Below are 90137 nucleotides of genomic sequence, written 5' to 3'. Positions count from 1 at the left end.
TGCCTGGCGGCACTAGCGCGGTGGTCCCACCTGACCCCATGCCGAACTCAGAAGTGAAACGCCGTAGCGCCGATGGTAGTGTGGGGTCTCCCCATGCGAGAGTAGGGAACTGCCAGGCATCAAATTAAGCAGTAAGCCGGTCATAGACTGGTGGTTGTAAAAGAATTCGGTGGAGCGGTAGTTCAGTTGGTTAGAATACCTGCCTGTCACGCAGGGGGTCGCGGGTTCGAGTCCCGTCCGTTCCGCCACCCTAATTAGGGGCGTAGTTCAATTGGTAGAGCACCGGTCTCCAAAACCGGGTGTTGGGAGTTCGAGTCTCTCCGCCCCTGCCAGAAATAATCCTTAGCATCTGCTAAGGATTTTTTTTGCCTAAAATTACCTGATTATCTGATCAGGTAATCGTGAGTTCCCTTCCTTTTCTTTTCATCATTTTCATTGTTCATCCAGCACATCCGTTTTTAACAGATCGCAGATCAGCGAGTATTTATCGCTGTTTTGCAGCCAAATGGCGTATAGCGGCCGTGAAAGCGTTGCGCTGTCGGCAACGGTATGTAATCCGCCCTTTTCATTTGCCCAGTTTACAGGAAGCCAGCTACAGCCATTTAATGCGCTAAGCTGCTGTCGGGCGAGTTCGGCTGAGCTGGTTGTTAATACCGGCACTTCATCTGCTGCGATCAGCCCGGTTTCATGCTGTTGGAAGTCTGGGCCCCACTCCAGCCGCAGATAATTGAGTTCTGATTTCTTACGGGCAGGGCTGCTGCAATATAACGCCAAAGTGAAGTGCCCTAACAGCTGACTGCTGAACTCATCCATTTTGGGCGCTTCGGTAGTAATGAGGAGATCAAGCTGGCGTTCATGAAGTTGCTTCACAAGCGATTGCCGTTGAGCGATTCTGGCTTCGAATTGCAGGCCGCTTTGTGGCTCCTGTAGTTGGTACAGTCGCCCCAGCCAGGCGTTAAGCATACACTCCCATAAAGACGCGCTGGCGCCGATGGAAAACTCGTTATGGCGTGAGGTATGCGCCACCTCTTTACGTGCCGCCTGCCACGTATTCATCAGCGTTTCCGCATACGGTAAAAGTTTTTCGCCAGCCGTGGTTAAACGGATATTGTTTCTGTGCCGTGTAAAAAGGTTTACGCCCAGTTGATTCTCCAGTTGCCTGATACGAAAGCTCACCGCGGATTGCGTCAGGTAAAGTGCTTCTGCGGCCCGCCCGAAATGGCGTGTCCGGCTAACTTCCAGGAAAGTTTTTAACAATTCCGTATCCACTGTGCTCTCCACAAAATTATTTGTCGTTATGATTTAAATGTTTTGTTTTACACTCTGTCAAGCGTAACTAATACTCCGCGCCATAAATAGCTCAGACAAAGAATTAGGAGCGTGCAGGATGGCGGAAAGCTTTACGACGACTAATCGATATTTTGACAATAAACATTATCCACGTGGATTCTCTCGTCACGGTGATTTCACGATTAAAGAGGCACAACTGCTTGAGCGTCATGGTCATGCCTTTAATGATCTGGATCTTGGCAAGCGTGAGCCTGTGACTGAAGAAGAGAAGCTGTTTGTAGCGGTATGTCGCGGTGAACGCGAGCCGGTAACGGATGCAGAACGCGTCTGGTCCAAGTATATGACGCGTATCAAGCGTCCAAAACGCTTCCACACCTTGTCTGGCGGCAAGCCGCAAGTTGAAGGCGCAGAAGACTACACCGAAGCTGATGATTAATAAAAAGGGCGTAATGCCCTTTTTTTACGCCAACAGCTTTTGCAAATGAATTAACAACCTGTCTATCGCCCGATAGCTTACCGCTTCCTGCAAATGCTGACGTGAGATCTGGTCAGCCAGTTCTATGTCGGCAATGGTTCTGGCCACTTTTAGTAAACGCTGCCAGGCGCGAATGGATAATCCAAGATGCACCATCGTGTCTTCAAGCCAGCGGGCGTCATCGTGATGCAAAACACAGTATTTTTGGATTTCGCGACCCTCCAGACGCGCGTTTAACTTCTTCTGGCGTCGGTACTGCCGTTCATGGGCGGCGATGACCCGCTTTTTTACCGTAGCGCTGTTCTCACCCTTTGAGGCGTGTTGGCTAAGAATCCCGGGCGGAGGAAGCGGTATCTCAAGCGAAAGGTCAAAACGATCAAGAAACGGGCCTGACAACCTATTAAGGTAACGTAGTGTCTGTTCTGGCGTGCAGCGATTATGGTTTCCCTGATAATGTCCGGTCGGGCTCGGATTCATTGCGGCGATTAACTGGAACCTGGCAGGGTACGTTATTTTCGCTCTGGTACGGGATAAATGAATTTGGCCGGATTCTATAGGTTCACGTAGCGCATCCAGTGTGCGTCGCTCAAATTCAGGCAATTCATCAAGGAACAAAATTCCGTTGTGCGCCAGCGATATCTCTCCCGGGGCGGGTATTGCGCCGCCGCCGACCATAGCAGTAAGTGAGGCGCTATGATGAGGTGAGCGAAAGGGGCGTTGCTGCCATCGTTTTTGTACCGTATCGGCATTAACCAGACTGAGGATCGCGGCGCTTTCCAACGCCTCCTCATTGCTTAATGGTGGAAGAATCCCGCTCAGTCGACTGGCCAGCATGGTTTTACCCGTACCCGGCGGGCCGATCAATAGCAGATTATGTCCCCCTGCCGCTGTAATCTCCAGGCCGCGTTTACCCTGCTCCTGACCGATCACATCGCGAAGATCGGCAGTTGCGGTAGGCGATGCCATATCCTGAGCTAAAGGTCTTTCCAGGGCGTGTTTCCCTTCCAGAAAGGCGCAGACGGTTTGTAGATGATCGGCGATAAAACATCCTTCTTTGCTGATAAGCCCAACCTCCGCCGCGTTCTCTGTTGCGACGATAATATTTCTGCCGGCCCTGATGGCTTCCGTTGCACTTGATATTGCGCCAGGAACGCCGCGTAATGCGCCTGTAAGCGCTAACTCACCCACCAGCTCATATGCCTCAAGATTCGACGCTGTAAGCTGCTCAGACGCGGCCAGAAGCGCAACAGCAATAGGCAGGTCATACCTTCCACCCTCTTTCGGTAGATCGGCTGGAGCAAGGTTAATGGTTATTTTTTTAGCCGGAAATTCATATCCGCTATTAATAATCGCACTACGTACCCGGTCACGCGCCTCTTTTACCGTGGTTTCCGGTAGGCCAACCATGGTTAATCCCGGTAATCCATTACTGATATGCACCTCTATAGTGATAGGCGGCGCATTGACGCCAAGTGCGGCGCGAGTATGAACAATCGCCAGTGACATAATCCCTCCTGTTACGTGGATTATGCGGGATAGAAGAGAAAATAGAATTACTGACTTTTTGTTTTTTAGCGGCTGCTTCCTGAATTTTGGCGTCATTTTCAGGTAAGAAACATCAAACTGGAAGAACGCTCGTAGAAGCGAAAAGAAGGAAAACAGGGTGTAAAGCGCGCCAAAAGGGGGAGGAAAACGTGAAAATTTTTCAGTTGCTAATTTTTCTTATAAAAAACAAAGCCCTTTTAGGCATTCACCTGCATTATCTGAAACGTGGTTAAAAAAATATCTTGTGCTATTGGCAAAACCTATGGTAACTCTTTAGGTATTCCTTCGAACAAGATGCAAGAATAGACAAAAATGACAGCCCTTCTACGAGTGATTAGCCTGGTCGTGATTAGCGTGGTGGTGATTATTATCCCACCGTGCGGGGCTGCACTTGGACGAGGAAAGGCTTAGAAATCAAGCCTTAACGAACTAAGACCCCCGCACCGAAAGGTTCGGGGGTTTTTTTTGGCCTGAAAAACTTAAGCGAGGAGCAGAGCGTGAATAACAGCATAAAATTCTGTTTCTCAAGATTTACGACGGGGATGTAACTATGAACGGGGCACAGTGGGTGGTACATGCTTTGCGAGCGCAGGGGGTGAAAACCGTATTTGGTTATCCTGGCGGCGCAATTATGCCGGTTTACGACGCGTTGTATGACGGTGGTGTGGAGCATTTGTTGTGCCGACACGAACAGGGTGCGGCAATGGCGGCAATCGGTTATGCCCGTTCTACCGGCAAAACCGGTGTTTGTATCGCCACTTCCGGCCCTGGCGCCACTAACCTGATCACTGGCCTGGCGGATGCGTTGTTAGATTCGGTCCCCGTCGTCGCGATCACGGGTCAGGTTTCCGCCCCGTTCATCGGCACTGATGCGTTCCAGGAGGTGGATGTGTTAGGCCTGTCGCTGGCCTGTACCAAACACAGCTTCCTGGTGCAGTCGCTGGCAGAGCTGCCTCGTATCATGGCGGAGGCTTTTGAAGTCGCCAACGCTGGCCGTCCTGGCCCGGTTCTGGTGGATATCCCGAAAGATATCCAGTTGGCCAGCGGTGAGCTGGAACCCTGGTTTACTACCGTTGCTAACGAAGCGACCTTCCCGCAGGCTGATGTTGAACAGGCGCGCCAGATGCTGGAACAGGCGAAAAAACCCATGCTGTACGTCGGCGGTGGTGTTGGTATGGCGCAGGCGGTTCCGGCGCTGCGTAAATTTATCGCGGTAACGCAAATGCCAGTTACCTGCACGCTGAAAGGGCTGGGGGCTGTTGAAGCTGATTATCCGTACTATCTGGGCATGCTGGGAATGCACGGTACTAAAGCGGCTAATTTCGCGGTGCAAGGGTGTGATTTACTGATCGCAGTGGGTGCACGTTTTGATGACCGGGTGACCGGTAAGCTGAATACGTTTGCGCCGAACGCCAGCGTAATCCATATGGATATCGACCCGGCGGAAATGAACAAACTGCGTCAGGCACACGTCGCGTTGCAGGGCGATTTAAATTCGCTGTTGCCGGCATTACAGCAACCGCTGAAGATCGACGCATGGCGTCAGTCCTGTGCAGAGCTGCGCGCAGAACACGCCTGGCGCTATGACCATCCTGGCGAGACTATCTATGCGCCGTTGTTGTTGAAGCAATTGTCGGAACGCAAACCCGCAGACAGCGTGGTGACGACGGATGTTGGGCAGCATCAGATGTGGTCAGCCCAGCATATGACTTACACCCGCCCGGAGAACTTCATCACTTCCAGCGGTCTGGGGACGATGGGATTCGGCTTACCGGCGGCCGTTGGCGCGCAGGTAGCGCGACCGAATGATACCGTTATCTGTATCTCCGGTGACGGCTCCTTCATGATGAATGTTCAGGAGTTGGGCACCGTAAAACGCAAGCAGTTACCGTTGAAGATAGTCTTACTCGACAACCAGCGGTTAGGGATGGTTCGACAATGGCAGCAACTGTTTTTCCAGGAGCGATATAGCGAAACCACCCTGACCGATAACCCCGATTTCCTCATGCTGGCCAGCGCCTTCGGCATTCCAGGCCAGCACATTACTCGTAAAGACCAGGTTGAAGCGGCACTCGACACGATGTTGGCAAGCGAAGGGCCGTACCTGCTTCACGTCTCAATCGACGAACTTGAAAATGTCTGGCCGTTGGTGCCGCCTGGCGCCAGTAACTCTGAAATGCTGGAGAAATTATCATGATGCAACATCAGGTCAATGTATCGGCACGCTTTAATCCAGAAACCTTAGAACGTGTTTTACGCGTGGTGCGCCATCGTGGTTTTCAGGTGTGCTCCATGAATATGGAAGCCGCGACCGATGCGCAGAATATAAATATTGAATTGACCGTTGCCAGTCCCCGGTCGGTCGACTTACTGTTTAGTCAGTTAAGTAAACTGGTAGATGTTGCGCATGTCGCAATCTGCCAGAGCGCTGCCACATCACAACAAATCCGCGCCTGAGCGCAAAAGGAAGAAAAATGACGACGAAAAAAGCTGATTACATTTGGTTCAATGGCGAGATGGTGCGCTGGGAAGACGCGAAGGTTCACGTAATGTCTCACGCGCTGCACTACGGTACGTCGGTATTTGAAGGGATTCGGTGCTACGACTCTCACAAAGGCCCGGTAGTGTTTCGTCATCGTGAACATATGCAGCGTCTGCGCGACTCAGCAAAAATTTATCGTTTTCCGGTTTCCCAGAGTATTGATGAGCTGATGGAAGCCTGCCGCGAAGTGATCCGCAAAAACAACCTGACCAGCGCCTATATCCGTCCGTTGGTATTTGTAGGCGATGTCGGTATGGGCGTTAACCCGCCCCCGGGATACACCACTGACGTCATCATCGCCGCGTTCCCGTGGGGGGCATACCTGGGCGCCGAAGCGCTGGATCAGGGGATCGATGCGATGGTTTCTTCCTGGAATCGCGCTGCGCCGAACACCATTCCAACCGCTGCGAAAGCGGGCGGTAACTACCTCTCCTCACTGCTGGTGGGTAGCGAAGCGCGCCGCCACGGCTATCAGGAAGGCATCGCCCTGGATGTAAACGGCTATATCTCCGAAGGCGCAGGCGAAAACCTGTTTGAGGTAAAAGATGGCGTGCTGTTTACTCCGCCGTTTACCTCTTCCGCGCTGCCAGGCATTACTCGCGACGCGATCATCAAACTGGCGAAAGAGCTGGGTATTGAAGTGCGCGAGCAGGTGCTGTCCCGTGAATCGCTGTATCTGGCCGACGAAGTGTTTATGTCCGGAACCGCGGCAGAAATTACTCCGGTACGCAGCGTTGATGGTATCCAGGTAGGTGAAGGCCGTTGCGGCCCTGTTACCAAGCGTATTCAACAAGCCTTCTTTGGTCTCTTCACTGGAGAAACCGAGGATAAATGGGGCTGGTTGGATCCGGTAAATTCATAATAAATAAAATTAATATTTTCCCAAAATAATTTGCGTCACAGGAAGGCGGCAACGCAGCGAATCCCCAGGGCTTACTGTAGTAAGTGACTGGGGTGAGTGAGGCAGCCAACGCACCTGTGGCGTGAAGTATGAAGGGAAAAGATGGGGAGTAAATAAAGCATGCCTAAGTACCGTTCCGCCACCACCACCCATGGTCGTAATATGGCGGGTGCCCGCGCGCTGTGGCGCGCCACCGGAATGACCGACAGTGATTTTGGCAAACCGATTATCGCCGTGGTGAACTCATTCACTCAGTTTGTGCCGGGTCACGTTCATCTGCGCGATCTCGGTAAGCTGGTCGCCGAACAGATTGAAGCTTCCGGCGGGGTGGCGAAAGAGTTCAACACTATTGCCGTGGATGACGGGATCGCCATGGGGCACGGGGGTATGCTCTATTCACTGCCGTCTCGCGAGCTGATCGCCGACTCTGTTGAGTACATGGTGAACGCTCACTGCGCTGACGCGATGGTGTGTATTTCCAACTGTGACAAAATCACCCCAGGGATGCTCATGGCCTCGCTGCGCCTGAATATTCCGGTGATCTTTGTCTCCGGCGGACCGATGGAAGCCGGGAAAACCAAGCTTTCAGACAAAATTATCAAGCTGGATCTGGTTGATGCCATGATTCAGGGCGCGGACCCGAAAGTCTCTGACGATCAAAGTAACCAGGTGGAGCGTTCCGCCTGTCCAACCTGCGGCTCCTGCTCCGGCATGTTTACCGCTAATTCCATGAACTGCCTGACCGAAGCGCTGGGCCTGTCGCAGCCGGGCAACGGCTCACTGCTGGCAACCCACGCTGACCGGAAGCAGTTGTTCCTCAATGCCGGTAAGCGGATTGTTGAACTGACTAAACGCTATTACGAGCAGGATGACGAAAGTGCACTGCCGCGTAACATCGCCAGCAAAGCCGCGTTTGAAAACGCCATGACGCTGGATATTGCGATGGGCGGTTCGACCAATACCGTTCTGCATCTACTGGCGGCGGCGCAGGAAGCGGAAATCGACTTCACCATGAGTGATATCGACAAGCTGTCCCGCAAGGTGCCGCAGCTGTGTAAAGTGGCGCCAAGTACCCAGAAATACCATATGGAAGATGTTCACCGTGCCGGCGGTGTGCTGGGTATTTTAGGCGAGCTGGATCGCGCCGGGCTGCTGAACCGCAACGTGAAAAACGTATTAGGCCTGACGCTGCCGCAAACGCTGGAACAGTACGACATCACGGTTACGCAGGACGAAGCGGTTAAAAAAATGTTCCGTGCTGGCCCTGCCGGTATCCGTACTACTCAGGCGTTCTCGCAGGATTGTCGCTGGGATTCGCTGGATGACGACCGCGCAGCGGGTTGCATCCGCTCGCTGGAATATGCCTATAGCAAAGACGGCGGTCTGGCGGTGCTGTATGGCAACTTCGCCGAAAACGGCTGCATCGTTAAAACCGCGGGCGTCGATGACAGCATCCTTAAATTCACCGGCCCGGCGAAAGTGTATGAAAGTCAGGATGAGGCGGTAGAGGCGATTCTCGGCGGCAAAGTAGTGGAAGGCGATGTAGTCGTGATCCGCTACGAAGGGCCGAAAGGCGGGCCGGGAATGCAGGAAATGCTCTATCCGACCAGTTTCCTGAAGTCGATGGGGCTGGGCAAAGCCTGCGCGCTCATCACCGATGGGCGTTTTTCCGGCGGGACTTCCGGTCTCTCTATTGGCCACGTTTCGCCGGAAGCGGCCAGCGGCGGCACTATTGCGTTGATTGAAGATGGCGACACTATTGCGATTGATATCCCGAACCGCAGCATTCAGTTGCAGTTGAGTGAGGCTGAAATCGCCGCACGCCGCGAGGCGCAGGAAGCTCGTGGCGACAAAGCCTGGACGCCGAAAAATCGTCAGCGTCAGGTTTCGTTTGCCCTGCGTGCCTACGCCAGCCTGGCGACCAGCGCCGATAAAGGCGCGGTGCGCGATAAATCGAAACTGGGAGGTTGATGATGGCGGAATCTCAACCACTGTCAGTCGCGCCGGAAGGGGCGGAGTATCTGCGCGCGGTGCTACGCGCGCCAGTATACGAAGCGGCGCAGGTGACGCCGCTGCAAAAAATGGAAAAGCTCTCGTCACGTCTGGACAACGTTATTCTCGTCAAACGCGAAGACCGGCAGCCGGTACATAGCTTTAAGCTGCGCGGCGCTTACGCGATGATGGCCGGATTGACCGAAGAACAAAAAGCCCACGGCGTGATTACCGCGTCGGCGGGCAATCATGCGCAGGGCGTGGCGTTCTCCTCCGCGCGGCTTGGCGTGAAGTCGCTGATCGTCATGCCAAAAGCAACGGCGGATATTAAAGTCGATGCGGTACGCGGTTTTGGCGGCGAAGTGCTGTTGCACGGCGCTAATTTTGATGAAGCGAAAGCGAAAGCTATTGAACTGGCGCAGCAGCAGGGTTTTACCTGGGTGCCGCCGTTTGATCACCCAATGGTGATCGCCGGGCAGGGCACGCTGGCGCTGGAACTGCTTCAGCAGGATTCGCATCTCGATCGTGTCTTTGTGCCGGTTGGCGGCGGCGGCCTGGCGGCGGGCGTAGCAGTACTGATCAAACAATTGATGCCGCAAATCAAAGTTATCGCCGTCGAAGCGGAGGATTCCGCCTGCCTGAAAGCGGCGTTGGAAGCCGGTCATCCAGTGGATCTCCCGCGCGTTGGGTTGTTTGCTGAAGGCGTAGCGGTAAAACGCATCGGCGACGAAACGTTCCGGCTGTGTCAGGAATACCTTGATGATATTGTCACCGTGGATAGCGACGCTATCTGCGCGGCGATGAAAGATCTGTTTGAAGATGTGCGTGCGGTGGCGGAGCCGTCCGGCGCGCTGGCGCTGGCGGGGATGAAGAAATATATCGCCCAGCACAATATTCGCGGCGAACGCCTGGCGCACGTCCTTTCCGGCGCCAACGTCAACTTCCACGGCTTGCGCTATGTGTCTGAACGCTGCGAGCTGGGGGAACAGCGCGAAGCGTTACTGGCGGTGACCATTCCGGAAGAAAAGGGGAGCTTTCTCAAATTCTGCCAGTTGCTTGGCGGGCGTATGGTCACCGAATTTAACTACCGTTTTGCCGACGCGAAAAATGCCTGTATTTTTGTTGGCGTACGCGTCAGTCAGGGGCTGGAGGAGCGAAAAGAGATTATCACCCAACTGTGCGACGGCGGTTATAGCGTAGTGGATCTCTCCGACGATGAAATGGCGAAGCTGCATGTGCGCTATATGGTCGGCGGACGCCCCTCCAAGCCATTACAGGAGCGTTTGTATAGTTTCGAATTTCCGGAGTCGCCCGGCGCGTTGCTCAAATTCCTGCATACGCTTGGCACGCACTGGAATATTTCGCTATTCCATTACCGTAGCCACGGTACCGATTATGGCCGCGTGCTGGCGGCGTTCGAGTTAGGCGATCATGAGCCGGATTTCGAAACCCGGCTGCATGAGCTGGGCTATGAATGCCATGATGAGAGCAATAACCCGGCGTTCCGGTTCTTTCTGGCGGGTTAATTCAGCGTTTAGTTTTTCGGGCCCACAAAGTAAAGTGGGCCTGATATCCAGATATTATCTTCCCTCAGTTATTGGGCTTTTCTGCCAGCCCGGAGCATCCACTCATTTCATTTTGCGAGACGTTTTCCAGAAGGCGCCCAATCTGCTTGTGGTGAAACTCGGCTCACCATATCGTTAGCACCGCCATCATTTGCACCTGTTAAAAGCAATGTATAAAATTTTATACACAAGAGTGGTATGTTACTCACCCGAGCTCTCTCCAATGAAAAGAAATTCGATGGGTGGGATCTTCTCTGGAGGATCTCCTGGCTTTTCCCATAACGGTACGTAAAGCAGTCGGTTATCAGCCTCATAAAATTCAATATGGAATTGAACCCGATGACTGGAAACCGTTTTCAGAAATTGGGGCTGGGGTAAATGAAATTCGGATTCGTGACAACAATGGTATCTATCGCGTTATGTATGTCGCTAAGTTTGAAGAAGCACTCTACGTTTTGCATAGTTTCCAAAAACAGACGCAACAAACCAGTCAGCATGATAAAAACATCGCCAGAACGCGTTATAACCGGGTGGTGCAACAACGGAGAAACAGCTTGTGATTGCCAAAACTGATAGTGATATTCGCCATGTGACGCCATCTGGCGGTAATGTTTTTGCTGATTTGGGGTTTCATAAGCAGGACGCAGAAAAGTTTTACGCTGATTCCCTGAATGAAATCGAAAACACGTTAGCCATTAAACAACAGTTAATGGAAGAAATTACCCTCTGGATTACGCAAAACCAGATGAAGCAAGCCGAGGTTGCTACAGTTTTGCATATATCCCGACCGCGCGTTTCGGATGTCGTCAACAAGAAATGCAGCAAATTCACCATTGATGCTCTGGTGAATATGCTTAGCCGTATTGGGAAGCCTGTTCGGGTAATGGTAGGGCCGTAAAACTAATTCGGTAAAATTTTCCAGAACGCATCAATTAGCGGCTCATGCAGCCGCTTTTTTTGCGCGCAGACGCCAAGCTCAAACGGCGTTTTTTCATCACTACGTTCTAAAATCATTACCCGGTTGCGCACCGGCTCCGGGCTGTTTTCCAGCACCACTTCCGGCAGCAGCGCCACGCCGCAGCCCAGCGCCACCATTGAGACCATCGCTTCGTGACCGCCGACGGTAGCGTAAATCTGCGGATTGCTGATTTTATGGCGGCGAAACCACAGCTCAATGCGGCGGCGTACCGGCCCCTGATCGGCCATGATAAACGGCACCGTCGACCAGTCGGGCTTATCAACCGAAACCTGATTGCGCACCGGGCAGGGCAGCGCCGGGGCGATCAGCACCACTGCCAGATTCTCCAGCATCGAAAACGCCACCGCGCCAGGCAGCGTTTCTGGTTTGCCGGCGATTGCCAGGTCCGCTTCTCCCGTTACCACCTTTTCCATCGCATCGGCGGCGTCTCCGGTCGTCAATTTGATTTCAACAGAAGGGTGTTCGGCGCGAAAACGGTCGAGGATCGGCGGCAGATGACTGTATGCCGCGGTCACCGAGCAGAAAATATGCAGTTCGCCGGAAAGGGATGGCCCCTGCTGATCGAGGGTATGGCGCAACTGCTGATATTGCAAAAGCGTCTGTTGGGCAAACACTCGCAGCTCTTCACCCGCTTCGGTCAGCGTGACGGTGCGGTTATCACGCACAAACAGCGGCTGGCCGAGATCTTCTTCCAGCCGCTGGATCTGCCGGGAGAGCGTGGAGGGGCTGACGTGCATCGCCCGCGCGCTGCGGCCAAAGTGGCGGCTTTCCGCCAGATGCAGGAAGGTTTTTAGATCGCGTAAATCCACAGACAGACCTCCGGTTTTTGACGTTGCATAAACCGCAACATAACGTTGTGAATATATCAATTTCCGCAATAAATTTCCTGTTGTAATGTGGGTTCATTCGCACAGATAGCAATCTGTAAACCGAACAATAAGCGCGACACACAACATCACGGAGTACACCATCATGGCTAACTACTTTAATACACTGAATCTGCGCCAGCAGCTGGCGCAGCTGGGTAAATGTCGCTTTATGGGCCGCGACGAATTCGCCGACGGCGCGAGCTACCTGCAGGGTAAAAAAGTGGTCATCGTCGGCTGTGGCGCTCAGGGTCTGAACCAGGGCCTGAACATGCGTGACTCCGGTCTGGATATTTCCTACGCCCTGCGTAAAGAAGCTATTGCTGAGAAGCGCGCCTCCTGGCGTAAAGCGACCGAAAACGGCTTCAAAGTAGGCACCTACGAAGAGCTGATCCCGCAAGCTGACCTGGTGGTTAACCTTACGCCGGACAAACAGCACTCCGACGTGGTGCGCTCCGTACAGCCGCTGATGAAAGACGGCGCGGCGCTGGGCTACTCCCACGGCTTCAATATCGTGGAAGTGGGCGAGCAGATCCGTAAAGACATCACCGTGGTGATGGTAGCGCCGAAGTGTCCGGGCACCGAAGTGCGCGAAGAGTACAAACGTGGTTTCGGCGTGCCGACGCTGATCGCCGTTCACCCGGAAAACGACCCGAAAGGCGAAGGCATGGCGATTGCGAAAGCCTGGGCTGCGGCCACCGGCGGTCACCGTGCGGGCGTACTGGAATCTTCTTTCGTTGCGGAAGTGAAATCTGACCTGATGGGCGAGCAGACTATTCTGTGCGGTATGCTGCAGGCCGGTTCTCTGCTGTGTTTCGACAAGCTGGTGGCAGAAGGCACCGACCCGGCATACGCCGAAAAACTGATTCAGTTCGGCTGGGAAACCATCACCGAAGCGCTGAAGCAGGGCGGCATCACCCTGATGATGGACCGTCTGTCTAACCCGGCGAAACTGCGTGCTTACGCGCTGTCCGAACAGCTGAAAGAGATCATGGCGCCGCTGTTCCAGAAACACATGGATGACATCATCTCCGGCGAATTCTCTTCCGGCATGATGGCTGACTGGGCTAACGACGATAAGAAACTGCTGACCTGGCGTGAAGAGACCGGAAAAACCGCGTTCGAAACCGCACCGCAGTTTGAAGGTAAAATCGGCGAGCAGGAGTACTTCGATAAAGGCGTGCTGATGATCGCGATGGTGAAAGCGGGCGTTGAGCTGGCGTTCGAAACCATGGTCGATTCCGGCATCATCGAAGAATCCGCTTACTACGAATCACTGCACGAGCTACCGCTGATCGCGAACACCATCGCCCGTAAGCGTCTGTACGAAATGAACGTAGTTATCTCCGATACCGCAGAATACGGTAACTACCTGTTCTCTTACGCTTGCGTACCGCTGCTGAAACCGTTTATGGCGGAATTGCAACCGGGCGATCTGGGTAGTGCTATCCCGGAAGGCGCGGTAGACAACGCACAGCTTCGCGACGTGAACGACGCGATTCGTAGTCATGCGATTGAGCAGGTAGGTAAGAAACTGCGCGGCTATATGACGGATATGAAACGCATTGCGGTAGCGGGTTAATGTAGGCAGTGTTGGGTGGCGCTAGCGCTTACCCGACCTACAAAATCAAGCAGACGATGTAGGCCGGGTAAGGCGTAGCCGCCACCCGGCTTTTTATTTGCGATACAATACTTTAATGATGTGGTAACCGAACTGAGTATGCAGCGGGCCGGTTGGCTCCAGTACCGGGCAGGAAAAGACTACTTTATCGAATGCCGGAACCATCTGGCCCTGACGAAATTCGCCTAAATGACCGCCTTTTTTACCGGATGGGCAGATAGAATGCTTCTTCGCCAGCTTCTCAAAATCGCCGCCGTTTTTAATTTGCTCCAGAAGATCTAAAGCCAGTTTCTCTTCTTTTACAAGAATATGCAGTGCTGCTGCCATTTTTGCCATTATTGTGTTCTCACGTCGCAAAGATTGGCCGTCACTTTATCACTCCTTAGGCCGTCAGACATATACTCTTCGCCATTACAGGACAGATGTCCCGCCTGATTTAATGAACCGGGAGATAAGCGGCATTTTTAGCGGGCGTATTTCGGATGCGCGGGACGGCGGTCCTGTCCTTTCTGACAAGGGGCGAGATACCATGGACATAATGAAAAACGCAGAATTTCCAGACGACTGGCTTTTAGGGCTACGCCAGGTCGTACGCGACCCAGTGCTCTATGAATTACTCAAATACTGCCCGTTGGAAATCATGCAGTACAGGGCGTTTATGCGATGTCGCTTGAGTATGTTCTGCTGACGGCGATCGCGTTAATGGGTTCTTTCAGTTGGATCAAGAGCGCACAGCGTAATGGCTATACGCCGCTTGCCGCCAGAGCCTGCTGATTGACCTTTTCCTGGCTGCCTGAAAAGGCAGCCTGGTCTTCTCTGGGCCTCGCTTTCTGCTACAATCCCTCCCCCGTTCGAAGATTGAGCACTATTCCCATGCGTTTAAATCCCGGCCAACAACACGCTGTCGAATTCGTCACCGGACCCTGCCTGGTGCTGGCAGGAGCGGGTTCTGGTAAAACTCGCGTAATTACCAATAAAATCGCCCACCTGATCCGCGGATGCGGCTATCAGGCCCGGCATATTGCGGCGGTGACGTTTACCAACAAGGCAGCGCGCGAAATGAAAGAACGCGTCGGGCAGACGCTCGGCCGTAAGGAAGCGCGCGGTTTGATGATCTCCACCTTTCATACGCTAGGGCTGGATATTATTAAGCGCGAGTACGCTGCGCTGGGGATGAAATCGAACTTTTCATTGTTTGACGATACCGACCAGGTCGCCTTGCTCAAAGAGCTGACCGAAGGCCTGATCGAAGACGACAAGGTTCTGTTGCAACAGCTGATCTCCACGATCTCCAACTGGAAAAACGATCTCAAAACGCCTGCACAGGCAGCGGCGGGGGCGAAAGGTGAACGCGATCGTATTTTTGCCCACTGCTACGGGCTTTACGACGCCCATATGAAGGCATGTAACGTTCTCGATTTTGATGATTTGATTTTGCTGCCGACGCTGCTGCTGCAACGCAATGACGAGGTGCGCGAGCGCTGGCAGAATAAAATTCGTTATCTGCTGGTGGATGAATATCAGGATACTAACACCAGCCAGTATGAGTTGGTTAAGCTGCTGGTCGGGCAACGCGCGCGCTTTACGGTCGTAGGCGATGACGATCAGTCTATCTACTCCTGGCGCGGGGCGCGTCCGCAAAACCTGGTGTTACTGAGCCAGGATTTTCCGGCGCTGCAGGTGATTAAGCTGGAGCAAAACTATCGTTCTTCGGGCCGCATCCTGAAAGCGGCGAATATTCTCATCGCCAACAATCCGCACGTCTTTGAAAAGCGCCTCTTTTCCGAGCTCGGTTACGGCGCGGAACTCAAAGTGTTAAGCGCAAACAATGAAGAGCATGAAGCTGAGCGCGTTACCGGCGAACTGATTGCCCATCACTTTGTGAACAAGACCCAGTACAAGGATTACGCCATTCTGTATCGCGGGAATCATCAGTCGCGGGTATTTGAAAAATTCCTCATGCAGAACCGCATTCCGTACAAAATTTCCGGCGGCACCTCATTCTTCTCCCGTCCGGAGATTAAAGACCTGCTGGCCTACCTGCGGGTGTTGACCAACCCGGATGATGACAGCGCTTTCCTGCGCATCGTGAATACGCCAAAACGCGAAATCGGTCCGGCCACTCTACAAAAGCTGGGTGAATGGGCAATGACGCGTAATAAAAGCCTGTTTACCGCCAGCTTTGATATGGGGCTTAGCCAAAAGCTGACCGGGCGTGGTTACGATTCATTGACGCGTTTTACCCACTGGTTGGGGGAAATCCAGAGTCTGGCCGAACGCGAGCCTGTCGCCGCCGTGCGCGATCTCATCCACGGTATTGACTATGAATCCTGGTTGTACGAAACCTCGCCGAGCCCCAAAGCGGCGGAAATGCGTATGAAAAACGTTAACCAGCTCTTTAGCTGGATGACTGAGATGCTGGAAGGTAACGAACTCGATGAGCCGATGACGCTGACCCAGGTGGTTACACGCTTTACGCTGCGCGATATGATGGAGCGTGGCGAGAGCGAAGAAGAGCTGGATCAGGTACAGTTGATGACGCTTCATGCGTCGAAAGGACTGGAATTCCCGTATGTCTATATGGTGGGAATGGAAGAAGGATTTTTGCCGCATCAAAGCAGCATTGACGAAGATAATATTGAGGAAGAGCGTCGGCTGGCCTATGTCGGGATCACTCGCGCGCAGAAAGAGCTCACCTTTACATTATGTAAAGAGCGCCGTCAGTATGGGGAGCTGGTGCGCCCGGAACCCAGTCGCTTCTTGTTAGAACTGCCGCAGGATGATTTAATCTGGGAGCAGGAGCGCAAAGTGGTAAGCGCTGAGGAGCGAATGCAAAAAGGGCAAAGTCACCTGGCTAATCTGAAAGCCATGATGGCGGCAAAGCGAGCGAAATCGTAGGCCGGATAAGCGAAGCGTCATCCGGCAATCAGACGATGGTTAGCGAACGTCCAGCGGCCAGTGTACATAGCTTTGCCACTGGCTTTCCTGATCAATCAACTCTTTACCCAGCGGGTGATGTGCCAGCCAGTCGCCAGGCAAGGTTAACGTCAGATTTTCATTTAGCGCCTGTAGCGTAATTTCTGGTACCAGATCGTCACGACGGCGACCGGCAAAAAGAATCGCCAGGCGCAGCAAACGGCATAGCTGTTCCGCAACACGGGGCGGTACCGCGTTTTGCTGATGAAGCGAAGAGAGATCGACCGGATTGGTCTGGTTCAGTAAGAGGGTGGCGAGCAATTTTTTCTGCGCGGGCGTATAGCCAGGCAGATCCAAATGGCGTACTAAATAGGCGGCATGATAGGGCGCCTGTTTAAAATCAACGCTCAGACCGATCTCATGCAACTGGCAAGCGCTCAGCAACAGTTCACGACTGATAGGCTCAATATGCCAGGCATTTTCTACCTGTTTGAGGAAGTTATCTGCCAGCTTCGCCACGCGATTCGCCTGATCGGTATCGACGATAAACCGACGCTGAATGTTTCGCAGCGTGCGGCTGCGGATATCCTGATCTACCGCCAGATGCAACATCCCATACACCAGCCCTTCGCGTAACGCGCCGCCTGCCAGCGTCATGCTCTGGATGTTCAGCTCGGTAAATATCGCGATCAGAATAGCCAGTCCGCTTGGGAAAACCAGCGCGCGCTCCAGCGTCAGGCCTTCGATTTCCAGCTCTTCCAGACGCCCGCACTGTATCGCGCGTTGTTTTAGCTGCTGCAGTTTGGCGAGCGTAATGCGCTCGTCCATCCCCTGCGCCATCATGATTTCCTGCAATGCCTGTACGGTGCCGGAGGCACCCACGCAGACCTTCCAGCCATGAAAACGCAGTTCATCGGCGACCGGACGCAGCACATCGCGCGCGGCTTTCTCCGCATCATCAAAATTTTCTTGCGCCAGATTACGATCGCTAAAATAGCGTTCAAGCCACGTTACGCAGCCCATCGACAGGCTAAACAGCGACGTGGTTTGCGCGCCAGTGCCGGTAACCAGTTCAGTGCTGGCGCCGCCGATATCCACCACCAGTCGCTGATCTGCGCCGCCGGTGGTATGAGCGACCCCCTGATAAATTAGCCGCGCCTCTTCTTCGCCGCTGATAACCTGCACCGGACAACCAAGGATAGTCTGCGCTTTCGCGATAAATTCACCTGCATTGACGGCGAGACGCAATGTTGCGGTGGCAACCACGCGGATTTGTGGCTGCGGGATATCCTGCAAACGTTCAGCAAACAGACGCAGGCATTGCCAGCCGCGTTCCATCGCTTCGGCTGAAAGGTGGTTGTCGTTGTTCAGACCCGCGGCCAGACGCACCTTGCGTTTTATTCGGGTCAGCGTCTGGATGCTTCCCGCCGCCTCGCGCACGACCAGCATATGAAAACTATTGGAACCGAGATCAATGGCGGCATACAACGAGGTGGAATTCATACACTTCATCCTTCAACCTGTATCCATGTTGGCTGCGTACTCTTCCTAAGCTCATCGGGATTTGTTTTCTTGCCGCCTTGATACAGGCTAAATGATTTTGTGTATGGCATAACTTTTCTTAACCTGAACGACGACGATTACGCGGAGCGCCAGCGCGGCGCGGACCATTGCCAGGACGCGCACGCGTCAGGCGCAACGGCTTGGGCAGATCGTTCATGAGCGCTTCCGGATTGTATTTGCTGACCGGAATCGAGTGGCCGATATAGCTCTCAATAGCGGGCAGATTCAGCGCATACTCTTCGCAAGCCAGGCTGATGGAATGTCCGCTGGCGCCAGCGCGACCGGTACGACCGATACGGTGAACATAGTCTTCACAATCGTCTGGCAGATCGTAGTTAAAGACGTGCGTTACGGCGGGGATATGCAACCCGCGCGCCGCGACATCGGTCGCCACAAGAATATCCAGATCGCCGCGGGTGAACTCATCCAGAATCCGCAGGCGCTTTTTCTGCGCGACGTCGCCGGTCAGCAGACCAACACGATGGCCATCTGCCGCCAGATGTCCCCAGATATCTTCGCAACGATGCTTGGTGTTGGCGAAAATAATGGCGCGATCCGGCCACTCTTCTTCGATCAGCGTTTGCAGTAAACGCATTTTCTCTTCATTAGAGGGGTAGAAAAGCTCTTCTTTAATGCGGTGGCCGGTCTTTTGCTCCGGTTCCACTTCAACATATTCGGCGTTGTTCATCTGTTCAAACGCCAGCTCGCGAACCCGATAAGACAGGGTGGCGGAGAACAACATGTTCAGACGCTGCGCAGCCGGCGGCATACGACGGAACAGCCAGCGGATATCTTTAATAAAGCCCAAATCGTACATGCGATCGGCTTCATCGAGTACGACGACCTGAATGGCGCCGAGGTTAATGTGGTTTTGTTTGGCGTAGTCGATCAGTCGGCCCGTCGTACCAATAAGAATATCAACGCCGCTTTCCAGCACTTTAAGCTGCTTGTCGTAACCATCGCCGCCGTAAGCCAGGCCTAATTTTAAGCCTGTCGCTTGCGCCAACGGCTCCGCGTCTGCGTGAATTTGTACGGCTAATTCACGCGTCGGCGCCATGATCAGCGCGCGCGGCTGGTTCACCTTGCGATCGTCGATCGCGGGATGAGAAAGTAAATAATGAAACGTTGACGTCAGAAACGCCATCGTTTTCCCGGTACCGGTTTGCGCCTGCCCTGCAACGTCACGACCCGCCAGCGTTAGCGGAAGGGCCAGTGCCTGAATGGGCGTACAATTATAAAACCCTTTTTTTTCAAGGGCTTCAACCACCTGTGGGTGCAGGGCGAAGTCGGAAAACTTCTGTTCTGTTAAATGTGTTTTGCTCATAGTGTGGTAGAATATCAGCTTACTATTGCTTTACGAAAGCGTATCCGGTGAAATAAAGTCAACCTTTGTTGGCGAAGTTAACATCAGCACCTCGTTGGTTAATGCTACACCAACACGCCAGGCTTATTCCTGTGGAGTTATATATGAGCGATAAAATTATTCACCTGACTGACGACAGTTTTGACACGGATGTACTCAAAGCGGACGGGGCTATCCTCGTTGATTTCTGGGCAGAGTGGTGCGGGCCGTGTAAAATGATCGCTCCGATTCTGGATGAAATCGCTGACGAATATCAGGGCAAATTGACCGTTGCCAAACTGAACATTGACCAGAACCCTGGTACTGCGCCTAAATATGGCATCCGCGGTATTCCGACTCTGCTGCTGTTTAAAAACGGCGAAGTGGCGGCAACCAAAGTAGGCGCACTGTCTAAAGGTCAGTTGAAAGAGTTTCTCGACGCCAATCTGGCGTAATACCTTTTATACGTCGAATGACAAAGGCGCTGTATGGTCAGGCGTCTGTCATTCGACGAATGATTAAGGTATCAGGCAGTTTCGTGGCGTCTGTTGTCCTTACGTTATTCTTAAATTGTCAGGATCTCTGGACGCCCGGTCTGAGTCGTGCTAAGTTAGTATTGACTTCGAATTAAACATACCTTATTAAGTTTGAATCTGGTTTTATCCGTCACTTCCCGTTTTTTCTCGCACGAGAAGTGGAAAGATTCCTGGCTCTTCGCTCATTCCGTCTTGTCGTTTCAGTTCTGCGTACTTTCCTGTGACCAGACAGCGAACAGACATGAGTTGATAGCCGTAAACAGGCATGGATGACCCTGCCATACCATTCACAACATTAAGTTCGAGATTTACCCCAAGTTTAAGAACTCACACCATTATGAATCTTACCGAATTAAAGAATACGCCGGTTTCTGAGCTGATCACTCTCGGCGAAAGTATGGGGCTGGAAAACCTGGCCCGTATGCGCAAGCAGGACATTATTTTTGCCATCCTGAAGCAGCACGCAAAGAGTGGCGAAGATATCTTTGGCGACGGTGTGCTGGAGATATTGCAGGATGGATTTGGTTTCCTCCGTTCTGCAGACAGCTCCTACCTCGCCGGTCCTGATGATATCTACGTTTCCCCCAGCCAAATCCGCCGTTTCAACCTCCGCACTGGTGATACCATTTCTGGTAAGATTCGCCCGCCGAAAGAAGGTGAACGCTATTTTGCGCTGTTGAAAGTTAACGAAGTTAACTACGACAAACCGGAAAACGCCCGTAACAAAATCCTCTTTGAGAACTTAACCCCGCTGCACGCAAACTCTCGTCTGCGTATGGAGCGTGGTAACGGTTCTACCGAAGACTTAACGGCGCGCGTTCTGGATCTGGCTTCGCCGATCGGTCGCGGCCAGCGCGGTCTGATTGTCGCGCCGCCGAAGGCGGGTAAAACCATGCTGCTGCAGAACATCGCGCAGAGCATCGCGTATAACCACCCAGACTGCGTGCTGATGGTGCTGCTGATTGACGAACGTCCGGAAGAAGTAACCGAGATGCAGCGTCTGGTGAAAGGCGAAGTTGTTGCCTCTACCTTTGACGAACCGGCATCCCGCCACGTTCAGGTTGCCGAAATGGTTATCGAGAAGGCGAAACGTCTGGTTGAACACAAGAAAGACGTCATCATCCTGCTCGACTCCATCACCCGTCTGGCGCGTGCCTACAACACCGTGGTGCCGGCTTCCGGTAAAGTACTGACCGGTGGTGTGGATGCTAACGCCCTGCATCGTCCGAAGCGTTTCTTCGGCGCGGCGCGTAATGTGGAAGAGGGCGGTAGCCTGACTATCATCGCGACGGCGCTAATCGATACCGGTTCCAAGATGGACGAAGTTATCTACGAAGAGTTTAAAGGCACCGGTAACATGGAGCTGCATCTCTCGCGTAAGATCGCTGAAAAACGTGTCTTCCCGGCTATCGACTACAACCGTTCCGGTACCCGTAAAGAAGAGCTGCTCACCACTCAGGAAGAGCTGCAGAAAATGTGGATCCTGCGTAAAATCATCCATCCGATGGGTGAAATTGACGCGATGGAATTCCTCATTAACAAACTGGCGATGACCAAAACTAATGACGACTTTTTCGAGATGATGAAGCGCTCATAACCTGGTCTTTACCTGAAAACGCCACGTTTTTACGTGGCGTTTTTGTTTTATATCTGTAATCTTAACGACACATTTACAAAATGATGATAAACCGGGTCAGGGCTTCGCCCTCTATTCGTTATCGGTATCGTGTGGTTGATATTTAAACAATTCTGCCTGATTCAGAGCAGGGTTTCCCTTCTGAATAAAGGTCTTCATGGTTATACTTCTGGTACTAATTTTATCTGAGAGCACGCATTGTGAATTTACTGACCGTGAGTACTGATCTCATCAGTATTTTTTTATTCACGACACTGTTCCTGTTTTTTGCGCGTAAGGTCGCAAAAAAAATCGGTTTAGTGGATAAACCCAACTTTCGTAAACGCCACCAGGGGCTGATACCGTTGGTTGGAGGGATTTCGGTTTACGCAGGGATTTGCTTCACATTCGGAATTGTTGACCACTATATTCCTCATGCGTCGCTTTATCTTTCTTGTGCGGGCGTACTGGTTCTTATCGGTGCGCTGGACGACCGTTTTGATATCAGCGTAAAGATCCGTGCGACCATACAGGCCGCGATCGGTATCATTATGATGGTATTCGGTAAGCTCTATCTTAGCAGCCTCGGCTATATCTTTGGCTCCTGGGAGATGGTGCTCGGTCCCTTCGGCTATTTCCTTACTCTGTTTGCCGTATGGGCGGCGATCAACGCTTTCAATATGGTGGACGGTATTGACGGCCTGTTGGGCGGGCTATCCAGCGTCTCATTCGCGGCGATGGGGCTGATTTTATGGTTTGACGGTCAAACCAGCCTGGCAATATGGTGCTTCGCCATGATTGCCGCGATTCTGCCTTACATTATGCTTAATCTCGGTATTTTGGGGCGGCGTTATAAAGTCTTTATGGGCGATGCCGGTAGTACTCTGATTGGTTTTACCGTTATCTGGATCTTACTGGAAACGACGCAGGGGAAAACTCACCCTATCAGTCCGGTTACCGCGCTATGGATTATCGCTATCCCGCTGATGGATATGGTGGCGATTATGTATCGCCGTCTGCGTAAAGGGATGAGCCCCTTTTCCCCTGATCGTCAGCACATTCACCATCTTATCATGCGCGCCGGATTTACCTCTCGTCAGGCGTTTGTACTGATTACGCTTGCCGCCGCCATTCTGGCTGGAGTAGGCGTAGCTGCAGAATATTCTCATTTTGTTCCTGAATGGGTTATGTTGGTGCTCTTTTTGCTAGCATTCTTCCTCTATGGCTACTGCATTAAGCGGGCCTGGAAGGTGGCGAGATTTATTAAGCGTGTGAAGCGTCGCCTGCGCAGGCACCGTAAGAACCGGCCAAACTTAACCAAGTAAATGAGGATACGATGACACAACCATTACCGGGGGCACGCGCGGTGAGCGCTGAAAATGAACTGGATATTCGCGGGTTGTTTCGTACTTTATGGGCTGGCAAATACTGGATTATCGGCATTGGCCTGCTATTTGCCCTTATCGCGTTAGCCTATACCTTTTTTGCTCGTCAGGAGTGGAGTGCGACGGCGATCACCGATCGCCCAACCGTAAATATGTTGGGCGGTTATTACTCCCAGCAGCAGTTTCTGCGCAACCTGGATATTAAGACCGATCCCTCTTCTTCCGATAAGCCCTCGGTGATGGATGAAGCGTATAAAGAGTTCATCATGCAACTTGCCTCCTGGGATACGCGTCGCGATTTCTGGTTACAGACGGACTATTACAAGCAGCGAATGGTCGGGAATAGCAAAGCTGATGCGGCAATGCTTGATGAACTGATCAATAACATACAGTTTACGCCCGGCGATTTTACACGCGCCATCAACGACAATGTGAAGCTGATTGCTGAAACTGCGCCGGACGCCAATAATTTGCTGCGTCAGTATGTTGCATTCGCCAGCCAGCGGGCGGCGAGCCATCTGAATGATGAATTAAAAGGTGCCTGGGCTGCGCGTACCGTGCAGATGAAAGCCCAGGTCAAACGGCAGGAGGAGGTTGCGAAAGCGATCTATTCGCGTCGTGTAAACAGTATTGAGCAGGCGCTCAAAATTGCGGAACAACATAATATTTCTCGTAGCGCGACGGATGTCCCGGCAGATGAATTACCGGACTCAGAGCTTTTTTTACTCGGTCGCCCTATGTTGCAGGCGCGTCTTGAAAATCTGCAAGCGGTTGGCCCTGCGTTCGATTTGGACTACTTTCAAAATCGGGCAATGTTGAATACGCTTAATGTGGGGCCGACCCTGGACCCTCGTTTTCAGACCTATCGTTATTTGCGTACGCCGGAAGAACCGGTAAAACGTGATAGCCCACGCCGAGCCTTCCTGATGATCATGTGGGGTATCGTTGGGGCGCTAATCGGTGCGGGCGTTGCCTTAACCCGTCGCCGCACGATTTAGCAACACCTCTGCAGTAGGGGGCTGGGCCCCTACTGTCTATTCGAAGAGAATCGATGTGAAAGTACTGACTGTATTTGGTACACGACCGGAGGCCATTAAGATGGCGCCTCTGGTCCATGCGCTGGAAAAAGATCCTCATTTCGAGGCCAAAGTATGCGTTACTGCGCAGCATCGGGAGATGCTTGATCAGGTATTAACTCTTTTTTCTATTGTGCCTGATTTCGATCTCAACATTATGCAGCCGGGACAGGGGTTGACGGAAATTACCTGCCGAATTCTGGAGGGATTAAAGCCGATCCTGGCAGATTTTAAACCTGATGTGGTGCTGGTTCATGGAGATACCACCACTACGATTGCTACCAGCCTGGCGGCTTTCTATCAACGAATTCCGGTAGGGCACGTAGAAGCCGGGTTGCGAACCGGCGATCTCTATTCCCCCTGGCCGGAAGAGGCAAACCGCACGCTGACCGGACATCTGGCGATGTACCACTTTGCGCCGACGGAAAACTCGCGGCAGAATCTGTTGCGGGAGAACATTCCGGATGAGCGCATTTTTGTCACTGGCAATACCGTTATTGACGCGCTGATCTGGGTACGCGATCGCGTTCTGACGAGCGATACATTACAGGCTGAACTGGCCGAGCAGTATCCTTTCCTCAACGCGAATAAGAAGATGATTTTGGTGACCGGTCATCGGCGTGAAAGCTTTGGTCAGGGCTTTGAGCATATCTGCCAGGCGCTGGCGGAAATCGCCGCCGCGAACCAGAATGTGCAAATTGTCTATCCGGTGCATCTCAATCCCAACGTCAGCGAACCTGTCAACCGTATCCTCGGCCATGTTGAAAACGTGGTACTGATTGAGCCGCAGGACTACTTACCTTTTGTCTGGCTGATGAATCACGCCTGGCTCATTCTGACCGATTCCGGCGGTATTCAGGAAGAAGCGCCGTCATTAGGTAAGCCGGTATTGGTCATGCGTGAAACCACAGAGCGTCCGGAAGCCATTACCGCTGGTACGGTAAGACTGATCGGCACGGACTCCCGGCGCATTGTGGCGGAAGTTATGCGTCTGCTGCACGACGAAAATGAATATCAAACCATGAGCCGCGCCCATAATCCTTATGGTGACGGGCAATCATGCGCGCGCATTTTACAGGCGTTAAAAAGTTATCGGGTATCGTTATGAGTTTTACGACCATTTCTGTTATTGGGCTGGGGTATATCGGATTACCGACTGCGGCCGCTTTTGCTTCCCGCCAGAAGCAGGTTATCGGCGTGGATATCAACCAACATGCGGTAGACACCATAAATCGCGGTGAAATTCACATCGTGGAGCCGGCGTTGGGCAATGTGGTGAAGATGGCGGTGGAAGGCGGCTTTCTGCGTGCGACGACGACACCTGTCGAGGCCGATGCGTACCTGATTGCCGTGCCGACGCCATTCAAAGGCGATCACGACCCTGATATGGCCTATGTGGAAGCCGCGGCGAAATCCATTGCGCCGGTATTAAAAAAAGGGGCACTGGTGATTCTGGAATCAACATCGCCGGTCGGCGCAACGGAGCAAATGGCTGGCTGGCTGGCCGGGATGCGCCCGGATCTGACCTTTCCCCAGCAGGCGGGCGAGCAGGCCGACGTGAATATCGCCTATTGTCCGGAGCGTGTGCTGCCGGGTCAGGTGATGGTGGAACTCATTAAAAATGACCGCGTGATTGGCGGTATGACGCCAGTATGTTCGGCTCGCGCCAGCGCGCTGTACAAAATTTTCCTTGAGGGCGAATGCGTTGTCACCAACTCGCGCACCGCGGAGATGTGCAAACTGACGGAAAATAGCTTCCGTGATGTGAATATCGCCTTTGCGAATGAATTGTCGCTGATTTGCGCCGAACAGGGGATTAACGTCTGGGAATTGATCCGCCTGGCGAACCGCCATCCGCGCGTCAATATTTTGCAGCCGGGCCCAGGCGTTGGAGGGCACTGCATTGCGGTCGATCCGTGGTTTATTGTGGCGCAAAATCCGCAGCAGGCGAGACTGATTCGCACCGCGCGTGAAGTGAACGACGGCAAACCGCACTGGGTGGTCGATCAGGTAAAAGCCGCGGTCGCAGATTGCCTGGCGGCCACCGATAAACGCGCCAGCGAAGTGAAAATCGCCTGTTTTGGGCTGGCCTTTAAGCCGAATATCGACGATCTGCGCGAAAGCCCGGCGATGGGGATCGCGCAAAGTATCGCCCGCTGGCACAGCGGCGAAACCCTGGTCGTCGAACCGAATATCCGTCAGTTGCCGAAAAAATTGGACGGACTTTGTACGCTGGCGAAACTGGACGCGGCGCTGGCCGCCGCCGATGTGCTGGTGATGCTGGTCGATCACGACGAATTTAAAGCGATTCCCGGCGATGCGGTTCATCAACGTTATGTGGTTGATACCAAAGGAGTCTGGCGCTGATGAAACGCATTCTGGTGACCGGCGGCGCAGGCTTTATCGGATCTGCGGTGGTGCGGCATATCATCCATGAAACGGCAGACGCGGTGGTGGTGGTGGATAAACTCACCTATGCGGGCAACCTGATGTCTCTGGCGTCGGTGGCGCAAAGCGACCGTTTCGCCTTTGAGAAGGTGGATATCTGCGATCGGGCATCACTGGAGCGAGTTTTCCAGCAGTATCAGCCCGATAGCGTGATGCACCTGGCGGCGGAAAGCCATGTAGACCGTTCCATCGACGGCCCGGCGGCGTTTATTGAAACGAATATCGCTGGTACTTACACCTTGCTGGAAGCCGCTCGCGCTTACTGGTCCGCGCTTGACGCGGACGCTAAAGCGGCGTTCCGCTTCCACCATATCTCCACCGATGAAGTGTATGGCGATCTGCATACTGCAGACGATTTCTTCACCGAAACCACGCCATATGCGCCAAGCAGCCCTTATTCCGCCTCCAAAGCCAGCAGCGACCATCTGGTACGCGCCTGGTTACGTACCTACGGTCTGCCTACGCTTGTCACCAACTGCTCTAATAACTACGGGCCCTACCATTTCCCGGAAAAACTGATCCCGCTGATGATTCTGAACGCGCTGGCGGGTAAACCATTGCCGGTCTATGGCAACGGTCAGCAAATTCGCGACTGGCTGTATGTAGAGGATCATGCCCGTGCGTTGTATCACGTGGTGACGAACGGCGCGGTGGGCGAAACGTATAATATCGGCGGTCATAACGAACGTAAAAATCTGGATGTGGTCAGGACGATCTGCGCTCTGTTGGAGGAACTGGCCCCGCAAAAACCGCAGGGTGTGGCGAATTATCACGATCTGATTACCTTCGTCGACGATCGACCCGGCCATGACTTACGCTATGCCATCGACGCGTCGAAAATCGCCCGCGAGCTGGGCTGGACGCCGCAGGAAACCTTCGAAAGTGGGATGCGAAAAACCGTTCAGTGGTATCTCGCCAATGAGGCCTGGTGGAAACCCGTGCAGGATGGCAGTTATCAGGGCGAACGCTTAGGACTGAAACGCTAAACGACAGGTTCTTACTCCTGGAGGAGAAACGAATGAAAGGCATCATTCTGGCGGGAGGTTCCGGTACCCGGTTGCATCCCATTACGCGCGGCGTATCAAAGCAGCTTCTGCCCGTCTACGACAAACCGATGATTTACTATCCGTTATCGGTGCTAATGCTGGCGGGTATTCGTGAGATCTTGATCATCACCACGCCGGAGGATAAACGCGACTTTCAGCGTTTGTTGGGCGACGGCGCAGCATTCGGTATCGATTTACATTATGCCGAGCAGCCCAGTCCGGACGGGCTGGCGCAGGCCTTCATCATTGGCGAAACGTTCCTCAACGGTGAACCCTCATGCCTGGTATTGGGCGACAATATCTTTTTTGGTCAGGGTTTTAGCCCCAAACTCCGTCAGGTCGCGGCGCGTACCGAAGGCGCTACGGTATTTGGCTATCAGGTCATGGACCCGGAACGCTTTGGCGTCGTGGAGTTTGACGATGATTTTCGCGCGCTCTCGCTGGAAGAAAAGCCGAAACAGCCTAAATCTAACTGGGCGGTCACCGGCCTCTATTTCTATGACAGCAAGGTCGTCGAGTATGCGAAGCGCGTGAAACCGTCCGGGCGTGGCGAGCTGGAGATCACTTCTATCAACCAGATGTATCTGGAGGAAGGTAAGCTGACCGTTGAACTGCTGGGCCGCGGCTTTGCCTGGTTGGATACGGGCACCCACGACAGTCTGATTGAGGCGAGCACTTTTGTGCAGACGGTGGAAAAGCGCCAGGGCTTCAAAATTGCCTGTCTGGAGGAGATTGCCTGGCGCAACGGCTGGCTGGATGATGATGGTTTGAAACGCGCTGCCAGTCAGCTTGAAAAAACCGGCTATGGCCAATATTTACTGGAGTTGCTCCGTGCCCGTCCGCGCCAGTATTGAACCGTTACTCTGGGAAAATACGTTTTTTGGCGTGAATAGCGGCATTGTGCGTATCGATGCCTCAGCGCCCGAATTAACGCCAGAAGCGCTGCAGGCGTGGCAACGCGTGCAGGTAAAAGTGCCGGCTGAAAACATCGCCTGGCTGTCGGCGTTGCAATCGCTGGGATTCTCTTTGGTTGAAGGCGAGGTGGATTTTGCGTTGCCGGTAAAAGGGCATCGCGACCAGCATGGCGCGGAAATTGCACATCTGAAAGACATTCCTGCTTTGCGTCAGTTGGCCGGAGAGGCGTTTACGCAGAGTCGTTTTCGCGCGCCGTGGTATGCGCCCGACGCCAGCGCCCGTTTTTACGCCCAGTGGATTGAGAATGCGGTACGCGGCACGTTTGATCACCAATGCCTGGTGCTTCGCACGGAGACAGGCGCTATCCGCGGTTACGTCTCGCTGCGGGAATTGAATGATACCGACGCGCGCATCGGTCTGTTGGCCGGACGCGGCGCGGGAGCGGAACTTATGCAGGCGGCGATCTGTTGGGCGCAGAGTCGCGGCAAAGCAACATTGCGGGTGGCGACCCAGTTGGGCAACACCGCCGCGCTTAAACGTTACATACAAAGCGGTGCCAACATCGAAAGCACTGCGTACTGGTTATACAGGTGACAACATGATTCCTTTTAATGCGCCGCCGGTGGTGGGAACCGAACTCGAATACATGCAGTCTGCAATGAGCAGCGGCAAACTGTGCGGCGACGGCGGCTTTACGCGTCGTTGCCAGCAGTGGCTGGAGCAACATTTCGGCAGCGCGAAGGTGTTGCTAACGCCTTCCTGTACCGCATCGCTGGAGATGGCGGCTCTGTTGTTGGATATTCAGCCCGGCGATGAAGTGATCATGCCGAGCTTTACGTTTGTCTCCACCGCTAACGCTTTTGTCCTGCGCGGCGCGAAAATTGTGTTTGTCGATATTCGTCCGGATACGATGAATATTGACGAAACGCTGATTGAGGCGGCGATTACTGATAAAACCCGCGCTATCGTGCCGGTACACTACGCTGGCGTCGCTTGTGAAATGGACGTCATCATGGCGCTGGCGGATAAGTATAATCTGTTCGTTGTCGAGGATGCCGCCCAGGGTGTGATGTCCACGTACAAAGGGCGCGCATTAGGGACGATCGGTCACATCGGCTGTTTTAGCTTCCATGAAACCAAAAATTACACCGCTGGCGGCGAAGGCGGCGCGACGCTGATCAACGATCGTACGCTAATTGAACGCGCGGAGATCATCCGCGAAAAAGGCACCAACCGTAGCCAGTTCTTCCGTGGTCAGGTGGACAAATACACCTGGCGGGATATCGGCTCCAGTTATTTGATGTCCGATCTGCAGGCTGCCTATCTGTGGGCGCAACTGGAGGCCGCCGATCGTATCAATCAACAGCGTCTGTCGCTGTGGCAGACTTACTACGATGCGTTAACGCCGCTGGCGCGCGCCGGGCGTATCGAGCTGCCTTCTATTCCGGAAAACTGCGGGCATAATGCCCACATGTTTTACATCAAACTGCGGGATATCGCCGATCGCAGCGCGCTGATTAATTTCCTGAAAGAGGCGGAAATCATGGCGGTATTCCATTACATTCCGCTGCATGATTGTCCGGCGGGCGATAAATTCGGCGAGTTTATCGGGGACGATGTCTACACCACAAAAGAGAGCGAACGTTTGTTGCGTCTGCCGCTGTTTTATAACCTTGCGCCCGTCGATCAACGAACGGTGATTACTACCTTGCTAAATTATTTCTCCTGATATGTCGCTTGCTAAAGCCTCCCTGTGGACGGCGGTCAGTACGCTGGTAAAAATTGGCGCCGGACTGCTGGTGGTGAAACTACTGGCCGTCTCTTTTGGTCCGGCGGGCGTCGGACAAGCGGGTAACTTCCGCCAGATGATCACCGTGCTGGGCGTATTGGCTGGTGCCGGGATATTTAACGGCGTTACCAAACTCGTCGCACAACATCATGATGACCCGGCGCAGTTACGTACCGTGGTAGGAACCTCCTCCGCGATGGTATTGGGGTTCTCTACGCTGCTGGCGCTGGTCTTCCTGCTGGCGGCGGCACCGATTAGCCAGGGATTGTTCGGTCACACGGATTATCAAGGGCTGGTGCGTCTGGTTGCGCTGGTACAAATGGGGATCGCCTGGGCGAACCTGCTGCTGGCGCTAATGAAGGGCTTTCGTGACGCGTCGGGTAATGCCTTATCGTTAATTGTCGGCAGCTTTTTGGGCGTCGCCGCTTGGTATCTCTGCTACCGTGTCGGCGGCTATGAAGGTGCTCTGCTTGGTCTGGCGCTGGTGCCGGCGCTGGTGGTAGTGCCAGCCGGTATAATACTGATTAAGCGCGGCACCGTCCCGCTACGCTATCTCAAGCCCTCCTGGGACAATGGTCTGGCAGGGCAGCTCAGTAAATTTACCCTGATGGCGCTGATTACCTCCGTTACGATGCCGGTTGCCTATGTGATGATGCGAAACCAACTGGCCGCGCACTATAGCTGGAGCGATGTCGGGATCTGGCAGGGCGTAAGCAGCATTTCTGACGCCTATCTGCAATTTATCACCGCCTCCTTCAGCGTTTACCTGTTACCCACGCTCTCACGCCTGACGGAAAAACAGGACATTACGCGCGAAGTAGTAAAAGCGCTGAAATTTGTTTTACCGGCGGTTGCGGCGGCGAGTTTTACCGTCTGGCTACTGCGCGATTTTGCTATCTGGCTGCTTTTTTCCGCCAAATTCACCGCGATGCGCGATCTGTTCGCCTGGCAGTTAGTGGGCGACGTGCTGAAAGTCGGCGCCTATGTTTTCGGTTATCTGGTGATTGCCAAAGCGTCGTTGCGATTTTACATTCTGGCCGAAATTAGTCAGTTCATTCTGTTAACGGCGTTTGCTCACTGGCTGATTCCCGCTCACGGCGCGCTGGGTGCGGCACAGGCTTATATGGCCACCTATATTGTCTATTTTTCACTTTGTTGCGGCGTATTTTTACTCTGGCGTAGGCGAGCATGACTGTACTGATTCACGTCCTGGGATCGGATATCCCTCACCATAACCACACCGTGCTGCGGTTTTTCAATGATACGCTGGCCGCCACAAGCGAGCACGCGCGCGAATTTATGGTTGCCGGCGAAGATAACGGTTTCACGGAAAGCTGTCCGGCGCTCTCGCTTCGTTTTTATGGCAGTAAGAAAGCGTTGGCGCAGGCGGTCATCGCCAAAGCGAAAGCAAATCGTCGACAGAGATTCTTCTTTCACGGTCAGTTCAACACCAGCCTGTGGCTGGCGCTGTTAAGCGGCGGTATTAAGCCAGCTCAGTTTTACTGGCATATCTGGGGCGCGGATCTCTACGAAGTGTCCCACGGGCTGAAATTCCGCCTTTTCTATCCGCTTCGTCGTATCGCGCAGGGGCGAGTAGGGTGCGTATTCGCGACGCGCGGCGATCTCAGCTATTTTGCGCGCCAGCATCCGGACGTACGCGGCGAGTTGCTCTATTTCCCGACGCGCATGGATCCTTCCCTGAATGCTATGGCAAAAGAGCGCCAACGTGCGGGGAAATTGACCATTTTGGTAGGGAACTCCGGCGATCGCAGTAACCAACATATTGCGGCGTTACGGGCGGTGTATCAGCAGTTTGGCGACACGGTAAACGTGGTGGTGCCGATGGGCTATCCGGCCAATAACCAGGCCTATATTGATGAGGTTCGTCAGGCCGGTCTGGCGCTATTTAGCGCCGAAAATCTACAAATTCTTAGCGAAAAAATGGAATTTGATACCTATCTTGCGCTGTTGCGCCAGTGCGACCTCGGTTATTTTATTTTTGCCCGCCAACAGGGGATCGGGACGTTGTGTCTGCTAATTCAGGCCGATATCCCGTGCGTACTGAACCGCGACAATCCTTTCTGGCAGGATATGGCGGAACAGCATCTGCCCGTCCTGTTTACCACGGACGATCTTAATGAGCAGGTCGTGCGCGAGGCGCAGCGTCAGCTCGCATCGGTAGATAAAAGCGGCATCACCTTCTTTAGCCCCAACTACCTGCAACCGTGGCATAATGCGTTGAGAATCGCCGCAGGAGAAGCCGAATGAGTTTAATGCAATTCAGCGGGCTGCTGGTGGTCTGGCTGCTCTCTACGCTGTTTATCGCCACGCTGACCTGGTTTGAATTCCGCCGCGTGCGTTTTAACTTCAACGTTTTCTTTTCGTTGCTGTTTTTGTTGACCTTCTTTTTTGGTTTTCCGCTAACCAGCGTGCTGGTATTTCGTTTCGACGTTGGCGTCGCGCCGCCGGAAATCTTATTGCAGGCTCTATTATCCGCCGCCTGTTTCTACGGCGTGTATTACGTGACCTATAAAACGCGTTTACGCAAACGCGTTGTGGATGTACCACGCAAGCCGCTATTTACCATGAACCGGGTGGAAACCCACCTTACCTGGGTGATCCTGATGGGCATCGCGCTGGTGAGCGTGGCGATTTTCTTTATGCATAACGGCTTTTTGCTGTTCCGGCTGCACTCCTACAGCCAGATCTTTTCCAGCGAAGTCTCCGGCGTGGCGTTAAAACGGTTCTTCTATTTCTTCATTCCGGCGATGCTGGTGGTCTATTTCCTGCGCCAGGACAGCAAAGCGTGGCTGTTTTTTCTGGTGAGCACCGTCGCGTTTGGTTTGTTGACCTACATGATTGTCGGCGGCACGCGCGCTAACATCATTATTGCGTTTGCTATCTTCCTGTTTATCGGCATTATTCGGGGCTGGATCAGCCTGTGGATGCTGGCAGCGGCGGGCGTGCTGGGGATTGTCGGTATGTTCTGGCTGGCGCTCAAACGCTACGGATTAAATGTGAGCGGCGATGAGGCGTTCTATACGTTTCTTTATCTGACGCGCGATACCTTTTCGCCGTGGGAGAATCTGGCGCTGCTGTTGCAAAATTACCACAATATCGATTTTCAGGGGCTGGCCCCTATCGTGCGTGATTTCTACGTCTTTATTCCCACCTGGTTATGGCCGGGACGACCCAGTATCGTGCTGAACTCTGCGAATTACTTCACCTGGGAAGTCCTGAACAACCATTCTGGCCTGGCGATATCGCCAACGCTTATTGGATCGCTGGTGGTCATGGGCGGGGCGCTGTTTATTCCGCTCGGCGCGATCGTCGTCGGGCTGATTATCAAATGGTTCGACTGGCTGTATGAACTGGGTAACCGGGAGCCCAATCGCTATAAGGCGGCGATTCTGCACAGTTTCTGCTTTGGCGCCATCTTTAATATGATTGTGCTGGCGCGAGAAGGGCTGGATTCGTTTGTTTCGCGCGTGGTTTTCTTCCTGGTGGTTTTTGGCGCCAGCCTGCTGGTCGCTAAGCTTCTGTTCTGGTTATTTGATAGCGCCGGACTGATTCATAAACGTACAACTTCGCTCCCTCAGGCACAGGTGGAAGGAAAACTATGACCAATAATGCCGCTGCGCCCCTTTACTCGCTGCGTGGATTACCTCTGATTGGCTGGCGCGACATGTCACACGCGCTGAATTATCTGTTTGCCGATGGTCAACTGAAGCAAGGCACGTTGGTGGCGATCAACGCCGAAAAGCTGCTGACGGCGGAAGATAATCCGGAAGTCCGCGCGTTGATAGCAGCGGCGGAATTTAAATATGCCGATGGCATCAGCGTGGTGCGTTCAATACGTAAAAAATTTCCGCAGGCGCAGGTTTCTCGTGTGGCTGGCGCCGACCTTTGGGAAGCGTTAATGGCGCGTGCGGGGAAAGAAGGCACGCCGGTATTTCTTGTCGGCGGCAAGCCTGAGGTGCTGGCGCAGGCGGAAGCAAAACTGCGGACGCAGTGGAACGTCAATATTGTGGGTAGCCAGGATGGTTACTTTACGCCGGAGCAGCGTCAGGCGCTATTTGCGCGTATCCATGTCAGCGGCGCGAAAATTGTCACCGTCGCGATGGGATCGCCAAAACAGGAATTACTCATGCGCGATTGTCGGGAAGTGCATCCCCATGCGTTATATATGGGGGTGGGCGGGACCTATGATGTGTTTACCGGTCACGTCAAACGCGCCCCAAAAATATGGCAGAACCTGGGGCTGGAGTGGTTGTATCGTCTGCTTTCGCAACCGAAGCGTATTACCCGCCAGATGCGTCTGCTGCGCTACCTTCGCTGGCACTATACTGGCGATCTCTAATTCTCCCTTCTGATGACTTGAGCAGCGGATTGTGCTTATGGCGCTGCTCATTTACAACATAATCGATGATTTCTTACACAATAAATGCATTTTTTTAATGCTCCATTTGCCATTTGTCCAAATTTAAGAAAATATTCGCAACAATCGATGTACCCATAACAATAACCGGTACTACCGGAACCGTTGCAAACACGACATGAGGATTTATGGCAGAGAAAAAACCGGAGCTACAGCGTGGGCTGGAAGCTCGTCATATTGAATTGATTGCCCTCGGGGGCACCATCGGCGTCGGACTCTTTATGGGCGCCGCCAGTACGCTGAAATGGGCGGGCCCGTCAGTGCTGCTGGCGTATATCATCGCCGGATTGTTCGTCTTTTTCATCATGCGCTCGATGGGGGAGATGCTCTTTCTGGAACCTGTTACCGGCTCCTTTGCCGTGTACGCCCACCGGTATATGAGTCCTTTTTTTGGCTATCTTACCGCCTGGTCATACTGGTTTATGTGGATGGCGGTCGGGATCTCGGAAATTACCGCCATTGGGGTCTACGTCCAGTTCTGGTTTCCGGAGATGGCGCAGTGGATACCGGCGCTGATTGCCGTCGGACTGGTCGCGTTGGCGAATCTGGCTGCGGTGCGCCTGTATGGTGAAATCGAGTTCTGGTTTGCGATGATCAAAGTCACCACGATTATTGTGATGATCATCATCGGTCTGGGGGTGATTTTCTTCGGCTTTGGTAACGGCGGCCAGGCGATTGGCTTTGGTAATCTGACCGAGCATGGCGGCTTTTTTGCCGGCGGCTGGAAAGGCTTTCTGACCGCATTATGTATCGTGGTGGCCTCTTATCAAGGGGTTGAGTTGATCGGTATTACCGCCGGTGAAGCGAAGAATCCGCAGGTGACGTTGCGTAGCGCGGTGGGTAAAGTGCTGTGGCGTATCCTGATTTTTTATGTTGGCGCGATTTTCGTGATCGTCACCATTTTCCCGTGGAATGAGATTGGCAGCAACGGCAGTCCCTTTGTGCTCACCTTCGCGAAAATCGGCATCACCGCCGCGGCGGGCATTATCAACTTTGTCGTGCTGACGGCGGCGCTCTCCGGCTGTAACAGCGGAATGTATAGCTGTGGGCGTATGCTTTACGCGCTGGCGAAAAACCGTCAACTGCCGGCGGCAGTCGCGAAAGTCTCTCGCCACGGCGTGCCGGTCGCGGGCGTGGCGCTCTCTATTTTGATTTTGCTGGTAGGCTCTTGCCTGAACTACATCATCCCCAATCCGCAGCGCGTCTTTGTTTACGTTTATAGCGCCAGCGTACTGCCGGGGATGGTGCCGTGGTTTGTCATTCTGATTAGCCAACTGCGCTTTCGTCGGGCGCATAAAGAAGCGATTGCGGATCATCCTTTTCGTTCCATTATGTTTCCGTGGGCGAACTATTTGACGATGGCGTTTCTGGTTTGCGTTTTAATCGGCATGTACTTTAATGAAGATACGCGCATGTCGCTGTTTGTCGGCGTCATCTTCCTGCTGGCCGTCACGCTGGTCTACAAAGTTTTCGGTCTGAATCGTCACGGAACCGCCCACAAGGTGGGGGAATAAGCGCCAAAATGCGCAAAGCATAACCAAACGCGCATTTTATTTAAAAAGGCACTGGACAGCGGGGTGTGAAGTCCGTATTATCCACCCCCGCAACGGCGCTAAGCGCCCGTAGCTCAGCTGGATAGAGCGCTGCCCTCCGGAGGCAGAGGTCTCAGGTTCGAATCCTGTCGGGCGTACCATTTATTTAGGTGCTTGAGCTGCGGTGGTTTAATACCGCGTAAAAAGTTTCAGTGGTGGCTATAGCTCAGTTGGTAGAGCCCTGGATTGTGATTCCAGTTGTCGTGGGTTCGAATCCCATTAGCCACCCCATTAATATAGAGTTGTGAAACGCGAAGGTGGCGGAATTGGTAGACGCGCTAGCTTCAGGTGTTAGTGTCCTTACGGACGTGGGGGTTCAAGTCCCCCCCCTCGCACCACGACTCAATGAATTGAACTAAAAATTCAAAAAAGCAGTATATCGGCGAGTAGCGCAGCTTGGTAGCGCAACTGGTTTGGGACCAGTGGGTCGGAGGTTCGAATCCTCTCTCGCCGACCAATTTTGAACCCCGCTTCGGCGGGGTTTTTTGTTTTCTGTTCCTTTTCAACCCCTTATCCCGCACGTGTTGCCATTATGATTTGTTGGCGATATCCCAGGCTTCATTTGTCGCTATTCGGTGACGAGTAATCTATTGATTTATAATCACTTTGTAAAAAGCATCCTGTTCTGTCTCCACCGGGCGACACGCTAAAACCTCGCCAGCGGCGGGGGGATGACAATCGCGTGAATTGTCTACGTTTTTTTAATGCCTGCGCCTGTTTTTTAGCGGTGCAAAGATGGCACGTTATGTGCAATAATGTACGGGTAGATGCTCATTCCATCTCTTATGTTCGCCTTCTGGCCTCATAAACTCAGGAATGATGCAGAGCCGTTTACGGTGCTTATCGTCCACTGACAGATGTCGCTTACGCCTCATCAAACACCCTGGACACAACGTTGAGTGAAGCACCCCTTTATGTTGTCATACAGACCTGTTTTGACGCCTGCCCCTTAACCGGGCAGGCGTTTTTTTATGCATCTCGAATGATTTTGTGTAGGCGGTAGGCCCGGTAAGCGAAGCGCCACCGGGCAAGAGGGAATTACTGCGGGGGATTGTTCTGTAATGTCAGCATCAGGCCGTCGCGCCGCATGGCGGCAGCCTCTTCCGGTTGATGCAGTCGATCAAGCGCATCGGCAAGCCAGGCATAATCATACGCGTCCGGGCGTTGTTTCAGCGCGGCGCGGAAAGCCAGAGTCGCCTCCTGCCATTCACCGTGTTTCATTAGCGACTGGCCGAGCGTGCTCCATAACAGCGGGCGATCGCCTACCGTCTTGATTTGCTGGCGCAGCACTTTCTCCAGTTGTTCCGGATTATTGGTTCTGAGGCGAGGAATGGGCAGCACCAGCCGATCGTCATACTGGCGTTTCAGACCATCGATGATAATCTGCTGCGCCATATCATGATCGTCACATTCGATCAGATGCTCGGCCATCGCGACCTGCAGCGCCACCTGATGGCGGGTTTTACGGCTTTGGTTTTTCCACCAGGTGCGTAATCCTTCGCTGCCCTGCTCGGCGCGCGCCTGATCCATGAGTCCTATCCACGCCTGTTGTTCGAGCATGGCGCGATGCGCTTCATTGCCGACGTGCGCTTTCGCCATGGATGGGATGATATCCAGTAAAGAACTCCATGCGCTGGTGCGAATATAGGCCTGCTCCGCCAGACGCAGAACTTCCGGGTGACGCGGCGTGACCTCCAGCAGTTTGTCCACGCCGTGACGCGCTGCGTGATTTTCATTGCGCGCCAGCTGTAAGCGCACGCGCGTGATCTCGACCGGGATGGTGTCGTTCCCCGCCAGTTCTGCCGCACGTTCAAGGTGTTGATTAGCGCGCGCTTCATCGCCGCGCTGCTGCGCCGCTTCTGCCGCCAGCAGATAATTTACCACCGGTTGTTCAGCATGGTCGGCGTTTTTTGACATCAGCTTTTCAACCTGCTGATAGTCGCCCTCCGCCAGCTTCAGCAGCGCCTGTTCGGTCTGCTTGCGAGCGCGACGGCGTTTACGACCGGCAAACCAACCGCGGGTGTGCGCGCCGGTACGAAACAGACGGCGTAGTAACCACTCAATGGCGAATAGCACCACCATAGCGACGATGAGAATGATCGCCAGGCCGGTGACGCTGGTTTCAATGTTGTAGGTATCGGTCTGGATTAACACATAGCCCTGGTGACCGGCTATCATCGGGCCGACCACGATACCCGCGAGCAACAACACAAAGAGCAATAATACTTTTAGCATCATTATTCTCCTTGCGGCGCGGCTGCCGGAGCGTCTGTCTGCGTGGCAGGCGCTGCCGTAGAGACTGTCGGTTGCGCCAGCAGATTACGCACGCGGGTTTGCATCAGTTTTTCAAGGATCGCCTGGCTTCCCAGGGTTTCCGGCAGATCCATCGTGATATTTTGCTGGCTTAATTTATCGACCTCCTCCAGGAAGGCTTTTGTCGCGGCGTCGTCAGTATCGTAATAAGCGCGAACCCAGGTCGAAACGTTATCCAGCGCCTGACGGTATGTTTCTTCCTGATGGCGTGGCACGGCCTGCGCGGCGACTAACAGGCGGGAGCGAATATTTTCGCGTAAATAGACGTCCTGGTTGGGTGCCAACAGCGGTACGGCGGTATCATCGCGGCGGCGAATGGTAATAAAGCTGTCCATAAAGTTCTGCCAGCTTTTTTGCAGGTTAACGCGCCATTCGCTTAGCGAGCTGGACAGCTCGCTGCTGTCAGAATCCATCGGCGAACCATCGGTATCGTTATCCGCCAGACGCAAGTTATCGATTTGGTTAGAGAGCTGATTGAGCTTGAGAATAATGCCGTCGTAGTCGATCTGCGCAACGGATGACAGGCTGGCGATATCGTCAGTAATCGCGCGTCGTGCGGTAATCAGGCTGGGGTCATTCATGTCCGCCAGACTGGCGTCAGCGCTTTTGAGCAGCGCAGCGGCGGTAGTGACGTCCTGATCGCTCCATAGCTTGCGTCCGGCGAGTTTCACCAGGAAATCAGCCTGCGCCAGCAGCCAGGTTTTAGCATCGCTGCCGGAAATGGTGGCGACTTTTTGTTGTACTTCATCAAGCTGTTTCGCCAGCGCCGCCTGTTGGCGATTCGCGTCTTCTAACTGCGCCGCTTGTTTTTTGATAATCTCTTCCAGCTCCGCTTTTTGGCTCTCCTGCGCCTTTTGCAAGGCGGTCAGTTGCGTCGCCAGCGCATCGCTGGTTTCCGTTTGCGCGGTTGCCTGCTGTTTCCCCCAGCCATAAAGCCCAATACCTGCCGCCAGGGCAATCGCAATCGCCACCGCGCTTAATACCAGCGCGGCGCCGTTCTTACTTTTTTTCTCGGTATTAACTGGCTGTGGCGTGGTTTCCACGCTCTCCCTGGTCTCATCAACCACGGCGGAGGATTTTTCTTGTTCCGTCATTATGGCATCCCATTATGAGAGTTATTGTAATGCGCGCAACAGCGCATCGTTGTCGGCGTTATCAGCGACCTTAATATCTTGCCAGCCCAGCTCCCGGGCAAGGTGCGCCAGACGTTCACTGACGACCAATAGCCGACAGCGTAGTAACCAGTGCTCACGATACCACTCGGGAGTCAGCGACCAGAGCCGTTGCAACATCTCGCCGCTGGTAACAACAAGCGTTGTTACGCCGCGAGTATGCCAGCGCATCGCTTCTTCCGCGCCATCGTAATGTTTCGCACATCGTTGATAACATTCACAAAAACTGACTTCGGCTCCGCGCGCTGTCAGGGTTTCGCCCAGCAGTTCGCGGCCGCCATTGCCACGCAAAATCAGCGCGCGTTTGCCCGCAATATTTTGTAATTCAGGTAATTGTAGCAAGGCTTCGCTGATTTCCCGATCCAATGGATAACGAATATCGAACCCGCTAACGGTATGAAGGGCGAGCGCCGTGGTGCGGCCAATCGCGAAATAGCGCGGCGCCACAGGCCAGTTTCGACCATCCCGCTGGAGCTGGGCGTGAGCAAAGGCGACAGCGTGCTGTGAAAGGGCAAAAACCAGATCGTTTTCCGCGAGCGTCGCCAAGCGGTCGGCCAGGGTGGGTAGCTCCCGGCCGGCGACAAATTCAATCAGTGGAAAACTCCAGGCCACCTGCCCCAGTGCGCGCAGACGGCTCACTAACGCTTCCCCTGCGGGAGAGGGGCGGGTGATCAGAATACTCATGCGGGCGTCTCGCCGTTATAAACTTCCGTCAGAATCGCGCGCGCGCCGTTTTCCAGCAGTTCCTCTGCAAGCGAGATGCCCATTTGCTCCGCCTGCTCGGGAGAACCACGACGTTCGCCGCGCACCATCACCGAACCGTCCGGCGCGCCAACCAGCGCGCGTAGCCAAATTTCACCGTTGATGATTTCTGCATAGCTGCCAATCGGCACCTGACATCCGCCTTCCAGGCGGGTGTTCATAGCGCGTTCCGCCGTTACACGCAGCGCGGTTTGCGAGTGATTCAACGGTGCGAGCAGCGCCTGTGTTCGCGCGTCGTCAAGACGACACTCAATCCCGACGGCGCCCTGGCCTACGGCAGGAAGCGAAACGTCGGGCGGCAAGGCTGTGCGAATGCGCGACTCCAGACCTAAGCGTTTCAGACCGGCCACGGCCAGGATAATGGCGTCATAGTCGCCGTTGTCCAGCTTGCCGAGACGTGTGCCGACGTTGCCGCGCAACGAACGGATAATGAGGTCCGGACGGCGTTCCGCCAGTTGACACTGGCGACGCAAACTGGACGTCCCGACGATACTACCCGCGGGCAGATCGTCCAGACTGTGATATTTATTCGAGACAAACGCGTCGCGCGGATCTTCGCGCTCGCAAATGGTCACCAGACCGAGACCGTCCGGGAAGGCCACCGGAACGTCTTTCATAGAGTGCACGGCGATATCAGCGCGTTTTTCCAGCAGCGCGATTTCAAGCTCTTTAACAAACAGTCCCTTACCGCCCACTTTCGCCAGGGGAGTATCGAGAATCACGTCGCCGCGTGTGACCATCGGCACCAGTTCTACCGTCAGTCCCGGATGGGTTGCCATCAATGCGTCTTTGACATAATGTGCCTGCCAAAGCGCAAGGGGACTTTGGCGTGTGGCAATTCTTAAAACATTGTCTAACATGCTTGTTACCGTCATTATCAATCATTGACCATCCTAACATCCTTATAGAGAGTATGTTAGTTTTCCGGTCACCGTGAGTGAGAGGATAAGGCGCAGTGTCGTCAATGACAGTGAATAATGACGAGAAACCGCCAGCCCGTATTTAAGAATTTACACGCAGCGAACGGTGCTACACTTGTATGTAGCGCATCTTTCTTTACGGTCAATGAGCAAGGTGTTAAATTGATCACGTTTTAGACCATTTTTTCGTCGGTATTAGATAAAAATATGCAGACGAGAAAGGGTAACGGTTATTTTTGACATACGGTTTATCCCGAATGGCGACGGTCAAGTACTGACCTGCACCATGACGGGTAGCAACATCAGGCGATACGTCTTGTACCTCTATATTGAGACTCTGAAACAGAGACTGGATGCCATAAATCAACTGCGTGTGGATCGCGCGCTTGCTGCCATGGGACCCGCTTTTCAGCAGGTTTACAGTCTTCTGCCGACATTATTGCACTATCACCATCCACTGATGCCGGGTTACCTTGATGGTAACGTTCCCAGCGGTATTTGCTTCTACACGCCTGATGAAACCCAACGCCACTATCTGAACGAACTTGAGCTGTACCGCGGTATGACGCCGCAGGACCCGCCGAAGGGCGAGCTGCCGATTACCGGCGTTTACACCATGGGCAGCACCTCCTCGGTCGGGCAGAGCTGCTCGTCCGACCTGGATATCTGGGTGTGCCATCAGTCCTGGCTCGACGGCGAAGAGCGTCAGTTGCTGCAACGTAAGTGTAGCCTGCTGGAAAGCTGGGCCGCCTCGCTTGGCGTTGAGGTGAGCTTCTTCCTGATCGACGAGAACCGTTTCCGCCATAACGAAAGCGGCAGTCTGGGCGGGGAAGACTGTGGTTCTACGCAGCATATCCTGTTGCTTGATGAGTTTTATCGTACCGCTGTGCGCCTGGCCGGGAAGCGTATCCTGTGGAGTATGGTGCCGTGCGACGAAGAAGAGCATTACGACGACTATGTCATGACGCTCTACGCGCAGGGCGTATTAACGCCAAACGAATGGCTGGATCTGGGGGGCTTAAGCTCGCTCTCCGCCGAAGAGTACTTTGGCGCCAGCCTGTGGCAGCTATACAAGAGCATTGACTCGCCGTACAAAGCGGTGCTGAAAACGCTGCTGCTGGAAGCCTACTCATGGGAATATCCCAACCCACGTCTGCTGGCGAAAGACATTAAACAACGTCTGCATGACGGTGAAATCGTATCGTTTGGACTCGATCCCTACTGCATGATGCTGGAACGGGTCACTGAATACCTGACGGCGATTGAAGATCCGACGCGGCTGGATTTAGTCCGCCGCTGCTTTTACCTGAAAGTGTGCGAGAAATTAAGTCGCGAGCGTGCCTGCGTAGGCTGGCGTCGGGAAGTATTAAGCCAGTTAGTCAGCGAGTGGGGATGGGACGACGCGCGTCTGACCATGCTCGATAATCGCGCAAACTGGAAAATCGATCAGGTGCGCGAAGCCCACAACGAATTGCTCGACGCCATGATGCAAAGCTATCGTAATCTGATTCGCTTTGCGCGGCGCAACAACCTCAGCGTGAGTGCCAGCCCGCAGGATATCGGCGTACTGACGCGTAAGCTGTACGCGGCGTTTGAAGCGTTGCCGGGTAAAGTCACGCTGGTGAACCCGCAGATATCGCCGGATCTGTCTGAGCCGAATTTAACCTTTATCCATGTGCCGCCGGGACGTGCCAACCGTTCAGGCTGGTATCTCTACAACCGCGCGCCGAACATGGATTCCATCATCAGCCACCAGCCGCTGGAATATAACCGTTATCTTAATAAGTTGGTCGCGTGGGCGTGGTTCAACGGCCTGCTGACGTCGCGAACGCATCTGTTTATTAAGGGCAACGGTATTGTCGACCTGCCTAAGTTGCAGGAGATGGTCGCCGATGTTTCGCACCATTTCCCGCTGCGCTTGCCTGCTCCGACGCCGAAAGCGCTCTACAGCCCCTGTGAAATTCGCCATCTGGCGATTATCGTTAACCTCGAATATGACCCGACGGCGGCGTTTCGCAATAAAGTGGTCCATTTTGACTTCCGTAAGCTGGACGTTTTCAGCTTTGGCGAAGAGCAAAACTGTCTGATAGGCAGTATCGACTTGTTATATCGCAACTCGTGGAACGAAGTGCGTACTCTGCACTTTAACGGCGAGCAGGCGATGATCGAAGCGCTGAAAACGATTCTGGGGAAAATGCACCAGGATGCCGCGCCGCCGGATAGCGTGGAGGTGTTCTGCTACAGTCAGCATCTTCGCGGCCTGATTCGCACCCGTGTGCAGCAACTGGTCTCCGAATGTATTGAGCTACGTCTTTCCAGCACCCGTCAGGAGACCGGTCGCTTCAAGGCGCTGCGGGTTTCCGGGCAGACGTGGGGGCTATTCTTCGAACGCTTGAATGTCTCGGTGCAGAAGCTGGAGAACGCTATCGAATTCTACGGTGCGATTTCGCATAACAAGCTGCACGGGCTGTCGGTACAGGTGGAAACCAACCAGGTGAAATTGCCGTCAGTGGTGGATGGCTTCGCCAGCGAAGGGATCATCCAGTTCTTCTTTGAAGAAACGGGCGATGAGAAAGGCTTTAATATTTATATTCTGGATGAAAGTAACCGGGCGGAAGTGTATCACCACTGCGAGGGTAGCAAGGAAGAACTGGTGCGCGACGTCAGTCGCTTCTATTCGTCATCGCACGATCGCTTCACGTATGGCTCCAGTTTTATCAACTTTAACCTGCCGCAGTTCTACCAGATAGTGAAAACCGATGGCCGCGCACAGGTGATCCCATTCCGTACGCAGCCTATCAACACCGTGCCGCCAGCAAACCAGGATCATGACGCGCCGCTATTGCAGCAGTATTTCTCCTGAGGATTTTCGCCCGGTGGCGGCTACGCCTTACCGGGCCTACAGTACGCCGGATAAGCAAAGCGCATCCGGCAAATAAATCAACGAAAACTCACCTTTTCACCCGCCTGCTGCGTCGCCGCCTGCTCCAGCAGATCCCAGAAGGTTTCGCCGCTGCGATCGCAAACCCACTCGTCATCTTTCAGGTCAAAGTGATAGCCGCCCTGTTTGGTTGCCAGCCACACCTGGTGCAGCGGCTCCTGACGGTTAATAATGATCTTACTGCCGTTCTCAAAGCTGAGGGTCAGCACGCCGCCGTTGATTTCGCAGTCGATATCGCTATCGCCGTCCCAGTTATCGAGGCGTTCTTCAATGGTGAGCCACAGGGCGTCAGCCAGGCGATGAAATTCACTGTCGTTCATTGTTTTATCTCGCTATTGAGTGATAGCGCCAGTATAAGGGGAAGCGTCAGCTTCTGGAACCGATACGAATTACCGTTGTGAGCGGTAAAGGATAAAACTCAGCGGTAGATAAATGACGATAAATAGCGCACTGGTGATAAGTATGACGGACGCGTTAACCGGGAAATGGTTCAGAGCCGACAGCATTGCCACCATCAGTGCGACGCAGCCGCCGCAGAGGAGAAAATGCAACAGGATTAAGGGGGCGCGCGGCTTTGCTTTGATATCCAAAAGAGCGCTAAGCAGACCGAGTACCGCGCTTATCGTCAGGACTCCGGCAGCTTCAACACCGTTTATCGTGCCGTGCATAACGCTTTCAATAATGACGTAAATGCATGAACCGATCCCCACGCCCCAAAGGGCGTTTTTCAAATGTTTATTCAAGCGCGCAAAACGGCTTAGCGGCGTCATTTTTGGCATTCCTGCGCCTGCGTTATGATGATGATATCTTTATTATTGGTGTACATGACGTTCCTATTCAGAGTATGCGTCTTATCCGGGCAGGGGGATGCTGTTCGGTAAAGCTGGCTGCCAATCCACGTATAAACTAGCGGTTGTCATACGCAAAACGCTCGGTGACTTTTAGCGGCCCATTGATGCTAAAGACATGAATACCCTGACCTTGCTGGCTATCACGCATAAAATAGCCATGCTCTTTTCCGGCGTTAATTTTCTGGTTCAGGAAGGGGGCTGTGCTATCCAGTTCCAGCCCTGAGTTGCCGGGTTAATCAATGAATTGGGTAACCGACGCAGGCGTTTGAAATTCACCTCCGGCAACGAAAGATTGTTCTCCTCTTCTGGCTGGAGATAAACCACGCCGCTGCCTTGCCGTTGATAAACATTGTGCGGAGATTCACTTAGTCGGCATCCCCAGGCGGGAGGCAGCAGAAGTGAAAGCGAAAAAAGGCAAAACAAATTACGATATTGCATAAGGTCATCCGGACGTGGTACGTAAACCTAAAGTGATTAGCAAAGCATGTTTCCTGATGTAAATGCGCAATAATCATGGCAACGCGCCGCTTTTCAGATTTTATAAAGAGCCCCTAAACGCTTGCTTTTACGCCTTCTCCTGCGATGATAGAAAATAGAAAGCATGAACTTACAGGCAATCCATAATGAAAAACGTGTTTAAGACACTCGCTGTACTTCTGACTCTGTTCAGCCTGACGGGCTGCGGTTTGAAAGGGCCGCTTTATTTCCCGCCAGCCGATAAAAATGCGCCGCCGCCGACGAAAAAAGTCGATTCGCAAACGCAGTCCACGATGCCCGATAAGAACGATCGCGCAACGGGAGATGGCCCGTCCCAGGTCAATTACTGAGGATAGTTTTCTGTCCCCGCGTGAACGGAGTGAATGATGCAATTCTCTAAAATGCATGGCCTTGGCAACGATTTTATGGTCGTCGACGCGGTAACGCAGAATGTCTTTTTTTCGCCGGAACTGATTCGTCGGCTATCCGACAGACACTTGGGCGTAGGGTTCGATCAGCTGCTGGTGGTTGAGCCGCCCTATGATCCTGAGTTGGACTTTCATTACCGCATCTTCAACGCCGACGGCAGTGAAGTCTCGCAGTGCGGCAATGGCGCGCGCTGTTTCGCGCGATTTGTTCGCCTGAAAGGGCTAACCAATAAACGCGACATTCGGGTCAGTACCGCGAATGGCCGGATGGTACTGAGCGTCACGGAAGATGAACTGGTACGCGTCAATATGGGCGAGCCAAACTTTGAACCCGCGCAGGTGCCTTTTCGCGCCAACAAAGCGGAAAAGACGTATATTATGCGAGCGGCGGAACAGACCATATTGTGCGGCGTGGTTTCAATGGGTAATCCGCACTGTGTCATTCAGGTTGATAACGTCGACACGGCGGCCGTTGAAACACTGGGGCCGGTTCTGGAAAGCCATGAGCGTTTTCCGGAACGTGCCAACATTGGTTTTATGCAGGTTGTAAGACGTGAGCATATCCGGCTGCGAGTCTATGAACGCGGCGCAGGGGAGACCCGTGCGTGCGGCAGCGGCGCGTGCGCTGCCGTTGCCGTGGGGATTCAGCAGGGGCTGCTGGCTGAAGAAGTACGCGTGGAATTACCGGGCGGTCGGCTGGATATCGCCTGGAAAGGTCCGGGTCATCCGTTATACATGACTGGTCCGGCGGCACATATCTACGACGGATTTATCCATTTATGAAGCAACCAGAGGAAGAACTACAGGAAACGCTCACGGAACTGGACGATCGAGCGGTCGTCGATTACCTGCGCCACCACCCTGAGTTTTTTATCCGTAACGCCCATGCCGTGGAAGCGATGCGTGTTCCACATCCCGTGCGGGGAACGGTTTCGCTCGTTGAGTGGCATATGGCCCGCGCGCGTAATCACATCAATGTGCTTGAAGAAAATATGACGCTGCTGATGGAACAGACTCATGCCAATGAAAGCCTGTTTTATCGCTTGCTGCATCTGCAAAGCCGTCTGGTCGCCGCGGATAGTCTGGATGAGATGCTGGTGCGGTTTCACCGCTGGGCGCGCGATTTGGGGCTTGCCGGCGCGACGCTGCGTTTGTTCCCGGATCGGTGGCGTCTTGGCGCGCCATCGCGCTATACGCATCTGGCTTTAAACCGTCAGGCCTTCGAGCCGCTGCGTATTCAACGACTGGGACAGTCGCAGCATTATCTTGGCCCGCTAAACGGCCCGGAACTGCTGGTGGTCTTGCCGGAGGCGAAGGCTGTAGGGTCGGTAGCCATGTCGATGATGGGCAGCGATGGCGACCTCGGGGTGATTCTTTTCAGCAGCCGTGACCCGCACCACTATCAGCCGGGGCAGGGGACGCAGCTTTTACAGGAGATCGCGCTGATGCTGCCGGAACTGCTGGAACGCTGGATTAAACGCGTATGACGGATGTCGCGCTTTCTCAGGATGTCTCGCGTTTCCTGCGCTATTTAGGCGTGGAGCGCCAGCTTAGCCCCATTACCCTGCTGAACTACCAGCGTCAGCTTGATGCCATTATCGCTTTAGCCGGAGAAACCGGGCTGAAAAGCTGGCAACAATGTGACGCTGCGATTGTGCGCAGTTTTGCGGTGCGCAGTCGGCGCAAAGGGCTTGGCCCTGCCAGTCTGGCGCTACGTCTCTCGGCATTGCGAAGCTTTTTTGACTGGTTAGTCAGTCAGGGCGAATTGAAAGCTAACCCGGCGAAGGGCGTCTCCGCACCGAAAGCGCCGCGTCATCTGCCGAAAAATATTGATGTCGACGACGTTAACCGCCTGCTGGACATCGATCTTAACGATCCGCTCGCCGTACGTGACCGGGCGATGCTGGAGGTCATGTACGGCGCGGGACTGCGTTTATCCGAACTGGTTGGCCTGGATATAAAGCACCTCGATCTTGATACCGGCGAAGTGTGGGTAATGGGTAAAGGCAGCAAAGAGCGACGCCTGCCGATTGGCCGTAACGCGGTGACGTGGATTGAGCACTGGCTGGATCTGCGCGGCCTGTTCGCCAGCGATGAAGAGGCGTTATTCCTGTCGAAGCTCGGCAAGCGTATCTCCGCGCGCAATGTCCAAAAACGGTTCGCCGAATGGGGCATAAAGCAGGGGCTAAACAGCCACGTGCATCCACATAAGCTGCGCCATTCGTTCGCGACCCATATGCTGGAATCGAGTGGCGATCTGCGCGGCGTGCAAGAGCTGCTGGGTCATGCCAACCTTTCCACCACCCAAATTTATACTCATCTTGATTTTCAACATCTTGCTTCAGTGTACGACGCGGCGCATCCGCGCGCTAAACGGGGGAAATAATGCGTTTTTACCGGCCTTTGGGGCGTATTGCCGCGCTCACCTTTGACCTGGATGATACCCTTTATGATAACCGTCCGGTGATTTTGCGTACTGAGCAGGAAGCGCTCGCTTTTATGCAAAATTATCACCCGTCGCTACGTTCGTTTCAAAACGTCGATTTACAGCGGATACGGCAGGCGGTGCGTGAAGCGGAGCCGGAAATCTATCATGACGTTACCCGCTGGCGCCATCGTGCGATAGAGCAGGCCATGCGGGATGCGGGATTATCGGCGCAGGAGGCCATTGCCGGCGCGAATGCGGCGATGATGCATTTTGCCAAATGGCGCAGCCAGATTGAGGTTCCGCAGGCTACCCATGAGACGTTACAGCAGCTTGCGAAAAAATGGCCGCTGGTGGCGATCACTAACGGCAATGCCCAGCCGGAACTGTTTGGCCTCGGCGATTACTTTAAGTTTGTACTGCGCGCCGGCCCGGATGGGCGTTCCAAGCCGTTTAGCGACATGTATTTCCTGGCGGCGGAAAAACTGCATGTGCCGATCGGCGAGATCCTGCATGTCGGCGACGATCTGACTACCGATGTGGCTGGCGCTATTCGCTGTGGGATGCAGGCCTGCTGGATTAAACCTGAAAATGCCGACCTGATGCGGACGCAGGACAGCCGTTTACTGCCGCATATCGAAATTTCGCGGTTGGCATCTCTCACCTCGCTGATATAATCACCAGTAGTTCTGTATAAATTCCCAGTTATTCTGGCGGATGGCGCTATGCTTATCCGCCCTACGATAAGTAGCCCCGGTAAGCGAAGCGCCACCGGGCGTTTTTAGTTTTCATGTTTTTACGCGGCGGTGCCAATGGACGTTTCTTACCTGCTCGACAGCCTTAATGATAAACAGCGCGAAGCGGTGGCCGCGCCACGTAGCAACATGCTGGTGCTGGCGGGCGCGGGAAGCGGGAAAACCCGCGTGCTGGTGCACCGTATCGCCTGGTTACTGAGCGTAGAAAACAACTCGCCATACTCCATCATGGCGGTGACCTTTACCAATAAAGCGGCGGCGGAAATGCGCCATCGTATTGGCCAGTTGATGGGGACCAGCCAGGGCGGAATGTGGGTAGGGACGTTCCACGGTCTGGCGCACCGCCTGCTGCGCGCGCATCATATGGACGCTAATTTGCCGCAGGATTTCCAGATTCTCGACAGCGAAGATCAGATGCGTTTGCTTAAACGCCTGATTAAGGCGATGAATCTTGATGAGAAGCAGTGGCCGCCGCGTCAGGCGATGTGGTACATCAATAGCCAGAAAGACGAAGGGCTACGCCCGCATCATATTCAAAGCTATGGCAACCCGGTGGAACAGACCTGGCAGAAGGTGTATCAGGCCTATCAGGAAGCGTGCGATCGCGCTGGTCTGGTGGATTTTGCCGAGCTACTGCTGCGCGCTCATGAACTATGGCTGAACAAGCCGCACATCCTGCAACACTATCGCGAGCGGTTTACTAACATCCTGGTGGACGAATTCCAGGATACCAACAACATTCAGTACGCCTGGGTTCGTCTGCTGGCGGGCGACACTGGTAAGGTAATGATCGTTGGCGACGATGACCAGTCGATCTACGGCTGGCGCGGGGCCCAGGTAGAGAACATCCAGCGCTTCCTCAATGATTTCCCCGGCGCGCAGACCATTCGTCTGGAGCAGAATTACCGCTCGACCAGCAACATCCTTAACGCGGCGAACGCTCTGATTGAGAATAACAATGGGCGTTTGGGTAAAAAGCTGTGGACTGACGGCGTTGATGGCGAACCGATATCGCTGTACTGCGCTTTCAACGAACTGGATGAAGCGCGCTTTGTGGTTAACCGTATCAAAACCTGGCAGGACAACGGCGGCGCGCTTGCGCAATGCGCCATCCTTTATCGCAGCAACGCCCAGTCGCGCGTGCTGGAAGAAGCGTTATTACAGGCCAGTATGCCGTACCGCATTTACGGCGGTATGCGCTTCTTCGAACGCCAGGAGATCAAAGATGCGCTCTCTTATCTGCGTTTGATTGCCAATCGCAACGATGATGCCGCCTTTGAACGCGTGGTGAATACCCCAACGCGCGGTATCGGCGACCGCACGCTGGACGTGGTGCGCCAGACCTCGCGCGATCGCCAGCTAACATTGTGGCAGGCGTGCCGTGAATTGTTACAGGAAAAAGCCCTGGCCGGGCGTGCGGCCAGCGCGCTGCAACGCTTTATGGAACTGATCGACGCCCTGGCGCAGGAAACCGCCGACATGCCGCTGCATGTGCAGACTGACCGGGTGATCAAAGATTCCGGCCTGCGCACCATGTATGAGCAAGAAAAAGGCGAGAAAGGCCAGACGCGCATCGAAAACTTAGAGGAACTGGTGACGGCGACGCGGCAGTTCAGCTACAACGACGAAGATGAAGATTTGATGCCGTTGCAGGCCTTCCTCTCTCACGCGGCGCTGGAAGCGGGCGAGGGGCAGGCGGATACCTGGCAGGATGCGGTACAGCTGATGACGCTGCACTCGGCCAAAGGCCTGGAGTTTCCGCAGGTGTTTATTGTCGGCATGGAAGAGGGCATGTTCCCCAGCCAGATGTCGCTGGATGAGGGCGGGCGTTTGGAAGAGGAGCGTCGTCTGGCCTACGTCGGCGTTACCCGTGCCATGCAGAAACTGACGCTAACCTATGCGGAAACGCGTCGTCTGTACGGTAAAGAGGTCTACCATCGCCCGTCGCGTTTTATCGGCGAGTTGCCGGAGGAGTGCGTGGAAGAGGTCCGTCTGCGCGCCACCGTCAGTCGTCCGGTGAGCCATCAACGAATGGGAACGCCGCTGGCGGAAAACGACACAGGCTACAAACTCGGCCAACGTGTGCGCCATGCGAAGTTCGGCGAGGGAACTATTGTCAACCTGGAGGGCAGCGGCGAGCATAGCCGGTTGCAGGTGGCTTTTCAGGGGCAAGGGATCAAATGGCTGGTTGCCGCGTATGCGAAGCTGGAAACGGTTTGACCGACTCTCATAGTGCCGGATGGCGCGTCTTATCCGGCCTACGCGCTGGCTAACATTTTGATTTGTAGGCCGGATAAGGCGAAGCCGCCATCCGGCGATATATTGATGTTAATATTCTGAAATCATAGATAAATACTCTCACTCTGCTAACCTTTCTGCATAAGGGGAAATTATTGCTTTTTCGCGTTTCGTTGCGTGTTGACGGCAAATTTTTGCTGGCGTAACATGCGCCCACGATTACGCTAAGAGGACATTCGCCTTGGACACACCCAGTAGATACTGGCTCATTATCCTGTCATCCAGGATCAACTCCTAAGGCTATCCCTTTTTGCTGATAGCCTTAGCGGTTGTCAGCGACCTTTCATTTTTTCCCGTCGCGTTGAGTCAGGCTGTTTAATGGTCTGAAACCCAATTTGTTTCTGTGTGCCCATCTGAACTGTCCGATATTTTTACGCATTGGGAGTCCCGGTCATGCTGAGCGCATTTCAACTGGAAAAAAACCGACTGACCCGGCTGGAAGTCGAGGAGTCACAAAGCCTGATTGATGCCGTATGGGTCGATTTGGTCGAACCGGACGACGACGAGCGATTGCGCGTACAATCTGAGCTGGGCCAGAGTCTGGCGACGCGTCCTGAACTGGAAGATATCGAAGCATCCGCGCGCTTCTTTGAAGACGAAGACGGACTGCATATCCACTCCTTCTTCTTCTTCGAAGATGCGGAAGATCATGCCGGTAACTCTACGGTGGCATTCACTATTCGCGATGGCCGTCTGTTTACGCTGCGTGAACGCGAACTGCCCGCCTTCCGTTTGTATCGTATGCGCGCCCGCAGCCAGGCGATGGTCGATGGTAATGCTTACGAACTACTGCTCGATCTGTTCGAAACCAAAATTGAACAGTTGGCGGATGAAATCGAAAACATCTACAGCGATCTGGAAAAACTGAGCCGCGTCATTATGGAAGGGCATCAGGGCGATGAATACGACGAAGCGCTCTCCACGCTGGCGGAACTGGAAGATATCGGCTGGAAGGTACGCCTGTGTCTGATGGATACCCAGCGCGCGCTGAACTTCCTGGTGCGCAAGGCGCGCTTACCGGGCGGACAGCTGGAGCAGGCGCGTGAGATCCTGCGCGATATCGAATCTCTGCTACCGCACAATGAATCGCTGTTCCAGAAGGTGAACTTCCTGATGCAGGCGGCGATGGGGTTCATCAACATCGAGCAGAACCGTATTATCAAAATCTTCTCGGTGGTTTCCGTGGTGTTCCTGCCGCCGACGCTGGTCGCTTCCAGCTATGGGATGAACTTCGAGTTTATGCCGGAACTGAAGTGGAGCTTTGGTTATCCAGGCGCGATTATCTTTATGATTCTGGCGGGGCTTGCGCCGTATCTGTACTTTAAGCGCAAGAACTGGCTGTAAAATATACGGACTGGCGATTTAACCGCCAGTCCGTTGGAAGTTCTTCATCATGAGGAAAGTTCTTGTTTTGAAGAAGCGATGAAAGATAGCAGTAGTGTTGTGAGTATTACCCAGGCAATATTGAGTTGTATACCAATGTTATCGCAATCAGCCCCATTGAGTGCGACACTGACTGTACAGAAGACATTTACACCTATAGACAATGCGATGAAATAAAGTGCCCTGCAACCTGAATCTCTGATTCTCTTCGCGCCAATATTAATATGGATATAGGTATTGGCAATAATAAATATTAAATTAAGATATTGGTTTTTAGGCATTATAGTAAATAATATTATCCATGATGATAATGTATAAATAACAAACTTTGCTCGCTTCAATGTATCCCTTGGGGAAGGGTGAAAAATATCTTTAATAATCCTAATCATATTATTTTTTCCATATTGATAACCAACTTCAGATCTCACATGTAAATATATTACACTGAATTTTCTAATGACAGCAATGGTAATTAATGTCATGATAATTACGCTGTACAGCAATCGATAATAATTAAATATATTATCTGGTAATTAACAATTTCAATGAATGGATTTCATAAAATGCAAAAGAAAAATTTCTGGCAAATTTATTTTGGTAAAGACCATTTTTCTAAAGCCGAATTCATTAAAGCCTGGATTGGATGGTGGGTGATTGCTATTGTCCTGCTCGGTGTACTGTCGATTTGTACTTCATTAAATTTGAGGGGGATTGGAATAGCGTTGGGATTCGGCTTTTGCCAGATCCATGCCCGCTATTTAACGTTTGTTGGTTGGAATAAGTTTATTGGTGTGTTGGGCGTGTTTCCAGTAACAAATATTATATTATTTATTGTATTGCTATTTACTAAGAAGAAATAACATAAAATGGCAGCCAGATAATAGCTGCCATTTTATTATTTAATGCTTACGCCGCTGCGTATAAATCGCATCCATCACGAAAATCGCCAGCGCGACCCAGATAAACGCAAATGTCACCATCTTATCCGCGCCCGGCACTTCGCCATAAAACGTCACCGCCAGTAAAAACATCAGCGTTGGGCCGATATACTGGAAAAAGCCCAGTGTAGAGAGACGCAGACGCGTAGCCGCTCCGGTAAAGCACAGCAGCGGAATCGTAGTGACCACACCCGCCGCCATTAACAGTAAGTTCAACGATAGTGCGTTTTGCCCCATATGGCTGGTAGGGCTATCGGCGATGCCAAACAGATAAATTGCCGCGACCGGCAGCAGCCATAGCGTTTCGACCAGCATACCCGTCTGCGCTTCAACGGCGATCTTCTTACGCACCAGGCCGTAAAACGCAAAACTAAACGCCAGCCCCAGCGCGATAATCGGCAGCGAGCCAAAGGTCCAGAGTTGCACCAGCACGCCGCACACCGCCAGAATCACCGCCAGCCACTGCATTCGACGGAAGCGTTCGCCAAGAAAAATCATCCCCAGCAAGATGTTAACCAGCGGATTAATGAAATAACCCAGGCTGGCCTCCAGCATATGGTGATTATTTACTGCCCAAATGAACAATAGCCAGTTACCGCCGACCAGTACGGCGGACAGGGCCAGCAGGAAAATCTTCTTTGGCGTTTTCAGTAAGCGCTTAACCTGTCGCCACTGCCGGCTGACGCTAAGCAGCGCCACCATAAAGAAAAATGACCAAATCACGCGGTGCGTCAGGATCTCATCTGCGGGAACGTAATAGATCAGCTTGAAATACGCGGGGGCGATCCCCCAAATAAAATAGGCGGCAAGAGCGAGTAATACGCCCTGCCGTGTTTGTTTTGCGTCCATCCGGAAAACTCGTATCTGAAGTGTAACAACAGTTTACCTGCTTTTATCCCACCATATAAGTAGCGGTGGCGCTGGCGATGTACAGCTGATCTTCATTGTGTAATTCCACGCGGGCGACGGCCACTTTATTCCCTGCGCGCAGCAGGCTACTGGTGGCCGTAAAGCGGTTGCCTCTGCCCGGACGCAGGTAATCAACGCGCAGGTCAATCGTTCCCATCCGCGACAGGCGCTGGCGTAGTTCATCTTCGCTGATGGTTTCGTGGCGAGTTAGCGTGCTGCCGACGCATACCAGTCCGGCGGCGACATCCAGCGCAGAGGCGATCACGCCGCCGTGTAAAATGCTTTGCGCCCAGTTGCCGACCATCATCGGCTGGTTGTTGAAGGCCAGTTGGGCGAACGCTTTTTCATAGCGTTCCAGCTCCAGCCCTAACGCCCGATTAAACGGCATGTGGTAGACAAACATTTCACCCACTAATTTCAGAGCTTGTTCAGCGGTAAGTACAGCGGACATAGATTCCTGATACCCCATTGGTTAATGAAATGTTGATATTATGCTTCTTAATTGTTGTTTTCTACTTTAAGAAGGGATAACTAACGGCTATGTGTGTAAATATGTAAAAATGATTGGCAGAGAATGATTCAAGCTGAAAATACTTCGTCAGGAGAACGTCAAGAATGCGGGCGATTTTGAGAGGGTTGTTGCCAGCCACGCTACTGCCATTAGCGGCATATGCACAAGAAGCTACGATAAAAGAGGTTCATGATGCGCCTGCAGTACGGGGAAGTATCATCGCTAACATGCTACAGGAGCATGATAACCCTTTTACGCTTTACCCTTATGACACGAACTACTTGATCTACACGAACACCAGCGATCTGAACAAAGAGGCCATAAGTACCTACAACTGGTCTGAAAACGCACGTAAAGATGAAGTGAAATTTCAGTTGAGCCTGGCGTTTCCGCTGTGGCGCGGAATACTGGGGCCGAACTCGGTACTGGGCGCTTCCTATACGCAGAAATCCTGGTGGCAGCTTTCCAACAGTAAAGAGTCTTCGCCGTTTCGTGAAACCAACTACGAACCGCAGCTTTTTCTTGGTTTTGCTACCGATTATCGCTTTGCCGGCTGGACGCTGCGCGACGTAGAGATGGGCTACAATCATGACTCTAACGGACGTTCGGACCCCACCTCGCGTAGCTGGAACCGTCTGTATACCCGTCTGATGGCCGAAAACGGTAACTGGCTGGTAGAGGTCAAACCGTGGTACGTGATTGGCAGTACCGACGATAATCCGGACATCACCAAATATATGGGTTATTACCAGCTTAAAATCGGTTATCACCTGGGCGAGGCGGTATTAAGCGCCAAAGGCCAGTACAACTGGAATACAGGCTACGGCGGCGCGGAAGTTGGATTAAGCTATCCGGTCACCAAACATGTCCGGCTTTATACCCAGGTGTACAGCGGCTATGGCGAATCGCTGATCGACTATAATTTTAATCAGACACGTGTCGGCGTCGGCGTGATGCTTAACGATATCTTCTGATTGGATTGTGTTTTAAACATTGCAGTTTCTCTCGCAGGCGCTGAAAATAGCGCCTGTTTTGATTTATGGTGAACGGGGTTAATGTGGCGCAGGCGGAAGTGTTGAATCTGGAATCAGGGGCCAAACAGGTTTTGCAGGAAACCTTTGGCTACCAACAGTTTCGCCCGGGCCAGGAAGCGATTATTGATACTGCGCTCTCCGGTCGCGACTGTCTGGTCGTCATGCCCACCGGCGGCGGCAAATCTCTGTGCTATCAAATCCCCGCGTTGTTGCTGGACGGGTTGACTGTCGTCGTTTCGCCCTTAATCTCGTTGATGAAAGACCAGGTCGATCAGCTACTGGCGAACGGTGTGGCGGCGGCGTGCCTGAACTCCACTCAAAGCCGCGAGCAGCAGCTTGAGGTGATGGCGGGGTGCCGTACCGGACAGATTCGTCTGCTGTATATTGCGCCGGAACGCCTGATGCTGGACAACTTTCTTGATCATCTGGCGCACTGGAATCCGGTATTGCTGGCGGTGGATGAAGCGCACTGTATCTCGCAGTGGGGTCATGATTTCCGTCCGGAATATGCGGCGCTCGGTCAGCTTCGCCAGCGTTTTCCCGCTTTGCCGTTTATGGCATTGACCGCCACCGCCGACGACACCACGCGCCAGGATATTATTCGTCTGCTTGGGCTTAACGATCCGTTAATCCAGATCAGTAGCTTTGACCGACCGAATATCCGCTACATGCTGATGGAGAAGTTTAAGCCGCTCGACCAGCTAATGCGCTATGTTCAGGAGCAACGCGGCAAATCGGGTATCATCTACTGCAACAGTCGGGCGAAAGTGGAAGATACCGCCGCGCGCTTGCAAAGTCGCGGCATTAGCGCGGCGGCCTATCATGCGGGGCTGGAAAACGCTATTCGCGCCGATGTGCAGGAAAAATTTCAGCGCGACGATCTGCAAATCGTGGTGGCGACAGTCGCTTTTGGAATGGGCATAAACAAACCTAACGTACGTTTCGTCGTGCATTTCGATATCCCGCGCAATATTGAATCCTACTATCAGGAAACGGGCCGCGCCGGGCGCGACGGACTGCCTGCGGAAGCCATGCTATTTTACGATCCGGCTGACATGGCCTGGCTACGTCGTTGTCTGGAAGAGAAACCAGCCGGACAGCTTCAGGATATTGAACGGCATAAACTGAATGCGATGGGCGCTTTTGCCGAAGCGCAAACCTGCCGTCGCCTGGTGTTGCTTAATTACTTTGGCGAAGGCCGACAAGAACCGTGCGGCAACTGCGATATCTGTCTCGATCCGCCCAAACAATATGATGGCTTAAACGATGCCCAGATTGCGCTTTCTACCATTGGTCGGGTTAACCAGCGTTTTGGCATGGGCTACGTTGTCGAGGTGATCCGCGGCGCGAATAACCAACGCATCCGCGATTTCGGTCATGACAAACTCAAGGTTTATGGCATGGGACGCGAAAAGAGCCATGAGCACTGGGTGAGCGTGATTCGCCAGCTCATTCATCTGGGGCTGGTAATGCAAAATATTGCGCAGCACTCCGCATTACAGTTGACGGATGCCGCGCGTCCGGTACTCCGTGGAGACGTTCCGCTAAAGCTTGCGGTGCCGCGCATTGTCGCCCTCAAACCCCGCGTGATGCAGAAATCGTTCGGCGGTAATTACGATCGCAAATTGTTCGCTAAGTTGCGCAAGCTGCGTAAAGCTATCGCTGATGAAGAGAATATCCCGCCGTATGTGGTCTTTAACGACGCCACGTTGATAGAAATGGCGGAACAGATGCCGGTTTCCGCCAGCGAGATGTTAAGCGTTAACGGGGTTGGGATGCGCAAACTGGAGCGCTTCGGGAAAGAATTTATGGCGCTCATCCGCGCGCATGTCGATGGTGATGACGAAGAGTAGTCAGCCCGGCAAAAAAGTGCCAGGATGGTGACTCACTGAACTATTTCCCCGCGAGCCATTTTTATGTTGATGCTATTTTTCACCGTGGCAATGGTGCACATCGTTGCGCTAATGAGCCCCGGCCCCGACTTTTTCTTCGTGTCTCAAACTGCTGTCAGCCGTTCGCGTAAAGAAGCGATGATGGGCGTACTGGGCATTACCTGCGGCGTGATGGTATGGGCGGGCGTGGCGCTGCTTGGCCTGCATCTCATCATCGAAAAAATGGCCTGGCTGCATACGATCATTATGGTAGGCGGCGGCCTGTACCTGTGCTGGATGGGCTATCAGATGCTGCGCGGCGCGCTGAAAAAACAGGATGCGGCGGCGTCTTCTCCGCACATTGAACTGGCGCAGAGCGGGCGCAGTTTTCTCAAAGGGCTGCTGACCAATCTGTCGAATCCTAAAGCGATTATCTATTTTGGTTCCGTTTTTTCACTGTTTGTCGGCGATAACGTCGGCGCTGCGGCGCGCTGGGGTATTTTCGCGTTAATCACCCTGGAAACGTTGGCCTGGTTTACCGTAGTCGCCAGCCTGTTCGCGCTGCCGAAAATGCGCCGCGGCTATCAGCGTCTGGCGAAATGGATTGATGGCTTTGCCGGCGCTCTGTTTGCGGGCTTTGGTATTCACCTGATTATTTCGCGCTAATTTACCTCCGGGCCGGATAAACATCATCCGGCACGACTATCACGCGTGTCTTGCCGACGCCAGGAGCGCGCCTACCAGCATAAACAACGAACCAAACGCTTTATTCAGCGCCTTCATCTGCTTTGGTCCTTTAATCCAGGCGGCAATGCGCTGCGCCAGCGTGGCGTAACCGGTCATCACAATCATATCCACCACAATCGTGGTGACGCCGAGAATGAGGTACTGCGCCAGTTGCGGTTGCTGCGGCATGATGAATTGCGGAAACAGGGCGGCAAGAAAGACAATGCTTTTGGGATTGGTTAGATTGACAAAGACCGCGCGTTTGAACAGCCGACCCCGCGATTGCGTCTGGGCGAGAGTATGCAGATCGATAGCGCCTGCGGCGCGCCATTGCTGGATACCCAGCCAGATAAGATAAGCCGCGCCAGCCCATTTCAGAATTTCAAAAGCGAGGAGCGAGCGCGAAAAGAGCGTACCCAGTCCGACGCCCACCAGTACGATATGTATCCCCAGCCCGGTCTGGAGCCCGGCGATAGAAGCCGCTGCGCCCCGATATCCATGGTTGATAGACGTCGTCATGGTATTGATGGCGCCTGAACCCGGAGAAAGACTCAACAGAGTTGAGGTCAGTAGATAGGCGAACCACCATTCAAAGGTCATGCGAAACTCCCTGGTTGTCTGTTTTTGTGCCACAATACGCTACTGCCGCTGTGTTGTGTCAGGCACGACGCAAAAAACGATTTTACCTGGTAAACGAGGCCGAAAACCCGATGTTTCAGCAGCAAAATGACTGGGAAACAAGAGAAAATGCGTTTGCCGCTTTTGCTATGGGGCCGCTGACCGATTTCTGGCGTCAGCGGGAAGAGGCGGAGTTTATCGGCGTGGGTAACATTCCGGTGCGCTTTGTCCGTTTTCGAAATGATTCCAACGATCGGACGATCGTCATTTGTCCTGGCCGCATTGAGAGTTATGTAAAATACGCTGAACTGGCGTATGACCTTTTTCATCTCGGTTTTGATATCTTCATCATCGACCACCGTGGTCAAGGGCGCTCCGGGCGGATGTTATCGGACCCGCATCGGGGTCATGTCGATCATTTTAACGATTATGTTGAGGACTTAGCGGCGTTCTGGCAGCAGGAAATTGAGCCGGGGCCGTGGCGTAAGCGTTATATCCTGGCGCACTCAATGGGGGGCGCGATAGCCACCCTGTTCCTGCAACGCCATCGTGTGCGGTGCGACGCTATTGCGCTCACCGCGCCGATGTTTGGTATTGTGATACGCTTGCCTTCCTTTATGGTGCGCCATATTCTCGACTGGGCCGAAGGGCACCAGCGTATCCGTGAAGATTACGCTATTGGTACCGGTCAGTGGCGGGCGTTGCCGTTTGGGATGAATGCGCTGACCCACAGCCGCCAGCGTTATCAGCGCAACTTACGATTTTATGCCGACGAGCCGCAGCTGCGCGTTGGCGGCCCCACCTGGCATTGGGTACGCGAAGGCATTCTGGCGGGTGAGCAGGTTCTGGCTGGGGCGAGCGATGACACGACGCCTACGCTACTGATTCAGGCGGAAGAAGAGCGGGTAGTGGATAACCGCACCCACGATCGTTTTTGTGAAATTCGCGCCGCGGCGGGATACCCTTGTGAAGGGGGAAAACCGCTGGTTATCAAGGGCGCGTACCATGAGATCCTTTTTGAAAAGGACGCTATGCGCTCAGTCGCGCTTAACGCCATTGTTGAATTTTTCAACAAGCCTAATTTATCCAGCGGAAATCGCTTTGCTTAGAGGTTAAATTTTATTATGTATCAGGTTGTTGCGTCTGATTTAGATGGCACGCTGCTCTCCCCCGACCATACGTTGTCCCCTTATGCCAAAGAGACTCTGAAGCTGTTGACCGCACGCGGCATCCATTTTGTCTTTGCCACTGGTCGTCATCATGTCGATGTAGGGCAAATCCGCGATAATCTTGAAATCAAGTCTTACATGATCACCTCCAACGGCGCGCGAGTGCACGATACCGACGGGAATTTGGTTTTTACGCATAATCTGGACAGCGACATTGCCAGCGACCTGTTCGGCGTGGTGAATGCGAACCCGGACATCGTGACTAACGTTTATCGCGACGACGAATGGTTTATGAATCGTCATCGCCCCGATGAAATGCGTTTTTTCAAAGAGGCGGTATTTAACTACTCGCTGTTTGAGCCTGCGCTGCTGGAGCCGGAGGGCGTCAGCAAAGTGTTTTTCACCAGCGACACTCATGAAAAGTTGTTGCCGCTGGAGCAGGCGATTAACGCGCGCTGGGGCGATCGGGTAAACGTGAGCTTCTCCACGCTAACCTGTCTGGAAGTGATGGCGGGCGGAGTGTCGAAAGGTCATGCGCTGGAAGCGGTCGCTCAGGCGATGGGGTACAGCCTGAAAGAGTGTATCGCCTTTGGCGACGGAATGAACGACGCTGAAATGCTCACGATGGCGGGCAAAGGCTGCATCATGGGCAATGCGCACCAGCGTCTGAAAGACCTGTATCCCGAACTTGAGGTGATCGGCATCAACGCGGATAACGCCGTGCCGCATTACCTGCGCGATCTTTTCTTACGCTGATGTGATTGTTTGTTAGTTGACCAGTTGTCAACTTCACTCTCCGCTACAATGGGTGTTCCCTGTTTTAAGAGACATCCATTGTGGCGCTACTCATCATTACCACTATCCTGTGGGCTTTCTCCTTTAGTTTATTTGGCGAGTATCTTGCCGGGCATGTCGATAGCTATTTCGCGGTGCTGATACGCGTTGGGCTGGCGGCGCTCGTTTTTCTGCCGTTTTTGCGTACTCGCGGGCACAACCTAAAAACCATCAGCCTGTATATGCTGGTGGGGGCGATGCAGCTTGGCATCATGTATATGTTGAGCTTCCATGCTTACCTCTATCTGACCGTATCCGAACTGCTGCTGTTTACCGTTCTGACGCCGCTCTATATCACGCTGATTTACGATGTGATGAGTCAGCGTCGTTTGCGCTGGGGCTATGCATTTAGCGCGTTGCTGGCGGTGATTGGCGCCGGGATTATTCGCTACGATCGCGTGACCGACCATTTTTGGGTCGGTTTGCTCCTGGTGCAGCTTTCTAATATCAGTTTCGCTATCGGAATGGTGGGGTATAAACGTCTGATGGAGACCCGTCCCATGCCGCAGCACAACGCCTTTGCATGGTTCTATCTGGGGGCGTTTTTGGTGGCGGCGGTGGCGTGGTCGCTGTTGGGGAACGCGCAAAAGCTGCCGGAAACCACGCTGCAATGGAGCATTCTGGTGTTTCTCGGCGTGGTGGCGTCCGGCATTGGCTACTTTATGTGGAACTATGGCGCTACCCAAGTAGACGCCGGGACGCTGGGTATCATGAATAATATGCATGTTCCCGCAGGACTGCTGGTTAATCTTGCCATCTGGCATCAGCAGCCCCACTGGCCAAGCTTTATTACAGGCGCGGCTGTGATCCTGGCTTCGCTGTGGGTGCATCGAAAATGGGTCGCTCCGCGCTCCGCACAAACGGCAGATGATCGCAGGCGTGATCCCGCGTCGAGCGAATAAACGCCTCGGTCACCGCCTGACGCTGGTCGCCGTCGCGCACGGCGGCATACAGGCGGCTCCACAGACCATCACCCAGGGTTTTGGTCACCACCAGACCCTGGCGCTCAACGCTTTCCACCACCCAGTGCGGCAGGGCGGCAATGCCCATTCTGGCCGCCACCATCTGAATCAGCAGTAGCGTATTATCCACGCTTTTCAGCAGCGGACTGATACCCGCCGGTTGCAGGAAATGTCGCCAGACATCCAGTCGGCTGCGCTGCACCGGGTAAATCAACAGCGTTTCGCTGGCTAAATCTTCCGGCGTAATCTGCGTTTTGCTGGCCAGCGGATGGTCGGGCGCCAGCACCAGTCGGACTTCAAAATCAAACATCGGCGAATAATGCAGCCCGCTGCGCGGCAAAATATCCGACGTCATCACCAAATCCAGCTCGCCCTGTTGCAAGGCCGGTTGCGGATCAAAAGTGACGCCGGATGTGAAATCCATTTCTACCTGCGGCCAGCTTGCACGGAAGTTTTCCAGCGCCGGGGTCAACCACTGAATACAGCTATGACATTCAATAGCGATGCGCAGACGAGTTTGCTGCGGTTCGTTGCACGCCTGCAGCGCACGGCTGATTTGCGGCAGCACCTGGTTTGCCAGTTGCAGCAGAACTTCCCCCTGCGGCGTAAAGCGCAGCGGCTGGCTTTTACGCACGAACAGGCGGAAGCCAAGGCGTTGTTCCAGATCGCTGAACTGATGAGACAGAGCGGATTGGGTCTGGTGCAGCACCGCAGCAGCAGCAGCCAGCGATCCACTATTCCGCAATGCCTGGAGTGTTTTCAGATGTTTAATTTCGATCATGAAAGTCCTTCACTTCGCCATGAACAAATTGCGCTTGAGGAATATACAGTACCTTTACATTATGGATGTGTAAACATCCAGACGTCCAAAATCCGTCGTCTTTTAAATTGATGGTGCGTTGGCTGCGTTTCCTCACCCCGGTCACTTACTGATGTAAGCTCCCGGGGATGAGCAAACTTGCCGCCTTCCCTGAATTTAAAATACTTAGGATTTACATATAATTAGAGGAAGTAAAATGACAATATTGACTCATACCCTCGGTTTTCCTCGCGTTGGCCTGCGTCGCGAGTTGAAAAAAGCGCAAGAGAGCTACTGGGCGGGGAACTCAACGCGTGAAGCGTTACTGGCGGTGGGCCGCGAACTGCGCGCGCGTCACTGGGAGCAGCAGAAACAAGCGGGTATTGACCTGTTACCGGTAGGCGACTTTGCCTGGTACGACCATGTTCTGACCACCAGCCTGCTGTTAGGCAATGTGCCGGCTCGTCATCAGAACAACGACGGTTCCGTGGACATCGACACTCTGTTCCGCATTGGCCGCGGTCGCGCGCCAACCGGCGAACCGGCGGCGGCGGCGGAAATGACCAAATGGTTTAATACTAACTATCACTACATAGTACCGGAGTTCAGCAAAGGCCAGCAGTTCAGACTCACCTGGACACAGTTGCTGGAGGAAGTGGACGAAGCGCTGGCGCTGGGGCATAAGATCAAACCCGTACTGCTGGGGCCTGTCACGTATCTGTGGCTGGGTAAAGTGAAAGGCGAACCGTTTGACCGCCTGACGTTGCTGAAAGACATTTTGCCGGTGTATCAGCACGTGCTGGCTGAACTGGCGAAGCGTGGTATTGAGTGGGTCCAAATTGATGAGCCAGCGCTGGTGCTGGAACTGCCGCAGGCGTGGCTGGATGCCTTCAAACCGGCTTACGACGCGCTTGCCGGCCAGGTGAAGCTGTTGCTGACGACCTATTTTGAAGGCGTGACGCCAAACCTGGACACTATTATCGCGCTACCGGTACAGGGGCTACATGTTGACCTCATTCATGGCAAAGATGATGTAGCGGAACTGCATCAACGTCTGCCGGTCGACTGGCTGCTTTCCGCAGGCTTGATTAACGGGCGTAATGTCTGGCGCGCCGATTTGACCGAAAAATACGCGCAGATTAACGCCCTTGTGGGCAAACGCGCGCTGTGGGTAGCATCCTCCTGCTCTTTGCTGCACAGCCCGATCGATCTCAGCGTCGAAACGCGTCTGGATACGGAAGTTAAAAGCTGGTTTGCCTTTGCGCTGCAAAAATGCGGTGAACTGGCGTTGCTGCGCGATGCGCTGAACAGCGGCGAAACGGCGGCGCTTGAGGAATGGAGCGCACCGATTCAGGCTCGTCGTCACTCCCGCCGCGTACATAATGCCGCGGTAGAAAAACGCCTGGCGGCGATCACCGCGCAGGACAGCCAGCGTGAGAATCCGTATGAGGTGCGCGCTGAAGCGCAACGCGCCCGCTTTAAACTTCCCGCCTGGCCGACGACGACTATCGGTTCGTTTCCGCAAACCACGGAGATTCGCGGTCTGCGTCTGGACTTCAAAAAGGGCAATCTCGACGCGAATAACTACCGCACCGGCATCGCCGAACATATCAAACAGGCTATCATCGAGCAGGAGCGTTTAGGGCTGGATGTGCTGGTACACGGCGAAGCCGAGCGAAACGACATGGTGGAATACTTCGGCGAGCATCTGGACGGCTTCGTCTTTACCCAGAATGGTTGGGTGCAAAGCTATGGCTCCCGCTGTGTGAAACCGCCGGTAGTGATTGGCGATATCAGCCGTCCGGCACCGATTACCGTGGAGTGGGCGAAATATGCCCAGTCGCTGACCGACAAGCCGGTAAAAGGGATGTTGACCGGCCCGGTGACTATTCTTTGCTGGTCATTCCCCCGCGAAGACGTGACCCGCGAAACGATTGCGAAACAGATTGCGCTGGCGCTGCGTGATGAAGTCGCGGATCTGGAGGCGGCGGGGATCGGGATTATTCAGATCGACGAACCGGCGCTGCGCGAAGGTCTACCGCTGCGTCGCAGCGACTGGGACGCCTATCTGGAATGGGGTGTGGAAGCCTTCCGCATCAACGCGGCGGTGGCGAAGGATGAAACCCAGATCCACACCCACATGTGTTACTGCGAGTTCAACGACATTATGGATTCGATCGCCGCGCTGGATGCGGATGTGATCACCATTGAGACCTCCCGCTCGGATATGGAGTTGCTGGAGTCGTTTGAAGCGTTCGACTACCCGAACGAAATCGGGCCGGGCGTGTACGATATTCACTCGCCGAACGTGCCGAGCGTCGAGTGGATTGAAGCCCTGCTGAAGAAGGCGGCACAGCGTATTCCGGCACAACGCCTGTGGGTGAATCCGGACTGCGGTCTGAAAACTCGCGGTTGGCCAGAAACCCGCGCGGCGTTAGCGAACATGGTCAAAGCGGCGCATAATCTGCGTCAGGCGAAATAGCCCATCCTGACCGCTGCGTTTATCCGGCAGCAATGCGGCGCTACCCTTTGACGGGTAGCGCCCGTGTCTGACCTGATTAACAGCGCCTCTTTCTTCTCATTTCCCTTTTTCTTATTTTCCGCGCTGTCCTTTTCAGGATCTGGCTATTTGGCGATCTTGATAATAAAAAGGTTCTCCGTATGAATGACAACCAGGCGGATAGCGTCCCTGGAAGCAGCTATTGCCTCGCAGATCGTTTTTCCTGTCATGATCGCCCAGCGCTCTCATAGCACAAAACGAGGTTTTCCATTCTGTTATGTTCCCTGGCGACGATAAACGTCGCATTGTCTCATGGCGCTGGTGAACCTTATTTTTTAACGGAGATGTCTGACATGGCGGTAGCAGGTTGTCACGTAATGGCCAAACCCGGCGGTGCGATTTGCAATATTGATTGCACATATTGCTTCTATCTTGAAAAAGAGGCGCTGTACCCGGAACGCAATAAAAACTGGCGGATGTCGGACGAGACGCTGGAACAATTTATACGCCAGCATATTGCCGCGCAGAGTGGCGACCGCATTGACTTTGCCTGGCAGGGCGGCGAACCGACCATGATGGGGCTACCGTTTTTCCGTCGGGTTGTCGCATTATGTGAAAAGTACGGCGATGGGCGAAAAATCACTCATGCGTTGCAGACGAACGGCATCCTGGTGAATGACGAGTGGGCGCGCTTTTTCGCTGAACAGCATTTTCTCATCGGTCTCTCTATCGACGGCCCGGCGTCGTTACACAACCACTATCGGCTTAATCGCGCTGGAAAAGGAACTCATGAACAGGTCGTCGCAGCAATGGCGCGGCTTAAAGCGCACCATGTCGACTTTAATACCTTAACCGTCGTGGGAAAACATAACGTCGGTCATGCAGCAGACGTCTACGAATTTCTTCTGGCGGCGGGATCGCGTTTTATTCAGTTTATCCCGCTGGTGGAGCGAATGAGCACCGATAACTCATCGGTACTTAATCTGGTGATGCCCGGCGAAAGCGCGGCGACGCTGGCGCCATGGACGGTACCGTCGTGGCAATATGGCGAATTTCTCAACCAGATCTTTGATATCTGGGTTCGTCGCGACGTAGACCGCGTCTATGTGCAGATGTTTGACGTGGCGTTAGCCGCCTGGACGGCGCAGCAGCCGGTACTGTGTGTACATTCCGAGACTTGTGGACATGCCTTCGCGTTGGAGTCGAACGGCGATCTCTACAACTGCGACCACTTTGTCTACCCGGAGCATCTGCTGGGGAATATCCACCAGCACAGCATCAAAACCTTAAATAATAGCGAGCGGGCTATTGCCTTTGGTGAGGCCAAGCGGGAGACCCTGACCGCCGATTGTCGTCGCTGTGACTACCGCTTTGCGTGTCATGGCGGCTGTCCGAAGCATCGCTTTGCCGTCTCGCCGTCCGGTCATCCTGCGCATAATTACTTGTGTGCGGGCTATAAGCATTTTTTCCAGCACGTTACGCCGTATATGAATGTCTGGCGGGAGCTGCTGGCGCAAGGCTATCCGATGGCATCGATCATGCGCTGGCTGGCGCAGGACGCGCGTAAAGACACAGGAGCCGTCAGTCGTAACCATCTCTGTCCCTGCGGCAGCGGCAAAAAATATAAAAAATGCTGTGGTAAAGCATAGCTAACGTGGCGATGACGCTTTGTTGAGCCTACACCGACTCCGGTCTCGTAGGCCCAACAAACATCGTAATGCGCTGTGGTTAGCCTTTTTTCCCACCGTACTGCGCGAACCATTCCAGCATTCTTTGCCAGCCGTCTTTCGCTGAGGCTTCGTGGTAGCCCGGACGATAATCGGCATTAAACGCGTGCCCTGCATCGGGATAGACCACGATTTCCGCCTTCGCATTAGCGGCGCGTAGCGCCTGACGCATGGTTTCCACGCTCTCCTGTGGAATACTGGTATCCTGCCCGCCGTATAAACCCAGTACCGGCGCGTTAAGATCGGTGGCGATATCAACGGGATGCTTCGGCGAATTGAGTGACGTGTCGCCCACCAGCTTGCCGTACCATGCTACCGCCGCTTTTAACTGTGGGTTGTGCGCGGCGTACAGCCAGGTAATCCGGCCTCCCCAACAAAAACCGGTGATCATCAGCCGATGCGCATCCCCGCCGTTGCGCGAAGCCCAACTGGCGACGTGATCCAGGTCGGCAAGGACTTGCGAATCGGGTACTTTAGCCACCAGCCCGCTCAATAATGTGGGTATATCGGCGAAATCATTGGGGTCGCCTTCGCGGAAATAGAGCTCCGGCGCGATAGCGAGATAGCCTTCCAGCGCCAGTCGTCGGCAAATATCGCGAATGTGTTCATGTACGCCAAAAATTTCCTGTACCACAATGACCACAGGCAGCGCGCCGTCGCTCGCTTTTGGTCTGGCGTAATAGGCTGGCATATCGTCGCCCTGAGAGGGAATCGACGTTATCCCCGCGCTAATGGCCCCATCAGGCGTATGAATCATCGTAGGGGCAAGTGGGGAGGCTGCAGGTGCAAAGCCGGATGGATGTGTCGTTGTCATGGTATTCTCCGTACCCTTAAAAAATAGCGCAATCTTAACTATAGACAGTGTGTAACAAACCACATTGCCTTAAAGCGGCTATCTTTTGTGCAATGCCTGGCGATATTGATTATTTATTGTGATGAACATCACTTTTTAATGGTAAGCGAGTGCAATTGTTTTACGTCATAGTGATGGCTGTCACGAAAATATCTTTATGCCTTAGGTAAAGTGTCTCTTTGCTTCTTCTGACAAACCCGATTCACAGAGGAGTTTTATATGTCCAAGTCTGATGTTTTTCATCTCGGCCTCACCAAAAACGATTTACAAGGGGCCCAGCTCGCCATCGTCCCTGGCGATCCTGAGCGTGTGGAAAAGATCGCCGCGCTGATGGATAAGCCGGTTAAGCTGGCATCTCACCGCGAATTCACCTCCTGGCGCGCTGAGCTGGATGGCAAAGCAGTTATCGTTTGCTCTACCGGTATCGGTGGCCCGTCTACCTCTATTGCCGTGGAAGAACTGGCGCAACTGGGTATTCGTACCTTCTTGCGTATCGGCACCACGGGGGCTATTCAGCCGCACATTAACGTCGGCGACGTTCTGGTAACGACCGCATCCGTTCGTCTGGATGGGGCGAGCCTGCATTTTGCGCCGATGGAATTCCCGGCGGTTGCCGACTTTGCCTGCACCACTGCGCTGGTTGAAGCCGCGAAATCGATTGGCGCCACGACTCACGTTGGCGTAACCGCCTCTTCCGACACTTTCTATCCGGGTCAGGAACGTTACGACACCTATTCTGGCCGCGTTGTGCGTCGCTTCAAAGGTTCTATGGAAGAGTGGCAGGCGATGGGCGTAATGAACTACGAAATGGAATCCGCTACGCTGTTAACCATGTGCGCAAGCCAGGGGTTACGCGCAGGTATGGTGGCGGGCGTTATCGTCAACCGTACCCAACAAGAGATTCCGAATGCGGAAACGATGAAACAAACTGAAAGCCACGCGGTGAAAATCGTCGTGGAAGCGGCCCGTCGTCTGCTGTAATTCTCCTCTCTTTTGCAAAGGCCGACGCGTTCGGCCTTTTCTTTTTGCGTGGCGCCTCGCAGGAAATCCCTTTTAAACTGGACGTTTATACAGCACAATTCTATTTTGTGTAGGACAGTGTGGTTCCAGGAGAGGTGTTGTGGATATTACTCTTATGATAAGCGCCGTCGTGGCGCTGGCGGCTGGGGCGGTGATTGGCTGGCTGGCGACGAAAGCGCACGCCGATCAAATCCGCGCCGATCTTATCGAAGAACGGCGTGAGCTGGATATCGAACTTAGCGCGGCCCGGCAGCAATTAGCGCAAGAAGCGCACTGGCGCAGTGAATGCGAGTTACTTAATAACGAACTGCGTAGCCTGCACAGTATTAATACCTCTCTGGAAGCCGATCTGCGTGAAGTCACGACCCGTCTGGAAGCGACTCAACAACACGCGGAAGACAAAATCCGTCAGATGATCAACAGCGAACAGCGTTTAAGCGAGCAGTTTGAAAATCTGGCGAACCGTATCTTTGAACACAGTAATCGTCGCGTAGACGAACAAAACCGACAAAGCCTGAATAGCCTGCTGACGCCGCTGCGTGAGCAACTGGACGGTTTTCGCCGCCAGGTTCAGGAGAGTTTTGGCAAAGAAGCGCAGGAGCGGCATACGCTGGCGCACGAAATTCGTAATTTGCAGCAGCTTAACGCGCAAATGGCGCAGGAAGCGATCAACCTGACGCGCGCCCTGAAAGGGGACAATAAGGCGCAAGGAAACTGGGGCGAAGTTGTGCTGGCGCGGGTGCTGGAGGCATCCGGACTGCGTGAAGGCTACGAATACGAAACCCAGGTCAGTATTGAGAACGATGCGCGCTCGCGGATGCAGCCGGATGTCATCGTCCGCTTGCCGCAGGGCAAAGATGTGGTCATCGACGCTAAAATGACGTTGGTCGCCTACGAGCGTTACTTTAACGCTGAAGATGACTATACGCGCGAGGCCGCTTTACAAGAGCACATCGCCTCGGTGCGCAATCATATTCGCTTACTGGGGCGCAAAGACTATCAGCAGCTTCCCGGCCTCCGCTCGCTGGATTATGTTCTGATGTTTATCCCCGTAGAACCCGCTTTCCTGCTGGCGTTAGATAAACAGCCCGAACTGATAACCGAGGCGCTGAAAAATAACATTATGCTGGTAAGCCCCACGACGCTGCTGGTGGCGTTACGGACAATCGCCAACCTGTGGCGCTATGAACACCAGAGCCGCAATGCGCAGCACATCGCAGACAGAGCCAGTAAGCTTTACGATAAAATGCGGCTGTTCGTTGATGATATGTCAGCGATCGGTCAGAGTCTGGATAAAGCGCAGGATAACTACCGCCAGGCGATGAAAAAACTTGCGTCGGGGCGTGGCAACGTTTTGGCGCAGGCGGAGGCCTTCCGGGGGCTAGGCGTGGAAATCAAACGCGAGATTAATCCGGATTTAGCGGAACAGGCCGTTACGCAAGATGAAGAATATCGTTTACGATCGATCCCTGAAGGGCGGCAGGATGAACATTATCCCAATGATGAACGGGTGAAGCAGCAGTTAAGTTAACCCATACGGAGTAGTTTAGTCCTGGCGCAGAGTAGGGCAAATTGGCCCAATCTGTTACACTTCTTGAACATTTTTATCGATAAGCAGGCACTGAGATGGTGGAAGATTCACAAGAAACGACGCACTTTGGCTTTCAGACCGTCGCTAAAGAGCAGAAAGCTGACATGGTGGCCCACGTTTTTCATTCTGTGGCGTCAAAGTACGATGTGATGAATGATTTAATGTCATTTGGCATTCATCGTTTGTGGAAGCGCTTCACCATTGATTGCAGTGGCGTGCGTCGTGGACAAACCGTTCTCGATTTAGCGGGCGGTACGGGCGATCTTACCGCGAAATTTTCACGTATGGTCGGGGAAACTGGCAAAGTTATCCTGGCGGATATTAATGATTCTATGCTCAAAATGGGGCGTGAGAAGCTGCGTAATATCGGCGTGATCGGCAACGTAGAGTATGTGCAGGCGAATGCCGAAGCTCTGCCTTTCCCTGATAATACGTTTGATTGCATTACCATTTCGTTTGGTTTGCGCAATGTAACGGAAAAAGAAAAAGCGCTGCGGTCAATGTTCCGTGTGTTGAAACCCGGCGGACGTTTACTGGTGCTTGAATTTTCCAAGCCTATCATTGAGCCGCTGAGTAAAGCGTATGACGCCTATTCTTTCCATATTTTACCGCGTATTGGCTCGATGGTCGCGAACGATGCGGATAGCTATCGGTATCTCGCGGAATCCATCCGTATGCATCCCGATCAGGATACCTTAAAAGCCATGATGCAGGACGCCGGATTTGAGAGCGTGGATTATTACAATCTGACGGCGGGTGTTGTGGCATTGCACCGTGGTTATAAATTCTAGGAGGGTGGAATGCCTTTTAAACCCTTAGTGACCGCAGGAATTGAAGGTCTCCTCAATACGTTTCTGTATCGTTCGCCAGCGCTGAAATCAGCCAGAACGCGCTTACAGGGAAAAGTACTGTGTGTGAAACTAAAGGGATTTTCGACGCCATTAGTCCTGGTATTCAGCGAACGCCAGGTTGATGTGCTGGGGGCATGGGAAGGCGAAGCGGACTGTACGGTAATCACTCAAGCTAGCGTTTTGCCAAAACTACGCGATCGTCAGCAGCTGGCCGCGCTTATTCGCAGCGGCGAACTGGAAGTGCAGGGCGATATTCAGGTCGTGCAAAATTTTGTGGCGCTCGCCGATCTCGCCGAATTCGATCCTGCGGAGTTGTTGGCGCCATACTCGGGTGATATTGCGGCGGAAAGTATCGGTAAGGCCGTGCGTGGCGGGGCTAAATTCCTGCGCCACGGGTTTCAACGCCAGCAGCGTTATGCCGCTGAAGCGATCACTGAAGAGTGGCGTATGGCGCCTGGCCCGCTGGAAGTCGCATGGTTTGCCGAAGAAACCGCGGCTGTTGAGCGCGCCGTAGATTCTCTGACCACACGGCTGGAAAAACTGGAGGCCAAATGACGCCAGGTGAAGTACGGCGCCTATATTTCATCATCCGCACGTTTTTAAGCTACGGCCTTGATGAACTCATCCCCCGAATGCGTCTTACACTGCCACTCCGATTATGGCGCTATTCGCTGTTCTGGATGCCAAACCGGCATAAAGATAAATTGCTGGGTGAACGATTAAGACTGGCGTTGCAAGAGCTGGGACCGGTCTGGATCAAATTTGGCCAGATGCTCTCCACGCGCCGTGACCTGTTCCCGCCGCAAATCGCCGATCAGCTCGCTTTGCTCCAGGATAAAGTCGCGCCATTCGATGGTCGGCTGGCGAAAGCCCAGATTGAAGAGGCGATGGGGGGGCTACCAGTCGAAGCCTGGTTTGACGACTTTGATATCCAGCCTTTAGCGTCGGCGTCAATCGCCCAGGTACATACCGCGCGATTGAAATCAAACGGTAAAGAAGTGGTTATTAAGGTCATTCGCCCGGATATTTTGCCGGTAATTCAGGCAGACCTGAAACTGATTTATCGCCTTGCTCGCTGGGTACCACGCCTGTTGCCGGATGGGCGTCGTCTGCGCCCGACGGAAGTGGTGCGTGAGTATGAGAAAACGCTGATCGATGAGCTGAATCTGCTGCGGGAATCGGCCAACGCGATTCAGTTACGCCGCAATTTTGAAAATAGTCCCATGCTGTATATCCCGGAGGTGTACTCCGATTACTGTAGCCAGAACATGATGGTGATGGAGCGGATATACGGCATTCCTGTTTCGGATGTGGCGGCGCTGGAAAAGAACGGCACCAACATGAAACTGCTGGCGGAACGCGGGGTTAAAGTTTTCTTCACCCAGGTTTTCCGCGACAGCTTTTTCCATGCGGACATGCATCCGGGAAATATTTTTGTCAGCCATGAACACCCTGAAAACCCGCAATATATCGGCATTGACTGCGGTATCGTCGGGTCGCTAAACAAAGAAGATAAGCGTTATCTGGCTGAAAACTTTATCGCGTTTTTTAATCGCGATTACCGAAAGGTGGCAGAACTGCATGTCGATTCAGGCTGGGTTCCGCCAGATACCAACGTTGAAGATTTTGAGTTTGCCATCCGCACCGTCTGTGAACCTATCTTTGAAAAGCCGCTCGCGGAAATCTCGTTTGGTCATGTGTTGTTAAACCTTTTCAATACAGCGCGTCGATTTAACATGGAAGTCCAGCCGCAACTGGTGTTGTTGCAGAAAACATTATTGTATGTTGAAGGGGTTGGGCGGCAACTTTATCCTCAGCTTGATTTGTGGAAAACGGCGAAGCCGTTTCTTGAGTCCTGGATCAAAGATCAGGTGGGTATTCCGGCTCTCACGCGGGCTCTTAAAGAAAAAGCGCCGTTCTGGGTCGAAAAAATGCCAGAAATACCTGAACTGGTGTACGACAGTTTGCGCCAGGGCAAATATTTACAGCACAGTGTTGATAAGATTGCGCGCGAGTTACAGGTAAACCATGTGCGCCAAAGTCAGTCTCGTTATTTATTGGGAATTGGCGCAACGCTGTTACTGAGCGGGTCATTCTTACTCGTCAACCGCCCTGAATGGGGATTGATGCCTGGCTGGCTCATGGTCGGCGGCGTAGTTGTCTGGCTGGTTGGCTGGCGTAAAACTCGTTGAGATTTTTTATCGCTCAACGCCGGTTGTGTCACGCAGGTACATATTATCACTCGAGGCAATACTCAGGCCGCAAGTCAATGTCGTCCCGGTCGTATGTAAAAGTATGTGAATAGGGCGGGCGAAAGCGGCTAACAAAGAGGCAGCGCGAAGGATAATGTGTATAATGCGGCCCTAATAATTCATCATCTATCACAGAGGAACATGTATGGGTGGTATCAGTATTTGGCAGTTGTTGATTGTTGCCGTTATCGTCGTACTGCTGTTCGGCACCAAAAAACTCGGTTCCATCGGTTCCGATCTTGGCGCGTCTATCAAAGGCTTTAAAAAGGCCATGAGCGATGATGATGCCAAACAGGATAAAACCAGTCAGGACGCTGATTTTACCGCTAAATCTATCGCGGATAAGCAAGGCGAAGCGAAAAAGGAAGACGCTAAAAGCCAAGATAAAGAGCAGGTATAATCCGTGTTTGATATCGGTTTTAGCGAACTGCTGTTAGTGTTCGTTATCGGCCTCATTGTGTTGGGGCCGCAACGATTGCCAGTAGCGGTAAAAACGGTAGCGGGCTGGATTCGCGCGTTGCGATCCCTTGCGACAACGGTTCAGAATGAACTGACTCAGGAACTGAAACTTCAGGAGTTCCAGGACAGTCTGAAAAAAGTCGAAAAGGCGAGCCTGGAAAATCTGACTCCCGAACTGAAAGCATCTATGGATGAACTGCGTCAGGCGGCGGAGTCGATGAAACGCACCTACAGCGCTAACGATCCCGAACAAGCGAGCGATGAAGCGCATACCATCCATAATCCGGTGGTAAAAGGGAACGAAACGCAGCATGAGGGCGTCACCCCTGCCGCCGCTGAAACACAGGCGAGCGCGCCGGAACAAAAGCCGGAGCCCGTTAAAGCTAACGTGCCTGAGTCGACGGAAACCGCTTCCGTAGCCACGATAGACGCCGAGAAGAAATCCGCTGCGCCTGTTGTCGAATCTTCCCCCTCGTCGAGTGATAAACCGTAAACATGGCTGTAGAAGATACTCAACCGCTTATCACGCATCTGATCGAGTTGCGTAAGCGCCTGCTAAACTGCATCGTCGCAGTACTTCTGATTTTTTTGGCGTTAATTTATTTCGCCAATGATATTTATCATTTAGTCGCCGCACCGCTGATTAAACAGATGCCGCAAGGGGCGACAATGATTGCGACGGATGTGGCGTCGCCGTTTTTTACGCCTATCAAACTCACCTTCATGGTGTCTTTGATCTTATCCGCGCCTGTCATTTTGTACCAGGTTTGGGCCTTTATCGCCCCGGCGCTGTATAAGCATGAGCGTCGTCTGGTCGTACCGCTGCTGGTATCCAGCTCGCTGCTTTTCTACATTGGTATGGCCTTCGCCTATTTTGTCGTATTCCCTTTGGCCTTTGGTTTCCTGACGCATACGGCGCCGGAAGGGGTACAGGTTTCGACAGATATCGCCAGCTATCTTAGCTTTGTCATGGCGCTTTTTATGGCCTTTGGCGTAGCCTTTGAAGTGCCGGTGGCGATTGTGTTGCTGTGCTGGATGGGCATCACCACGCCAGAAGATTTGCGTAAAAAACGGCCTTATATCCTGGTCGGGGCATTCATTGTGGGAATGCTGCTTACGCCGCCAGATGTTTTCTCGCAAACGTTGCTGGCGATACCGATGTACTGCCTGTTTGAAATTGGCGTTTTCTGCTCACGCTTTTATGTCGGTAAGCGACGGACGCGCGACGAAGATAACGAGGCCGAAACCGAAAAGGCCGAGCACACTGAAGACTAAACACAACCGCCCGCCAGGGCGGTTGTCATATGGGGGCAAGCATGTTTGATATTGGCGTTAATTTAACCAGTAGCCAGTTTGCAAAAGATCGTGATGATGTGGTCGCCCGTGCGTTTGCGGCAGGAGTAAAAGGTATGCTACTGACCGGAACGAACATCCATGAAAGTCAGCAGGCGTTAAAACTGGCGCGGCGCTACCCCCATTGTTGGTCGACGGCTGGCGTCCATCCCCATGACAGCAGTCAGTGGTCATCCGCGTCTGAAGACGCCATTATTGCGCTGGCGAACCAGCCGGAAGTCGTCGCTATCGGTGAGTGCGGGCTGGATTTCAATCGCAATTTTTCCACGCCGCAGGAGCAGGAGCGTGCCTTTCAGGCGCAGCTACAAATTGCCGCCGAATTGCAGATGCCAATCTTTATGCACTGCCGGGACGCGCATGAGCGATTTCTGGCATTGCTTGATCCCTGGCTGGATAGTCTTCCTGGTGCAATACTGCACTGCTTTACCGGTTCACGCCAGCAAATGCAGGCCTGTGTGGACAGAGGGCTCTATATCGGTATTACCGGGTGGGTTTGCGACGAACGACGCGGACTTGAGCTACGTGAACTCTTACCGTTTATTCCAGCGGAAAAGCTACTGATAGAAACCGACGCGCCGTATCTGTTGCCTCGCGATCTTACGCCGAACCCAACGTCACGACGCAACGAGCCCGCGTATCTGCCTCACATCCTGGAGCGCATAGCGCTATGGCGTGGTGAAGATCCGCAATGGTTAGCGGCGATGACAGATGCCAACGCCAGAACCTTATTTGAGGTCGTATTCTGAACGATAGCTAAATCTTGCGAAAACCGGTGTTTTTTACGCTCTGCTTCACTTCTTTATTGAGTAAATTAAGCAGTAACATCGAACGCGTTTCGCCATCCGGTTCGGTAAAAATCGCTTTCAGCCCTTCAAATGCGCCTTCCGTGATGATGACGCTATCGCCGGGATAGGGGGTTTCAGGATCGACAACGCCTTCGGGCTTGTAGATAGAAAGCTGATGAATAACGCTGGAAGGCACGATCGCAGGATGCGCGCCAAAGCGCACAAAATGGCTGACGCCGCGCGTGGCGTTGATTGTAGTGGTATGTATCACTTCCGGATCAAATTCAACGAACAGATAATTAGGAAAGAGCGGTTCGCTGACGGAGGTACGTTTTCCGCGTACCATTTTTTCCAGGGTGATCATCGGTGTCAGGCAACTTACCGCTTGTCTTTCGAGGTGTTCCTGAGCACGCTGAAGTTGCCCGCGTTTGCAGTACAGTAAATACCAGGATTGCATAATGACTCTTATCCGCTTGTTCGGGGCGCAAGCATAGCAAAAGCCATGCGCGAAGTTAATTATACACTTCATCCTTTAAGCCGTATCTGGATTAGAGTTGGTTGCCAGAGTTCACGCTAATTTAACAAAAATACAGCATCCCGATGATGAACGCCGTATAATGATGCGCTTACCAAGAGGCTACAATGGACGCCATGAAATATCACGATTTACGCGACTTCCTGACGCTACTTGAGCAGCAGGGGGAACTAAAACGCATCACGCTACCTGTGGATCCTCATCTGGAAATCACGGAAATCGCTGACCGCACGCTGCGTGCGGGTGGACCGGCGTTGCTGTTTGAAAATCCTAAAGGTTACGCCATGCCGGTGCTGTGCAACCTTTTTGGCACGCCAAAACGCGTGGCGATGGGCATGGGGCAGGATGATGTTTCCGCCTTACGGGAAGTGGGTAAATTATTAGCGTTTCTGAAAGAACCTGAGCCGCCGAAAGGCTTTCGCGATCTGTTTGACAAGCTGCCGCAGTTTAAGCAAGTGCTGAATATGCCGACGAAACGGTTACGCGGCGCGCCTTGCCAACAGAAAATCGCGTCTGGCGATGATGTCGATTTAACGCGTCTTCCTGTCATGACCTGTTGGCCGGACGACGCCGCGCCGCTGATTACCTGGGGACTGACGGTAACGCGTGGCCCGCACAAAGAACGGCAAAACCTGGGCATTTATCGTCAGCAGTTGATAGGTAAAAATAAGCTGATTATGCGCTGGCTGTCTCACCGAGGCGGCGCGCTGGATTTTCAGGAGTGGTTAGCCGCGCGTCCGGGTGAACGTTTCCCGGTCTCCGTCGCATTGGGCGCCGATCCGGCGACGATACTTGGCGCCGTGACTCCTGTTCCCGATACTCTGTCGGAGTATGCCTTTGCGGGCCTGCTGCGCGGCACGAAAACTGAAGTGGTTAAATGCCTTTCTAACGATCTGGAAGTGCCTGCCAGCGCCGAGATTATCCTTGAAGGTTACATTGAGCCGGGAGAGATGGCGCCGGAAGGACCGTATGGCGATCATACGGGCTATTATAATGAAGTGGATAACTTTCCGGTCTTTACCGTCACGCATATTACGCAGCGTGAGGATGCCATCTATCACTCCACCTATACCGGGCGTCCGCCCGATGAGCCTGCGGTATTAGGGGTGGCGCTCAATGAAGTCTTCGTGCCTATTCTGCAAAAACAGTTTCCGGAAATCGTCGACTTTTATCTGCCGCCGGAAGGGTGTTCTTACCGCCTGGCGGTAGTGACGATGAAAAAGCAGTACGCTGGTCATGCGAAACGCGTCATGATGGGCGTCTGGTCGTTTTTGCGCCAGTTTATGTATACGAAGTTTGTTATCGTTTGCGATGATGACGTTAACGCACGCGACTGGAATGATGTGATCTGGGCGATTACCACCCGTATGGACCCTGCGCGGGATACGGTGCTGGTTGAAAATACGCCGATTGACTACCTGGATTTTGCCTCGCCGGTCTCCGGGCTGGGTTCAAAAATGGGGCTGGATGCCACAAACAAATGGCCGGGCGAAACCCAACGCGAGTGGGGTCGTCCTATTGTTAAAGATCCTGAAGTTACCGCGCGTATTGATGCGATTTGGGATGAGCTGGCTATCTTTAAATAACTGAAAGCGGACATCGACATTTCAGGCTGCGGCGACTCGGCTTGAAAAATGTCGGTATTGACCCGACACCCGACAGAGGGAGCGCATGACAACCTTAAGCTGTAAAGTGACCTCGGTAGAAGCTATCACCGATACCGTATATCGGGTTCGTTTAGTGCCGGACGCGGCGTTTTCATTCCGCGCTGGTCAGTATTTGATGGTCGTAATGGACGAGCGTGACAAACGCCCGTTTTCGATGGCTTCAACGCCGGACGAGAAAGGGTTTATTGAATTACACATTGGCGCCTCCGAGCTCAATCTGTATGCGATGGCGGTCATGGATCGGATTCTGAAAGACCGGGAAATCGTCGTCGATATTCCGCATGGCGACGCCTGGCTACGTGACGATGAAGAGCGTCCATTGATTCTGATCGCGGGCGGTACGGGCTTTTCTTATGTGCGCTCCATCCTGTTGACGGCGTTAGCGCGCAACCCGGCCCGCGATGTTACCATTTACTGGGGCGGTCGCGAAGAAAAGCACCTCTATGATCTCTCTGAGCTGGAAGCACTCTCTGTTAACCATCCGAATTTGCGTATTGAACCTGTGGTCGAGCAGCCGGAAGAAGGCTGGCGTGGACGTACAGGAACGGTACTTACGGCGGTATTGCAGGATTATGGTACGCTGGCGGGGCACGATATTTATATTGCCGGACGTTTTGAGATGGCGAAAATCGCCCGCGATCTGTTCTGTCATGAGCGTAACGCGCGGGAAGATCGTCTGTTTGGCGATGCGTTCGCATTTATTTAACTATTTTATGGGACGCAGTAGCGTCCCTTTTTACGTTAGCCTACCTAAAAGTCCTCTTAAATATTAATTAATCGTCAACTATAAAACGTTATGATATTGAATATCTACAGGCTTTGTATTGCGTGTAATAAATTAAGTAATATTATGTCCTGAGGCTATCAATAAAAATAGTTAATTATATATGCTTCATTTATTTTTATAAAAGAAACATAAAATGGAAAGTTAGTTATTTATTTATAAGATGGAGAGTGTTATGAAATTTAAATATGCTTTAACTTCTCTCGCATTATCTGTTGCAATTTTGTCATCAGTACCTTCTACTGCTTTCGCCATCGGCGGCGCCAGCGGCGCTAAAGTGGACTATCAGGTCCAGGGAAAAATTGGCGAAGTTGTTATGAACCCCTATGATATCGCGCCGCTAACCGCCGTTATTCGTAATGGCGGTTACCAGTTACGTGACGTGCATGTACGGATTGTACCCAAAGAAAATGGCCAGGAGATCGCGTATAAAGTTAATAATAAATACCTTTTAACGTATGGCGGTATTCCCGTCTTTGGTCTTTACCCGGATTATGTCAATACCGTTGAAGTTGAATATACAAGGATCCAGGGTAGTAAAACCGAAAATGTAAAAGAAAGCTATAAAATGTATGCACCGCCTGCCTATATTGAATCAGCGGGTACAAAAGAAGAACAATCAGCACTCTTTACTATCGATGTTAAAAAGGTTTCCCCAGAATTTAAAGATCGCTTGTATCTTTTGAATAATACGAAAGATAAGTCTGGGAATGGAACGCGTACTGTCTGGAACAACCCTACTGGGGGTGCATTAGAATGGAACTTCACTACAGCTAACGCTATTATCGACACCTCCGGTGATATTCGTTGGTTTATGAATCCAAGTTCAATTTATGATTTAAAGTCAATTTATCGTGCTGGCGTTATGATGGGCTTTAAACAAAACCAGGATGGCGCACTATCGTGGGGCTACGGTCAGCGTTATGTGAAATACGATATCATGGGGCGTGAAATCTTTAACCGCCGCCTGCCGGATAATTATAACGATTTTTCACACTCAATGGATAACGCGGCCAACGGTCACTACTTCCTGCGTGTAGCCAGCTCTAACTATAAACGTCCTGATGGGAAAAATGTTCGTACCGTGCGTGATGTGATTGCCGAAGTTGATCAGAACGGCGTGGTAGTGGATGAATGGCGTCTGTTTGATATCCTCGATCCTTATCGTGATGTGATAATGAAAACCCTCGATCAGGGCGCTGTGTGCCTGAATATCGACGCCAGCCAGTCCGGCCATACGTTGAGCGAAGAAGATCTGGCGGCGCTGGACTCCTCCGACAAATTCGGGGATATCGTGGGTAGTGGGGCTGGCCGCAACTGGGCGCATGTCAACAGCGTCGACTATGACAGTGAAGATGATTCCATCATCATCAGCTCCCGCCACCAGAGTGCGATTATCAAAATCGGCCGCGATAAGAAAGTGAAGTGGATACTGGGTACGCCTGCTGGCTGGAAAGCGCCATTTAATGCCGCAATTCTGACGCCTGTGGATAGCAAAGGCCAAAAAATCACCTGCCAGGACAGTGGCTGCGAGGGTGACTTCGACTGGACATGGACGCAACATACGGCCTTTAAAATTGATAGTAAGAGTAAAGGCGATATCTTATACCTTTCCGCTTTCGACAATGGCGATGGCCGCGGCTTAGAACAGCCTGCTATGCAGAGTATGAAATACAGCCGCTCCGTGATTTACAAAATCGACCAGAAAAACAAGACAGTCCAACAGATCTGGCAATACGGTAAAGAGCGCGGGAACGAGTGGTTTAGCCCGGTAACCTCTATCACCGAGTACCAGACTGACAAGAATTCTGTGTTCGTGTATTCCGCAACAGCAGGTGGTGCGTTTGATTTATCGGTAGGCGCATTTACTAGCTTGCCTAATCCGTATCTGGAAGAGTTCAAATGGGGAGAAAAAGAGCCTGCGGTTGAAATGCAAATACATGGTGCGCGTGGATATCAGGCTATGCCATTTAGCCTGACCAAAGCGCTTACTGAGTAGAGCGGGCCATACGGTGAAAAAACCCGCCCCTGACGGGCGGGAAAAACGGCAACTAAACTGTTTCCCGTCATAATTCGCGCAGCCTCTTTGTTGGCTGCCTTTGCTCATCCCGGGCACATAGTTATCTATGTGCCCGGGGATTCGCTCAGTTGCCGCTGCGCTGCAATGCGAGTTATTTAGGGGATATTATCTTTGATTAAACCCGCTCAAACACCGTGGCGATGCCCTGACCCAGACCAATACACATCGTCGCCAGACCAAACTGCGCGTCTTTGCGCTCCATCAGGTTGATAAGCGTGGTGCTGATACGTGCTCCGGAGCAGCCGAGCGGATGACCAAGCGCGATCGCGCCGCCGTTGAGGTTGATCTTCTCGTCTATCTGCTCCATCAATCCCAGATCCTTAATGCATGGCAGGATCTGTGCGGCAAACGCTTCGTTCATCTCAAACACATCGATATCGCTGGCTGACAGTCCCGCTTTTTTCAACGCCAGTTTTGACGCCGGAACCGGCCCGTAACCCATAATTGACGGATCACAACCCACCACTGCCATTGAGCGAATACGGGCGCGAGGTTTCAGGCCCAGCTCACGGGCACGACTTTCGCTCATTACCAGCATGGCGGCTGCGCCATCGGAAAGCGCGGATGAGGTGCCCGCCGTGACCGTGCCACTAACCGGATCAAATGCCGGACGCAGCGTTGATAGCGCTTCGACCGTGGTTTCCGGGCGGATCACTTCATCGTAGTTAAACTGCTTCAACACGCCGTCTGCATCATGACCGCCAGTCGGGATAATCTCCGTTTTGAATGCGCCAGACTGCGTGGCGGCCCAGGCGCGAGCGTGAGAACGCGCGGCGAACTGGTCCTGCATTTCCCGGCTAATGCCGTGCAGGCGGGAGAGCATTTCCGCCGTTAGCCCCATCATCCCTGCCGCTTTGGCGACGTTGCGACTCAGACCCGGGTGAAAATCCACGCCGTGGCTCATCGGCACGTGCCCCATATGCTCCACGCCGCCAACCAGACAAACCTGCGCATCGCCGGTCATGATCATTCGCGCTGCATCGTGTAACGCCTGCATCGAGGAACCACACAGACGGTTGACGGTGACCGCCGGTACCGAATGGGGAATTTCTGCCAGCAGCGCGGCGTTACGGGCAATGTTGAAGCCTTGCTCCAGCGTTTGTTGTACGCAGCCCCAGTAAATATCATCGAGGGTGGCCGCTGTAAGCGACGGATTACGCGCCAGCAGGCTACGCATTAAGTGGGCGGAGAGATCTTCTGCCCGCACGTTGCGAAACGCGCCGCCCTTCGAACGGCCCATCGGGGTGCGAATAGCATCGACAATGACAACCTGTTCCATTGTGACTCCTTAAGCCGTTTTCAGAGAACCAACCGGACGGGCTGGTTCAACCGGGGGATAATACGGTTCGTTATGGCGCGCTTTATCACGCAGCCCTTCCGGCACTTCATACAGCGGGCCGAGGTGTTGATACTGCTGCGCCATATCAAGATATTTCGCGCTGCCCTGTGTATCCAGCCAGCGGAATGCGCCGCCGTGGAACGGAGGGAAGCCCAGGCCGTAGACCAGCGCCATATCGGCTTCCGCCGGGCTTGCGATAATGCCTTCTTCCAGACAGCGAACCACTTCGTTAATCATCGGGATCATCATACGGGCGATTATCTCGTCGTCGCTGAAGTCGCGTTTCGGCTGGCTGACGCTTGCCAGCAGGTCATCCACCGCGGCATCTTCTTCTTTCTTCGGCTTACCCTTGCTGTCTTCTTTATAGCGCCAGAAGCCCAGACCGTTTTTTTGCCCAAAACGGCTGGCGTCAAACAATGCGTCGATCGCGTCGCGATACTCTTTCTGCATCCGTTGCGGGAAGCCTGCCGCCATTACCGCCTGCGCGTGGTGGGCGGTATCAATACCCACCACGTCGAGCAGATAGGCCGGGCCCATCGGCCAGCCGAACTGTTTTTCCATCACTTTATCGACTTTGCGGAAATCCGCGCCGTCGCGCAGCAGCTGGCTGAAGCCGGCAAAGTAGGGGAACAGCACGCGGTTGACGAAGAAACCGGGGCAGTCGTTGACCACGATCGGCGTTTTGCCCATTTTGCTGGCCCAGGCGACGACTTTGGCAATGGTTTCATCTGAGCTTTTCTCGCCGCGAATGATCTCAACCAGCGGCATGCGGTGCACCGGGTTAAAGAAGTGCATGCCACAGAAGTTTTCCGGGCGTTTGAGCACGCTGGCCAGTTCGTTGATTGGAATGGTTGAGGTATTCGAAGCCAGTACGGTGTCCGGACGTACCTTATCTTCGGTTTCCGCCAGTACCGCTTTTTTCACTTTCGGATTTTCGACTACCGCTTCGACAACAACATCTACGCGATCGAAACCGGCATAATCGAGAGTCGGGTGGATGGTCGAAATGACGCTCGCCAGCTTCAGACCGTCGATCTTGCCGCGCTCCAGCTGTTTGTTCAGCAGCTTGGCCGCTTCGGTCATGCCGAGGTTCAACGATTTATCGTTGATATCTTTCATGATGGCCGGTACGCCTTTCCAGGCCGACTGGTAAGCGATACCGCCGCCCATAATGCCCGCGCCCAGTACGGCTGCCTGTTTCGGCGTCTCAATATCTTTGGTCAGCTTTTTGGCTTTACCTTTTACATATTGATCGTTGAGGAAGATACCGACCAGCGCACGAGCTTCATTGGTATGCGCCAGCGGAACAAAGCTTTTATTTTCCAGATTCAGCGCTTCTTCACGACCAAAACGCGCGGCGGCTTCAATGGTTTTCACTGCGGTCATCGGCGCCGGATAATGTTTACCCGCCGTTTGTGCGACCATGCCTTTAGCGATGGTAAAGCTCATCGCTGCTTCAATCTTACTGAGTTTCAACGGCTCCAGTTTCGGCTGGCGTTTAGCTCTCCAGTCGAGATCGCCGGTAATGGCCTGGCGTAACACCGCTATCGCGCCTTCAATTAGCTTCTCTTGTTTGACCACGCCGTCCACAAGGCCGATTTTCAGCGCGTGCTCTGCACCGACATCTTTACCTGCCGCGATGATCTCCAGCGCGCTGTCTGCGCCCAGCATACGCGGCAGACGAACGGAGCCGCCGAAACCCGGCATGATACCCAGTTTAGTTTCCGGCAGACCGATACGGAGGTCTGGCGTCGCCAGACGGTAATCGGTGGCCAGCACGCATTCGCACCCGCCGCCCAGCGCATAGCCGTTTACGGCGGCAAGGGTCGGTACGGGTAAATCTTCCAGACGGTTAAAGACGCTATTAGCGAAATGCAGCCATTGGCTTAACTGCTCTTCGGGGACGAGGAACAGTGAAAGAAATTCGGTGATGTCCGCGCCGACAATAAAGGCCGCTTTATTCGAGCGCAGCAGCAGCCCTTTTAAATCGTGTTGCTTTTCCAGCACCTCAAGCGCCTGGCCGAGGCTGGCGACGGTTGCGGTGTCGAGTTTATTGACCGAGCCTGGAGCATCGAACACCAGTTCGGCGATGCCATCTTCCAGCCAGTCGAGGTACAGGGTGTCGCCTTTATAAAGCATGTCAGTCTCCTGAATCCACAAGGTGATCTGGTCGTACCAGATGAAGCGAAGTGTGTATTTTGTGTTAATAAAATGCAAATAAATGATTAAAGAAATGCCGATGTGATCACGCTCGGCAGAGATCACGCTCTCGTGGGGCAATGTGCTAAGATGCGGGAACTTGAGGTCAAAAAAACAGAAGGGTAAAAAATGGAATCACTGGCCGCGCTCTATAAAAATCATATTGTTACCTTACAAGAACGGACGCGCGATGTTCTGGCGCGCTTTAAGCTGGATGCGTTACTTATTCATTCCGGCGAGCTTTTCAACGTCTTTCTCGACGATCACCCTTATCCGTTTAAGGTCAATCCGCAGTTTAAAGCGTGGGTGCCGGTAACTCAGGTTCCAAATTGCTGGCTGTTGGTCGATGGCGTCAACAAACCCAAATTGTGGTTTTATCTGCCGGTCGATTACTGGCATAACGTTGAACCGCTGCCAACGTCCTTCTGGACAGAAGAAGTCGAGGTCGTCGCCTTACCGAAAGCGGATGGCATCGGCAGCCAACTGCCTGCCGCGCGTGGCAATATCGGCTATATCGGCCCGGTTCCTGAGCGCGCGCTACAATTGGATATCGCCGCCAGCAACATCAACCCGAAAGGTGTTATCGACTATCTGCATTACTACCGCGCCTATAAAACGGATTATGAACTGGCCTGTATGCGCGAAGCGCAGAAAATGGCGGTGAGCGGTCATCGGGCGGCGGAAGAGGCCTTCCGTTCCGGCATGAGCGAGTTTGACATCAACCTGGCGTACCTGACCGCCACGGGACATCGCGATACCGATGTTCCGTACAGCAACATTGTGGCGCTGAACGAACATGCCGCCGTGCTGCATTACACGAAACTGGATCATCAGGCACCGTCTGAAATGCGCAGTTTCCTGCTGGATGCGGGCGCGGAATACAACGGCTACGCGGCGGATCTGACGCGGACCTGGTCGGCGAAAAGCGATAACGACTACGCCCACCTGGTGAAAGATGTTAACGACGAACAGTTGGCGCTGATCGCTACCATGAAGGCGGGCGTCAGCTATGTGGATTATCATATTCAGTTCCATCAGCGCATCGCGAAGCTGCTGCGTAAACATCAAATCATTACCGACATGAGTGAAGAGGCGATGGTGGAAAATGATCTCACCGGGCCGTTTATGCCGCACGGTATTGGTCATCCGTTGGGTCTGCAGGTACACGATGTGGCCGGGTTTATGCAGGATGATTCCGGTACGCATCTCGCCGCGCCGTCCAAATACCCGTATCTGCGCTGCACGCGTGTGTTACAGCCGCGAATGGTGTTGACCATCGAACCGGGGATTTACTTCATCGAATCGCTGTTAGCGCCGTGGCGCGAAGGGCCGTTCAGCAAGCACTTCAACTGGCAGAAAATTGAAGCGCTCAAGCCTTTCGGCGGTATTCGCATTGAAGATAACGTGGTCATCCACGAAAACGGCGTGGAAAACATGACGCGGGATTTAAAACTGGCGTAATGGACAGTTGGTTAATCCCTGCAGCGCCGGTCACCGTTGTTGAAGAGATCAAAAAAAGCCGCTTTATTACGCTATTGGCGCATACCGATGGCGTAGACGCGGCGAAAGCGTTTGTTGAGTCAGTCAGAGCTGAGCACCCTGATGCGCGCCACCATTGTGTGGCGTGGGTGGCGGGGGCGCCGGACGACTCACAGCAACTGGGCTTTTCAGACGACGGCGAACCGGCGGGAACGGCAGGCAAGCCGATGCTTGCGCAATTGATGGGCAGCGGCGTCGGAGAGATTACCGCCGTCGTCGTGCGCTACTATGGTGGTATTCTGCTGGGTACGGGCGGGCTGGTAAAAGCCTATGGCGGCGGTGTGAATCAGGCATTACGTCAGCTTGCCACACAACGCAAGACGCCATTAACCGAATATACTTTGCAGTGTGAGTACGGTCAGTTGGCCGGAATCGAAGCATTATTAGGACAGTTTGCCGGGAAGATCGTTTCCAGCGATTATCAGGCGTCTGTTCGGCTCAGGGTGGCGCTTCCTTTTGCTCATGTGAATGCATTTTCCACAAAACTGGCGGATTTTAGCCGTGGTTCATTGCAATTGTTAGCGATTGAAGAATAATCCCCACCTCATTTTTAAGAATAAAGGAAGCGGCAGAGATGCATTTTCGCGCCATTACCCGAATCGTTGGACTACTGGTTATCTTATTTTCGGGGACAATGATTCTCCCGGGACTGGTAGCGCTAATATATCGTGATGGCGCAGGAAGAGCGTTCACGCAGACCTTTTTTGTCGCGCTGGCGATCGGTTCCATACTGTGGTGGCCAAACCGTAGGGAAAAGGGCGAGCTGAAATCCCGCGAAGGATTTCTTATCGTGGTGTTGTTCTGGACCGTGCTGGGCAGCGTGGGTGCGCTGCCGTTTATTTTCTCGGAAAGCCCAAACCTCACCATTACCGATGCTTTTTTTGAATCGTTCTCCGGGCTAACCACCACGGGCGCCACTACGCTGGTGGGGCTGGATTCATTACCGCACGCCATTCTCTTTTATCGTCAGATGCTGCAATGGTTTGGCGGTATGGGGATCATTGTGCTGGCGGTGGCGATTCTCCCTATCCTCGGCGTCGGGGGGATGCAGCTCTATCGGGCGGAAATGCCGGGGCCGCTGAAAGATAACAAAATGCGCCCGCGTATTGCCGAGACGGCGAAAACGCTGTGGCTTATCTATGTCTTGCTAACGGTAGCCTGCGCGCTGGCGCTATGGTTTGCAGGGATGCCCGCGTTTGACGCTATCGGACACAGCTTCTCCACTATCGCTATCGGCGGCTTCTCAACGCATGACGCCAGCGTAGGCTATTTTGATAGTCCCACTATTAATACCATCATCGCTATTTTCCTGCTGATCTCCGGTTGTAACTATGGCCTGCATTTCTCTTTATTAAGCGGGCGTAGCCTGAAGGTATACTGGCGCGATCCGGAATTCCGCATGTTCATCGGCGTACAGTTGACGCTGGTGGTGATCTGCACGCTGGTACTGTGGTTCCATAATATCTACGACTCGGCGCTGACAACGCTAAATCAGGCGTTCTTCCAGGTCGTGTCGATGGCGACAACGGCGGGGTTTACCACGGACAGCATTGCGCGCTGGCCGCTGTTTTTGCCCGTCTTGCTGCTATGTTCCGCGTTTATTGGCGGTTGCGCCGGGTCAACGGGCGGGGGGTTAAAGGTCATCCGTATTCTGTTGTTGTTTAAACAGGGGAACCGCGAACTCAAACGTCTGGTGCATCCGAATGCCGTTTACAGTATTAAGCTGGGGAACCGGGCGCTGCCAGAGCGTATTCTGGAAGCCGTCTGGGGATTCTTTTCTGCCTACGCGCTGGTATTTATCGTCAGTATGCTGGCCATTATCGCTACAGGCGTAGATGATTTCTCGGCTTTCGCCTCGGTAGTGGCTACGCTTAATAACCTGGGACCGGGGCTGGGGGTGGTTGCTGATAACTTCGCCAGTATGAATCCGGTTGCGAAATGGATACTCATCGCCAACATGCTATTTGGTCGTCTGGAAGTATTCACTTTGCTGGTACTTTTTACCCCGACTTTCTGGCGTGAATAATGGAGTAACACGTGAAAACATTGATTCTTTTCTCTACCCGGGACGGACAAACGCGCGAAATTGCCTCTTATCTGGCTTCTGAACTCAAAGAGATGGGGATCTGGGCCGATGTCGTTAATCTGCATCGCGCAGAAGAGCCTGACTGGGATAGCTATGATCGCGTAGTGATTGGCGCGTCTATTCGTTATGGTCATTACCACAGCGCCTTTCAGGAGTTTGTTAAGAAATACGCCACGCGGTTGAACGGAATGCCGAGCGCCTTTTATTCCGTTAACCTGGTGGCGCGTAAAGCTGAAAAACGGACGCCGCAGACTAACAGCTACGCGCGGAAGTTTTTAATGAGCTCTCCGTGGCGACCTGACTACTGTGCCGTCATTGCAGGCGCGCTTCGCTATCCCCGTTATCGCTGGTATGACCGTCTGATGATCAAGCTTATTATGAAGATGTCGGGCGGCGAAACGGATACCAGTAAAGAAGTGGTGTACACCGACTGGGAGCAGGTTGCGCACTTTGCCCGTGAAATAGCCCATTTAACCAACAAATCGTCGGCAAAATAAACGCAAAGAATAAAAAGTGCGCACTCAGAAAATTATTTTAAATTTCCTCTTGTCAGGCAGAAATAACTCCCTATAATGCGCCACCACTGACACGGAACAACGGCACACAGGCCGCCGGGTCAGCGGGGTTCAGACCAGAACCTCACGGAGAAAAGCGAAAATAAACGCTTGACTCTGAAGCGGGAAAGCGTAATATGCACACCCCGCGCCGCTGAGAAAAAGCGAAGCGGCACTGCTCTTTAACAATTTATCAGACAATCTGTGTGGGCACTCGAAGATACGGATTCTTAACGTCCTCGGACGAAAAATGAATACCAAGTCTCAAGAGTGAACACGTAATTCATTACGAAGTTTAATTCATTGAGCATCAAACTTTTAAATTGAAGAGTTTGATCATGGCTCAGATTGAACGCTGGCGGCAGGCCTAACACATGCAAGTCGAACGGTAACAGGAAGCAGCTTGCTGCTTTGCTGACGAGTGGCGGAC

Annotated in this window: 84 protein-coding genes, 6 tRNA genes, 2 rRNA genes and 3 pseudogenes; 72 read left to right on the top strand and 23 right to left on the bottom strand. The window is 53.3% G+C overall.

Annotated elements, in window-relative coordinates; genetic code table 11:
- The first annotated feature begins 2 nt into the window (after window positions 1-2).
- The 3 genes from rrf (at window position 3) to J4650_RS20800 (ending at window position 332) form a co-directional block, all read left to right on the top strand.
- Window positions 3-118: ribosomal RNA gene (gene rrf, locus J4650_RS20810) — 5S ribosomal RNA — on the top strand.
- A 53-nt stretch (window positions 119-171) separates the two neighbouring features.
- A tRNA-Asp gene (locus tag J4650_RS20805) sits at window positions 172-248 on the top strand.
- 8 nt (window positions 249-256) lie between these two features.
- Window positions 257-332, top strand: a tRNA-Trp gene (locus J4650_RS20800).
- Window positions 333-432: 100 nt separating this feature from the next.
- Here the strand turns inward: J4650_RS20800 and hdfR are convergent.
- On the bottom strand, window positions 433-1281 hold the full coding sequence (gene hdfR / locus J4650_RS20795; protein ID WP_001541181.1) for an HTH-type transcriptional regulator HdfR: 849 nt from the start codon (window positions 1279-1281) through the stop codon (window positions 433-435).
- Between the two features lie 106 nt (window positions 1282-1387).
- Here hdfR and maoP point away from each other — a divergent pair, with 106 nt between their 5' ends.
- Complete coding sequence (gene maoP, locus J4650_RS20790; RefSeq protein WP_000840996.1) at window positions 1388-1726, top strand: macrodomain Ori organization protein MaoP; 339 nt, start codon at window positions 1388-1390, stop codon at window positions 1724-1726.
- Window positions 1727-1750: 24 nt separating this feature from the next.
- Here maoP and J4650_RS20785 read toward each other — a convergent pair whose 3' ends face one another.
- On the bottom strand, window positions 1751-3271 hold the full coding sequence (locus J4650_RS20785) for a YifB family Mg chelatase-like AAA ATPase (protein WP_023994477.1): 1521 nt from the start codon (window positions 3269-3271) through the stop codon (window positions 1751-1753).
- Between the two features lie 351 nt (window positions 3272-3622).
- Between J4650_RS20785 and ilvL the strand changes: the two genes are divergently transcribed.
- From ilvL to J4650_RS20740, 9 genes are all read left to right on the top strand, one after another.
- Entirely contained in the window at window positions 3623-3721 is a 99-nt protein-coding gene (gene ilvL, locus J4650_RS20780) for an ilv operon leader peptide (protein WP_001311244.1), read from the top strand.
- Window positions 3722-3807: 86 nt separating this feature from the next.
- Window positions 3808-3858, top strand: coding sequence for a peptide IlvX (gene ilvX / locus J4650_RS20775; RefSeq protein WP_192930503.1), 51 nt, complete (start codon window positions 3808-3810; stop codon window positions 3856-3858).
- Between the two features lie 2 nt (window positions 3859-3860).
- Window positions 3861-5507, top strand: coding sequence for an acetolactate synthase 2 catalytic subunit (ilvG, locus tag J4650_RS20770; protein WP_001012555.1), 1647 nt, complete (start codon window positions 3861-3863; stop codon window positions 5505-5507).
- Complete coding sequence (gene ilvM, locus J4650_RS20765; protein WP_000983260.1) at window positions 5504-5767, top strand: acetolactate synthase 2 small subunit; 264 nt, start codon at window positions 5504-5506, stop codon at window positions 5765-5767. Before ilvG ends, ilvM begins: the two co-directional genes overlap by 4 nt.
- Window positions 5768-5784: 17 nt before the next feature.
- Entirely contained in the window at window positions 5785-6714 is a 930-nt protein-coding gene (gene ilvE, locus J4650_RS20760) for a branched-chain-amino-acid transaminase (RefSeq protein ID WP_000208532.1), read from the top strand.
- A gap of 159 nt (window positions 6715-6873) precedes the next feature.
- A complete protein-coding gene (gene ilvD, locus J4650_RS20755; protein ID WP_023994054.1) occupies window positions 6874-8724 on the top strand; it encodes a dihydroxy-acid dehydratase in 1851 nt (616 codons plus the stop codon).
- A 2-nt stretch (window positions 8725-8726) separates the two neighbouring features.
- On the top strand, window positions 8727-10271 hold the full coding sequence (gene ilvA, locus J4650_RS20750) for a threonine ammonia-lyase, biosynthetic (protein ID WP_001524959.1): 1545 nt from the start codon (window positions 8727-8729) through the stop codon (window positions 10269-10271).
- A 281-nt stretch (window positions 10272-10552) separates the two neighbouring features.
- On the top strand, window positions 10553-10870 hold the full coding sequence (locus J4650_RS20745) for a type II toxin-antitoxin system RelE/ParE family toxin (RefSeq protein WP_023994053.1): 318 nt from the start codon (window positions 10553-10555) through the stop codon (window positions 10868-10870).
- Window positions 10867-11208: a helix-turn-helix domain-containing protein gene (locus J4650_RS20740; RefSeq protein ID WP_000560824.1), complete on the top strand. Its 342-nt coding sequence runs from the start codon at window positions 10867-10869 to the stop codon at window positions 11206-11208. The genes J4650_RS20745 and J4650_RS20740 overlap by 4 nt, the downstream gene beginning before the upstream one ends.
- A 2-nt stretch (window positions 11209-11210) precedes the next feature.
- On the opposite strand, the gene ilvY is transcribed toward J4650_RS20740, so the two are convergent.
- Window positions 11211-12098, bottom strand: a complete 888-nt coding sequence (gene ilvY, locus J4650_RS20735; RefSeq protein ID WP_000365798.1) for an HTH-type transcriptional activator IlvY — start codon at window positions 12096-12098, stop codon at window positions 11211-11213.
- Between the two features lie 163 nt (window positions 12099-12261).
- Here ilvY and ilvC point away from each other — a divergent pair, with 163 nt between their 5' ends.
- Window positions 12262-13737, top strand: coding sequence for a ketol-acid reductoisomerase (ilvC, locus tag J4650_RS20730; protein ID WP_000024943.1), 1476 nt, complete (start codon window positions 12262-12264; stop codon window positions 13735-13737).
- Window positions 13738-13830: 93 nt separating this feature from the next.
- On the opposite strand, the gene ppiC is transcribed toward ilvC, so the two are convergent.
- Window positions 13831-14112 carry a peptidylprolyl isomerase PpiC gene (ppiC, locus tag J4650_RS20725; protein ID WP_001096806.1) on the bottom strand — a complete coding sequence of 94 codons (282 nt, stop codon included), beginning with the start codon at window positions 14110-14112 and terminating at the stop codon, window positions 13831-13833.
- Window positions 14113-14305: 193 nt separating this feature from the next.
- Between ppiC and J4650_RS22995 the strand changes: the two are divergent.
- The 3 genes and pseudogenes from J4650_RS22995 to rep all read left to right on the top strand — a co-directional run.
- Window positions 14306-14422: pseudogene (locus tag J4650_RS22995) on the top strand (Crp/Fnr family transcriptional regulator); the annotation flags it as partial.
- A pseudogene (locus J4650_RS20720) lies at window positions 14398-14550 on the top strand (nicotinamide riboside transporter PnuC); the annotation flags it as partial. The pseudogenes J4650_RS22995 and J4650_RS20720, both read left to right, overlap by 25 nt.
- A gap of 99 nt (window positions 14551-14649) precedes the next feature.
- Window positions 14650-16674: a DNA helicase Rep gene (gene rep / locus J4650_RS20715; RefSeq protein WP_124235002.1), complete on the top strand. Its 2025-nt coding sequence runs from the start codon at window positions 14650-14652 to the stop codon at window positions 16672-16674.
- 39 nt (window positions 16675-16713) lie between these two features.
- Here rep and gppA read toward each other — a convergent pair whose 3' ends face one another.
- On the bottom strand, window positions 16714-18195 hold the full coding sequence (gppA, locus tag J4650_RS20710; RefSeq protein ID WP_001089447.1) for a guanosine-5'-triphosphate,3'-diphosphate diphosphatase: 1482 nt from the start codon (window positions 18193-18195) through the stop codon (window positions 16714-16716).
- Window positions 18196-18313: 118 nt separating this feature from the next.
- On the bottom strand, window positions 18314-19579 hold the full coding sequence (gene rhlB, locus J4650_RS20705; RefSeq protein WP_000047524.1) for an ATP-dependent RNA helicase RhlB: 1266 nt from the start codon (window positions 19577-19579) through the stop codon (window positions 18314-18316).
- A gap of 143 nt (window positions 19580-19722) precedes the next feature.
- Here rhlB and trxA point away from each other — a divergent pair, with 143 nt between their 5' ends.
- The 20 genes from trxA (at window position 19723) to J4650_RS20605 (ending at window position 36894) form a co-directional block, all read left to right on the top strand.
- Window positions 19723-20052, top strand: a complete 330-nt coding sequence (trxA, locus tag J4650_RS20700; RefSeq protein ID WP_001280776.1) for a thioredoxin TrxA — start codon at window positions 19723-19725, stop codon at window positions 20050-20052.
- Window positions 20053-20299: 247 nt separating this feature from the next.
- Entirely contained in the window at window positions 20300-20383 is an 84-nt protein-coding gene (locus tag J4650_RS20695; RefSeq protein ID WP_134820045.1) for a rho operon leader peptide, read from the top strand.
- Between the two features lie 87 nt (window positions 20384-20470).
- Entirely contained in the window at window positions 20471-21730 is a 1260-nt protein-coding gene (gene rho / locus J4650_RS20690; RefSeq protein ID WP_001054532.1) for a transcription termination factor Rho, read from the top strand.
- Between the two features lie 239 nt (window positions 21731-21969).
- Window positions 21970-23073, top strand: a complete 1104-nt coding sequence (gene wecA, locus J4650_RS20685) for a UDP-N-acetylglucosamine--undecaprenyl-phosphate N-acetylglucosaminephosphotransferase (protein ID WP_001050948.1) — start codon at window positions 21970-21972, stop codon at window positions 23071-23073.
- 11 nt (window positions 23074-23084) lie between these two features.
- Window positions 23085-24131 carry an ECA polysaccharide chain length modulation protein gene (gene wzzE, locus J4650_RS20680; protein WP_000193420.1) on the top strand — a complete coding sequence of 349 codons (1047 nt, stop codon included), beginning with the start codon at window positions 23085-23087 and terminating at the stop codon, window positions 24129-24131.
- Between the two features lie 55 nt (window positions 24132-24186).
- Window positions 24187-25317 carry a UDP-N-acetylglucosamine 2-epimerase (non-hydrolyzing) gene (gene wecB / locus J4650_RS20675; RefSeq protein WP_000866676.1) on the top strand — a complete coding sequence of 377 codons (1131 nt, stop codon included), beginning with the start codon at window positions 24187-24189 and terminating at the stop codon, window positions 25315-25317.
- Window positions 25314-26576: a UDP-N-acetyl-D-mannosamine dehydrogenase gene (wecC, locus tag J4650_RS20670; RefSeq protein ID WP_000011236.1), complete on the top strand. Its 1263-nt coding sequence runs from the start codon at window positions 25314-25316 to the stop codon at window positions 26574-26576. The genes wecB and wecC overlap by 4 nt, the downstream gene beginning before the upstream one ends.
- On the top strand, window positions 26576-27643 hold the full coding sequence (gene rffG / locus J4650_RS20665) for a dTDP-glucose 4,6-dehydratase (protein ID WP_023994052.1): 1068 nt from the start codon (window positions 26576-26578) through the stop codon (window positions 27641-27643). Before wecC ends, rffG begins: the two co-directional genes overlap by 1 nt.
- A gap of 32 nt (window positions 27644-27675) precedes the next feature.
- Window positions 27676-28557 carry a glucose-1-phosphate thymidylyltransferase RfbA gene (gene rfbA, locus J4650_RS20660; protein WP_000676077.1) on the top strand — a complete coding sequence of 294 codons (882 nt, stop codon included), beginning with the start codon at window positions 27676-27678 and terminating at the stop codon, window positions 28555-28557.
- Window positions 28535-29212: a dTDP-4-amino-4,6-dideoxy-D-galactose acyltransferase gene (rffC, locus tag J4650_RS20655; RefSeq protein WP_001145154.1), complete on the top strand. Its 678-nt coding sequence runs from the start codon at window positions 28535-28537 to the stop codon at window positions 29210-29212. Before rfbA ends, rffC begins: the two co-directional genes overlap by 23 nt.
- A 4-nt stretch (window positions 29213-29216) precedes the next feature.
- Window positions 29217-30347 (top strand): dTDP-4-amino-4,6-dideoxygalactose transaminase, encoded by a 1131-nt coding sequence (rffA, locus tag J4650_RS20650; RefSeq protein WP_000612080.1) that lies wholly within the window; start codon window positions 29217-29219, stop codon window positions 30345-30347.
- A 1-nt stretch (window position 30348) separates the two neighbouring features.
- Complete coding sequence (wzxE, locus tag J4650_RS20645; RefSeq protein ID WP_000050285.1) at window positions 30349-31599, top strand: lipid III flippase WzxE; 1251 nt, start codon at window positions 30349-30351, stop codon at window positions 31597-31599.
- The gene (locus J4650_RS20640; RefSeq protein WP_017442080.1) at window positions 31596-32675 is read left to right on the top strand and encodes a TDP-N-acetylfucosamine:lipid II N-acetylfucosaminyltransferase; all 1080 of its coding nucleotides are present in this window, start codon (window positions 31596-31598) and stop codon (window positions 32673-32675) included. Before wzxE ends, J4650_RS20640 begins: the two co-directional genes overlap by 4 nt.
- Window positions 32672-34030 (top strand): ECA oligosaccharide polymerase, encoded by a 1359-nt coding sequence (gene wzyE, locus J4650_RS20635; protein WP_000055605.1) that lies wholly within the window; start codon window positions 32672-32674, stop codon window positions 34028-34030. The genes J4650_RS20640 and wzyE overlap by 4 nt, the downstream gene beginning before the upstream one ends.
- Window positions 34027-34767, top strand: a complete 741-nt coding sequence (wecG, locus tag J4650_RS20630) for a lipopolysaccharide N-acetylmannosaminouronosyltransferase (protein WP_023994051.1) — start codon at window positions 34027-34029, stop codon at window positions 34765-34767. Before wzyE ends, wecG begins: the two co-directional genes overlap by 4 nt.
- 206 nt (window positions 34768-34973) lie before the next feature.
- The gene (locus J4650_RS20625; RefSeq protein WP_000818378.1) at window positions 34974-36359 is read left to right on the top strand and encodes an amino acid permease; all 1386 of its coding nucleotides are present in this window, start codon (window positions 34974-34976) and stop codon (window positions 36357-36359) included.
- 102 nt (window positions 36360-36461) lie between these two features.
- Window positions 36462-36538: transfer RNA gene (locus J4650_RS20620), tRNA-Arg, on the top strand.
- A gap of 54 nt (window positions 36539-36592) precedes the next feature.
- Window positions 36593-36668: transfer RNA gene (locus tag J4650_RS20615), tRNA-His, on the top strand.
- Window positions 36669-36688: 20 nt separating this feature from the next.
- Window positions 36689-36775, top strand: a tRNA-Leu gene (locus J4650_RS20610).
- A 42-nt stretch (window positions 36776-36817) separates the two neighbouring features.
- Window positions 36818-36894: transfer RNA gene (locus J4650_RS20605), tRNA-Pro, on the top strand.
- A 581-nt stretch (window positions 36895-37475) separates the two neighbouring features.
- Here the strand turns inward: J4650_RS20605 and hemY are convergent.
- From hemY to hemC, 4 genes are read right to left on the bottom strand one after another with little or no spacing between them, the layout of a single operon-like run.
- Window positions 37476-38672 carry a protoheme IX biogenesis protein HemY gene (hemY, locus tag J4650_RS20600; RefSeq protein ID WP_031619508.1) on the bottom strand — a complete coding sequence of 399 codons (1197 nt, stop codon included), beginning with the start codon at window positions 38670-38672 and terminating at the stop codon, window positions 37476-37478.
- Window positions 38673-38674: 2 nt separating this feature from the next.
- Window positions 38675-39844 carry a uroporphyrinogen-III C-methyltransferase gene (gene hemX, locus J4650_RS20595; protein ID WP_000138955.1) on the bottom strand — a complete coding sequence of 390 codons (1170 nt, stop codon included), beginning with the start codon at window positions 39842-39844 and terminating at the stop codon, window positions 38675-38677.
- A 21-nt stretch (window positions 39845-39865) separates the two neighbouring features.
- On the bottom strand, window positions 39866-40606 hold the full coding sequence (gene hemD / locus J4650_RS20590) for a uroporphyrinogen-III synthase (protein ID WP_023241739.1): 741 nt from the start codon (window positions 40604-40606) through the stop codon (window positions 39866-39868).
- Entirely contained in the window at window positions 40603-41544 is a 942-nt protein-coding gene (gene hemC / locus J4650_RS20585; RefSeq protein ID WP_001521319.1) for a hydroxymethylbilane synthase, read from the bottom strand. Before hemC ends, hemD begins: the two co-directional genes overlap by 4 nt.
- A gap of 376 nt (window positions 41545-41920) precedes the next feature.
- Here hemC and cyaA point away from each other — a divergent pair, with 376 nt between their 5' ends.
- Window positions 41921-44467: a class I adenylate cyclase gene (cyaA, locus tag J4650_RS20580; protein WP_000281718.1), complete on the top strand. Its 2547-nt coding sequence runs from the start codon at window positions 41921-41923 to the stop codon at window positions 44465-44467.
- Between the two features lie 77 nt (window positions 44468-44544).
- Here the strand turns inward: cyaA and cyaY are convergent, their stop codons facing one another.
- The 4 genes and pseudogenes from cyaY to J4650_RS20560 form a co-directional block, all read right to left on the bottom strand.
- On the bottom strand, window positions 44545-44865 hold the full coding sequence (cyaY, locus tag J4650_RS20575) for an iron donor protein CyaY (RefSeq protein WP_000999921.1): 321 nt from the start codon (window positions 44863-44865) through the stop codon (window positions 44545-44547).
- A gap of 69 nt (window positions 44866-44934) precedes the next feature.
- The gene (locus tag J4650_RS20570) at window positions 44935-45324 is read right to left on the bottom strand and encodes a DUF3021 family protein (RefSeq protein WP_001125570.1); all 390 of its coding nucleotides are present in this window, start codon (window positions 45322-45324) and stop codon (window positions 44935-44937) included.
- Window positions 45312-45673 (bottom strand): annotated as a pseudogene (locus J4650_RS20565) (hypothetical protein); the annotation flags it as partial. The pseudogene J4650_RS20565 and the gene J4650_RS20570, both read right to left, overlap by 13 nt.
- Window positions 45583-45834 carry a hypothetical protein gene (locus J4650_RS20560; protein WP_001621231.1) on the bottom strand — a complete coding sequence of 84 codons (252 nt, stop codon included), beginning with the start codon at window positions 45832-45834 and terminating at the stop codon, window positions 45583-45585. The pseudogene J4650_RS20565 and the gene J4650_RS20560, both read right to left, overlap by 91 nt.
- A 185-nt stretch (window positions 45835-46019) precedes the next feature.
- On the opposite strand from J4650_RS20560, the gene J4650_RS20555 reads away from it, so the two are divergent.
- From J4650_RS20555 to corA, 8 genes are all read left to right on the top strand, one after another.
- Window positions 46020-46223 (top strand): lipoprotein, encoded by a 204-nt coding sequence (locus J4650_RS20555; protein WP_000799903.1) that lies wholly within the window; start codon window positions 46020-46022, stop codon window positions 46221-46223.
- A gap of 36 nt (window positions 46224-46259) precedes the next feature.
- Window positions 46260-47084: a diaminopimelate epimerase gene (gene dapF / locus J4650_RS20550; RefSeq protein ID WP_001160671.1), complete on the top strand. Its 825-nt coding sequence runs from the start codon at window positions 46260-46262 to the stop codon at window positions 47082-47084.
- Window positions 47081-47788, top strand: coding sequence for a DUF484 domain-containing protein (locus J4650_RS20545; RefSeq protein ID WP_023993645.1), 708 nt, complete (start codon window positions 47081-47083; stop codon window positions 47786-47788). The genes dapF and J4650_RS20545 overlap by 4 nt, the downstream gene beginning before the upstream one ends.
- Window positions 47785-48687: a tyrosine recombinase XerC gene (gene xerC / locus J4650_RS20540; RefSeq protein ID WP_000132874.1), complete on the top strand. Its 903-nt coding sequence runs from the start codon at window positions 47785-47787 to the stop codon at window positions 48685-48687. The genes J4650_RS20545 and xerC overlap by 4 nt, the downstream gene beginning before the upstream one ends.
- Entirely contained in the window at window positions 48687-49403 is a 717-nt protein-coding gene (gene yigB, locus J4650_RS20535) for a 5-amino-6-(5-phospho-D-ribitylamino)uracil phosphatase YigB (RefSeq protein ID WP_001213560.1), read from the top strand. Before xerC ends, yigB begins: the two co-directional genes overlap by 1 nt.
- Window positions 49404-49538: 135 nt before the next feature.
- The gene (gene uvrD, locus J4650_RS20530) at window positions 49539-51701 is read left to right on the top strand and encodes a DNA helicase II (RefSeq protein WP_023993646.1); all 2163 of its coding nucleotides are present in this window, start codon (window positions 49539-49541) and stop codon (window positions 51699-51701) included.
- A gap of 259 nt (window positions 51702-51960) precedes the next feature.
- Window positions 51961-52017 (top strand): YsgD/CorL family protein, encoded by a 57-nt coding sequence (gene ysgD / locus J4650_RS22905; protein ID WP_212723238.1) that lies wholly within the window; start codon window positions 51961-51963, stop codon window positions 52015-52017.
- Between the two features lie 155 nt (window positions 52018-52172).
- Window positions 52173-53123, top strand: coding sequence for a magnesium/cobalt transporter CorA (gene corA, locus J4650_RS20525; protein WP_000947139.1), 951 nt, complete (start codon window positions 52173-52175; stop codon window positions 53121-53123).
- A 47-nt stretch (window positions 53124-53170) separates the two neighbouring features.
- Here the strand turns inward: corA and J4650_RS20520 are convergent, their stop codons facing one another.
- Entirely contained in the window at window positions 53171-53551 is a 381-nt protein-coding gene (locus J4650_RS20520; RefSeq protein WP_000619297.1) for a hypothetical protein, read from the bottom strand.
- 174 nt (window positions 53552-53725) lie between these two features.
- On the opposite strand from J4650_RS20520, the gene J4650_RS20515 reads away from it, so the two are divergent.
- On the top strand, window positions 53726-54022 hold the full coding sequence (locus J4650_RS20515; RefSeq protein WP_023993647.1) for a hypothetical protein: 297 nt from the start codon (window positions 53726-53728) through the stop codon (window positions 54020-54022).
- Between the two features lie 39 nt (window positions 54023-54061).
- Here J4650_RS20515 and rarD read toward each other — a convergent pair whose 3' ends face one another.
- Complete coding sequence (gene rarD / locus J4650_RS20510) at window positions 54062-54949, bottom strand: EamA family transporter RarD (RefSeq protein WP_000339081.1); 888 nt, start codon at window positions 54947-54949, stop codon at window positions 54062-54064.
- A 43-nt stretch (window positions 54950-54992) separates the two neighbouring features.
- Entirely contained in the window at window positions 54993-55460 is a 468-nt protein-coding gene (gene yigI, locus J4650_RS20505) for an acyl-CoA thioesterase YigI (RefSeq protein WP_001277136.1), read from the bottom strand.
- 164 nt (window positions 55461-55624) lie between these two features.
- Here yigI and pldA point away from each other — a divergent pair, with 164 nt between their 5' ends.
- The 3 genes from pldA (at window position 55625) to rhtC (ending at window position 59091) form a co-directional block, all read left to right on the top strand.
- Entirely contained in the window at window positions 55625-56494 is an 870-nt protein-coding gene (gene pldA / locus J4650_RS20500; RefSeq protein ID WP_001201692.1) for a phospholipase A, read from the top strand.
- 83 nt (window positions 56495-56577) lie between these two features.
- Window positions 56578-58407, top strand: coding sequence for an ATP-dependent DNA helicase RecQ (gene recQ / locus J4650_RS20495; RefSeq protein WP_001533487.1), 1830 nt, complete (start codon window positions 56578-56580; stop codon window positions 58405-58407).
- A gap of 63 nt (window positions 58408-58470) precedes the next feature.
- Window positions 58471-59091 carry a threonine export protein RhtC gene (gene rhtC / locus J4650_RS20490; protein WP_000928814.1) on the top strand — a complete coding sequence of 207 codons (621 nt, stop codon included), beginning with the start codon at window positions 58471-58473 and terminating at the stop codon, window positions 59089-59091.
- A 39-nt stretch (window positions 59092-59130) separates the two neighbouring features.
- Here rhtC and rhtB read toward each other — a convergent pair whose 3' ends face one another.
- The gene (gene rhtB, locus J4650_RS20485; protein WP_000142524.1) at window positions 59131-59751 is read right to left on the bottom strand and encodes a homoserine/homoserine lactone efflux protein; all 621 of its coding nucleotides are present in this window, start codon (window positions 59749-59751) and stop codon (window positions 59131-59133) included.
- Between the two features lie 110 nt (window positions 59752-59861).
- Between rhtB and pldB the strand changes: the two genes are divergently transcribed.
- The 3 genes from pldB to J4650_RS20470 all read left to right on the top strand — a co-directional run bounded on the left by pldB (window position 59862) and on the right by J4650_RS20470 (window position 62674).
- Window positions 59862-60878, top strand: coding sequence for a lysophospholipase L2 (gene pldB / locus J4650_RS20480; RefSeq protein WP_000487685.1), 1017 nt, complete (start codon window positions 59862-59864; stop codon window positions 60876-60878).
- A gap of 15 nt (window positions 60879-60893) precedes the next feature.
- Window positions 60894-61694, top strand: coding sequence for a sugar/pyridoxal phosphate phosphatase YigL (gene yigL, locus J4650_RS20475; protein WP_000285338.1), 801 nt, complete (start codon window positions 60894-60896; stop codon window positions 61692-61694).
- 80 nt (window positions 61695-61774) lie between these two features.
- On the top strand, window positions 61775-62674 hold the full coding sequence (locus J4650_RS20470) for a carboxylate/amino acid/amine transporter (RefSeq protein ID WP_001196257.1): 900 nt from the start codon (window positions 61775-61777) through the stop codon (window positions 62672-62674).
- Here J4650_RS20470 and metR read toward each other — a convergent pair.
- Window positions 62562-63515 carry an HTH-type transcriptional regulator MetR gene (metR, locus tag J4650_RS20465; RefSeq protein ID WP_000569786.1) on the bottom strand — a complete coding sequence of 318 codons (954 nt, stop codon included), beginning with the start codon at window positions 63513-63515 and terminating at the stop codon, window positions 62562-62564. The genes J4650_RS20470 and metR overlap by 113 nt on opposite strands.
- 235 nt (window positions 63516-63750) lie before the next feature.
- Here metR and metE point away from each other — a divergent pair, with 235 nt between their 5' ends.
- Window positions 63751-66015 carry a 5-methyltetrahydropteroyltriglutamate--homocysteine S-methyltransferase gene (gene metE, locus J4650_RS20460; RefSeq protein WP_000154181.1) on the top strand — a complete coding sequence of 755 codons (2265 nt, stop codon included), beginning with the start codon at window positions 63751-63753 and terminating at the stop codon, window positions 66013-66015.
- 323 nt (window positions 66016-66338) lie between these two features.
- A complete protein-coding gene (locus J4650_RS20455; protein ID WP_021294455.1) occupies window positions 66339-67682 on the top strand; it encodes an anaerobic sulfatase maturase in 1344 nt (447 codons plus the stop codon).
- Between the two features lie 79 nt (window positions 67683-67761).
- Here J4650_RS20455 and J4650_RS20450 read toward each other — a convergent pair whose 3' ends face one another.
- Window positions 67762-68574 (bottom strand): dienelactone hydrolase family protein, encoded by an 813-nt coding sequence (locus tag J4650_RS20450; RefSeq protein WP_000213959.1) that lies wholly within the window; start codon window positions 68572-68574, stop codon window positions 67762-67764.
- A 258-nt stretch (window positions 68575-68832) separates the two neighbouring features.
- Between J4650_RS20450 and udp the strand changes: the two genes are divergently transcribed.
- The 9 genes from udp to tatD all read left to right on the top strand — a co-directional run bounded on the left by udp (window position 68833) and on the right by tatD (window position 76885).
- On the top strand, window positions 68833-69594 hold the full coding sequence (gene udp / locus J4650_RS20445; RefSeq protein ID WP_000045169.1) for a uridine phosphorylase: 762 nt from the start codon (window positions 68833-68835) through the stop codon (window positions 69592-69594).
- A gap of 139 nt (window positions 69595-69733) precedes the next feature.
- Window positions 69734-71164 (top strand): DNA recombination protein RmuC, encoded by a 1431-nt coding sequence (gene rmuC / locus J4650_RS20440; RefSeq protein WP_000355562.1) that lies wholly within the window; start codon window positions 69734-69736, stop codon window positions 71162-71164.
- A 95-nt stretch (window positions 71165-71259) separates the two neighbouring features.
- Entirely contained in the window at window positions 71260-72015 is a 756-nt protein-coding gene (gene ubiE / locus J4650_RS20435) for a bifunctional demethylmenaquinone methyltransferase/2-methoxy-6-polyprenyl-1,4-benzoquinol methylase UbiE (RefSeq protein WP_000229009.1), read from the top strand.
- Window positions 72016-72024: 9 nt separating this feature from the next.
- Window positions 72025-72630: a ubiquinone biosynthesis protein UbiJ gene (gene ubiJ / locus J4650_RS20430; protein ID WP_023993648.1), complete on the top strand. Its 606-nt coding sequence runs from the start codon at window positions 72025-72027 to the stop codon at window positions 72628-72630.
- The gene (gene ubiB, locus J4650_RS20425; protein WP_000187559.1) at window positions 72627-74267 is read left to right on the top strand and encodes a ubiquinone biosynthesis regulatory protein kinase UbiB; all 1641 of its coding nucleotides are present in this window, start codon (window positions 72627-72629) and stop codon (window positions 74265-74267) included. The genes ubiJ and ubiB overlap by 4 nt, the downstream gene beginning before the upstream one ends.
- A gap of 205 nt (window positions 74268-74472) precedes the next feature.
- The gene (gene tatA, locus J4650_RS20420; protein ID WP_000508972.1) at window positions 74473-74727 is read left to right on the top strand and encodes a Sec-independent protein translocase subunit TatA; all 255 of its coding nucleotides are present in this window, start codon (window positions 74473-74475) and stop codon (window positions 74725-74727) included.
- 3 nt (window positions 74728-74730) lie between these two features.
- A complete protein-coding gene (gene tatB, locus J4650_RS20415) occupies window positions 74731-75279 on the top strand; it encodes a Sec-independent protein translocase protein TatB (RefSeq protein ID WP_000459612.1) in 549 nt (182 codons plus the stop codon).
- A gap of 2 nt (window positions 75280-75281) precedes the next feature.
- Window positions 75282-76061, top strand: coding sequence for a Sec-independent protein translocase subunit TatC (gene tatC / locus J4650_RS20410; protein WP_000257554.1), 780 nt, complete (start codon window positions 75282-75284; stop codon window positions 76059-76061).
- Window positions 76062-76102: 41 nt separating this feature from the next.
- The gene (gene tatD / locus J4650_RS20405; RefSeq protein WP_000459643.1) at window positions 76103-76885 is read left to right on the top strand and encodes a 3'-5' ssDNA/RNA exonuclease TatD; all 783 of its coding nucleotides are present in this window, start codon (window positions 76103-76105) and stop codon (window positions 76883-76885) included.
- 7 nt (window positions 76886-76892) lie between these two features.
- Here the strand turns inward: tatD and rfaH are convergent, their stop codons facing one another.
- Window positions 76893-77381 (bottom strand): transcription/translation regulatory transformer protein RfaH, encoded by a 489-nt coding sequence (gene rfaH / locus J4650_RS20400; RefSeq protein ID WP_001192410.1) that lies wholly within the window; start codon window positions 77379-77381, stop codon window positions 76893-76895.
- 185 nt (window positions 77382-77566) lie between these two features.
- Between rfaH and ubiD the strand changes: the two genes are divergently transcribed.
- From ubiD to J4650_RS20385, 3 genes are all read left to right on the top strand, one after another.
- On the top strand, window positions 77567-79045 hold the full coding sequence (gene ubiD / locus J4650_RS20395; protein WP_000339760.1) for a 4-hydroxy-3-polyprenylbenzoate decarboxylase: 1479 nt from the start codon (window positions 77567-77569) through the stop codon (window positions 79043-79045).
- Window positions 79046-79130: 85 nt separating this feature from the next.
- Window positions 79131-79832, top strand: a complete 702-nt coding sequence (gene fre, locus J4650_RS20390; RefSeq protein WP_000209831.1) for an NAD(P)H-flavin reductase — start codon at window positions 79131-79133, stop codon at window positions 79830-79832.
- Window positions 79833-80085: 253 nt separating this feature from the next.
- A complete protein-coding gene (locus J4650_RS20385; RefSeq protein ID WP_000669902.1) occupies window positions 80086-81909 on the top strand; it encodes an aryl-sulfate sulfotransferase in 1824 nt (607 codons plus the stop codon).
- Between the two features lie 196 nt (window positions 81910-82105).
- Here the strand turns inward: J4650_RS20385 and fadA are convergent, their stop codons facing one another.
- Both fadA and fadB read right to left on the bottom strand, forming a co-directional pair.
- On the bottom strand, window positions 82106-83269 hold the full coding sequence (gene fadA / locus J4650_RS20380) for an acetyl-CoA C-acyltransferase FadA (RefSeq protein WP_000438778.1): 1164 nt from the start codon (window positions 83267-83269) through the stop codon (window positions 82106-82108).
- A 9-nt stretch (window positions 83270-83278) separates the two neighbouring features.
- Entirely contained in the window at window positions 83279-85468 is a 2190-nt protein-coding gene (fadB, locus tag J4650_RS20375; RefSeq protein WP_023993649.1) for a fatty acid oxidation complex subunit alpha FadB, read from the bottom strand.
- Window positions 85469-85657: 189 nt separating this feature from the next.
- On the opposite strand from fadB, the gene pepQ reads away from it, so the two are divergent.
- From pepQ to J4650_RS20350, 5 genes are all read left to right on the top strand, one after another.
- Window positions 85658-86989, top strand: a complete 1332-nt coding sequence (gene pepQ / locus J4650_RS20370) for a Xaa-Pro dipeptidase (protein WP_000444529.1) — start codon at window positions 85658-85660, stop codon at window positions 86987-86989.
- Entirely contained in the window at window positions 86989-87603 is a 615-nt protein-coding gene (locus J4650_RS20365; RefSeq protein ID WP_000378897.1) for an IMPACT family protein, read from the top strand. Before pepQ ends, J4650_RS20365 begins: the two co-directional genes overlap by 1 nt.
- A gap of 38 nt (window positions 87604-87641) precedes the next feature.
- Window positions 87642-89093, top strand: a complete 1452-nt coding sequence (gene trkH / locus J4650_RS20360) for a Trk system potassium transporter TrkH (RefSeq protein ID WP_000545688.1) — start codon at window positions 87642-87644, stop codon at window positions 89091-89093.
- Window positions 89094-89104: 11 nt separating this feature from the next.
- Window positions 89105-89650 carry a menaquinone-dependent protoporphyrinogen IX dehydrogenase gene (gene hemG / locus J4650_RS20355; RefSeq protein ID WP_000853982.1) on the top strand — a complete coding sequence of 182 codons (546 nt, stop codon included), beginning with the start codon at window positions 89105-89107 and terminating at the stop codon, window positions 89648-89650.
- A gap of 377 nt (window positions 89651-90027) precedes the next feature.
- Window positions 90028-90137, top strand: a 16S ribosomal RNA gene (locus tag J4650_RS20350); the annotation flags it as partial.

This window comes from Salmonella sp. 32120201201600049SM, from assembly GCF_017572835.1.
GTDB lineage: Bacteria > Pseudomonadota > Gammaproteobacteria > Enterobacterales > Enterobacteriaceae > Salmonella > Salmonella enterica.
This window is presented reverse-complemented; position numbering and strand designations above follow the sequence as displayed.

Bases quoted from the DNA above. Each gene is read 5' to 3' on its own strand.
- J4650_RS20520 (WP_000619297.1), bottom strand. From the start codon at position 53,551: ATGATTAGGATTATTAAAGATATTTTTCACCCTTCCCCAAGGGATACA.
- fadB (WP_023993649.1), bottom strand. From the start codon at position 85,468: ATGCTTTATAAAGGCGACACCCTGTACCTCGACTGGCTGGAAGATGGC.
- ubiJ (WP_023993648.1), top strand. From the start codon at position 72,025: ATGCCTTTTAAACCCTTAGTGACCGCAGGAATTGAAGGTCTCCTCAAT.
- J4650_RS20560 (WP_001621231.1), bottom strand. From the start codon at position 45,834: ATGCAATATCGTAATTTGTTTTGCCTTTTTTCGCTTTCACTTCTGCTG.
- ilvL (WP_001311244.1), top strand. From the start codon at position 3,623: ATGACAGCCCTTCTACGAGTGATTAGCCTGGTCGTGATTAGCGTGGTG.
- ilvC (WP_000024943.1), top strand. From the start codon at position 12,262: ATGGCTAACTACTTTAATACACTGAATCTGCGCCAGCAGCTGGCGCAG.
- J4650_RS20545 (WP_023993645.1), top strand. From the start codon at position 47,081: ATGAAGCAACCAGAGGAAGAACTACAGGAAACGCTCACGGAACTGGAC.
- maoP (WP_000840996.1), top strand. From the start codon at position 1,388: ATGGCGGAAAGCTTTACGACGACTAATCGATATTTTGACAATAAACAT.
- wzxE (WP_000050285.1), top strand. From the start codon at position 30,349: ATGTCGCTTGCTAAAGCCTCCCTGTGGACGGCGGTCAGTACGCTGGTA.
- yigB (WP_001213560.1), top strand. From the start codon at position 48,687: ATGCGTTTTTACCGGCCTTTGGGGCGTATTGCCGCGCTCACCTTTGAC.
- pepQ (WP_000444529.1), top strand. From the start codon at position 85,658: ATGGAATCACTGGCCGCGCTCTATAAAAATCATATTGTTACCTTACAA.
- tatC (WP_000257554.1), top strand. From the start codon at position 75,282: ATGGCTGTAGAAGATACTCAACCGCTTATCACGCATCTGATCGAGTTG.
- udp (WP_000045169.1), top strand. From the start codon at position 68,833: ATGTCCAAGTCTGATGTTTTTCATCTCGGCCTCACCAAAAACGATTTA.
- yigI (WP_001277136.1), bottom strand. From the start codon at position 55,460: ATGTCCGCTGTACTTACCGCTGAACAAGCTCTGAAATTAGTGGGTGAA.
- J4650_RS20385 (WP_000669902.1), top strand. From the start codon at position 80,086: ATGAAATTTAAATATGCTTTAACTTCTCTCGCATTATCTGTTGCAATT.
- tatD (WP_000459643.1), top strand. From the start codon at position 76,103: ATGTTTGATATTGGCGTTAATTTAACCAGTAGCCAGTTTGCAAAAGAT.
- rfaH (WP_001192410.1), bottom strand. From the start codon at position 77,381: ATGCAATCCTGGTATTTACTGTACTGCAAACGCGGGCAACTTCAGCGT.
- J4650_RS20450 (WP_000213959.1), bottom strand. From the start codon at position 68,574: ATGACAACGACACATCCATCCGGCTTTGCACCTGCAGCCTCCCCACTT.
- hemC (WP_001521319.1), bottom strand. From the start codon at position 41,544: ATGTTAGACAATGTTTTAAGAATTGCCACACGCCAAAGTCCCCTTGCG.
- pldA (WP_001201692.1), top strand. From the start codon at position 55,625: ATGCGGGCGATTTTGAGAGGGTTGTTGCCAGCCACGCTACTGCCATTA.
- metE (WP_000154181.1), top strand. From the start codon at position 63,751: ATGACAATATTGACTCATACCCTCGGTTTTCCTCGCGTTGGCCTGCGT.
- ppiC (WP_001096806.1), bottom strand. From the start codon at position 14,112: ATGGCAAAAATGGCAGCAGCACTGCATATTCTTGTAAAAGAAGAGAAA.
- rffG (WP_023994052.1), top strand. From the start codon at position 26,576: ATGAAACGCATTCTGGTGACCGGCGGCGCAGGCTTTATCGGATCTGCG.
- ilvG (WP_001012555.1), top strand. From the start codon at position 3,861: ATGAACGGGGCACAGTGGGTGGTACATGCTTTGCGAGCGCAGGGGGTG.
- rep (WP_124235002.1), top strand. From the start codon at position 14,650: ATGCGTTTAAATCCCGGCCAACAACACGCTGTCGAATTCGTCACCGGA.
- trxA (WP_001280776.1), top strand. From the start codon at position 19,723: ATGAGCGATAAAATTATTCACCTGACTGACGACAGTTTTGACACGGAT.
- rffA (WP_000612080.1), top strand. From the start codon at position 29,217: ATGATTCCTTTTAATGCGCCGCCGGTGGTGGGAACCGAACTCGAATAC.
- trkH (WP_000545688.1), top strand. From the start codon at position 87,642: ATGCATTTTCGCGCCATTACCCGAATCGTTGGACTACTGGTTATCTTA.
- wzyE (WP_000055605.1), top strand. From the start codon at position 32,672: ATGAGTTTAATGCAATTCAGCGGGCTGCTGGTGGTCTGGCTGCTCTCT.
- fadA (WP_000438778.1), bottom strand. From the start codon at position 83,269: ATGGAACAGGTTGTCATTGTCGATGCTATTCGCACCCCGATGGGCCGT.
- ilvM (WP_000983260.1), top strand. From the start codon at position 5,504: ATGATGCAACATCAGGTCAATGTATCGGCACGCTTTAATCCAGAAACC.
- rhtB (WP_000142524.1), bottom strand. From the start codon at position 59,751: ATGACCTTTGAATGGTGGTTCGCCTATCTACTGACCTCAACTCTGTTG.
- rhlB (WP_000047524.1), bottom strand. From the start codon at position 19,579: ATGAGCAAAACACATTTAACAGAACAGAAGTTTTCCGACTTCGCCCTG.
- dapF (WP_001160671.1), top strand. From the start codon at position 46,260: ATGCAATTCTCTAAAATGCATGGCCTTGGCAACGATTTTATGGTCGTC.
- wzzE (WP_000193420.1), top strand. From the start codon at position 23,085: ATGACACAACCATTACCGGGGGCACGCGCGGTGAGCGCTGAAAATGAA.
- yigL (WP_000285338.1), top strand. From the start codon at position 60,894: ATGTATCAGGTTGTTGCGTCTGATTTAGATGGCACGCTGCTCTCCCCC.
- hemY (WP_031619508.1), bottom strand. From the start codon at position 38,672: ATGCTAAAAGTATTATTGCTCTTTGTGTTGTTGCTCGCGGGTATCGTG.
- ubiB (WP_000187559.1), top strand. From the start codon at position 72,627: ATGACGCCAGGTGAAGTACGGCGCCTATATTTCATCATCCGCACGTTT.
- J4650_RS20365 (WP_000378897.1), top strand. From the start codon at position 86,989: ATGGACAGTTGGTTAATCCCTGCAGCGCCGGTCACCGTTGTTGAAGAG.
- pldB (WP_000487685.1), top strand. From the start codon at position 59,862: ATGTTTCAGCAGCAAAATGACTGGGAAACAAGAGAAAATGCGTTTGCC.
- corA (WP_000947139.1), top strand. From the start codon at position 52,173: ATGCTGAGCGCATTTCAACTGGAAAAAAACCGACTGACCCGGCTGGAA.
- ilvA (WP_001524959.1), top strand. From the start codon at position 8,727: ATGGCGGAATCTCAACCACTGTCAGTCGCGCCGGAAGGGGCGGAGTAT.
- ubiE (WP_000229009.1), top strand. From the start codon at position 71,260: ATGGTGGAAGATTCACAAGAAACGACGCACTTTGGCTTTCAGACCGTC.
- rhtC (WP_000928814.1), top strand. From the start codon at position 58,471: ATGTTGATGCTATTTTTCACCGTGGCAATGGTGCACATCGTTGCGCTA.
- ilvD (WP_023994054.1), top strand. From the start codon at position 6,874: ATGCCTAAGTACCGTTCCGCCACCACCACCCATGGTCGTAATATGGCG.
- J4650_RS20640 (WP_017442080.1), top strand. From the start codon at position 31,596: ATGACTGTACTGATTCACGTCCTGGGATCGGATATCCCTCACCATAAC.
- hemX (WP_000138955.1), bottom strand. From the start codon at position 39,844: ATGACGGAACAAGAAAAATCCTCCGCCGTGGTTGATGAGACCAGGGAG.
- gppA (WP_001089447.1), bottom strand. From the start codon at position 18,195: ATGAATTCCACCTCGTTGTATGCCGCCATTGATCTCGGTTCCAATAGT.
- tatA (WP_000508972.1), top strand. From the start codon at position 74,473: ATGGGTGGTATCAGTATTTGGCAGTTGTTGATTGTTGCCGTTATCGTC.
- rfbA (WP_000676077.1), top strand. From the start codon at position 27,676: ATGAAAGGCATCATTCTGGCGGGAGGTTCCGGTACCCGGTTGCATCCC.
- fre (WP_000209831.1), top strand. From the start codon at position 79,131: ATGACAACCTTAAGCTGTAAAGTGACCTCGGTAGAAGCTATCACCGAT.
- ilvE (WP_000208532.1), top strand. From the start codon at position 5,785: ATGACGACGAAAAAAGCTGATTACATTTGGTTCAATGGCGAGATGGTG.
- metR (WP_000569786.1), bottom strand. From the start codon at position 63,515: ATGATCGAAATTAAACATCTGAAAACACTCCAGGCATTGCGGAATAGT.
- ubiD (WP_000339760.1), top strand. From the start codon at position 77,567: ATGGACGCCATGAAATATCACGATTTACGCGACTTCCTGACGCTACTT.
- J4650_RS20555 (WP_000799903.1), top strand. From the start codon at position 46,020: ATGAAAAACGTGTTTAAGACACTCGCTGTACTTCTGACTCTGTTCAGC.
- rho (WP_001054532.1), top strand. From the start codon at position 20,471: ATGAATCTTACCGAATTAAAGAATACGCCGGTTTCTGAGCTGATCACT.
- rarD (WP_000339081.1), bottom strand. From the start codon at position 54,949: ATGGACGCAAAACAAACACGGCAGGGCGTATTACTCGCTCTTGCCGCC.
- xerC (WP_000132874.1), top strand. From the start codon at position 47,785: ATGACGGATGTCGCGCTTTCTCAGGATGTCTCGCGTTTCCTGCGCTAT.
- uvrD (WP_023993646.1), top strand. From the start codon at position 49,539: ATGGACGTTTCTTACCTGCTCGACAGCCTTAATGATAAACAGCGCGAA.
- J4650_RS20570 (WP_001125570.1), bottom strand. From the start codon at position 45,324: ATGCCAAAAATGACGCCGCTAAGCCGTTTTGCGCGCTTGAATAAACAT.
- wecG (WP_023994051.1), top strand. From the start codon at position 34,027: ATGACCAATAATGCCGCTGCGCCCCTTTACTCGCTGCGTGGATTACCT.
- hemD (WP_023241739.1), bottom strand. From the start codon at position 40,606: ATGAGTATTCTGATCACCCGCCCCTCTCCCGCAGGGGAAGCGTTAGTG.
- J4650_RS20625 (WP_000818378.1), top strand. From the start codon at position 34,974: ATGGCAGAGAAAAAACCGGAGCTACAGCGTGGGCTGGAAGCTCGTCAT.
- cyaY (WP_000999921.1), bottom strand. From the start codon at position 44,865: ATGAACGACAGTGAATTTCATCGCCTGGCTGACGCCCTGTGGCTCACC.
- wecC (WP_000011236.1), top strand. From the start codon at position 25,314: ATGAGTTTTACGACCATTTCTGTTATTGGGCTGGGGTATATCGGATTA.
- J4650_RS20515 (WP_023993647.1), top strand. From the start codon at position 53,726: ATGCAAAAGAAAAATTTCTGGCAAATTTATTTTGGTAAAGACCATTTT.
- J4650_RS20785 (WP_023994477.1), bottom strand. From the start codon at position 3,271: ATGTCACTGGCGATTGTTCATACTCGCGCCGCACTTGGCGTCAATGCG.